A 114347-nucleotide genomic window follows, 5' to 3' on the forward strand; every position below is an offset into this window, starting at 1 on the left:
GGCTCGTCGAGCAGCGACTGCATACCGGGCCACCTTCCGCTGACCGGACGCGTCGTGTGTGTGCGCATTTGTCCAAGCCTCGGGGGGTCGGCCACGTTACCGTCACAGGCATGACGCCACCGAGCACGATCCCGAAAATACGGGCGCAACCGCTCGTCTCCGTAGCCGACGTCGAACGGGCCGCCGACTGGTATTGCCACGTCCTCGGAGCGGTGAGCGGCCACGGGGGATGCGAGTACGAGCAACTTCTCGTCGACGGAGTTCTGATCCTGCAATTGCACAGGATCGACCTCGGCCACCATCATGGCGCGCTGTGTGACCCGGCGCTCCCGAGGGGTAACGGGGTGGCGATCTGGTTCGAGGCCGGTGATTTCGACGATGTGCTGACACGAATACGAGTTTCGGATGTCGACGTCGTCACCGACGTTCACTTCAATCCCAATGCGGGCCACCGGGAGATCTGGTTGCGTGACCTCGACGGCTACCTTGTTGTGATCGCGGAATCCGCCACGCCGTCAGCGTAGGACGGTGATCCGGTCGCCACGTTGCTCGATGACGAGGTCGCCCGCCACAGCGGTGGTGATCGGTCCCGTACCGGGATCGCGTTCGACCGGAATGGTTCTCAGCCGCGCACCCGTCGACAGGTCGAGAACAGCGATCCCGTTGTCGACCGGCACGAGGAGGCTGCCTGCCATGACGGCCCCGGGACCGAGGGCGCCGGGAAAGCTCCACCGCGGCGCAAGATCGGCGGCGCCCAAAGTCACGACATCGGAACCCGTCCACCACGTGACGACGGAACTGCTTGCCGCAGTGACCGAATCGGGCCCCACTGCAGAGGTGAGAGAGTACTCGGAGACTGCGTTGCCGGTGCCGTCGAACAGACCGATCCGCGGACCGGTGGACTTCCCGCCGGGTAGATACACGGCAGTGGTTTCACCGGACACGCCGAGAACCCGAGCACCCTCGACCCCTGCCTCGACGCCGGCGAGGACGCTGGACCCGTACTCTTCGGGCTCTTGATTGTCCTTCGGTGACGGGTTCATGACGGTCAGTCGGTCACCCTCCTCGCCGGGGCAACGCTCGAGCACGGCGAGCCGGCTACTGCTGGAACCGACGTCGAGCAACGTGCATCCGCTGCGAGGCTGTTTGCCGGGGTTGACGGGTGCGCCGACGCGGCCGTATTCGACGGTGCGCACCAAATCGGAGCGCCACAGCTCGAGTCGGCTGTTCCCACGCGCGGTGACATAGGTTCCATCCGCCGACAACATCACCTCGGGGTCGGCGTCACTGGAACGCTGCGCTACCCGGGCACCGGTGCCGCCGTCGAGTTCCGTCACCTGAGAGCACCCTCGCTCGTCGCGGTAGACCGCCACGACTTTGTCCCACGAGGCGGTCACACCGCACAGCTCACGATCCCGGGAGTACCGCCACAGCTCGTCACCGGACGTACGGTCACGTCCGACGACGTCACCACCGTCCGCGGTCACCACGGCGCCGGCGGCGACGAGAGGTGCAGTGGGGACGGCGCTCGACGCTTCCCACAGCGGATCGAGATTCTCGGGCACGGCCAGAGCCGTGACGAGTGCAGAGGGCGGCTCGGCCGCCGTCACCGAAGTGGTGCCCCTTGCGTCGCTACGGAACCACACGACGACCAGGGCGACCGTCACAATCAGTGCGATTCCGGCCGCGACGGCGAGATCGGCGCGCGAGCGCCGCTCAGGTGCGAGCACGGTAGTAATTTACTCCGCGTTCGTCGTGGCGCCGACCTTCGAGGTCCGGCGGCGACGACGACGGCGCGGCGCGGATGCACCGTCACCCTCGGTGTCGCCGGAAGCAGCGGATTCGGGGGCCGTCGTCTCGGCTGTGACCGACTTGGGGCCGACACTGTCGGTAGGATGCCCACCCCGTGTGCGGCGCCGGGCACGGGTGCGAATCGGGCGAGGAGCCCGCTCGGTGCTGTCGCCGTCCTCGACGGGCGCGGGCTTCTCGGCTTTCGCCGCCGGAGCCGCCTTCACCGAGCCGGTCGTCCCCGCCGGGATCGACAGCTCTTCGTACAGGTGGGGTGAGCTGGAGTAAGTCTCGACGGGGTCCGGGATGTCGAGGCCCAGGGCTTTGTCGATGAGCTGCCACCGCGGAATGTCGTCCCAGTCCACCAGCGTGACCGCGATGCCGGTGCGGCCCGCCCGGCCGGTGCGGCCGATCCGGTGGACGTACGTCTTCTCGTCCTCCGGGCACTGGTAGTTGATGACGTGGGTGACGTCGTCGATGTCGATGCCGCGGGCCGCGACGTCCGTTGCGACCAGTACGTCGATCTTGCCTGTGCGGAACGCCTTCAGCGCCTTCTCACGAGCGACCTGATTGAGATCGCCGTGGACGGAGCCCACGGAGAAACCGCGCTCGGCGAGATCGTCGGCGACCTTCTGGGCGGTGCGCTTGGTGCGGGTGAAGATCATCGTCGCGCCGCGGCCCTCGGCCTGCAGCACGCGGGCCACCATCTCCGCCTTATCGAGCGCGTGCGCCCGGTAGATGTGCTGGCTGGTCCGGTCGTGCACCGCAGAGTCGTCGGCCTGCTCGGCGCGGATGTGCGTCGGCTGGGTGAGGAACGTGCGGGCCAGCGTGATGATCGGACCCGGCATGGTCGCCGAGAACAGCATCGTCTGACGCTTGTCCGGCACCATCCCGAGGATGCGCTCGATGTCGGGCAGAAAGCCCAGGTCGAGCATCTCGTCGGCCTCGTCGAGAACGAGGACCTCGACCTTGCCCAGGATCAGATGACCCTGGTTGGCGAGGTCGAGCAGGCGGCCCGGGGTGCCCACGACGACGTCGGCGCCCTTCTGGAGCGTTGCGATCTGCGTTTCGTACGGGCGGCCACCGTAGATGGCGAGAACCTCGAGCTTGTTCTTCTCGCCCTTCAGGTACTTCGCCGCGTTGTCGAGGTCCTTGGTGACCTGAATGCACAGCTCGCGGGTCGGCACGATGACCAGTGCCCGGGGGGTGCCGTCGAGCTTGGCCGTTCCGGTGGTGCCACTGGAGATGCGGTGGAGCAGCGGGACACCGAAACCGAAGGTCTTTCCCATGCCCGTGCGGGCCTGACCGATCAGGTCGTCGCCTGCGAGGGCGAGCGGCAGGGTCAGTTCCTGGATGGCGAACGTGCGCTCGATGCCCTGCTCGTCGAGAGCCCGGACGATTTCGTCACGAACGCCGAGTTCGGCAAAGGTGGGAGCAACGTGAGTGGAGTCGAGCTGCGCAGACAGCGTGGTCTCGGTCGCGTCGTCTTCATGGTCGACAGTGATCTTGCTCAGGGGACTAGCCTTCCTCGTAGCTGCACGCACGCACGAGGTAAGGGCCAGGCCGCCGTTCGGCCCGATTTCCCAGTCGACGCTTGTCGAGATCCTCTTCCGAGTGATCCTGCCTCTGCCTCAGCGCGGAAATTCGAAGAATTTCGGCGAGGCGCGGCTGGGACCGTCGATCAGGTGCGCGCACATTATCGGTGGAGAACCGCTGACCACATCGTGAACGCGATCAGTGCCGGACCGGCGTTCGATGGTGACGAACGTGGCGACGAGCGGCTATCCACCATCATTGTAGCCGGACAACGCCCGCTCGCCGGTTGCTCATGGGGAATGTCACTCCCCGACGCACTAGGCTGGGGCGCCATGGAGCCCAACACGCCTGCCTCGTCGAACTCGACCATTCCCGCTGATCACCCCGGTGTCAGCGAACTCTTCGCGGTCCTTGCATACGGCGAGATCTCCGCCTTCTACCGGTTGTCCGAGGACGCGCAGATGGCGCGAACCCTCGAGGGTAAGGTCGCGCTCGCCAGCATGGCAGCCGCCGAAATGGGCCATTTCGAAATGCTCGAGCGCGCGTTGACCGCGCGCGGATTCGACATCTACGAGGCCATGGACCCGTTCGTGCGCGCGTTGGACAACTACCACGCCTCGACGACGCCCTCCACCTGGCTCGAGGCGCTCGTCAAGGCCTATGTCGGTGACGGAATCGCCGCCGACTTCTACCGCGAGATCGGCCATTCCCTGCCCGCCGAGGCGGCCGGAACGGTCGAAGAAGTGCTGTCACAGACCGGCCACTCAGAGTTCGTCGTACACGAGGTGCAGCGGGCGATCGCCGCCAGCAACCGGGACAAGGACCGCCTCATGCTGTGGGGCCGGCGTCTGCTCGGTGAAGCGATCACGCAGGCGCAATTCGTGTTGGCGCAGCGCGAGGCGCTGACCGATCTCGTGATCTCCGCGTCGGGAGACCTCAATGGTGTCGTCGCCTTGTTCGACCGCATGCAGAAGATGCACGCCGAGCGCATGGCGGTGCTCGGTCTCGTGTGACATCGCCCCATGCGGACGCCCTGTTCGCTCAGGGCACAGCGCACCTGCGCGCCCCGGCGGGGCCGACTGCATTAGCCTGGCCAGGACAGCTGATGTTTCTCGGAGAGTTCGGAGGTTGACCGTGGAGGTCAAGATCGGTGTAATCGACAGCCCACGTGAGCTCATCGTCAGCAGCGAGCAGACCCCGGACGAGGTCGAGACACTGGTCTCGGGCGCCCTCGGCGGCGGCGACGGGATCCTGTCTCTGCAGGACGACAAGGGACGCAAGTTCCTCATCCAGGCGGCGAAGATTGCGTACGTGGAGATCGGTCCGTCGGATATCCGCAAGGTCGGGTTCGCTCCCACTGCGTGACGGTGTACGAGAAAGGGCCCGCAGCCGTAACCGGCTGCGGGCCCTTTCTCGTACACCTAGGTTCTAGCGCTGCTCAGGATGCAGCGGCACGCGGGACAGACCACCCCACGCCAGGGTGACGGTGGTGTCGACCGCTTCTTCCTTGGGAATGGGACGCGCCGCTTCGAGCCAGTAGCGCGCCGTGAACTGACTTGCGCCGACCAATCCCACAGCCAGGATGCGGGCGCGATAGGGATCGAGACCGGAATCGTGACTGACGAGGTCGAAGACGGCGTCGACGCACGCCTCGGTGGCCTGCTCGACACGGCTCTGAACCTGAGGTTCGCCCATCAGGTCCGACTCGAACACCAACCGGAAGCCCTGCGAATCATTGTCGACGAAGTCGAAGAACGCCTGGACCGCCGCACGGACGCGCTGCTTGTTGTCGGTGGTCGATCGCAATGCCTGACGGACACCCGAGATCAGGCTGTCGACATAGCTCTGCAGAACGGCGACATACAACTCGAGCTTGCCGGGAAAGTGCTGGTAGAGGACGGGCTTGCTCACTCCGGCGCACTCGGCGATCTCGTCCATACCGGCAGCATGGTACCCGCGCGTGACGAAGACCTCGCTGGCTGCAGCGAGTAGCTGCAGTCGCCGGGCGTCGCGGGGGAGACGCGTACTGCGCCGCGGCCCGTTACCCTTTCCGGTGGTGGCGTCGCGATCGGAGTTCGTCCGATCTGCGAGTTCAGTCATAGCGCTTTCCAATCTGCACAAGTATTCCGCGTCACATTCTGTGTAACTGTGTGAACGATACCCGCGCGTAGGAATCCGTTCATGGTGGACTCACAGGTCGATGTCCGACTGCAATATTGCCTGACCGGTAACTGCCCGGATCCCCGCTTGCGGCCATACCAGCTGGCACGGGTTGCCCCAGTGTTGCGGGTGGTCCGGGGCGGACACGCCGAAGAGGACATCGGTGGACGGCTGGGACGAGCTGATGCCGGACTGTGAGATTCTGGCGTCGTGACTGACCGAGGAGGACCGCGCGTGCGCGGCAGGGCTCCCGAGAGCTCCGATCACGGGGAGTGGCCATCGCGCAGCCTGAATCAGCGTGTCGCCGCACCCGGTGCCTCTCGGTCCACTTCCCGGGCGCAATCCCATCAACCTCTCCGTGCGCAGTGGGATCCGATCACCGGGGACGTCACCAAACCCCGGACCCCCCGGCCGGAACGGCAGGTTCGGAAACAGAGCAGGGTGGGCCGATTCGTCTCCACCTATGGGTGGCGCGCCTATGCGATACCGATCCTGTTCGTGGTCACGATCTTCGTCGTGGTCGACGCGGTGCGCGGCACTGGCGCCGGAGATCCGGCAGCGAGCACCGACACTCCCGGATTCGGGACGCTGTCCCGGGACACGGACGGCTCGAGCGTCATCGGAGTGCCTCCCGAGGCGGATGGAAACTTCGCGGCCGATCTGCCATCCGGAGCGTTGCCGGAAGGCGGCCCGTTCACCACTGCGGGGGCCCGCACGTGGCGGGTGGTGCCCGGCTCGGGTCCCAAGGTCGGACAGGGTACCGAGCGGGAGTTCACCTACTCCGTCGAAATCGAGGACGGCGTGGACACCTCGGGATTCGGGGGCGACGAATCCTTCGGGCGCATGGTCGACCAGACCCTGTCCAACCCGAAGAGCTGGACCAAGGACCCACGGTTCGCGTTCCGGCGCGTAGACCAGGGCGACCCTGACTTCCGCGTGTCCCTGACCTCCCAGATGACCATCAGGGAGGCCTGCGGATACGACATCCAGCTCGAGGTGTCCTGCTACAACCCCGGGATCGACCGCGTCCTCCTCAACGAACCCCGCTGGGTGCGCGGAGCCATCGCCTTCCAGGGTGACATCGGTTCGTATCGGCAGTACCAGATCAACCACGAGGTCGGTCATGCGATCGGCTACCAGGATCACCAACCCTGCGAAACGGAGGGCGGTCTCGCCCCGGTGATGATGCAGCAGTCGTTCGGCACCTCCAACAACGACATCGCCGAACTCGACCCCGAAGGGATAGTGCCCAAGAATGGCCTGACGTGCCATTTCAATCCTTGGCCGTTCCCGCGTGGCTGAGTTGAGCCCATGTGTCCCGCCGGCGTGGCGGGGGGAAGAATGGGGGTTGCCGGGGTGTTGACAGTGACATCGTCGAGGAGTCGACAGTGACATTGTCGAGGAGTCGACGTTGAGGACATTGTCGAGGTGTCGCCAAGGGGACGTCTCGACGCCGGAAGCCGTCGTGCAATCGTCAGGAGTGGATCGTGTCGCTTGACCGTTCTGGAAGAACCCCGCAGCCACTGCCACCGCTGGTGGAGCCGGACGCCGAACTCTCGCGTGACGAGGTGGCTCGCTACAGCAGGCACCTGATCATCCCCGAGGTCGGCATGGCGGGGCAGAAGCGGCTGAAGAATGCCAAGGTCCTCGTCATCGGCGCGGGCGGCCTGGGCTCGCCGGCGTTGCTCTATCTCGCCGCTGCAGGTGTCGGAACCCTCGGCATCGTGGAGTTCGACGAGGTCGACATGTCCAATCTGCAACGTCAGGTCATCCACGGCCGCTCGGACGTGGGCAGGCCGAAGGCGGAAAGCGCCCGCGACTCCATCAAGGAGATCAACGAACACGTCGACGTCCGGCTGCACGAGTTCCGGCTCGAACCCGACAACGCGGTGGAGCTGTTCGGTCAGTACGACCTGATCCTCGACGGCACCGACAACTTCGCCACCCGCTATCTGGTCAACGATGCCGCTGTCCTGGCACACAAGCCGTACGTGTGGGGTTCCATCTACCGTTTCGAGGGGCAGGCGTCGGTGTTCTGGGAGGACGCACCGGATGGGCGCGGACTCAATTACCGCGACTTGTACCCGGAGGCGCCGCCGCCCGGAATGGTCCCGTCGTGCGCCGAAGGGGGAGTGCTGGGGGTGCTGTGCGCCTCGATCGGGTCGATCATGGCCACCGAGGCGGTGAAGCTGATCACCGGTATCGGTGAATCGCTGCTCGGCCGGCTCATGGTCTACGACGCGCTCGACATGACGTATCGCACCATCACCCTTCGCCGTGACCCGGCACGCACACCGATCACCGAACTGATCGACTACGACGCCTTCTGTGGCGTCGTCTCCGACGAGGGTCAGGCTGCAGCGGCCGGGTCGACCATCACCGCGACGGAGCTGCGGGATCTTCTCGATGCGGGGAAGGACATCCAGATCGTCGATGTGCGCGAACCCGTCGAATGGGACATCGTCCATCTGCCCGGCGCGGTGCTGATCCCGAAGGACCGCATCCTGTCCGGGGAGGCTCTCGCCGAGCTGCCGCAGAACAAGCCAATCGTGCTGCACTGCAAGACCGGCGTGCGGTCGGCCGAAGCGCTGGCCGCCCTCAAGAAGGCCGGCTTCTCCGACGCGACACATCTACAGGGTGGAGTCATCGCGTGGGCCAGGCAGGTAGACACCAGCCTGCCCGTGTACTGACTTCGGCGGCACCTGGTCAGCGCGCCTTCCGGGGTCGCCGGGTCACCCGGCGGTAGCGTTGACATCGTGAGCACAGGACAACCCCCTCAGCACGTGTGCTCCACGTTCGGCCTCCGGGAAGTCGAGCCCATTCCACTCGGTGCGGACTGGGACGGCGGGTGGCTCTGTGGAGACGTAGTCCTCTCAGCCGTCGCCGACCACGCCCGTGCCGCCTGGTCGGCCAAGGTGCGGGAAACCCTCGAAGTGGACGGGGTGCGGCTCGCTCGTCCGGTGCGTTCGACCGACGGCCGGTATGTGGTGTCGGGGTGGCGTGCGGACACGTTCATCGAGGGCACGCCCGAACCCCGGCACGACGAGGTGGTGTCGATGTCGGGTCGGCTGCACGCCGCGACGTCCCAATTGGAGCGTCCCCGATTCCTGGTGCAGCCTCCCGTCGCCCCGTGGGCGGAGGTCGACGTCTTCGTGGCGGCCGATCGGGCCGCGTGGGAGAAGATTCCCCTGCGCGGCGCGAAGGGTGCCGAGCAACTCGAAACGCCGTCGCCGGACGGGCGCAAGAGCCTGGAACTGATCACCGGCCTGGCGACTCTGCGTAAACCTGTGGTCAGTCCTGATCAGCTCGTGCACGGGGACCTGTTCGGCACCGTGCTGTTCGCGGGTGCCCTGGCACCCGGCATCACCGACATCACCCCGTACTGGCGGCCCGCGGCGTGGGCGGCCGCGGTGGCCGTCGTGGACGCCATCTCCTGGGGTGGGGCGGACGAGGCCCTGATCGGACGCTGGGAAGACCTTCCCGAGTGGCCGCAGATGCTGTTGCGTGCCGTTCTGTTCCGTCTTGCCGTCCATGTGCTGCACCCCCGATCCACGGCCGAAGCCTTCCCCGGACTCGCCCGTACCGCCGACGTGGTGCGACTGCTGCTCTGAGTGGACGTGCCGAGGGGGCCCGGCTAGTCGAGAAGTTCGGCGAAGAGGTCCCGCGCGGCGAGCGATGCGCGATGCTCGTCTCCGTCGATGACGGCCCGCACGAGGCGTTCGTGCTCCTCGTGCAATCCCTCACCGGTGGCGTGCACATGCTGATCCACGGTGTGCTCGATCGCGGGGAGCAGCGAGTCGTAGAACTCCAGATACACCGCGTTGTGACTGGCTTCCACAATCGCGCGGTGAAGGGCGACATCGGCTGTGATCGCCGCATCCGCCGATTCCTCCCACAGGCGTCGGCGTTCGCGCTGCAAGCCCTCGAGGCGGGCGACGTCTTCGGGCGTGCGCCGCCGGGCGGCGAGCACGGCGGCGGTCACGTCGAGGGCCTGGCGGAGTTCCAGGACGTCGCGCTCGTGGGCCCCGGCGAAGTACTTTCCGAGGGTTCCGCCGACATCGGAGGTGGCGACGACGTAGGTCCCCGATCCCTGCCTCCGTTCGAGCAGCCCGGTATGGACCAGCGCTTGGACGGCTTCCCGGACGGTGTTGCGTCCCGTTCCGGTCAGTTCCGACAGCGCCGTCTCGGTCGGAATCTTTTCGCCGACCGCCCAGCGTCCGCTGCAGATCTCTTCCCGCAACTGCTCGGTGACCTGCGAGATGAGGCTCGCACGCCGAATCGGTTTTCCAAAGGTCATCCGGTCATCCTATGATTTCTCAGGTGAAACTTCTGCGCGGCCGCCTACTCGTCTTCTGCGCGATCGCCATGTCTGCGCTCGTCCTCAGGTTGGCGGTCACGTCGTTCAGCCCACTCGCGTCTCAGATTCGTGAGGACATCGGCTTCTCACCCACCGTCGTCGGAGTGTTCGGGATGGTGCCGACGGCGATGTTCGCGCTGTTCGGCCTGACCACTCCGCTCGTCGCCAAGCGATGGGGGCTGGAACGGACGGCGCTGGTGGCCATGTTGATGGCCGGGGTGGGAATGTTCACTCGGGCGCTGGTGAACGACACGTGGTCGTTGCTGGCGCTGTCGGCGCTCGCGCTCGCGGGGATGGGTATCGGCAACGTGGTCATTCCCCCGCTCGTCAAGCGCTACTTCTCCGACTCGCTGGCCGCGATGAGTTCGGTGTATATCGTCGGTGTGCAGATCGGGACCATCGTCCCGGCTTTCGTTGCGGTCCCTCTCGCGGAGGCGTTCGGCTGGCGTACTTCGATCGGTGTGTGGGCCGTGGTCGGTTTCGCGGCAGCACTTCCGTGGACCGTGGTGCTGGCGCGGGCGCGTCGCCGGGCAGCCTCCACGCCGGCGGGAGCGGCTGTCGGTGTTCCCCCGGGAACGCCACACGGCAAGGCGTGGCGATCACCCGTCGGCTGGGGGATGGCGGGAATGTTCGGGATGACGTCGATGATCACGTATTCGATGTTCACCTGGATTCCGGACGTCCTCGCCGATGCGGGCGCGAGCGAGGCGTTCGGTGGCGCAATGGTGGGTCTCTTCTCCTTCATGGGGCTCGTGTCCGCGTTCGGTGCTCCTACTCTGTGCGCACGAATGCGTAATCCCTTCCCGGTGGTGATCGGCTGCGCGCTCTGTTACCTCGTGGCCTTCTCCGGCCTGCTGTTCGCGCCGATGGCGGCCCCGGTCCTGTGGGTGGTGCTGCTCGGGCTCGGGCCCAGTACCTTCCCGATGTCGCTGACGCTCATCAATCTGCGCACCCGCACACACCTCGGCTCGGCGACGTTGTCGGGTTTCACGCAGGGTGTGGGGTACGCCGTCGCGTGTCTCGGTCCGCTACTGTTCGGCGTGTTCCACGATTCCACCGACGGCTGGGCGCTGTCGTTCGGATTCTTGACCGTCGCGGTAGTGATCCTCGTCATAGCGGGAGCTCAGGCCTGTAAGCCGCGGATGCTCGAGGACAGCTGGAACGGCGTTTCGGACGCTCGTCGACACGCTGCGGAAACGTCCACGAAACCTCACATCGACTCCGTCGGGAAGTGAGGATCAGTTGACGTTGCGGTCACCGACCGCAGCACCGCCGCAACACCCGTTTTCTACCTTTGGGTCTCCCACACAACGAGGAGGCCCGGGTGAAGCATTACATCGAGCACTGGGACGCAGAAGACGTCGACGCCTGGGAGGCGGGCAACAAGAACATCGCCAAGCGGAACCTGATCTGGTCGGTCGTCGCCGAACACGTCGGCTTCTCCGTCTGGTCGATCTGGTCGGTCATGGTTCTGTTCATGCCCACCGATATCTACGGCATCGACGCGGCGGGCAAGTTCTTCCTCGTCGCCGTTCCCACTTTGGTCGGCTCGGTGCTCCGGATTCCCTACACCGTGGCAACGGCCCGCTTCGGCGGCCGTAACTGGACCATCTTCAGTGCCCTGGTGTTGCTGATCCCGACGCTGTTCACCCTGTACCTGATGATGAACCCCGGGGCCTCGTACACGACCTTCATGCTCGTGGCCGCACTCGCCGGAGTCGGCGGCGGAAACTTCGCTTCGTCGATGACCAACATCAACGCTTTCTACCCGCAGCGGCTCAAGGGCTGGGCCCTCGGCCTCAACGCGGGCGGCGGCAACATCGGTGTCCCGATGATCCAGCTGGTCGGTCTTCTCGTGATCGCCACCGTGGGCAACACGGAACCGTGGATCGTCTGTGCGGTCTACCTGGTGTTCATTGCGGTGGCAGCGGTCGGCGCCGCCCTGTTCATGGACAACCTCGGCAACCAGAAGTCCGATCTCCGCTCGATGGCCAAGGCGCTGAAGTTCTCCGATTCGTGGGTCATCAGCTTCCTCTACATCGGCACCTTCGGATCCTTCATCGGGTTCAGCTTCGCGTTCGGCCAGGTTCTGCAGATCAACTTCCTCGCCGGTGGTGAGACTCCCGCACAGGCTGCACTGCATGCGGCGCAGATCGCCTTCATCGGTCCGCTGCTCGGGTCCATCGCGCGACCGATGGGCGGCAAGCTCGCCGACCGGATCGGTGGCGGGAAGATCACGCTGTACACCTTCGTTGCCATGGCGCTCGCCGCCTCCGTGCTCGTGACCGCCGGCACCATCGACGACGGCACGCCCGGCGCCGCCACGGCAGGCGTGATGGTGGCCTTCGTCTTCGGCTTCATCGCCCTGATCCTGCTGGCGGGTATCGGCAACGGTTCCGTCTACAAGATGATTCCGTCGATCTTCGAGGCCAAGGCGCAGGGCCTCGACGGGCTGAGCCGGGAGGCCAAGGCGGCCTGGTCGCGTGCAATGTCGGGAGCCCTCATCGGTTTCGCGGGCGCTATCGGAGGCCTCGGCGGTGTCGGCATCAACCTGGTGCTGCGCGCCTCCTACGGCGGGTCTGCCAAGTCGGCGACCATGGCGTTCTGGGTGTTCCTCGCCTTCTATATCGCCTGCATCGCCGTCACCTGGGTCGTCTTCCTGCGCCGCCCGTCCATCGCTCGCGGCATCTCCGTCACCGACGGCGACGAGAAGGTCTCCGTCTCGGCGTGACCAACGAGCAGTTACCGCAAGAACTCGAGTATTTCAGCTAGAAGGAGCGACGGCATGAGCCGCAAGTCAGCAGTAGTTATCGGGCACGGAATGGTCGGGCACCGCTTCGTCGAGGCGCTCCGCGCACGCGACGAGTCGGACGACTGGTCGGTGACGGTGCTCTGCGAGGAGCCCCTCCCCGCGTACGACCGCGTGGGCCTCTCCTCCTATGTGGGTGCGTGGGACCCCAAGGAGCTTGCGCTCGCAGGCAACGACTACCAGGGCGATGCCCTGGTGGACCTCCGGATCGGCCGCAGGGCCGCGTCCATCGATCGTGAGTCGCGCAAGGTCACGACCGATTCGGGGGAGGTCGTCGCCTACGACGCTCTGGTCATGGCGACGGGGTCGTACCCGTTCGTTCCGCCGATCCCGGGCCACGATCGCCCGGAGTGTTTCGTCTACCGCACGCTCGACGACCTCGACGGTATCCGCGCCCGGGCGGAGGCGGCCGGTCCCGGCGCTGTCGGCGTCGTGGTCGGCGGCGGTCTGCTCGGTCTCGAGGCAGCGAATGCACTCAAGCTGCTGGGCATGACCCCGCACGTGGTCGAGTTCGCACCCCGGCTGATGCCGCTACAGGTCGACGAGGGCGGTGGAGCGCTGCTGGCCAAGCTCGTCACCGACCTCGGCGTCACCGTCCACGCGGGTGTCGGTACCGCGGGGATCACCGAAGGCCCCGACGGCATCACTGTCGAACTGTCGGACGGTTCGACCATCGAGGCAGGGCTTCTGGTCTTCTCCGCCGGCGTGCGGCCCCAGGATCAGCTGGCCCGCGACGCGGGGCTCGACGTCGGCGAGCGTGGCGGAATTGTCACCGACCTCGGGTGCCGTACGTCCGACGAGAACATTTATGCGGTCGGGGAGTGCGCCGCGGTGGAGGGCCGCTGCTACGGGCTCGTCGCTCCCGGTTACACCACCGCGGAGATCGTCGCGGACCGCCTCCTCGGAGGAGACGCCGAGTTCCCGGGCGCCGATCTGTCGACCAAATTGAAGTTGATGGGTGTGGACGTCGCCAGCTTCGGTGACGCCCTTGCGCAGACCCCAGGCGCGCTCGAGGTCGTCCTCAACGACGCCGCGAAGGGCACGTACGCCAAGCTCGTCGTGTCGGACGACGCCAAAACCCTGCTGGGTGGCATTCTCGTCGGCGATGCGTCCGCGTATGCGTCGCTGCGTCCGCTGGTGGGCCGCGAACTGCCGGGTGATCCGGCGTCCCTCATCTCCCCGGCTGGCGAGAAGCCAGGTGCCGGGTCGCTTCCCGACGACGCCGAGGTGTGCTCCTGCAACGGTGTCACGAAGGGCGCGATCTGTGGGGCCATCGCGGAGGGCGCCTGCGACATCGCGCAGGTGAAGAGCTGCACCAACGCCGGAACCACCTGTGGTGGCTGCCTTCCCACCATCAAGCAGTTGCTGGCTTCGTCGGGCGTGGTGATGTCGAAGGCGCTGTGCGAGCACTTCGAGCAGTCGCGTGCCGAACTCTTCGAGATCGTGCAGGCCACCGACACCCGCACCTTCTCCGCGCTGATTTCCAAGTACGGCAAAGGTTCCGGATGTGACATCTGCAAGCCAGTGGTCGCCTCGATCCTCGCTTCCACCGATTCCGATCACATCCTGCACCGCAACCAGGCCGGCCTGCAGGACACCAACGACCACTTCCTGGCGAACATCCAGAAGAACGGCACCTACTCGGTGGTGCCGCGGATGCCCGGTGGCGAGTGCACGCCGGAGCAGCTCATCGTCATCGGCGAGGTGGCCCGCGACTTCGGTCTGTACACCAAGGTCACCGGTGGTCAGCGCATCGACCTCTTCGGTGCCCGCGTCGAGCAGTTGCCTGCCATCTGGAAACGCCTCGTCGACGCCGGCATGGAGTCGGGTCAGGCGTACGGCAAGTCGCTGCGCACCGTGAAGAGCTGTGTCGGGTCCACCTGGTGCCGCTACGGAGTCCAGGACTCCGTGGGCATGGCGGTCGACCTGGAGAACCGCTACCGCGGATTGCGGTCGCCGCACAAGATCAAGTTCGGTGTCTCGGGTTGTGCCCGCGAATGCGCCGAGGCGCGCGGCAAGGACGTCGGCGTCATCGCCACCGAGAACGGCTGGAACCTGTACGTCGGCGGTAACGGCGGTCAGTCGCCGAAGCACGCGCAGCTGCTCGCAGGTGGACTCGACGACGAGACGCTGGTCCGCTACATCGACCGCTACCTCATGTTCTACATCCGCACTGCGGACCGCCTCCAGCGCACGGCGCCGTGGGTGGATTCCCTGGAGGGCGGGCTCGAGCACCTCAAGGCAGTGGTGTGCGAGGACAGCCTGGGCATCGCGGCCGAGCTCGAAGCAGCGATGGACAAGCACGTCGAGGGATATCGGGACGAATGGGCGGGTGTGCTCGAGGATCCGGAGAAGCTGTCCCGATTCGTGTCGTTCGTCAACGCGCCGGAGGAGGCCGATCCGACCGTCGCCTTCGACGAGACCGGTGTCCGGAAGGTTCCCGTGCTGATGGGAATGCCGAAATTCGCAGCTTCTACCTCGGAGTAATCCCTTCTTAACGCCCACGAAACACCAGACCCGAAGTATGTACCCCACACGGAAATGCACCAGCCCCAAAGGAGGACTGTGATGACCGTCGTCGACGTGAGCGTGCACAGTGCCAGTGGAAACAGGCGCGAGAGCGTCCAATCAGGCCGGCTCGAATGGACGTCCGCATGCCCACTCAGCCGATTGATCCCCGGACTCGGCGTGGCCGTCCTGCTGCGCGGCGGTGAGCAGGTGGCGCTGTTTCTTCTCGAGGACGGATCCCTGCGCGCAGTCGGGAACATCGATCCGTACGGGCGCGCAGCAGTGATGTCCCGCGGCCTCGTCGGTGACCGCGCAGGAGAGCCCACCGTGGCGTCGCCCCTGCTCAAGCAGGTGTTCTCGCTGATCGACGGTCGTTGCCTCGACGACGAATCAGTTCGCCTGCCCGTGTACGACGTGCGCGTCTGGGCCGGTGTCGTCCAGATTCACAGTTCACATGGGAATGTCGCGGAAGCACCGGCTGACGACGTGTCCGTGGCGGGGGCTCCGAGTTCGTGAACGAGGGGACACCCCTGTGTGGGTTCACGGTCGGGATCACTGCGTCACGACGTGCCGAGGAGTTCGCGACACTTCTGACGAGGCGTGGCGCCACCGTGGTTCACGCTCCGGCGATCCGGATCATTCCGCTGGCCGATGACACCGAGCTCGAGCGCGTCACGCGTCAGATCATCGACAGTCCGCCCGACATCGTGGTCGCCACCACGGGAATCGGATTCCGCGGCTGGATGGAGGCCGCGGAAGGCTGGGGCGAAGCGGAAGAGCTCGGCCGGGCACTGGCAGCGAGCCGACTGCTGGCCCGGGGTCCCAAGGCCAAGGGTGCTATCCGCGCCGCCGACCTGAGGGAGGAATGGTCCCCGGCGTCGGAATCGTCGGCGGAAGTACTCGACCACCTCCTCGGTGAGGGTGTCGAAGGCAAACGGATCGCCGTGCAGCTACATGGCGCCACCACCGAATGGGAACCGATCGCCGACTTCTGCGAGGTGCTTCGGTGCGCCGGCGCCGACGTGATCGCCGTGCCGGTCTATCGGTGGACACCGCTCGAAGATCAGGCCCCGATGGACCGGATGATCGATCTCATCGCCAGCGGCGGACTCGACGCGGTGAGCTTCACCAGTGCACCGGCAGTGGCGTCGCTCCTGACGCGAGCCAAGGAAACCGGACTGATCGAGATGGTGCTGCACTCGCTCCGCCATCGCGTGCTCGCCGTGTGTGTGGGACCCGTGACGGCCGGGCCGTTGCGTGAGTTGGAGGTCCCGACGACGATGCCGGAACGTTCGCGACTCGGCGCCCTGGCCCGGCACATCGCCGACGAGCTGCCCCGGCGCGCCAACAAGATCCAGACTGCGGGCCATGAACTCAGCATCCGGGGAGGTTGTGTGGTGGTCGACGGTGAGGTCCGGCAGTTGCCGCCCGCAGCGATGTCGTTGATGCGGACACTGGGCGCACGTCCGGGGCGCGTCGTTCCCCGCGAGGAGTTGCTCGCCGCGTTGCCCGGGGGCGGCGGTGACACCCATGCGGTGGAGACGGCTGTGGCTCGGCTCCGCGCGTCCCTGGGAGCACCGAAAGCGGTGCAGACGGTGGTCAAGCGCGGTTACCGCCTGGCGCTCGACCCGGTCGACTGCGTCGATTCTCGTGAGGAGGGCGTTCGATGAACGAGCCAGCGCTGGTACTGGTGGCACACGGCACGCGGAGTTCGCGCGGCGTGGAGATGATCGCCACGCTCGCGGATGCCGTCGCCGAGCAGGTCGGTCCGACGCGCGTCGCCTTCGTGGACGTTCTCGGACCGTCGCCGTCCGAGGTACTGCGGGACATCACCGGCCCCGCGGTCGTGGTTCCGGCGTTTCTGGCGTCCGGGTATCACGTCCACACCGACGTTCCTCGGGAAGTCGCGGACAGCGGGCACCCGTCGGTCGCCGTCACGCGGGCACTCGGTCCTGACCCCGTACTCGCCGCAGTACTCCTGCGGCGTCTCGTCGATGCCGGGTGGCAGCCGGGGGATGCCGTCGTCCTCGCTGCGGCGGGATCGTCCGACCCCCGCGCACTCAGTGACGTGCGCCGCGCCGCAGCGATGTTGGCGGAACTCGCGGCGACGCGGGTCCGCATAGGATTCGTGGCTACCGCCGAGCCTCGCGTACCGGCTGTCGTCGGGTCGCTGCGCGCGCAGGGTGAAAAGCGAGTGTTCATCGCCTCGTACCTCCTCGCGCACGGACTCTTCCACGCCCGACTCGGTGACGCAGGGGCGGATGGTGTCGCGGAGCCGTTGGGAGTCGATCCGGCCGTCGTCGGGTTGGTGGCCGAGCGCTACCGCAGTGGCATACCTGCCGAACAGCACACCCTGTCGTTCCAGCGCTGACCCGTCAGCGCGGTAGCGGCACCAGCTCTGCCAGATCCCCGTCGGCTGCGCCCGCCGGGACCAGCGCCAACGCTTCGCGGTCGATGATGCCCGCGAGATGCGCGGTCCGGATTCCGGGGTCGACCCGCCACGTGCCGTCGGGCTGCGGGACGGCGGGCAGGATCCGGGTGGCATCGCCACTGACCTCGGATGCATTCGCGATACGAGCCAGCTGACGTGGCGCCTGGGTGCGACCCGTGAGTGCGGCCACGATGGACGGAACCGTGATCAGGAGCGTCGCGACCGCGGCGTACGGGTTTCCGGGCAGCCCGAGCACCACCCGTCCGTCGGGCAAAAGGGCGGTCACCTGCGAACCGCCGGGGCGGCACTGCACCCTTCCCACCACGATCCGGGCCTCCGCGCGGTCGAGCGCCGCACGCAACTGATCCGCCGCGCCGCCACCGGTCGCCCCCACGATCACGATCAGATCGGGCTGGCGGACTTCCCGGAACAATTCGTCGAAGCTGTCGGACTTGTCCCGCAGGTGCGTGTCCGCGACCGTCCGGATGCCACACCACGAGAGGAACTGGGGGAGAACGGGTCCCAGAGCGTCCCGCGTCTGCCCTCGTCGAAGCGGACCTTCCCGCCGGATCTCGTCTCCGGTCACCGCCACGTGCGCGCGGACGGGGCCGCGTACCCCCGCAGTGGTCACCTCCGCGCTCGCGGCTGCGGAGACGAGTGCCGGCGTGACGGCCGTGCCCTCCACCGCGAGCCGGTAGCCCTCGTGCCAGTCCTCGCCGCGCCGCCGCGCGTCGTCGCGCACGGGGGCGTCCTGGCTGCGGGACAGTTGCGGTCCGTCGGAAGTGTTTGTCACTACGGCGAATTCGTCGCGCACGACGGCGGTGGCGCCGCTGGGGAGGTGCGCGCCCGTCGCAATCCGGGCCGCCTCGCCATCCGCCAGTTCGAGTTCCTCGGAGCTGCCCGCGAACCGGATGTCGTCGCGCAGCACCCACGGACCGTCGCCCGCAACGGCGTATCCGTCCATGGCGGAGACGGCGATGCGCGGCAGAGCTTCGGCGGCGAGCAGCGGCTCGGCGAGTGTGGCGCCGAGTGACGTGCCGAGCGTCGCGGACCGCGGCGGGAGTGGGGGGACCACCTCGAGGATCGCGCGCCTGGCCTCGGCGATCGTGACCGGCGACGTAGCGGCCCTGCTGCGGGCCCGATCGATGTCCTCCGGTGTGTCGCAGTCGGTGACGCCGCGGAAGAGTACCGTGCCGAACGTTTCGGGAACGAGGGCCTTCATCGGCTGATTGATCGCCGACCCGAGCGAGCGGACACGGTCGGTCAACGCGCCGACGCGCCACGCGGACAACAGGAACTGCAAGCGGCCCGACTCGTCGACCGCGAACACGGTGTCGGCGTCCTGCACGGCGGCGGCGAGAGCCTCCACCATTGTGGGTTCCGCGAACGGCAGGTCCGACGCGAGCAGAATCACCCGGTCTCCCGGTTCGGCGTCGAGCACCGCCAGTCCGGCGGCCACCCCCGCCACCGGCCCGGCGCCCGGCGGCGTCTCCTGCGTCTGGAGCACCGTCGAGTCGAGGTCGGAGCGCCGAGGTCCCACGACGACGATGCGCGCACAGTTGTCGACGGCGTCGAGAGCGGTGTCGAGCATCCGGCGTCCGCCGACCACCACGGCAGGCTTGTCGACGCCGCCCATCCGAGTGGCTCGTCCACCGGCGAGGACGATCGCGTGAACGGGTGCGGCAGGGTTCATTCCCTCATGCTGCCGCACACCCTCAATCGCTGTGCAGGTGGCTACGCGGAGGTCCGGCGAGCCCGGAGCGTCCGCCGTGCGTCGTGCTGACGCAGAGCCATGCCACCGACGCCAGGCTGAGAACGAAGAGGATTCCAATTACCAGCATGTATCGATTGTCGGTGCAAAGTGGACCGCGATTCCCAGTCCTCTGTGGGAAAGTGGCCTGTATGAGTGGTGAACCAGTCCGAACCGTCTCGGCAGCAGAGTTGGCGGTGCTGCTCGGCGCGGCGCCTACCGGCGGGCAACCGCTGTACCGCGGACTCGCCGACGCCCTCCGCGAGAGGGTCGCCGACGGATCGATGGCCGTGGGTATCCGGCTGCCCGCCGAACGGGCCCTCGCGGAGGAACTCCGGCTCAGCCGGGTGACCGTCAGTGCCGCGTATCGCGAACTGCGCGAGGCCGGTTGGGCGTCGGCGCGACACGGATCAGGGACGTACGTGGCGATGCCCTCCGGTCCGCCGGCGTGGGGAAGCATGGTGGGTGCGCCCGTCGACGGTGTCATCGACCTCGTCAACGCCGCGCCGGCCGCGGCCCCTGAGCTCAGGGAGGCCTATCTGGACGCCGTCGAAGAGCTGCCCCGTTTCATGCCTCAGCACGGTTACCACCCCGGTGGTCTGACGACGCTGCGTGCGGCGATAGCGGGCCATTACACCCGCAGGGGTCGCCCGACCACCCCGGACCAGATCCTCGTCACCGGCGGCGCGGGTGATGCGACCGAAGTGGTGTTCGAGGCGTTGGTCGAGACGGGCGACCGGGTCCTGGTCGAACATCCGACCTATCCCGGCGCGGTCGAGTCCGTGCAGGCGGCGGGGGGCCGCCCTGTCCCTGTGCCGATCGATGCGAGGAACCCCGACGCCTTCGTCGCCGAGGCGGATCGCGCTGCCCGCCAGAGCGCTCCCACCGTGGCGTACCTGATGCCGGACTTCTCCAATCCGTCGGGAGCCAGGGCGACTCCCGACGGCAGGCGGCGGCTGGCCGCGACCATGGCCCACCACGGCGTGGTGACCGTCGTGGACGAGGTGGCGGCGGAACTCGTGCTGGACGGTTCGGGCGACCTCGAGCCGTTCGGTGTCCCTGTCCCGGAATCGGCGACCGTGGCGATCGGCAGCCTCAGCAAGACCGTGTGGGGAGGCATTCGCATCGGCTGGGTGCGCGCCGAGGCCGCCCGCACCACGCAGATGGCGAAAATCATGGCGCGGAGACAGTTGTCGGTCTCCGTTCTCGACCAACTCGCCGCAGTGCGGCTGTTCGCGCAGCACGAAGGACTGGTACTACGCCGTCGTCGTGAGTTGCGGGGGCAGCGTGACGCCCTCGCAGCGGCCGTCACCGAACGGTTGCCGGGCTGGAGCTTCCATCTGCCGTCCGGTGGGCTGTCGTTGTGGTGCCGCCTCCCGGCGGGAACCGGGTCGAGCGAACTCGTAGCAGCCGCACGCGCCAGGAATCTTCTGCTCGCACCCGGACCCCGGTTCGGTACGGGTCATCTGTTCGACGACCACCAGCGACTCCCGTTCACCAGACCGGTCACCGAGTTGACCGCCGCCGTGGACGTGCTGGCCACCCTGGTGATGTCGGGCGAACCACCGCTGTCCACGGCGACAACGGTCGTAATCTGACCGTCCGGTCTTGGCCGGTAAAAGATACCTGTGAACCAGAGTATCGGTCAGAGACCTGTTCGGTACCCGGAAAACCGGCGGGTCCTCCGCAACTGTCTGGCATAGTGATGGCCGCCGACCTGCTCGCCGGATTGTGGGGTTTCTCATGTGCTCGTTGATTCGTCGATCTCTGGGCGCCGCCGTCGCGGGCCTCGTTGCCGGCCTCGCCGTCACCCTCGCAAGTGCTGGCACCGTTGCAGCGCAGCCGCTGTTGCCGCCGCCCCCGAGGGCGGACATAGCATTTCCCATCCCGGACCCGGATCCGTTCTACCAGCCGACGCCGGACATCGCGGCGCGAGCGCCAGGCGATGTCCTGAAAGTGCGCCGGCTACCGCCGTCGTACTACTTCCCCGGCAGCGCGATGTGGGAGGTGCTCTTCCGGTCCACCGACTCGCAAGGGAACCCCATCGCGGCCAACACCACCTATGTACTCCCGGCGAATCACGCCCCCGACGGGCCCCTGGTGTCGTACCAGCACATCATCAATTCGCTCGGGCACAAGTGCAAGATCGTCACCGAGCTGTACACCAGCGACCCGCTCCACCAGATTCGTGAGGCTGCCGGCCTCAACATCGCGTTGGCCCGGGGCTGGGCGGTTTCGCTGCCCGATCACCTGGGACCGCGGATGGCCTACGGCGCGGCGAAGCTGGGTGGCCAGATCACCCTCGACGGGATCCGGGCCGTGAAGCGGGTGCCGGAACTCCAGGTCACGAACAGCCCGGTCGGGCTGGGCGGATATTCCGGTGGGGGAATGGCCACCGCCTGGGCGGCTGCGCTGGCCCCCACGTACGCGCCGGAACTCGACATCGTCGGTGCGGCCATCGGTGGTGCACCGATGAATCTGGGGAAGATGGCACAAGGTCTGGGTACCAACCCCCACCCCGCCTTCGGCCTTGCGATGGCCGCGGCGCTCGGGCTGGAACGTGAGTATCCCGACCGCATCGACGTCAGCGGCCAACTCAACGCTCAGGGCCGCTGGCTCAAGCAGATGATCGGCAACGGGTGCACCAACGAGATCATGCTGTTCGGCGTGGGCCGCAGCGCCACGGAAATGACCGACAACAAGAACTTCATGGACAACCCCGAAGCCTGGAAGGTGATGGACGAAAACAGCGTCGAGCTGTATCCCGGCGTGCCGAAAGCGCCGATCTTCGAATGGCACAGCCCCACCGACGCCCTGATACCGGTGGACTCCATCGACAACACGCTGCGTCGCTACTGCGAGGCCGGAACACCCGTGCAGACGCTGCTTACTCCGACACCCGACCATCTGTCCGCGGCCGCTCTCGGACTATTCCAGGGGCTGGACTGGATGGATGCTCGCTTCCGCGGGGATCCCCCTCCCAGCACCTGCTGAGCAGTCCGTCAGAACCGGTGGCGTGCCGCCGCGAGATCTACGCGGCCGTCCCGCACGGGCACGCCTTCGAGTTCGAGCTTCGCGATCTGGCGGTGCGCGAGATGCGCAGCCGGACGCCCGCCGGCGCCCAGCACCCGGTGCCAGGGCAGATCCGCGGAATCGGTGCGCATGATCCAGCCGACCGTCCGTGGGCTCGACAACCCGGCGGCGGTGGCGATGTCGCCGTATGTTGCCACGCGGCCGCGAGGAATAGAGGCGACCAGTTCGCGTACGCGTTCGACCTGCTCCTCGGTTGTGGCGGGCATCAGAGAAGCGTGCGGATGAGCTGAGCCACCTCGTCGGGCCGGGCCTGCGGGACCATGTGGTCACAGTCGAGATCGACGGCGGTGAGCTGTTCACCCAGATGTTCGGCCAGGGCGCGTCGGAACTCGGGCGTGACATACGGCGGCTGCACCTTGGCCGCCTGGACGAGAACGGTGGGCAGGTTCGCCGGCGGAAGAACGGCAGGACGCGCAAGCTCGCCCCATGCCGCGACGAGCGCCGGTACGGACATTCGCCAGTTGACCCGGCCGTTCGCGAGGGTGATCAGGTGCTCGGCGATCTCCGCTTCCAATACCTCGGCGTCCACCTCACCCCAGGAACCGTGCACCTTCTCGGCACGTGCCTCGTCGACATCGGTGTAGTCGGGCGACGAGATCGTGTCGTCCGCCGCCGATCGCATCTTCTCGGGATCCAGCCCGATCGCCGGATCCAGCAGGAGGAGACCCCGGACCTGTTCGGGGACTGCCCGGGCGAGGTGGAGAGCCAGCGCGCCGCCGAACGAGTGGCCCACGACCAGAACCGGACCCCGTGCGTGAGTACGCAACGTGTCGATCACGCACGAGACGTGCGATTCGAAATTCCATGGCGGTGACCAGCTTGACCGGCCGTGACCGAGCAGGTCGGGCGCGATCCAACGCGCGTCGGGGATGTGGTCGGTGGCCAGGGCCTGCCAGCGCTTGCCGTGCCCGGTCACTCCGTGCAGAGCAAGAATCTCGGGACCGTCTTCGGCGCCGAACAGATAGGTATGCAGTGCTGACACGGATCCATGATGCCGGATCGGGCCGACCGGCGAGATGTCGGACCGTTCTGATGGAATGCCCGCATGACGGATTCGACGGTGCGCACCAGGACGGCTGCTCCTCGTGCCCGGCTCGTGCACCGTCGCCGGCCCGAGCAGGCACCCCGGGCCTGGGACGAATCGACGAAGCGGGTCTTCGCCACCACAACACCGGGTGTGGGCTGGAATCCCTGGCAGGTGCTCGGCGGTCCGGGAACGGGCAAGACGTCACTTCTCGTCGATGTCGCGGTCGACCGTATTACCGGTGGAGAAGATCCCGAGCACGTGCTGGTCCTCACCCAGTCGCGGCGGGCGGCAGGCCGTCTGCGTGAGGAGATCACCGCGGCGCTACTCGGACAGGGCGAACAGCACGGTGCCCGTGCCACGCGTGAACCACTCGTGCGGACCGTGCACTCCTATGCCTTCGCAGTCCTGCGACTCCAGGCGGCAGCACACGGAAACCCGCCGCCCCGACTCATCACGGGCGCCGAACACGACGCGGTGCTGCGCGAGATGCTGCACGGCGACATCGCCGACGGCGCCCACCTCTGGCCGGAGCGGCTGCGTCCCGCCCTGGGGCTGGGGGGATTCGCGGTCGAGGTGCGGGATCTCATGCTGCGTGCGAGCGAACGTGGGCTCGGCCCCGAGGATCTCGTCGCGCTGGGACGTCGGCACTCGCGACCCGAGTGGGTGGCGGCCGGAAAGTTCGCCGCGCGATACGAACACGGCATGCTGCTGCGAGGGGCGGTCGGTGTGGAGGCTCCCGAAGCCACGGCCCCCGCTCTCGACGCCGCCGAGCTCATCGGTGCCGCACTCACGGCCTTCGCCACCGACCCCGACCTCCTGCGGACGGAACGTGCACGCGTGCGCCACCTTCTGGTCGACGATGCTCAGCACCTCGATCCCCAGGCGGCGGAGCTGGTCCGCCTCGTGGGCACCGGCACCCGGACCACTGTCGTCGCGGGCGATCCGGACCAGTCGATCTACGGCTTCCGTGGAGCGGATCCCGCATTCCTGATCGGGCTCGCGGACAAGGGTGACGAGCGCCAGATCGTTCTTCCACTCAATTTCCGCAGCGCCTCCACGGTGGCGGCGACGTCGGCGCGCATCACTTCCCGGCTGCCCGGTCGGCTGCCGCATCGGACGTGGGTACCGTCGAACGACGGCGGCCGAACGTCCGTGCACGTACTGAGCACACCCGCCAAGGAAGCCGCGGTCATCGCCGATACCTTGCGCCGTGCGCATCTCCTCGACGGGGTCCCGTGGTCCGACATGGCCGTCATCGTGCGCTCGGTGCCCCGTGCTCTGGCTCCGCTCCGGCGGGCACTTCTCGGCGCGGGAGTACCGGTCACCACACCCGCGTCCGAGTTGCCGCTGGCCCGCAGGCACGGCGTGTCCGGTCTGATGCTGGTGCTCCGCGCATTGTCGGGTGAGGAATTCACCGGCGAGGACGCGCTCGCTCTACTCGCCGGACCGATCGGTGGGGCCGAACCGGTGGCTCTCCGACGGCTCCGGCGCGGTCTGCGTCGCGCAGAACTCGCATCGGGCGGTGACCGCGACTCGGCAGAGTTGCTGCGCCTCATCCTGACCGGGGAGACCGGCAGTACCCGCAAGGTCGTCGCCAAGCTCACCGATGTGGAGGCGGCCTCCCTCAACAGAGTGTTGTCCGTACTCCGCAAAGCGCGTGCGCAGCTCGACCGCGGTCGGGGTGTCGAGGAGGTCCTGTGGGCTGCCTGGCAGGCGACGGGACTGGAACGACGCTGGGCGTCGGCGTCGGCGCGGGGTGGCCCCATCGGTGCGCAGGCAGACCGCGACCTCGACGCCGTGGTCGCGCTGTTCGACGCCGCCGCGGGGTATGTCGACCGGTTGCCGCGCGCTCAGCTCGCCGGATTCGTCGACTATCTCACCGGCCAGGCCATTCCGAGTTCGTCGCGAACTGCTTCCGTAGTGCCGAGTGACGCGGTGACGGTGCTGAGCGCGCATTCCGCGGCGGGGCGTGAGTGGGACGTGGTGGCGGTGGCAGGCGTGCAGGAGGGGTTGTGGCCGAGTCTGCGGACGCGCGGAAGCCTGCTCGGAACCGAGGCGCTGATCGACCTTGTCAGTGGAGTGTCCGACGGCACTGCGGAGGCGGCCGATCGGCTGTCGCGCACCGCGCCGCTTCTCGCGGAAGAACGCCGTCTCTTCCTGGTCGCATGCAGCCGGGCACGGCGGAGTCTGCTGGTGACCGCCGTCGACTCCGCCGGGAGCGACACCGATCTCGTTCACTCCCGGTTCGTGGACGAACTACTCGTCGGCGCGGACGGCGCGGACGTCGTGGACGCGGTGGTACCGGTCATGGATCCGTCCACCCGGGTCCTTGCCCTGCCCGCGCTCGTCGCCGAGTTGCGCGGAGTGGTGTGTGATCCTCGAGTGGCTCGAGACGACCCGGACCGGCAGCGCCGGGCCGCTCGTCAACTGGCCCGACTCGCCCGGGCCGGTGTCCGTGGCGCGCATCCGGACCAGTGGTACGGCACGGCCGAGCCCAGTACTGCAGTGGCGTTGTGGACGGAGGAGGACGGGCCGGTGTCGCTGTCACCGTCCACCGTGGACCTCCTCAATACCTGCCCGCTGCGCTGGCTACTCGAACGCCACGGCGGATCCGACGGCGACAACACGCATGCCATCGCGGGAACGCTCGTCCACACGCTGGTGCAGGCGCTCGCCGGGCGCATACCGGCGGATCAGGTGGAGCGGGCCCTCGAAGACGCGTGGGACTCCATCGATCTGGGTTCACAGTGGTATTCGCGACGGGAACTCGCACGCACTCGGGACATGCTGGCCACGTTCACCGCATGGCTCGGCACTACGCGGTCCGAGCTCACCGAGGTCGGTGTCGAGGTCGCCGTCGACGGTGTGCTGGAGCCGAGGGAGGAGGGTGCGCCGGCGATTCGACTGCGTGGACGCATCGACCGGCTCGAACGTGACGCCGAGGGCAGGCCCGTGATCGTCGACGTCAAGACCGCTCGTGCGCCCGTGAGCAAGGAGGACGCGCAGCAACACGCGCAGCTCGCGGCGTACCAGGTGGCGGCCGCTGTCGGTGCGATCGAGGGCGAACCGGCGTCGAAACCCGGCGGGGCCCGACTCGTGTTCGTGGCCAAGCCGCACAAGAAGGAGGGCGCTACGCAACGTGTGCAGGCGCCGTTGTCGGACGAGGACGTCGACACCTGGCTGGCCGTCATTTCCGCCGCGGCCGCCGCCACCAGGGGGCCACAGTTCCTTGCCCGTGTCAATGACGGTTGCCGGCACTGCCCGGTGCGGACGAGTTGCCCAGCGCACGACGAGGGCAGGCAGGTGACGTCCGAATGACAGCGCACATCGACCCGGTGGAACTCGCCAACGGACTCGGTCAGCACCCACCCACACCGGAACAGGCGGCGGTCATCGCCGCCCCGCTGGGACCGACGCTGGTCGTCGCCGGCGCCGGAGCCGGAAAGACCGAGACGATGGCGGCGCGGGTGGTGTGGCTCGTCGCCAACGGATTCGTCGACCCGGAAGCGGTACTGGGCCTCACCTTCACCCGCAAGGCCGCTCAACAGCTCACCAGTCGCATCCGGAAAAGGCTTGCCCGGCTGGCGGGTTCGGATCTTCTTCGGCGGGTCGATCCCAGTGGTGAGCTGAGGTCCAAGCTCCTCGCCGGTGAGCCGGAGGTGAGCACCTATCACGCGTACGCCGGGCGGCTGCTGTCCGAGCACGGGCTGCTACTGCCCATCGAACCGTCGGCCACCTTGTTGTCGGAGACGGAACTGTGGCAGCTCGCTCATCGCGTGGTCAGTTCGTGGGACGGCGACCTCGACACCGACCGGAATCCTGCGTCGGTCACCGAGGCCGTGCTGGCGCTTTCCGGACAATTGGCAGAGCACCTCGTCGAACCCGAGGATCTTCGGGAGGCGCACACCGAACTCGACAAGCTCGTTCACACACTGCCGGCAGGACCACGCCAGCGAGGCGGGCCGGGTAAGGAATTGCTCGACATTCTCGACACCCAGCATCGGCGGGTGGAACTTCTTCCGCTGGTGCACCGCCTGGCGGAGACGCTCCGGCGGGAGGGCGCCCTCGACTTCGGCAGTCAGATGTCGCTCGCGGCACGTGTGGCGTCGGACCACCCCGAGGTGGGGCACGCCGAGCGTGCGCGCTTTAGGGTGGTGCTGCTCGACGAGTACCAGGACACCGGGCACTCCCAGCGTGTGTTGCTGTCGTCATTGTTCGGCGGCGGCCTCGACGGGCGGCTCGCCCTCACCGCGGTCGGTGACCCGATGCAGTCGATTTACGGTTGGCGTGGCGCGTCGGCGGCCAACCTTCCGCGGTTCGCCACCGATTTTCCGCTGCCCGACGGCACACCGGCGCCGACACTGGAATTGCTGACCAGTTGGCGGAACCCGCCCGAGGCGCTGGCGCTCGCCAACCTGGTCTCGGCGCCGCTACGGGAGCGGGGAGTGCAGGTCAGTACGCTGCGGGCGCGGCCTCAGGCTGTTCCGGGCGATGTGCGGCTCGCGTTGACCGGCGACGTGGCCGAGGAACGTGCGTGGGTTGCCGACCGTATCGCCGAGCAGTACGCGCAGGCCTCGAGCAGGGGAGAGGATCCACCGACTGCGGCGGTACTGATCCGGCGCAACGCCGACGCCGCCCCGATCGCGGAGGTGCTGCGCTCGCGCGGGCTTCCCGTCGAGGTGGTGGGCCTGGGTGGCCTGCTGCACACTCCCGAGGTGGCCGACGTGATCGCGATGCTGCGCGTGGTCGCCGACCCCATGGCAGGCAGCGCTGCGGTCCGGTTGCTGACGGGGGCGCGGTGGCAGATCGGGGCTGCAGACCTGACGGCGTTGTCCCGGCGAGCGAGGGAGCTGGGCATCGGAACCGGATACGGCACCGCCGGCGCCGTTACCGACTCCTCGGCACTGGCGGAGGCGGTCGAGGGCGCACTGCCCGGCGAACAGGCCGAGCAGGCCGGGCTCGCCGACGCGTTGGCGGATCCCGGACCGGCCGAACGATATTCACCGGTGGGGTACGCGCGCATCACCGCAGTCGCAGCCGAGCTGGCATCCCTGCGTGAGCGGATCGGGCAGCCCCTCACCGAACTCGTGGCCGAGGTGGAACGGGTACTCGGCATCGGCATCGAGGCTCAGGCCCGGACCCGCACTGGCGCGGGAACAGGGGCAGGGCGTGAACACCTGGACGCCTTCGCGGATGTCGTTGCCGGATACGCCAGCCGGTCCTCGGCCACCATCACCGGATTGCTCGCGTTCCTTTCCGCGGCCGAATCCGTCGAAAAGGGATTGGCGCCCGGCGAAGTGGAGGTCGATCCGCACCGCGTCCAGGTGCTCACGGTGCACTCGGCGAAGGGGCTCGAATGGGAAGTGGTGGCGGTGCCCCATCTCACCGCAGGCGTGTTCCCGTCACGGACCGCGACCGGAACCTGGCTCGGCGCGCTCGGTGAATTGCCGCCGTCGTTGCGCGGCGACCGCGCGCGGCCGGGAGAAGCCGCAGACGGCGTACCGGTTCTCGATCTCGAAAACCTCTACAGCCGCAAGGATCTCGAGGATGCGGTCAAGTCGCACAAGGCGGCCCTCGCGGCACGCAAACTCGACGAGGATCGCCGGCTCTTCTACGTTGCGCTCACGCGGACGGAGCGGGTGCTGTTCGCTTCCGGTCATCACTGGGCGGAGTCGGGCAGCGAACCGAAGGGCCCGTCCGAGTTCCTCACCGAACTCCGCGACTTGATCGCAGACGAGACACACGAGGGTCTCGGCGCCGTGGACGTATGGGCGCCCGCACCCGACGCCGAGACGCAGAATCCTCTCACCCGAACCCCCAAAGCGGCAGCATGGCCGCCGGACCCGCTGGGAGTGCGACGTGAGTCGGTCGAACACGGTGCTTCCCTGGTGCTCGCGGCGCTGACCGAAATCGGTGATGCATCCCTGGAAGACGAAGAAGACCCCGAGAACTGGGCGGCCGACGTCGACGCGCTCCTCGCTGAACGCGAAGCCCGCGCGCAGGCTCGCCTCGAAGTGGTTCTGCCTGCGCAGCTGTCGGTGAGTCAGCTGGTCGAACTCGAGGCGGACCCGGATGCGCTGGCTGCGCGGTTACGCAGGCCACTTCCGTATCCGCCGAACCCGCTGGCACGGCGAGGGACCGCGTTCCACGCCTGGGTGGAGCGCCGGTTCGGGGCCACTCGGCTGCTCGACCTCGACGAGCTCCCTGGTGCGGCCGACACCGATGCAGGACCGGACACGGACCTGGTGACGTTGCAGGACGCATTCCTGCGTTCGTCGTGGGCTCATCGCAGTCCCATCGAGGTGGAGGTTCCGTTCGAGACGGCGGTGGCAGGGACGGTTCTGCGGGGGCGGATCGATGCAGTGTTCGCGGACCCGGACGGCGGGTGGACGGTGATCGACTGGAAGACCGGAGCGGAGCCGAGTGCCGACAAGGAGAAGGCGGTGGTGATGCAGCTCGCCGCGTATCGGCTTGCCTGGGCCGAGCTGATGGACGTACCCCTGGAGCGTGTGCGGGCCGCGTTCCACTACGTCCGCACAGGCCGCACGATCGCGCCGGACACCCTGCCGGATGCCGACGCTCTTGCCGGCCTCATCCGCACCGCCGGCGCGGACGAGGAAGCGCGTCAGGCCTGACGGCGCACTTTCAGGGCCTCGGTGACCAACGGGATCTGCAACGGAAGGCGCAGCAGTACACCGGCTTTCTGCAGGCGCGACGTCTCGGTGCTCTTCAGCCAGTCGACGGCCATCGAGATGTTGGCCGGATAGACCGCAAGGAAGAGAAGCGCGGCCAGTCCACCGCCGAGCCGGCGGGTTCTCGGTACCACGAGCGCCGCACCCACCGTCAGTTCGGCCACACCGGACGCGTAGGTGTACGTCCGAGGGTCGCCGGGGAGTCGCTCGGGAACGATCGCGTCGAAGAACTTGGGGGTGACGAAGTGAAGCACGCCCATGCCTACAAGCAGGGCGGCGAGTCGGAGCGCGGGCGTGCGGCCGGTCCGGGAAAGGGTGCTGTCGCGTTGCATGACGACAGCTTGCCCGAATCACTCCCGGCACCACAGCGAGACGCCGCTGTGACGATTGAGCGAGACGCCGCTGTGTCCCTTCGAGGAGAATCGGGGTTAGGCTGCCAGCCGATGTCGGAGTTCTGTGCCCAGTGGAGACGAATATATGGCCGGTAGGCTACGTGCGAGATTGAACAGGTCGGACACCCTGACGGACCGGCCGGACTTCGCACTGGTGGGTGTCCTCAGGATTCCCCAGTTGCAGACCAGTCCTGCGCGGGCGATCTACCGCCGAGTGGCGATCGCTCTCGCCGCTCTGGCCCTGGCCGTCCTGATCGTCTACATCGATCGCGCCGGGTATCGCGACGCCCAGGACAACGAGTTGTCACTGCTCGACTGCGTCTACTACGCCACGGTGTCGTTGTCGACGACGGGGTACGGCGACATCACCCCGTTCACGCCATCGGCGCGACTGATCAACGTTCTGCTCATCACCCCCCTTCGAATCTTCTTCCTCATCGTCCTGGTCGGTACGACTCTCTCCGCTCTCACGGAGAGTTCCCGACAGGCGTTCAAAATCCAGCGCTGGAGGCAGCACGTGCGCAACCACACGGTCGTGATCGGTTACGGAACCAAGGGGCGCACCGCGATCGACGCGATGCTCGGCGACGGGGTCACCCCGTCGGACATCGTCGTCGTCGACACCGATCAGGCGGTCCTCGAATCGGCGGCAAGCAAAGGGCTGGTCACCGTCCACGGTTCCGCCACCAAGTCGGATGTCCTGCGGTTGGCGGGCGCCCAGAATGCGGCGGCCATCATCGTGGCGGCCAACCGCGACGACACCGCCGTTCTCGTCACCCTGACGGCACGCGAGATCGCGCCGCAAGCAAAGATCGTCGCGGCCATTCGAGAGTCGGAGAACACCCACCTGCTGCGGCAGTCGGGCGCCGACTCGGTGGTGGTGTCCTCCGAGACTGCGGGCCGGCTGCTCGGCATCGCCACGACCACTCCCAGTGTCGTCGAGATGATGGAGGATCTGCTGACTCCGGAGGCCGGCTTCGCGATCGCCGAACGGGCAGTGGAACGCGATGAGATCGGCGGTTCACCGCGGCATCTGGCCGACATCGTCCTCGGTGTCGTCCGGGACGGGCGACTGGTGCGGGTCGGCTCCCCGGAGGTCGATTCGGTGGAGGAGAACGACCGGTTGCTGTACATCCGTAGGGTCGCTAACTGACCGGCAGTACTGTCGAAGTGTGACTGCATTCCGGTTGAACGAAACTCCGCTCCTGTCGCGCTCCGCGGTCGGCCGCGCCGAAGAATTGCGTTCGGACACCGACGCCCTGCGAACGGGATGGCAGGACGCGGTACTCCTGCGGGTCAACCATCGCGGCCAGGTCCGTGTCGACGACGACGGCCTCGTGTTCGGGGCGGCAACCGAGCTCGGTCCGGAGCCCGTCCGCGGTGCGGTTTTCCTGGGCATCCGCAAGGACCGGCACGTCTGGGCGGTGCGCGTGCAGGCCATGACCGGTGAGCTGGCCGACCTTCGCATGCTGGGCGGAACGCTCGACGATGCGGATGCCGGCGTGCTGACCGGCGCGATCGCGATGTTGAACTGGCACGACAGTGCCGGTTTCAGCGCCCTCGACGGTGCTGCGTCGGAACCGACGATGTCGGGTTGGTCACGAATTTCGACCAGCACCGGGCACGAGGAGTTTCCGCGCACCGATCCCGCCGTCATCTGCCTCGTCCACGACGATGGAGACCGGGTGCTACTGGCACGGCAACCCACGTGGCCGCCGCGCCGGTTCTCGATTCTCGCCGGCTTCGTCGAGGCGGGGGAGTCGCTCGAGACGTGTGTGATGCGCGAGATCAAGGAAGAAGTGGGTCTCGAGGTCCGCGACGTGCAGTATCTCGGTAGTCAGCCGTGGCCGTTTCCGCGGTCGGTGATGATCGGATTCTCGGCCGTCGGCGATCCCGGCGCCGCGTTGATCTTCGCGGACGGCGAGATCGCCGAGGCTCGCTGGTTCACCCGCGAGGAGGTGCGCAGTGCACTCGAGTTCGGTGACTGGGCATCCGACGCCGACGCACCCCTGCTGCTCCCCGGCTCGATTTCCATTGCCCGCGGAATGATCGAATCCTGGGTGGGAGCAGACGGGGCGGAGGCCTAGACCCCGAGTGCCTTTTTGACCTGGGACAGCGACGGGTTGGTCGCGGTGCTGCCGTCGGCGAACTTGACCGTGGGGACGACGTGGTTGCCACCGTTCACGCTACCGACGAACTCGGCCGAAGCCGGATCCTCCTCGATGTCGATCTCCACGTAGCCGATGCCGGACTCGTCCAGCTGCTTCTTCAAGCGGCGGCAGTAGCCACACCAGGTGGTGGAGTAGATGGTCAGGGCCTTGTTGTCTGTAGCAGTCACGGCGCATATAACACCACGGCCGAGTGAAGTGTTCCCATGCGGCTCTTCCACCGCTGCGCGGGGTGTCGGTTGTCCCTGCCATGATGGACGCCATGTCAGCAGGTGCCCCAGCAGAGGCGACGAGTACCGGCCTCGATCCCGAACAGTCCGCGGCCGTCCTCGCGCCTCGTGGTCCGGTCTGCGTGCTGGCGGGCGCGGGGACGGGAAAGACGCGGACCATCACCCGGAGGATTGCCCACCTCGTCGGCAGCGGACACGTCGCGGCGGGACAGGTACTGGCGGTCACGTTCACGGCCCGGGCTGCGGGGGAGATGCGAGGCAGGCTGAGGAGCCTCGGAATCGGTGATGGCGGCACCCAGGTGCAGGCGCGCACTTTCCACGCGGCCGCACTGCGCCAGCTGAGGTACTTCTGGCCGCAGGTGGTCGGAGACACCGAGTGGCGGCTGCTGGACCGAAAGTTCGCGGTGGTCTCCGCTGCGGCCGGCCGTGTCGGGTTGTCTACCAGCACCGAGAGTGTTCGGGACCTGGCAAGCGAGATCGAATGGGCCAAGGCGTCGCTGATCGCGCCGGAGGACTATCCACGCGCGGTGGCGAAGGTGCACCGCGAGGCGCCTGCCGACGCCGCCAAAGTGGCCGAGGTGTATCACGGGTACGAGCAACTCAAGGCTCGAGGCCAGGATGCGATGCTGCTCGACTTCGACGACCTCCTGCTGCACACCGCGGCCGCCCTGGAGGAGCATTCGGCGGTAGCCGAGGAGTTCCGGGACCGGTACCGGTGCTTCGTGGTCGACGAGTACCAGGACGTGACGCCATTGCAGCAGCGGGTGCTCGATGCATGGCTCGGCGAGCGCGACGATCTCACGGTCGTCGGCGACGCCAACCAGACCATCTACTCGTTCACGGGCGCCACGCCCAACTATCTGCTCGACTTCTCGCGACGGTTCCCCGAAGCCACCGTTGTCCGCCTCGAGCGCGACTACCGGTCGACCCCCGAGGTGGTCTCGATGGCCAACCGGGTGATCGGCGCGGCGCGGGGCAGGATCGCTGGTACGCGGTTGCAGTTGATCGGCCAGCGGACGTCGGGGCCCGAACCGACTTTCGCGGAGTTCGATGACGAGCCTGCCGAGGCCGCCGGAGTGGCCCGTGCGATCAAGCGGCTCATCGCCCGCGGAACGCCTGCAGCGGAGATCGCGGTGCTGTACCGGATCAACGCCCAGTCCGAGGTGCACGAGCAGGCCCTGACCAAGCTCGACATCCCATATCAGGTCCGCGGCGGCGAGGGCTTTTTCACGCGGACCGAGGTTCGTCAGGCCGTATCGGCACTGCGTCAGGCGGCCGGTCGCGACGACCTGCCCGATGCGGTCGGTGCCGACCTCGTCACCCTGGTGCGTGCCGTGCTGGTGCCGCTGGGTTTGACCGACACGGAACCTTCGGGTGCGCAGGCCCGCGAGCGATGGTCCTCGCTGTCCGCGCTCGTCGCTCTCACGGAGGAACAGCTGGCGCAGGATCCCGATCTGACGCTCGACGGACTGCTCCGCGAACTCGGCCTTCGCGCGGAGGCGCGGCACCCACCGGTGGTACAGGGCGTCACGCTGGCGTCGTTGCATGCCGCGAAGGGACTCGAGTGGGACGCGGTGTTCCTGGTAGGTCTGACGGACGGCACCTTGCCCATTCAGCACGTGCTGGGCGATGCCAACTCGGCCCCCGACGAGGCCGCGATCGAGGAGGAGCGCAGGCTTCTCTATGTCGGGGTCACCCGCGCGCGCGAACACCTGCAGATGTCCTGGGCGCTCTCCCGCAACGAGGGCGGCCGCAAGAGCCGTCGGCGGTCCCGGTTCCTGCACGGGCTGATTCCGGAAGACTCGCCGGCGTCGCGCATCGCCGCTCCGCCCCAGAACGCGAAGAAGCGTCCGCGGTGCCGACTGTGCGGGAAGCCACTGATCGGTACCACGGCCACGATGCTCGGACGGTGTGAAGGTTGCCCGTCGAATGTGGATGTGGAACTGCTCGATTCGCTGAGGTCGTGGCGGCTCGAAAAGTCCAGGGAGTTGAAGGTGCCCGCGTATGTGGTGTTCAGCGACAACACGCTGACGGCGCTCGCCGAACAGCGCCCGCAGGACGACCGGGGACTTGTCGCCATCCCCGGGATCGGCGCCAAGAAGCTCGAACAGTTCGGTGAGGATGTGCTCGGCGTGATCAGGTCGAGCGGATCGCCATGACGACTCTCCGTCCGCAGGCGAACAAAAGGCGCATCGCCGCAGGTCAAAAATAGGTTGTGCGGATATGGAATTTTGCCTACTGTGGTTTCAGCGCACGGGGGGACTCGTGCAGTTCACATCGGTTCGACAAGAAGTGGAGGTGGCCCCGACATGAAGTTCTACTCCGTACACAAGACGGCAGTCGCTGCCACCTCTGCGTTGCTCGGCATGAGCGCGACGGAGGCGGCACCGGCAATTGCCTGGTCGGCATCCCGTCGTCGTCCCGCAGCAGCAGCCGAGTCCGTGTCGCGGAGTTGTCGAGGAATTCCTCGCTAGAACACTCCCACCGTCTTTCCAAGGCCACGGACCCGCATCGCGGACCGTGGCCTTCGTAGTTCGAGCACTTTCCTCGCTCGCAGCCTCGGCTCTGGTTCGCACCTTGGTACATCGAACCGACAAACGACCGACGCACTGAGAGCAGAGGAGAACGACGTGTCTACCGTGACATGCCGAGGGGTATCCGAAACCTCAACCGCCACAAGCGGATTTGTTGACATTGTTTCCACCCGACGGGATCTGCCCTGCCGGGCCGACGATCCGGACCTGTGGTTCGCGGATTCCCCCACCCAGCTGGAGCAGGCCAAGGCGCTGTGCGCGTCGTGTCCGATCCGGTTGCGCTGCCTCGATGCAGCGCTCGATCGGGGCGAGCCGTGGGGAGTCTGGGGCGGCGAAATCTTCGATCAGGGAGTTGTGGTCGCTCGTAAGCGTCCTCGCGGCCGCCCGCGCAAGGCGCAGACCCTGGTATGTGCCTGACGACCGGTTGAGTGCATGGACAACGGCGTCCGCCCAGGGAACTCGCACGAGTTGTCTGGGCGGACGTCTGACGTCGTTCAGCGGACGGTGGTGCCGTCGCCCTCCTGCGTCGGATCGTCGAATCCGGGAAGCCACCGCGTGAGGATCGCCATATAGGGCGCGTACGCATCGAGCTGAGCGCAGATACCCACCGAGCCGACGAGGACTCGGAAGATCATGAGGTACTCGGGTGGCAGACTCAGGGCTCGGGCAGTCCGAAACTGTGCGCTGTTGAAGTCCGTTGCGGTGCCGGCAGCCTTCTGTAGCCAGGCACGGGTGAAGTGGAAGGATTCGGTCCGAATCGGATCCGTCAGCGGACGCAGGTAGTCGGCGATCTCCTTGTCGGTTACTGTCCGACCGGGAAGAACGAATCCATTGGCGTGCAGCAACTCCGTCAGCTCGTCGAACTGCTCGTGCAGTGCCAGACGCACCATCGTGCCGAGGACGGGAGGCAGCCCGTCGGGAAAGGGTGCGGCAGCACCGAAGTCGATGACGCCGAGCCGACCGTCGCTGTGCAACATGAAGTTTCCCGGATGGGGATCACAGTGCAGCAGTCCGACCCGCGCAGGGGAGGCGAAGTGGAATTCGGCCAGCAGAGCGCCCGCAGTGTTGCGTTCCTCGGGTGTTCCGTCGGCGATGATGGCCGAGAGCGGCTTCGCGGTCATCCACTCGCTCACCACCACCTTGGGGGAGCTGGCGACGACATGCGGGACCGCGAACTGCGGGTCGCCGTCGTATGCCTTGGCGAATCGGCGCTGATTGTTCGCCTCGATGCGGTAGTCGAGTTCCTCTTCGGTGCGGGCAGTGAACTCGTCGATGACGGGACGCACGTCGACGCCGGGCATCACCGACGCAAAGAGACCCGCGAAACGTCCGAGGGTCTTGAGGTCTGCTCGCAGGGCTTCGTCGGCCCCCGGATACTGCACCTTGACGGCGACGTCCCGGCCGTCGGCCCACACGGCGCGATGTACCTGTCCGATGCTGGCCGAGGCGGTCGGCGTGTCGTCGAAGGACATGAACCGCTCACGCCATTTGGTACCGAGCTGCTGGTCCAGCATTCTGTGCACAGCGCGTGCAGGAAGGGGAGGAGCCTGCGCCTGAAGTTTGTTGAGCGACTCCCGGTATGGCTCGGCGAACTCCTCGGGGATCGCCGCCTCCATCACACTGAGGGCTTGACCGAGCTTCATGGCCCCGCCCTTGAGTTCACCGAGTACGGCGAACAACTGCTCCGCTGCCCGTGCGCTCAGCTGCGCGTCGATCTCCACCCGGTCGCCGCCGGTCAGCTTCCTGCCGAACCCGACGGCGGCACGACCGGCGATCCCCAAGGGAATGCTCGCGAGTTTGGCGGTGCGGGCAGAACTCCTGCGGGGGATGTCGGACACTCCACCATCATGACGGAAGACGGCTCGATTCGCCCACAGCGGGTGCCAGGTACGCACAGCTGCAGGTCACCTGCCTCGGCCACCTTCGGGTGACCAGTCGGTGAGCGCCGAGGTCGATCTCGAGGGTCGCGTCGAGGCTGACAGGTGCGTGCCCTCGAGGAGAGGACAGGACGACCTCGAGTTGCCCCAGCGCCACGGCAGTGGTCGCCATGATGACCGCGGGGCTCGCGTGCCCCACCGTCCCGAGGAGTTGCGCGGCCAGATGCGGCCAGTCCTGGTCGTAGGCCGAGCGAAGCAGATCAGCGCAGCGGAGACAGCTGGTGTGACCGGGGAGAACGAGGGGGCCTACGACTCCTCGCCCGTCACGTACCCGCACGGGGAGGTGGGGGATGCCGCTGCGCACGAGATCGGCGACCAGTCGCGGCTCGGCAACCAGATCGTCGGCGAGCACGGCGCAGGTGGCGTTCCACCGCCGCACGTCGCCTTCTGCGGAATAGCGGGACGACCGCGAGACGCGGATGCCGGCATCGGTCAGTCCCGCCGAGACTGCGTCCGAGAGCGGTCCGCGACCGTGCACCCGAACCGTATGGGTCTCGGCGGCGTCGGGGGAGTCCGCGACGTCGAGCAGTCCTGCCCTGTCGAGGTCCCCGAGAAGCTTCGAGAAGTCGGTGGGCGACATACCGCTTTCGACCGCCGTCCAGAGCACGTGCGGTCGGGAGGTCTTGCCGTCGAGTAATCGGAGAATTGCCAGGAGTTGCTCAGTGAGGATTCCGGGCGGCGGCTCGAGGATCAGGGCACGCTCGGGATCCCAGCCGAACTGGACGCGGCCGTCGGGGCGGGTCAGTACCGCGATGCGAGGGTCGAGAGTGGGGCCGATGGGACGCGGATGCTGGACGGTCACACGCAGAGCGTGTCACGACGCCTCCGCGCCCCTACCGGTCCGACGACGGTTATCCACAGGACGAAATGGCGGCTGACCTGGCAACTCTCGGCCGCACCGAAAATTGGGGCACAGCGACTTTCAGGAGGTCGGTTCGTCGCCCGCGCCGGAATCGCCGCGCTCGGCTTCCTCGGCTCGCTCGCGCGCTTCGGTCGCCTCGAGTTGCGCCATCGGATCGTCGAAGTTTCCCCGCTCCCCACCGCCGAGGACGCGATCGACGAACATGCCGGGATTGTCGAGGTCGGACGAGTCCGGCAGCAAGTCGGGGTGAGCCCAGACACCGTCGCGGGCGTCGATGGTGGACTCCGAGGTGAGACGGCTCCAGAGCTGGGCAGCCTCGCGCACCTTGCGGGGGCGTAGTTCGAGACCGACGAGGGTCGCGAATGTCTGCTCTGCCGGTCCACCGCTGGCACGTCGGCGCCGGAGTGTCTCGCTCAACGCCGCGACTCCGGGCAGGCGGTCGTTCAGTGCGGCGGACACGACCACCTCGACCCACCCCTCGATGAGGGCGAGGAGCGTTTCGAGACGCTCGAGGGCCTGCTTCTGCTCCGGCGTGGTCTGCGGTTCGAATGCGCCTTGCTGGAGGATGTTCTCGAGCTGCGAGGGGTCGGTCAGCGCGGACGGGTCGAGTCCCTTGGCCATGTCTTCGATGGCGGAGAAGTCCATGGTGATTCCGCGCGCGTACTCCTCGACGGTGGCGAGAAGTCGTTGCCGCAGCCACGGGACATGGCTGTAAAGGCGCTGGTAGGCGGCCTCCCGGGCGGCGAGGAAGACGAGAATCTCGCGGTCGGGCTGTTCGAGGCCCTTGCTGAACCTTTCCACGGCGGCGGGAAGAAGTGCTCCGGTACCGGCCGGGCCGAGGGGCAACCCGATGTCGGTGGAGGTCAGCACCTCTTTCGACAGCTGGCCGAGAGCCTGGCCCAACTGTGACCCGAACGCGAGACCCCCCATCTGGCTCATCATGCCGAGCATGGGTCCGGCCATCTGCTTCGCCTCTTCGGGCAACCCTTGCACCCACATTCCCGAGACCTTCTCGGCGACGGGATCACACAGCCGCTTCCACGTGTCGAGGGTGTTGTCGAGCCAGTCGTTAGGCGTCCACGCGACGGTTCTCGTCGCTCCGGCAGGCAGGGTCGTCGCCGCATCCAGCCACAGTTCAGCCAGGCGCGACGCGTCGGCGATCGCCTCCGAATTACCCTTGGTGATCGGTGTGACCGACCCCATCTGCTGGCGCGCGAGCTTCTTCGCGATCTCGTAGTTGACCGGCCCGGTCTGCTCGCCCGAACCCATCGACGACCCCATGCCGCTCAGCATCTGACCGAATTGAGTGAGCATCTGGCCGAGGGCCGCCGGATCGAAATCACCCGAGGGGAAACCACCCGCCCCGAAACCGAAGTCCCCGGGGCCGCCCGCATTCTTGGCGCTGTCGGGCCCGGACTGGTCTCCCTTGTCCTTGTCGCGGTCGGGATCGTCGTCGGAGTTCGAGAAGCCGAACGGCATATTGCTCATGACTCAACGGTACAAGGCCGACAGTCCCGGGGTCCCTCTCCGCGTCACGCTGACGGCGAACACGCCCGCGGTCGCGCGGGGTGACGGCGGCTGCGCGCTCTACCCTGGTCCAGGTGAATCGACGGATAGTGACACTCCTGGCTGCCCTTGCCCCGATCGTGGTGCTCGGAGTGCTGGGAACGGTCATCACGGTGCCCTATGTGGCCCTCGGTCCCGGCCCGACCTTCAACACGCTCGGCGAAGTGGACGGCGAAGAGGTGGTCGCCATCGAGGGGGCCGAGGTGGACGACACCACCGGACACCTCAACATGACCACCGTGGCAGTGCGCGACAACCTCAACGTGTTCGAGGCTTTCGGCCTGTGGGCCAGCGGGCGCCAGGGAATCGTTCCCCGCGAGGAGGTGTACCCGCCCGACAAGTCGAAGGACGAAGTGAAGCAGGAAAACGACGCAGACTTCCAGCAGTCCGAGAACAGCGCCGAACTGGCGGCCCTTCACTTTCTCGACAAGCCGGTGGCGCTCGAGATCGCCAAGGTCGGCGAGGACGGCCCGTCCAGGGACATCCTGAAGCAGGGCGACAGGCTCGTCAGTGTCGCGGGCACACCGGTGTCCACGGTAGGTGACGTCCAGCAAGCCGTGGCCGACACTGCGCCGCACTCGGAGGTGCCGGTCGTGGTGGTCCGCGACGGCGTCGAAACTTCCGTCCCGGTGGTCCTGGGCGCGCGCCCGGACGACGGGTCGAAAGGCTATCTGGGCATCACTCCGGAGGAGTCGCCGGACGTCCCGTTCACCGTCGACTTCAATCTCGCCGACGTCGGCGGCCCGTCGGCGGGACTGATGTTCGCGCTCGCGCTGATCGACAAACTCAGCCCGGGTGAACTGAACGGCGGCAAGTTCGTTGCGGGCACCGGCACGATCGACTCCGACGGAGACGTCGGGCCGATCGGCGGTATCAAGTACAAGCTGATCGCCGCGAGCGAGGCAGGCGCCGAGACGTTCCTCGTTCCCGCGATGAACTGCGACGAGGCGCGACAGGGTGCTCCCGACGGGCTGCGGTTGGTGAAGGTCGAGAACCTCGACGGGGCGGTCGACGCACTCGCGGCCGTCAACTCCGGAGCCGACGCGCCCCACTGCTGAGACCGGCCCGGCTAGTCGTCTGCTGAGACCGGGGCCGGCCTAGTCGTCGTCCTCGGCTGCGTCGAGGGTGGCGTACAGGGCGCTGACGAGATTCGGTGCCAGATTCTCGTATGCCAGCAGCTCGATCGGCGCGTAGGGATCGGCGTCCTCGTCGGGTCGCAACTGCATCAGGCACAGCGACGGTCCGTCTCGCAGTACCGCTGCGATCAATCGGGCGGATCGACGGTCGGGATGGGACTCGGCGGCGGCCCGCGCGGCGTCGTCGGCGGCGTCCCGATCGGACAGCAGGGGTACCAGTGCCTCGTCGAGGTCGGATTCCGCCTCGGGCGGCAGAATGACGATTTCCTGCACGAGCGCGCATCCCGCCACCGATTCCGGCCAACTGGTGGTGGCGAGGAACTCGTCGAGAGCGCGTGACCCGCCGGAAATGTCGTCGGGGAACGGATCCTGTTCTATGGGAGTCAATTCCGCACCGTCGGCCAGCTGGTCGAGCAGGCTGGGTTCGGCGGCGGCGAGAAGCTCGGTCGGGACGAGTGCGAACATCTGCGGGGGCTGATCCCACCCTCCTGCATCGACGAATTCGACGACCTCGCGCACACAACGGGCAAGGGCGTCCGACTCCGGGTTCGCATTCTCTTCACTCACGGACTCATCTTCGCACCCTCGAACGAGGACCGGCGGTCGCGTCCGCCCGTTGTTACGTAGAGTGGGACGAAACGGTCACGCCCACGCAGTTCGGGTGTGGACGGCAGAACGGTGCAGTTGATCGCGGCGCGTCAGCGTCGCCGAGTCGTTGGAGTGTGGCACGTGGGCATGCGGCCCCCCGCAGGATTACCGTCGTTGTCCAAACGCAGTCGAGTGCTGCTGGTGCTGGCGCTTGTCGTCGCTGCCCTGCTGCTGGTGGGCCCTCGGCTGATCACGACCTACACGGACTGGTTGTGGTTCGGTGAAGTCGGCTTCCGCGGCGTCTTCACCAAGGTGCTCGTCACCCGGCTGCTCCTCTTCCTCGTGGTCGGCCTGGTAGTCGGCGGAATCGTCTGGCTGGCATTGCTGCTCGCGTACCGGTCGCGTCCCGTGTTCGTCCCGGTCTCGGGGCCGAGCGATCCGGTGGCGCGGTACCGGACCACCGTGATGACGCGTCTGCGCCTGTTCGGGTTGGCCATTCCGATCGCTGTGGGCCTTCTTGCCGGGCTGATCGCGCAGTCGAGTTGGGTCACCGTGCAGTTGTTCATGAACGGTGGCGCGTTCGGGGTCACCGATCCCGAGTTCGGCCTCGACGTCGGCTTCTACACGTTCGATCTGCCGTTCTATCGTTTCGTTCTCAACTGGCTGTTCGTCGCAGTGCTGCTCGCCTTCTTCGCAAGTCTGGTGACGCACTACATCTTCGGTGGGCTCAAGTTGGCCGGCCGGGGAGGTGCGCTCACCAACGCGGCCCGTGTCCAGCTGGCCGTGCTCGCCGGTACCTTCATCCTGCTCAAGGCGGTCGCCTACTGGTTCGATCGCTATTCACTTCTGTCGAGCAGTCGTAAGGAACCCACCTTCACCGGCGGTAGCTACACGGACATGAATGCAGTGCTGCAGGCGAAGCTGATCTTGCTCGCCATCGCGGTGATCTGTGCCGGCGCCTTCTTCGCGGCAATCGTTCTGCGCGACCTCCGCATCCCGGCCATGGCCACCGCGCTCCTCGTGCTGTCGTCCATTCTGGTCGGGGCCGTGTGGCCGCTGGTCGTGGAGCAGTTCTCGGTGCGTCCCAACGCGGCCGACAAGGAGAGCGCGTACATCGAACGCAACATCGCGGCCACCCGGCAGGCGTACGGCATCACCGACGACAAGGTCGAGTACAAGGACTATCAGGGGTACGGCACACAGCCGCCACGAGACGTACCGGCAGACGTGTCCACCATCGCGAACACGCGCCTGCTCGATCCGAACATCCTGTCCCGGACGTTCACGCAACAGCAGCAGCTCAAGAACTTCTACGGCTTCCCGCCGTCGCTCGACATCGATCGGTACGACATCGACGGCGAAGTGCGTGACTACATCGTCGCGGCGCGTGAACTGTCGTCGAAGAGCCTCACGGGCAACCAGACGGACTGGATCAACAAGCACACCGTCTACACCCACGGCAACGGACTGGTCGCGGCACCGGCCAACCGGGTCAACGCCGCCGCGGGCGAATCCGTCGAGGAGGCGGCCAACAGTAACAGTGGCTACCCGGTGTACATGGTCAGCGACATCGCGTCGCAGCAGGCCGGGAACCAGGTCATCCCGGTCGAACAGCCACGTATTTACTACGGCGAGGTTATCGCGGACACCGATGCCGACTATGCCATCGTCGGTGGTGCAAACGGTTCCGATCCTCGCGAATATGACACCGACCAGGCGCGGTACCGCTACACCGGGGCCGGGGGTGTTCCCATCGGGAACTGGTTCAACAGGCTGGCCTTTGCAGCCAAGTACACGGAACGCAACATCCTGTTCTCGGGTGCCATCGGATCGGATTCGAAGATCATCTACAACCGTGATCCCCGCGAGCGTGTCACGCATGTGGCACCGTGGCTCACGGCTGACGGGGATTCGTACCCGGCGGTCATCGACGGGAAGATCGTGTGGATCGTCGACGCCTACACCACGTTGGAGAACTACCCGTATGCGCAGCGCAGCTCCCTCGACGGACTCGTCGAGGACAGCATCGACCAGAACACAGGTCGATTGCTTCCGCGGAAAGAGGTCTCATACATCCGGAACTCCGTCAAGGCCACCGTCGACGCGTACGACGGAACCGTCAAGCTGTACCAGGTGGACGACAACGATCCCGTCCTCGATGCCTGGATGGGAGTGTTCCCCGGGGCCGTGGAAGCCAAGGACTCGATTCCCGAGGAACTGGGCGCGCACTTCCGTTACCCCGAGGACCTCTTCAAGGTTCAGCGCGAAATGCTGGCCAAGTACCACGTCGACGACCCGAAGGAATTCTTCACGAACAACGCCTTCTGGTCGGTGCCGAGTGATCCCACGATCGACACGAGCGCCAATCAGCCGCCGTACTACGTCCTCGTGGGTGACCCCGAAACCGGGAAACCGTCGTTCAACCTGACCAGTGCGATGGTGGGTTACAGTCGCGAGTTCCTGTCCGCCTATCTGTCGGTCAAATCGGATCCGGAGGACTACGGCAAATTCACCGTGCTCCAGTTGCCGACGGATACGCAGACCCAAGGTCCGCAGCAGACACAGAACTCGATGATTTCCGATCCGCGGGTGGCTTCGGAACGAACTCTGCTCGAGCGTTCGAACAAGATCCAGTACGGCAACTTACTGACGTTGCCCATCGCTGACGGCGGGATCTTGTACGTCGAGCCGATGTATACGGAGCGGAGTTCGACCGGCCAGAACACGTCCACGTTCCCGCAGCTGTCGCGGGTGCTCGTGAGCTACCGGGAGCCACCGCCGAGTAACAGCGTTCGCGTCGGCTACGCCCCCACGTTGGCCCAGGCCCTCGACCAGGTCTTCGGTGCGGGCACCGGTGCGGTGGCCACGGCGCCCAGCGCGGCAGAGGGCACACCCCCCGACCCTGACGGGGGCACGCCGCCGGCCAGCCAGGGCGGGGCACCCGCACCCGCGGCACCTGCGCCGCCGCCGTCGTCGAATGTTGCGGCCGCCGTCGCCGAGTTGGATGCGTCCCTGGATGCGCTGACTGCGGCTCAGCGCAGCGGTGACTTCGCCGCATACGGCGACGCCCTCGCTCGCGTACAGCGGGCGGTTGCCGCCTACGAGGCCATCCCCAAGTAAGCCTCACGAAAAATACGAACGACAAGGCCCTGTCATCCGAGCGGATGACAGGGCCTCGTCGTGTACTGGTCGATCAGCGCAACGCGGCGATCAGCTGCGGGTTCGCATCGATCAGCTGCTGGAACTGCTGTCCGAAGCCGTTCTGCTCGGCGAGCTGACGAGCGGTGTCGATCCCTTGCTGGGCGACCGGCTGAGCCGGTGCCTCGGTGACCGGTGCCGGCGCCGGGGTGGGCTCGGGGGCAGGCGCAGGGGCCGGGGCCTCGGCGACGTCGCCACCACCGGTGGTCAGGTACTGACCGCAGGTCGGCCATGCTCCGGGGCCCTGGGTCTGGAGGACGTTCTCGGCGACGCGGATCTGTTCGGCCTTGCTGGCGTTGGACGCCGTGCCGGTGCCGCCGTTGGCTTCCCAGGTGCTCTGGGAGAACTGGAGTCCGCCGTAGTAGCCGTTCCCGGTGTTGATGCCCCAGTTGCCGCCGCTCTCACACTGCGCGACACCGTCCCAGTTGTGGGAAGCAGCCGAGGCGGTGCCGGTGCTCAGTCCGAGCGGGACAGCGACGACAGCACCGGTGACGGCGATCCAGCCGAGGGCACGCTTGCTGAAGGTGGAATTGGTCATGTGGGGTAAATCCTCTCCGCGCTTGCTGGCGTGGCCGGCCTGCGGGCGACGTTCTCGTCGTTCCCGGCACGTGTACCGGTTGCCACGTCCCTGCCCCTCGAAGGTTTCGGGGATTACCGAACCCGCGGGGCAGAGTTGGCAGCGGCGGGCCGGCTTGTGCCCGGTTGTTTCGGGCCGAGAGCGACCGTACGGGAGGTTTGCCGCCGATTCACCCGGCGATTTGTGGTACGCGGGTACAGCACCAAGCTGGTAAATCCGGCATATGTGCTGGTAGGTGCATGTCGAGACCAATTCGGGGCCGTGTCGTTACCTTCGCGTTATGTGGTGCGGATCACCGGATTATTGTGGAGTAGCTCACGTCAGCGTGTCCGCGAATCCTGTTGTCCGGCAGCCTTCGAGCACGCACGCGACGCGAAAGTGCCCTGCGCGCAGTCCTACTGCACGCAGGGCCTCGTTCGATCGCGGTCAGCGGATCAGAGGTACTGACCGCAGACCGGCCAGGCGCCCGGGCCTTGAGTTGCCAGAACATTCTCGGCCACCCGAATCTGCTCTTCGCGCGAGGCGTTGGATGCGCTGCCGCTGCCGCCGTTGGCCTCCCAGGTGCTCTGCGAGAACTGGAGTCCGCCGTAGTAGCCGTTTCCGGTGTTGATGGCCCAGTTGCCGCCGCTCTCGCATTGTGCGACTGCGTCCCAGTTGCCGGAGGCGGCCGATGCCGTACCCGTGCTCAGTCCGAGCGGCACGCCGACGACTGCTCCGGCGAGTGCGATCGCGCCCATGGTCCGCTTGACGATGCTGGTGTTGGTCATAAGTCTGTTTCCTCTCCGCAATGTGCTGACGAAGTACGTCACGCGTCGGCTGGTGTGCCGACCCTGGTCGTTTTCGCCCCTGCCCCTCGAGGTGTCGGGATTCCGAATCCGCGGGGGCAGGTCGAGCTGCGGCGGGTCGGCGTTGCCCGGTAGTTTCGGGCTGGCAACGAACGTACGCGTCGATCACGGAATGGTCACGGGGTCGTTTTTTGTGACGCCCGTCCAAATAGTGGGACGTATGGTTGGGATTTCCGCAGGTCGGAAGGTGAGAAATGGTCACGGAGACCGTTACAGGAATTCGCTAGAATGTGACGAGCATCATAACGTTCCGGTAACGGCTGTGACTGTTGAGGTGCTGGAAAGTAGCCGATGGGAGAATGTATGGCCGCTGTGGACGTCGTGACTCAGACCACGATCGCGCGACCGCGACACGAGGTCGCGGCGTACGCGTCGAACCCGGGAAATGCGACCGCGTGGTACGCGAATATCACCGAGGTGAAGGGTGATTGTGCGGGCCATGTGGAGATGGGCGCCGAGTTCGCCTTCGTCGCCGAGTTCTTGGGGCGACGTCTCGTGTACACCTACGAGGTCGTCGAGCACGTACCGGACACGCGCCTCGTGATGCGCACTGCTGAGGGTCCCTTCCCGATGGAAACGATCTATGAATGGGAAGAGACAGCCGATAGGAGTACGAGAATGACCCTGCGCAATCGTGGCGAGCCGTCGGGGTTTGCGAGGATCGGTGCGCCGGTGTCGGCCCGCGCCATGCGCCGAGCCAACAACAAGGATCTAGCCCGCCTGAAGGGCATTCTGGAAGCCGAACTCGGCAATTCGTGACCGTCTGCTCGGCCCGCCGGCGACCCCTGGGGAGCGGCCGTCGACGCGATTTGCTTTCCGTTCGTTCGCTCGTGTAACTTTGTTCATGCAGCGCGGGGTGGAGCAGCTCGGTAGCTCGCTGGGCTCATAACCCAGAGGTCGCAGGTTCAAATCCTGTCCCCGCTACCACTGAAGAACGGCGTCCTGGATTCCAGGACGCCGTTCTTCGCTGTGCATGGCTGCGCTCAGGGCTCCATCTCGATGAGCGCCCTACGGAGCAGTTTGCCGGTGGCGTTGCGGGGGAGTTCGTCGATGAACACGATGTCGCGCGGAACCTTGTACCGGGCGAGATTCGACTTGATGTAAGCCTTCATCTCCTCGGCATCCTTCGCGGACCCCGGTGCAGGGACGACGAATGCTCGTAGCCGATGCCCGAAATCGGCATCTTCGACACCGATGACGGCCGCCTCGATCACGTCTTCCCTGTCTGCGAGGAGATTCTCGACTTCGAGGGGGTAGACGTTCTCGCCACCGGACACGATCATGTCGTCGTCGCGGCCGTCGACGAAGAGCAGTCCGTTGCGGTCGAAGTGGCCCACGTCGCCGGTCGAGAGCAGGCCGTTGATCCGTTCCTTGTCGCGGCCGTCGGTGTAGCCGGAGAAACTGAGCCCACTGGCCACGAATATTCGTCCGACCGTTTCCGGTTCGGTGATCCGTTGTCCGGCTTCGTCGTACAGTTCCACGTGGCAGGTGACGGGCGGACGGCCGGCGGTGCCGGGGGCCAACGCGAGGTCGGCGGGCGTCGCCACGGTGGCAACGGCGACCTCGGTGGACCCGTAGAGGTTGTGCAGAACGTGTCCGAACGCTGCGGTGGTCCGTTTGCACAGATCGGGGGACAGCGACGACCCGGCCGCGAAGATGATGGTCAGGCTCGAGGTGTCGTACTTCGACAGGGTGTCCGGGCCGAGGTCGATGATGCGCTGCAACATGGTGGGAACAACGACGAGAACGTCACAGCGGTGCTTCTCCAACAGGCGGATGGTGTTCTCCGGGTCGAACTTTCGGTGCATGACCACCGTTTGGCCGAGGGCGAGCGCGAGCGCGAACTGCGAGACGCCTGTTCCGTGGAACGCGGGCGCGGCCATCATCATCGTCTGCCCGCGCCGCAGGGGAACCCGGTCGAGGAATTGGGCAGACGCCAGCGGCGAGGTGTGGCCCCGCGGCGCACCTTTCGGCGTTCCGGTGGTGCCGCTGGTGAGGAGAACGAAACCACCCTCGGTGGAAGGGGCCGGGACGGGGCCGCGATCGACGCCGTCGATCAGGTCGTCGAGGGTGCGCACCTGCGACGCAGAACCGTCTTCTGCCCACGATCGGTACGAGATGACCTCATCGGGGAGTGCCTCGGCGACCCGGCGGAATTCGTCGTCGTAGACGAACGCTTCGATCTGCTCGCGGGCGGCCACGTCGACGAGCTGCGGCCGTGCGAAACCGGTATTCATCAGTACCAGGCGGGTGCCGTTCTTGGCGGCCGCGAGCATGGTGAGTACCAGGCCGCGGTGATTGCGGCACATACATCCCATGGCGGACCCTGGGGTGATGCCCTCTGCCTGCCACGCGCGCACCAGGGCGTTCGACTGCTCGTCGATGTCGATATAGGTGAGTGGCCCGCGCTCGTCGATCAACGCCACCGCGTCGAGTCGGGCCTCGGCGTGAGCGTGCACCGGACCCGCAAACGGGCCGTATTTCCGGACTGCCAGGAGGGAACGAATGCCCTGGTCGACCCGGGGGAACGGCACGAGGCCGGAGCGGTTCATCACCCGAACGGCTCCCGCGGTGTCCGCGATCTTGGTGAGAAGGTGCTGAGCTGGCATGGATGCCCCTTCCGGCGTGACGGATGTCACGTTCAGACTAGAGGACGGTCGGTGTCGTGTACTGCCGTTACGTCGGTCCTCGTCACCGGATTTCGGACACGAAGAAGCCCCCGCCGCAGGTGACCGCAGCGGGGGCTACTTCCCTCGTTGAAACTATTCCTGAGCTGCTACTTCAATTCGGCAGACGACTTCCCCAGCAGGCGGCGGGCCACGATCAGCTGCTGAATCTGCTGCGTGCCCTCGAAGATGTCGAGGATTTTCGAGTCGCGAGCCCACTTCTCGAGAAGCGGACGCTCGGAGTATCCCCACGTGCCGGCAAGTTCGACGGCCTTCACAGTTATCGCTGTTCCGGTGCGACCGGCCTTGGCCTTCGACATGGACGCTTCGAGTGAGTTCGGCTTCTTGTTGTCGGCCATCCAGGTCGCGCGCAGCGCCAGCAGGTAGGCAGCTTCCCAGTCGGCCTCGAGCTGCAGGAATTCTGCGGCGGCTGCGTGCTGGTTGTATGCCGGGGTGTCGTAGGAGATCTCGACCCCCGCGTCGGTGAGGATGTGGCGCAGTTCCTCGAGTGCAGCGCGGCCGAGTCCCACGGCCATGCCGGCGACGATCGGACGGGTGTTGTCGAACGTCTGCATGACGCCGGCAAAACCCTTCTCGACGTTCACCTCGGGCGTACCGAGGAGGTTGTCTTTCGGAATCCGACAGTCCTGCAACAGTAATACCGCGGTGTCGGACGCCTTGATCCCCAGTTTGTGCTCGAGACGCGCGACGCTCAGTCCCGGTGCATCCCGGGGGACGACGAACGATTTGATCGCTGCCCTGCCCTTGGTCTTGTCGACCGTGGCCCATACGACGACGTGCGTGGAACGTTCACCGGCGGTGACGAAGATCTTCTCACCGTTGAGGACGTACTCGTCACCGTCGAGCACCGCCGTCGTGGTGACCGCGGCGGAGTCCGAACCGAAGCCCGGCTCGGTGATGGCCATCGAGGCCCACACCTTGCCGAACCTCTCGAGCTGCTCGTCGGTGGCGACCGCGGCGATCGCAGAGTTACCGAGACCCTGGTACGGAATGGCGAGTGTGAGTCCCACGTCGCCCCAGCAGGTCTCGATCACGTTCATCAGCGAGGACATGTTGCCCCCGTTGACGTTTCCAATGACCTTGGGCTCGTCACCGCGCCCGAGGGCAGCGCCTGCGGCACCCTTGCCGGAGTCGTTGAGCCCCTCCACCATGGCGGCCATGGTGTCGAGTTCCTTGGGGTAGGCGTGCTCGGCAAGGTCGTACTTGCGCGAGATCGGCCGGAAAATCTCCGCGGCGACCTGATGTGCCTGGTTCGCGGAGGCTTTGAGCTTCTTGGGAAGTTCGAGGTTGATCATGACTGTTTCCTTAGTTCGAATCCGGCCGCTCAGATCAGGACGATGCCTTCGGCAACACCGATGGCGCGAAGGTCGCGGTACCAGCGCTCCACGGGGTGTTCCTTCGTGTAGCCGTGGCCGCCGAGCAACTGCACGCCGTCGAGGCCGATCTGCATTCCCTTCTCGGAAGCGAGCTTCCGGGCGAGTGCCGATTCGCGGGCGAACGAGAGGCCCTGTTCCGCCCGTGATGCACCACGCAGCGTGACCAGACGCATTCCGTCGAGCTCGATACCGATGTTGGCGACCATGAAGGCCACTGCCTGACGGTTGCTGATCGGCTCGCCGAACGCCACCCGCTCGTTCACGTACGGGATGACATAGTCGAGCACGGCCTGGCTGGTGCCCACTGCGAGCGATGCCCAGCCGAGGCGGGCGAGGCGGATGGCGTCCGCGTACTCGGACTTTCGCACATCGGCGTCACCGTCTCCGAGCAGCGCCGACTCCGGCACCGCGACATCGGTCAGCTCGAGGCGGCCGAGTCCGGCGGCGCGCAGACCCATGCTCGGATCGGCTTCGACAACGAGTCCCTTGGAGTCGGCCTCGACGATGAAGAAGGACGGCTTGCCGTCCAGTTCTGCTGCCACGATGAACAATTCGGATGTTGCGGCAGCCGGAACCAGGCTCTTCACTCCGTTGAGCCGGTATCCACTCGGCGAGCGGACCGCCTTGGTCTGCAACGCGAACGGATCGAACAGCGCCCGTGGTTCGTTCACGACGACAGCGGCATTGGGAACCTGCTCGCCGGTGAACGCGGGAAGGTACGTCTTCTGCTGGGCGTCGGTACCCCACTGCGTCAGGGCTACCGCGACGCCACTGGGAGCGAGGATCGGAAGCGCGAGGCCCATGTCTCCGTGCGCCAAGGCCTCGGCGACGAGCGAGTTGGTGACGGCTCCGCGCTCACTGGCCGCGCCGTCGAGTTCCTCCGGGACGTTGATCAGGGTGATACCGAGTTCGGCGGCGCGTTTCACGAGATCGGCCGGGGCGGCCGCGGCGGCGTCGGCGTCATGGCCGGCTGGGCGCAGGATCTCGGCGGCGAACTCGCGCACGGTCTCGACGATCATCTGCTGCTCGTCGGTCGGGGTCAGGTCGAAATAGCCCGCTGCAGCGCTCGGATTGTCGGGGAGCCGTTTCGGCGCGCCCCCGCCGGACACCTTCTTGAAACCGCGGGTAGCGGCACCGAGGGTTCGGAAACCTGTCTTCGTTCCTTCGTAGGTCACCCGATCGATCGTCTGGCGCAAGTTGTACTTCTCTGCCAGATCGGAACCCGTGATCTTGGTCAACACTCGCATCGCGGCACCCATGGCGTCGCGCCTGACGGGGTTGAGTCCGACCGCGGACGTGTCGCGGGGCTTCCGCTTTCCGCTGTCGTGGGGGGCAACTGTGTCTTGCTTGCTCATGATCACCAGCTGTTTCTCGGTGTTCGGGCGTGGACACCAGCTATCTTACTCAGCAGTAAGGTTGGTGTCTACTATTGAGTAAGTTCCGGGCGTCAGGTCCCTGAACGGCGAACGGCCCGGCCTGAAGTTCCAGGCCGGGCCGTTCGCCGTTCGGCGACGTCAGTGCGCGTGCAGGTGGGGTTTTCGTAGGCGGTCGAGGACCTCGTCGTGCAGCAGGCCGTTGGTGGCCACAGCGCTTCCGCCGTGCGGTCCGTCAGCACCGGTGAGGTCGGTGAAGCGCCCGCCCGCCTCCCGGATCAGTACATCCAGCGGAGCGAGGTCCCACAGCGAGACCTCGGGTTCCGCGGCGATGTCGACGGCGCCCTCGGCGAGCAGACAATAGGAGAAGAAGTCGCCGAAGCCACGGACCCGCCAGACGTCGTCGGTGAGGGAGAGGAACTGCTCGCGGATGCCGAGATCCCTCCACCCCGACAGGCTCGAGAACGTGAGACTCGCCGATTCGAGTCGGTCCACGGCGGAGACGGAAATACGGCTCGGCGCGGCCCCTGCGAACGAGGCCCAGGCGCCGGCGCCCGCGGCCGCCCACCATCGACGAGCCAGTGCAGGAGCGCTGACCACGCCCACGACGGGCACTCCGTCGTCGAGGAGGGCGACGAGAGTTGCCCACACGGGAACGCCGCGGACGAAGTTCTTGGTCCCGTCGATCGGGTCCACCACCCACTGACGTCCCGAGAATTGGGCATCGCCGCCGAATTCCTCACCCAGCACGGCATCGCCCGGGCGCTCCGATTCGAGCGTCGACCGGACCGCCCGCTCCACCGCCAGGTCGGCGTCGGACACCGGAGTCAGGTCGGGTTTGTCGTCGACCGCGAGATCGAGAGCGCCGAACCGGGCCGTGGTGATCGCGTCCGCCTCGTCTGCGAGGTGGAGTGCGAGCTGGAGGTCGGCGTCGAGGTCGGTCACGGTCGCACAGATTACTCGGCGGCGCCCGCCCAACTTCAGCCGCTCGTGACTTCCCTGAGCTTTCCCGTGGCCACGTCGAACACGAATCCGCGCAGTGAGGTGGTGGCCGTGATGAAGGGACTCGACTCGATCCGGCGCAGCGACTGCCGGACGTCTTCGTCGAGGTCCGAGAATGTCTCGGCCGCCCAGCTGGATGATCTCCGTGGTGCCGAGTAGTGACCGATGGCGAGTGAGCGGATCTCGTCGTCCGTCACCACCCCGCCGGCGTTTCGGATCACGTGGCTCTCTCCTTCCTGGAGGCCGAGGATCCGGTACAACTCCGTCCGGGGAAACTGCGGAATGGGGACCGCACAGGCATGTGCGCACCCGTGCATCGAACGCCTGGCACGTCGGCGACCGCAAGGGTTCGCATCGGCTGATCGGAAGGGGTGACTGCAGTTGCGCGCGGGGGTGAAATCGCCCGCAGAATTACCCGGTAACCTTGAACACCGTGCATCCCGACGTATCTGCAGAACTAGGCGAGCTCGACACCACCCTCCGTACCGTCGAATCGGTGCTGGATGTGGAGGAGCTGCGTCGCCGCATCGACGAACTCGAACACCAGGCGGCCGACCCTGACCTGTGGAACGACCAGGAGCATGCACAGCAGGTCACCAGCCAGCTCTCGCACTCTCAGGCTGAACTGCGCCGCGTCGAGGAGCTGCGCCAGCGGCTCGACGACCTTCCTCTTCTCTACGAGCTCGCGGAGGAGGATGCGGGTGCCGAGGCGCTCGCCGACGCCGATGCCGAGAGGGAGTCGCTGCGGGCCGATATCGAGGCCATGGAAGTCAAAACCATGCTGTCCGGCGAGTACGACCAGCGTGACGCGCTGGTCAACATTCGATCCGGCGCAGGAGGTATCGATGCCGCAGACTGGGCCGAGATGCTGATGCGTATGTACATTCGGTGGGCGGAGAAGCACGGCTACGGGGTCGAGGTCTACGACACCTCGTATGCCGAGGAGGCCGGAATCAAGAGCGCGACGTTCGCGATCAAGGCGCCGTATACCTACGGCACCCTGTCGGTGGAAATGGGCACCCACCGCCTCGTGCGGATCAGCCCCTTCGACAACCAGGGGCGTCGGCAGACGTCCTTCGCCGAGGTGGAAGTACTGCCGGTCGTCGAGACCACCGACCACATCGACGTGAACGAGAACGACGTCCGCGTCGACGTCTACCGCTCCTCCGGTCCGGGTGGGCAGTCGGTCAACACCACCGACTCGGCGGTGCGCCTGACGCACATTCCGACCGGAATCGTCGTCACCTGTCAGAACGAGAAGTCGCAGCTGCAGAACAAGGTGTCGGCGATGCGGGTCCTGCAGGCGAAGTTGCTCGAGGTCAAGCGGAAGGAGGAGCGCGCGGAGATGGATGCATTGAAGGGCGACGGCGGCAGTTCGTGGGGCAATCAGATGCGTTCCTACGTGCTGCACCCCTACCAGATGGTGAAGGACCTGCGCACCGAGTACGAGGTCAACAACCCGTCGGCCGTCCTCGACGGCGACATCGACGGATTCCTGGAGTCCGGCATCCGGTGGCGGATGCGCGAGAACCAGGCCTAGACGCCTATGGAGATCACCGCAACCATGTTCGCTCCCACTCGGAATCTTCTCGACTGGCTCAGCTCCACAGGGCTGGCCGTGTCGTTGACGGTGCTCGGTGCCCTACTGATGGCCAGACTCGTCAGCTGGGGCGGCGACAAGATCACCGACCGCATCGACAACAGCTACATGCAGGGCGACGCCCTGGTCCGATCCGAGACCACCAAGCACAGACACTCGGTGGCTCAGGTGATCACCTGGGTGGTCATCACCATCATCTATGTCATCGCCACCATGAAGGTGCTCGATCAGCTCAGCTTGCCGATCGGCAGTCTCGTGGCGCCGGCCACCGTACTCGGTGCGGCGCTGGGTTTCGGCGCGCAGCGCGTGGTTCAGGACATCCTCGCCGGATTCTTCATCATCACCGAACGTCAGTACGGCTTCGGTGACACGGTCCGGCTCGCCGTCACCGGGGCCTCGGACGACGCCGAGGGTGTCATCGAGGACGTGACGCTGCGTGTGACGCGGATGCGGAACACCGACGGCGAAGTCATCACCGTCCCCAACGGCCAGATCGTCAAGGCGATCAACCTGTCGAAGGACTGGGCGCGCGCCGTGATCGACGTTCCGGTGCCCGCGGCCGCCGACATCAACCAGGTCAACGAGGTACTGCACCAGGTCGGCGTCGAAGCATTTGCGGATCGCGGACTGAAGAAGCTGCTGCTCGACGAGCCGACGGTGATGGGTGTCGAACGCCTGACCGTCGACGAGGTGAGCGTTCGTATGGTCGCCCGGACCCTTCCGGGTAAGCAATTCCAGGTCGGGCGTGCTCTCCGGGTGCGCGTCGCCAGCGCGATGCGCCGGCAGGGGATCACCGTGTCCCCGGACCTGCAGACCGTCCGGGTGGGGGAGGACGCGGTATGAGTGAAGAACCGAGGCGCGGACTCGATCGGATCCTGCACTCGCATGTCCTTCCGTCGAAGCTGTTCGGCGGACGGGTACGGACGTCGACGCTGGTGCTGTGCTTGCTGTGGGTAGCGCTGTACACCCTGTACACCTCGCTCAATCCCGCCGAGGACGCTGGACAGGCACCCCCGCCGGCCCCGACCATCACCACTCCCGTGCCCAGTGAGGAACAGGTTCCGGTGACATCACTGCCGTCGTCGACGGTCGACACCCCGACCGAGATCACCGAGACGACGGAGTCGACCACTACCGAGCCGACGCCCCAATCCACCCCCGGGTTGACGATGCCGTCGCAGAGCACGCAGCCGACCACGACCACGCAGCCGTTCGGATTGCCGCAACTCTTCCCCGCTCCTGCAGCACCCGGGACGCCGACGACGATGTCCCCGGTCCCGACCGCGCCCAGCTCGCAGACCGGACCATGACGCTCGGCCTGCGCTTCACTTGGTCACTGTTCGATAACGTCTAGACTGGCTCCTCGTGATCAGCGTCGAGAATGTGTCGAAGTCGTACAAGACCTCCACGAGACCCGCCCTGGACAAGGTGAGCGTCGAAGTGGACAAGGGTGAGTTCGTCTTCCTCATCGGCCCGTCGGGCTCGGGCAAGTCGACCTTCATGCGTCTGCTCCTCAAGGAGGAGTCACCGACCTCGGGCGACATTCACATCGCCGATTTCCACGTCAACAAGCTGTCGGCTCGGCGGGTGCCCAAGTTGCGTCAGAGCATGGGCGTGGTGTTTCAGGACTTCCGGCTTCTGCAGAAGAAGACGGTGTCGGAGAACGTCGCCTTCGCTCTGGAGGTGATCGGAAAGCCGCGGGCGATGATCGCGCGCACGGTTCCCGAGGTACTCGAGATGGTGGGTCTGTCCGGCAAGGCGGACCGTTTGCCGACCGAACTCTCCGGTGGTGAGCAGCAGCGCGTCGCGATTGCGCGGGCGTTCGTGAATCGGCCGTTGGTGTTGCTGTGCGACGAGCCCACCGGCAACCTCGACCCGGAGACCAGCCAGGACATCATGTTGTTGCTCGAGAGGATCAACCGCACGGGCACGACCGTGGTGATGGCGACGCACGATCATCACATCGTCGACTCGATGCGTCGTCGAGTGGTCGAACTGGACCTCGGAAGAGTGGTGCGGGACGAAGCCCGAGGTGTGTACGGCGTGGGGCGTTAGCCGCCCGCCCTCCCTCGATGCCAGCCCGTCCGCAAGCCATTCGACGAAGGACTCCGATTACCGATGCGTGCCAGTTTCATTGTCAGTGAGCTCCTCACCGGACTCCGTCGCAACGTCACCATGACGATCGCGATGATCCTCACCACCGCGATATCCCTCGGGCTGTTCGGAAGCGGACTCCTCGTGGTGCAGATGGCGGGCAAGACACAGCAGATCTTCCTCGACCGGGTGGAGGTGCAGATTTTCCTCACGGACGACATCTCCACCTCGGACCCCGGCTGCGAGGCGGAGATCTGCCGTTCGCTACGCACGGAACTCGACGACACCCCGTCAGTGGTATCGGTGGAGTACCTCAACCGGGACGATGCCGTGAAGGACGCGACGGAGCGGGTGTTCAAGGATCAGCCCGAGCTCGCTGCACTGGTCAGCCCGGACAGCTTCCCGGCGTCGTTCAAGGTCAAGCTGAGCGACCCCGAACGGTTCGGGGTGATCAACGACCAGTTCGGTACCCGTCCCGGGGTCGAGAGCGTGCTCAACCAACGTGAACTGGTCGAGCGTCTCTTCAGCGTCCTCAACGGGGTCCGCAATGCGGCGTTCGCGATCGCCGTCGTGCAGGCGGTCGCCGCTGTGCTTCTCATCGCGAACATGGTGCAGATCGCGGCGTTCACCCGGCGGACGGAAGTCGGGATCATGCGGTTGGTGGGCGCTACCCGGTGGTACACGCAGTTGCCGTTCCTCCTCGAGGCGGTGGTCGCGGCGGTGATCGGTGCCATACTCGCCATCGTGGGCTTGTTCACCGCGAAGAACATGTTCATCGACGACGTGCTAGCCGATGTGTACGAGGCGAACATTGTCGCCCGGATCTCCAACAGCGACGTGCTGTTCGTCTCACCCGTGCTCCTGCTGGTCGGTGTGGGCATGGCGGCGGTCACCGCCTACGTGACGTTGCGCTTGTATGTGCGCGAATAATTCGGTTTGCTCCCTCTCCTATGCTGGAGACAACGAACTGCTCATGAACATCGCGGACTGAAAGGCCCGGAACGTGAAGGAAAAGGGCCGCAAGGTCATTGCGACCAACCGCAAGGCGCGTCACAACTACGCCATCATCGACACCTACGAAGCGGGCATCGCACTCGTGGGAACCGAGGTGAAGAGCCTGCGCGAGGGAAAGGCGTCGCTCGTCGACGCATTCGCCACCGTCGACAACGGCGAGGTGTGGCTGCGATCGCTCCACATTCCCGAGTACACCCAGGGCACGTGGACCAACCACGCGCCACGGCGCACCCGGAAGCTGTTGCTGCACAAGCGTGAGATCGATCACCTCGTCGGGAAGACGAGAGAGGGTAACCAGACCCTCGTGCCCCTGTCGATGTACTTCTCGGACGGCAAGGTGAAGGTGGAACTTGCGCTCGCGAAGGGTAAACAGGATTACGACAAGCGTCAGGATTTGGCCAAGCGCACCGCCGAACGTGAGGTGACCCGCGAACTCGGACGACGAGTCAAGGGAATGCGCTGACCGGCGTCCTGCTCGCGCTGGTCGCTGCCATCGGCTACGGCGTGAGCGATTTCGTCGGTGGAGTGGCCTCTCGGCGGGTGGCTGCACTGCGGGTGGTCATCGTCTCGTATCCGCTGTCGCTGTTGATCGTGCTGGTGATCGCGCCGTTCGTGGCGGGCACGTTCACCACCTCGTCCCTGTTGTGGGGCGCGGTCTCCGGCGTGGCCGGCGGTGTCGCCGTGTGGTGGTTCTATCTGGCGCTGGCAGCAGGCCCGATGTCGGTGGTGTCGCCGTTGACTGCCGTCCTGGTGGCAGGCATCCCTGTTCTCGTCGGTCTCGCTTTCGGGGAACGGCCCGGATCGATTGCGTACGCCGGGATTGCTGTCGCACTCGTCGCCGTCGTGCTGGTCAGCCGAGAGTCGCCCGACGAGACGGCCGGCGAGGTGGCGGGTGGTCGAGTGCTCACGTTCACGAAGTCCGTCGCGCTGCTGACCGTCGGTTCCGGTGTCGCCTTCGCCATCGCGTTCGTGGCGCTGCACCAGATCGGTGCCGAGGGCGGGTTGTGGCCCCTGGCCGTCTCGCGCGCCGCCGCCACAGCCGTGGTGTGGGTGGTGGCGCTGGCGTCCGGTCATTTCCTTCTGCCACACGGAGAGCCGATGAAGCTCGCCGTCTACGTCAGTTTCCTCGATGTCGCGGCCAACGCCGCAATGCTCTACGCATTCCAGGGCGGGTTGCTCTCCCTGGTCAGTGTGATCGGATCGCTGTACCCCGCAGCGACCGTGCTGCTGGCCATGGTGATGCTCGGCGAACGGGTGAGCAAGGTGCAACAGGCCGGAATGCTGCTGGCGCTGGCGGCCGTCGGGATGATCGCCGTCGCCAGTTGAGACCGCCCACACGCCGCTGCAGACAAGTGGGATGAAACCGCGCCGGGTTCGCGTTACACTGGGTGGCCCCCCGAGAGTCGTGGGGGACGTACGGGGCTGAACGGTTTCGACTGCGTACGTTGAGGTAGGGGAAGCGTGTCGGTGCAGGCAAGAGACCACCGTAAGCGTCGCTGCAAACATATAAGCGCCGATTCCAATCAGCGCGACTACGCACTCGCTGCCTAAGTAGCGACTGCGTGTCTGTCAGTCCGGGTTCGCCCTCGGCCCGGGTACTGGCATCAGCTAGAGGGCTTTACCGTTCGGCTCGGTCGCGGAGCCGAACGGGACAACTCACAGCGACTGGGATCGTCATCCTGGCTTGTTTGCGAGACTGGGAGATCCAAGTAGAGGCATAGCAAACTGCACACGGAGAAGCCCTAGCTTTGCTGCGTAGGACCCGGGTTCAATTCCCGGCAGCTCCACCCCGAATCCGGGCCGGACACCACACCAGGTGTCCGGCCCGAATCGTGTCAGCGAGGGAAGGAACGCCGGTGCCCGTGTCGAAATCCGTCCTCGTGGTCGCCGCGGGAGGAGCGCTCGGAGCCACCGTACGGTTCATTCTGGCCCAGCAGTGGCCCGGTATCTGGACCATTCTGGCCATCAACGTCGTCGGTTCGTTGCTGCTCGGGTACCTCGCCGAGATGCTCGGGCCGGACCGACCGTTGCGGCTGTTCCTCGGGGTCGGTGTCCTCGGCGGATTCACCACGTTCTCGACCTTTGCCGTCGATGCCGTGGGGGAGGATGCCGGCCGCGCCGCGCTGTATGTGACGGCTACTCTGCTGCCTGCCCTCCTGGCGGCACGACTGGGCATGCTCGTCGGCCACCGCCATCGCCGGGCTCGTGGAGCGCTCGTATGACCCTGCTCCTCGTTGCCCTCGGTGGTGGGCTCGGATCCGCCGTCCGCTACCTCGCTGCGCGCTATGTGGTGCCGTACCGCAGCTTTCCCGTCGCCACCTTCGTGGTGAACATCAGCGGTTGCCTGATCCTCGGAATGGTGTCGGGCGCAGCGATGTCTGCGCAGCTGTTCGCGTTGTTCGGCACCGGTTTCTGCGGGGGCCTCACCACCTATTCCACCTTCGCGGTCGAGTCGGTCGGGCTCGCGCGTATCCGGCGCACCGTGACCTCACTACTTTACGTGGTGGCCAGCGTCGGCGCCGGATTGGGCGCCGCCTGGCTCGGCTTCCGATGGACGTATTGATCGCGGACTGTGCCGCGAGGGTGCAGGATGGGACCGATAGTCGAGTACGACATCGTCGACGTGGAGGAGGTCTCGTGGCGCACGACAGGGCGGGTCAGGTGGCACTGCCGGAGGATCTGGTGGACATTGCGCATCTGGTCACTGCGTACTACAGCCGTGTGCCCGATCCCGAAAACCCCTTGCAGCAGGTGCTGTTCGGGACTTCCGGGCACCGCGGATCGAGCCTCGACTCCGCATTCAACGAGGCCCACATCCTCGCCACGACGCAGGCCATCGTCGAATACCGGGCGTCGCAGGGTATCGACGGTCCGCTGTTCCTGGGTCGCGATACGCACGCGCTGTCCGAACCCGCCTGGATGTCGGCACTCGAGGTGCTGGCCGCCAATGACGTGACGGTGCTCATCGATTCACGGGACCGCTACACGCCGACCCCTGCGGTCAGCCACGCAATCCTGCGGTACAACAGCAGCCGTCCCGAGTCCGAGGCGGACGGGATCGTGGTGACGCCCTCGCACAATCCGCCGCGCGACGGCGGATTCAAGTACAACCCACCACACGGGGGTCCCGCTGGTTCCGAGGCGACAACGATTATCGCCGACCGCGCGAACGAATTACTGCGCCGCGATCTGTCGGGAGTCAAGCGCGCGTCCGCGGAGCGGGCCATGCAGCGCGCGGAGCGATACGACTTCCTCCGCTTCTACGTCGACGACCTACCGAGCGTGCTCGACCTCGATGCCATTCGCCGCGAGGGAGTGCGGATCGGAGCCGATCCGCTGGGCGGTGCGAGTGTCGACTACTGGGGTGCCATCGCCGACACGCATCATCTCGATCTCGAAGTCGTGAACCCGCTCGTGGACCCCACCTGGCGGTTCATGACTCTCGATACCGACGGCAAGATTCGTATGGACTGCTCGTCCCCGGATGCCATGGCGTCCCTGATCGGAGCACGGGACCGCTTCGACATCGCCACGGGCAACGATGCCGACGCGGACCGGCACGGAATCGTCACTCCCGACGGCGGACTGATGAACCCCAACCACTATCTCGCCGTAGCCATCGACTACCTGTTCGCCCACCGGCCGGGGTGGGGTCCGGCGGTGCGGGTGGGCAAGACACTCGTCAGTTCGTCGATGATCGACCGGGTGGTCGACAGCCTCGGCCGCGACCTGCTCGAGGTCCCGGTGGGTTTCAAGTGGTTCGTCCCCGGACTTCTCGAGGGATCACTCGGATTCGGCGGGGAGGAGAGCGCGGGGGCGTCGTTCCTGCGACACGACGGCCGGGTGTGGAGCACCGACAAGGACGGCATCATCCTCGCGCTGCTCGCCTCCGAAATCACGGCGGTCACCGGTAAGACACCATCGGTTCGTTACGGGGAGCTGGCAGAGAAGTTCGGCAGTCCGGCGTATGCCCGTATCGATGCGCCCGCGACGCGGGAGCAGAAAGCAGTCCTGGCCAAGCTGTCGCCGGAACAGGTGACGGCAACCGAACTCGCGGGGGAGCCCATCACCGCGACCCTGACGACTGCTCCGGGAAACGGGGCACCGCTCGGCGGGTTGAAGGTCACCACGGCCAACGCGTGGTTTGCCGCGCGGCCGTCGGGAACCGAGGACGTGTACAAGATCTACGCCGAATCGTTCGAAGGTCCCGAGCATCTCGCACAGGTGCAGGCGGCCGCCAAGGAACTGGTGGCCGACGCGCTGCGGTGACCCCGCGCCGAGGCGACCCGGGGTGAGTGTCTTCGTGTCGGCGGCTGCACATAGCATCGATTCCCGATGAACACTCGTGAAGCTGGGCCGCTCTCCGGGACCAAACCCCGACTTCCCTCGGAAATCTGGGTGCTGGTGTCGGCCAGCTTCGTCATCGCATTGGGTTTCGGCATCGTCGCGCCGGCGCTGCCGCAGTTCGCGCGCAGCTTCGACGTCAGCGTGACGGCCGCGACGGTCGTGATCTCGTCCTTCGCCTTCATGCGGCTGGTGTTCGCCCCGCTCAGTGGGCGGCTGGTGCAGAAGTTGGGCGAGCGCCCGGTCTACATCACCGGTCTGCTGATCGTTGCGGCGTCCACAGCGGCGTGCGCGGTGGCGGGCGACTACTGGCAGCTGTTGATCTTCCGCGCACTGGGCGGGATCGGCTCGACGATGTTCACCGTGTCCGCGATGGGTCTCGTCATCCGGATCGCACCGGTCGACAGTCGCGGCCGGGTATCAGGGTTGTATGCCACAAGTTTCCTGCTGGGCTCGGTCAGCGGACCGCTCGTCGGCGGGCTGCTCGTCGGATTCGGTCTGCGTGTCCCGTTCGTCATCTACGCCATCGCCCTCGTGATCGCCGCCGCAGTCGTTTTCGTCAGCCTGAGGGGATCGCATCTCACCGCACCGGACGCCACCGCTGCGGGGGCCGCCATGACCTTGCGGGAGGCCTCGAGATCGTCCGTGTACCGCGCCGCGCTCGGATCCAACTTCGCCTTCGGTGGGGTCATCTTCGGCGTACGGGTCGCGATGGTCCCGCTGTTCGTCGTCGAGGCGCTCCACCGCGAGGAGGCGCTCGCCGGAATCGCACTCGCCGTGTTCGCCGTCGGCAACGCGCTGGTCCTCATCGTGTCGGGAAGGCTTTCCGACACCTACGGGAGGAAGCTCTTCGTCGTGCTCGGCCTCCTGGTGTGCGGGGCGAGCACCGTCGGCATGGGATTCAGCGAGGATCTCGTCGTTTTCCTCGTGCTCTCCGGTGTCGCGGGTATCGGGTCCGGCATCATGAGTCCCGCCCAGCAGGCGGCCGTGGCGGACGTCGTGGGTGCGAAGTCGCGTGGCGGGCCTGTGCTCGCCACGTTCCAAATGGTGGCCGACGTGGGCGGCGTTCTCGGTCCGGTCGGCGCCGGTCTACTCGCCCAGCACCTGTCCTACGCAGTCTCCTTCGCCGTTACGGGTGGTGTGATGCTCGTCGCCGCAGCAGGCTGGATGCTGGTGCCGAACAAGCCGGCCCCGAAGGTGTCGGTCGAAGCGCTCTGACCGGCGACGTCTGTACTCTCGTTTCGGTGTGGATCAGGATCGTCTCCCTCGTCGCCCGCGTGTCCCTCGCCGTCGTCTGGCTCGTCTCCGGCGCGCTCAAGGTGGCGGATCCCGCACAAACGATCATCGCGGTTCGCGCCTACCAACTGCTCCCGGAAGAGCTCGTCCGTCCCGTTGCCAACGCCCTACCGTTCTTCGAAATCGCCCTCGGACTACTGCTTCTGATCGGGCTCGGGGTCCGGGCCACGGCGGTGGTGTCGGCGACCCTCCTGCTCGTCCTCGTCGGCGTCATCATTTCGGTGTGGGCGCGTGGCCTGTCCATCGACTGCGGTTGTTTCGGCGGTGGGGGAGCGGCCGACGTCGACGGCTGGGACTACACCAAGGAAATCCTGCGGGACATCGGATTCCTCGCGCTGGCGGCCTGGTTGATCGTGTTCCCCCGTACTCCGTTCGCGCTGGGGCCCGCGTCGCGGGCGCCTTTCTCAGTGGCCCCTCAGCCGACGATGGCAGAGTAAGCACCTGGTAAATCGATCCGACATCGAAGGACTGCATCCACGTGAGCTCGAAGAACAAGTACACCCCGCAGCCGGAGTCCAGCCGGTCCACCTACATCCTCGGTGGGCTCGCCGTACTCGTCATCGCAGCCCTCGTGATAGGCGGCGTGATCTGGCAGAACAACCGAAGCAAGCCGCGCAACGACGGTTACGGGGGAGTGCAGAACTCCGAGGTCCGGGTGTCGGTCGAAGACAACGGCGTGGTGCTCCTCGGCCGTCCCGACGCAGCCACCACGATCGATCTGTTCGAGGACCCGATGTGTCCCTATTGCGCCGAGTTGGAGAACAAGAACGGGCAGGAACTGGCCAAGGCGGTCGACGACGGGAAAGTGGCTGTCCGCTACCACATTCTGAACTTCCTCAATCGGTTGTCGGCCAGCGGTGACTACTCCACGCGCGCTGTCGCGGCATCACAGTGCGTTGCGGCGACCGGTGACGCGTCGGTGTACTCGGACTTCCACGCTGCCCTGTTCGCGCCCGAGAACCAGCCGGCGGAGAACGGCGATTCCGACCACTCCAACGAGGAACTGGCGCAGATGGCCCGCGACGCCGGAGCGTCCGACGAGGCCGCGCAGTGCATCACTACCGGGGCGAAGGTCGAGCAGGCTGCGATCGACGCGGAGGCCGGCCGTCAAGCTCTGAGCGCGAGCGGCGCAACCGGCACTCCGGCAGTGGTTCAGGACGGCACCGTCATCGACGCGCTCTCCAACGAGAACTGGGTGTCCCAGCTGTAGGCGGCTCCGCCGCCCGTGCGCCTTTCTGGTTGTCCCGGCAACCACAAAGGCGCACGGGTGCGAAGCGCCTCTGAGCAGGCGATTTGTTGGCCAGGTCGACGATGGTGTAACTTTCTTCGAGCACGCGGAAGTCATTCCTGGTGCGAGAGAAAGAACTGAATACGGGGCTATGGCGCAGCTGGTAGCGCACCACACTGGCAGTGTGGGGGTCAGGGGTTCGAGTCCCCTTAGCTCCACCCACTGAGAAGTCCCCCACCATGCATCGCATGGTGGGGGACTTCTTCATGTGCGTGACCACATGCATTTCCCATGGTCTTCGTCCGCTGTTGCCGGTCGGGGCAGTCGAACCTGGCCGGCGGCTAGCCCGTTGCCTTCCCGGGCAGCAGAAGCTGTTGTTCGACGGCGGCGACGACGGCGCATCCCGGGCAGAGAGTGGTGCCGTCCGTGACCCAGCCGTTCAACCGGGCTGTGCAGCGGGCAGCGGTTCGACTGTCAGCCAGGGCGCGGTACGTGTGATCGCAGTGGTCACAATGGAAGTCCCACGCGCGGGGGCGCGAGGGGACAGTTTCACCGCTCATGTGACGCTCCGATCACCCCACACGACGCGTTCCCACCAACTGCTCAGTGGACTCGGATCCGGCCAGCGCACACACTCTTCGGTATGTGCTGTTCGATGGTCGCGTCGGTCTTTCACCTCGGAAGATCCGTGCTTGCGGTACCGCACAGCTGTGCACCTCCCCATTACCCGGCGTGCCCGCCACGGCGACGGACACGGATGCCTGTGCATCTCGGAAATTAGCACTCACATCGGTCGCGTGCCAGCGCTACCGATCGGTAACGACAAAGTAACCAGCATGGGCAGTCTGTTAGCTGTCGCTGTGCACCTCCTCTGAATTGGCACTCAATATAGGAGAGTGCTAAATTCTTGGTGCGCAGTGATGCCGCATCCGACCAGGTGGCAGGCGCTTGTGGACCGAACCCGGAAGATGGATAGCTGTGCTTCACTTCGGGCCCGGTCCGCAGTCCCGCTCGGTCGCCGACGCTTAGCTGAGGGCAGTCGCGGTCGGATCACGCGCAACGGCGCGTCGGTGAGTCGCTGTCTATCACGCGCCCCGGCACTGTCCCCGTACGTCTGCACGGAGAGGATTTACCGCAACCATGACCATGACTACGTCACCGTCTCCCTCGTCCGATCGCCGGCGCGGCCACCTGCCATGGCTGATGACGTCGACGCGGCCTCTCGGCGCCTACTGCAGCGACGTCTCGGTGATGCTCGGCGCGCTGTCGATTGTGATGTTCTGGATGTTCGGCTTCGGCATTCTCCTCGGGGCCGGAGCCATAGCGACGGGCGTCGTTGCATCTCGAAATCCGTCGGTCGAGGCGGACGAGTCGACATCCCTGGAGGCTCTGATCGGCATACTCACCGGTGCCTTCGGAATCGCGCTCGGAATCGTCTTTCTCGCTGCCGCCCTGCCCCACATGTGAAGTAGCTGCGTCGGCGATCTCGGGTCGGGACGTTGTCGCAGTGGGACACTGGCAGTATGACTTTCACCGTGACACATCGGTCGTTCGACCAACTGGCAGAGTTCGCCGTCACCGACTTCAGCGGCGACGACACCTACAGCATCCATGACAGTGGTGCGCTCGTCATCGTCCGCGAAGACCGGGAACTGGTCTATGCGCCGGGAAGTTGGTTCCTGGTGGAGCGCGCCGACGGCAGTGCGGGGGCCCCGGGCAACTACATGTGATAGAACATACGTTCGATTAACGTGTAGATTCGGTTCTGTGACGCGCCGGACCGAGCTCGCCCCACGGCGATGCCCCAACGGGCACCTGCTCGGTGCCAACACCTGCCTTGTCGGGTGGGAAGTGTGCGACTGCGGCACGTCGAAGAACGGCGGGCACCGCACGCATTTCTGCCGGCGGTGTGGTGCCACGATCCGCACCCCGCCTTGTCGCAGTCGGCCGACCGGTCAGGGTCGGTAGGTGTGTCAGCGTCTCATCGCCCACGTCGAAGGCGGACACCGCGACGTGAACCCAGAGCCAATGGTCATTACGGTGACGGATACGCAGGTGTGCCGTCGCGCTTGCCCTCTCACCACCCAGGGAGCGGGCGAGCATCGCGCTCCACAGGTCGCTGTCGTCGGGATGGAAGAGTTGTTCGTGCCGGAGACTGTCGAACTCGTCGACGCCGGCGCCGATTAGAGCGGCGCAGGCCGAGTTGCGGAAGATGACCTGGCGGTTCTTGTCGTGGACGCTGATCGCATGCGGGATTGATTCGAGCATGGCAGCGAATCCTTCGCTATCGAGTTGTGCCACTCGCCCCCCTTGGGTCTCGGGAACATCATCGGGCTCGGTGTCGGAACCGTTACCGAGTCGCATGTGTGCCGACCGAGCAGATGACCATCCAGCGCGGGGCGCGATCACTGGCTAGGGTTGGCGTGTGCGCTTCGTCACGATCGTCCAATCGTCCGCATTTGTGCCGGTCTGGCTACGGATTCTCTTGTTGCTGGCTGCCGGCGCGAAGGTATGGGGTGCCGGGATCTACTCAGGATGCTATTTCGGCAGCAAAGATGTCAGTCTGGGTCTCGGTACCTTCATCAACCGCGGAGTGCTGTTCGATGGCACCGCAACCATCACGCTCGGCCGACAAGTGGCGGTCGGTCACCGTGTCCAGTTCATTACCAGCACACATCGGCTGGGTCCGATGTCGGGACGGTGCGGGGCGGCGGTAGACCTTCCCATCGTGGTCGGTGACGGCTGCTGGATCGGCGCAGGGGCAATCATCCTGCCCGGAGTGACGGTCGGCGAAGGTTGTGTCGTCGGTGCAGGAGCGGTAGTCACCCGCGACTGCTCGCCGAACGGACTCTACGTCGGCTCACCCGCGCGACGCGTCCGCGATCTCGACACCGAGTCCTCGGTCGGGTGAACGGCCACCTGCCGTTCGACGGCGACAGCGGCGTTCATGCCGTCGAGGAATCGTGAAATAGTCTGTCGCTCTGAAGGTTCGAATCCCTCGAGGATGGTTGTCGTCCGGTTGATGAGCGGGCCGAAGAAGGTTTCACCGAGGTTCATCGCTGTGGCAGTGACCGTGATTCTGGAGCGGCGCCGGTCCTCGGCGTCCGGCGTGCGACGGACGAGTCCGGCCTTCTCCATGCGGTCGAGAAGTGCAGTGACGGATGCCGAATTGATCCCGAGGCGGTCGCCGAGCCAACCCGGGGTTGCAGCGATATCTGCGCGACCGGCGTCCAGGATGCTGATAAGTGCCCGGAGGTCGGTGGTGTGCAGTCCGTGCAGCTGGGCGAACTCGGCGCCGAGCAGATTCAGCTCCACCGCGAGAGCGCGCAGCTTGTGCACAGTCTGAGCGCTTTCGTCGAGATTCACGAGACCTGAATGTACTGCCGGAGCGCGGCCGAGGAGATAATATCTCGATCATCGAGATAAATGGAGGAGGCGCTGTGGCGAAACTCGATGACTTCTATCGCGCCTACGACGTCCTGCTGGGCAGCTGGCCGGTGGTGGCTACACCGGTCGACGTGCCGACGGCCTACGGCATGACTCGGGTGAACGTGTGCGGTCCCGAATCGGGCGCACCACTGCTTCTCCTGCCCGGAGGCGGAGCGACTTCCACGGTCTGGGCGGCCAACGTCGAGGTCCTGGCGCGTCGCCATCGCGTCTATGCCGTCGACATCATGCAGGACGCCGGGCGGAGCGTAAGCGATGGCACCCCGTTGCGCAGCACGAGCGACTTGTTCACCTGGCTCGATGAGGTACTGGATGGATTAGGTCTGGAGTCGACCGCACTCGTCGGACATTCCTACGGGGCGATGATCGCCCTCGGATACACGTCGAGCGGACGCGGAAACGTCGACAGTGTGGTGCTGCTCGACCCGACATCGTGTTTTGCGGGACTGAGCACCCGCTACCTGCTTCGGGCCGCACCGCTGCTGCTTCGTCCCACTGCGGAGCGGCAACGCGCGCTGATCCGCTGGGAGACTGGTGGCGTCGGCCTGGACGAGCGATGGCTCGAGTTGGCCGCCCTCGGGGCGGTTGCCTTCGCCGGCGCGAAGGTCGTGGTTCCGCGCCGTCCGAAGCCTGCCGCATTCGCCCGGATGACCGTCCCGACTACCGTGCTGCTGGCAGGAAGTAGCCGCGCGCACGACGCGGCGGCGGTGGCGGCCACGATCCGGCGCAGGCTTCCCTCGGCGACGGTCACGACAATCGAGGGAGCCACTCACCACACCATGCCGATGGTGCCTGCCGCCGCCATCGGCGCGGCGATAGTCGGCGCGGTGAGCTGAGATCGGTCGGCCGGGCGCTACCATGGGCGCCCGGTGGCTCATCGAGATCCATGGAGGTCGGGGCAGTTGGCGAAGAAGCGGATTCCGGTGGTCATCGTCGCTGGATTCCTCGGTTCCGGTAAGACCACCCTGCTCAATCATGTGCTGCGCAACAATCGCGGTGTCCGCGTGGGTGTCATCGTCAACGACTTCGGAGCCGTGAACATCGATTCGATGATGGTGGCGGGGCAGGTCGATTCGATGGTGTCGCTGAGCAACGGGTGCATGTGCTGCGCCGTCGACGTCAGCGACATGGACGACATGCTCGATCGTCTGGCGAATCCCTCTTCACAGATCGATGTGGTGATCGTCGAGGCCAGCGGGCTTGCCGAGCCGCGCAACATGATTCGGCTCGTGCTCGGCAGCAGAAATCCGCACGTCGTGTACGGGGGGCTGGTGGTGATGGTCGACGGTGAGCAGTTCGAGGAAACGTCCGCCCGGCATCCTGATCTCGGGAAGCACGTGACCCTGGCCGACCTCGTCGTACTCAACAAGACCGACCGGATCGACGAACCACGACTCGGTGCGGTGAAGCAGCTGGTACGCGACTACAACGATCGTGCCCCGATTCTCGCGACCGCGCACGGGCGCATCGAGCCCACCCTGCTCTTCGATCAGGAACCGGGACGTGATCCGGCACCCGGTGAACAGCTCACGCTCGATCGGCTGTTGCTGGATCAGCACGAGCACTGCGATGAGGGTTGTGGCGGTCACGACCACCTGCATTCGTCCTACGAGTCAGTCGATTTCGCGTCGGTCGACCCGATCGATCCACGGCGGCTGGTCGATTTCCTCGAAAGCCGGCCCGTCGGCATCTATCGCATCAAGGGATTCGTGCACTTCGCGGTACCGGGGCAGTCGCGCAAGTTCGAGGTGCAGACGGTGGGGCCACACATCCGATTCACCTCCACGCGCTGGGAATCGGGGGAGGAACGCACAACGCAATTGGTACTCATCGGTGCGGACATCGAACCGGAGAAGGTGCGCGCGGGCCTCGAGGACTGCATCGTGTCCGAGGGCGAAGATGTCGACCCCGGCGCGATGTTGGGGGTGCACCGCTATACCGTGACGGCGTGACCGAGCCCGCGTGTAGCACGCCGTCGTATCCCGAACCCATGCTGTCCGTGTATGAGGCGATCCGCCGCCGACGGGATGTGCGAGCGGAGTTCACGGGGGAGCCGGTACCGGAGAAGGTTCTGAACCGCATCCTGGGGGCAGCGCACAGCGCCCCGAGCGTCGGCAACACGCAGCCGTGGGATTTCGTTGTCGTGCGCAGGCCGGCGACCCTCGACGTGTTCGCCGAGCACGTCGCCGATGCCCGCAGAAGGTTCGCCGAATCGCTACCCGACGATCGCAGGACGACGTTCGATCCGATCAAGATCGAAGGAATACGTGAGAGCGGCATGGGCGTCGTCGTCACCTATGACCGCAGTCGCGGCGGCGAGCACATTCTCGGCAGGCACACGGTCGACGACACCGGCTTGTTCTCAGCCGTGCTGGCGATTCAGAATCTGTGGCTCGCGGCCGCCGCCGAGAACGTCGGAGTGGGCTGGGTGTCCTTTTATGACGAGCCCTACCTCACCGAATTGCTGGGGATTCCCGAGCCGGTGCGTCCCATCGCCTGGTTGTGTGTGGGACACGTCGCCGAGTTCCAGCAGGTACCCGACCTCGAGCGCTTCGGGTGGCGGGGGCGCCGGCCATTGGCCGACGCCGTCCACCTCGACGAGTTCTAGCCTTGACGGCGGCGTGACGCGCCGGCCGACGCGGTACGAGTTCCGCCGCCCGTGGACGACGCCGCCCGCGGCCTGCCCGCAGCGCCAGAACGGGAGCGACGAGCGCCGCCGCCCTGACCGTGGGCGCGTCCGCCCTGGCCGCCTCGTCCACCCTGACCGCCTTGGCCACCGCCGGGCCGCTGAGTGCGTCCGCCGGTGCTGGACACCGGCGTGGCCTTCGGTGCCGGCGTCACATGTGGTGCGAGGTCACCGACGAGTTCGAGAACGTGGGCGGAGTCCGCGGTGCTGCGGACGGGAGTGACTTTGATCGCTGCCTTCCGCATGAGGATGGACAGATCCTTGCGCTGCTCGGGCAGTACGACGGTGACGACGTCGCCGGCGCTGCCTGCGCGTGCGGTTCTGCCCGAACGGTGCAGGTAAGCCTTGTGCTCGGCGGGCGGATCGACGTGCACGACCAGTTCCACATCGTCGACGTGGACGCCTCGCGCCGCCACGTCGGTGGCCACCAGCACGCGTGCCTCACCGGCCGAGAACGAGGCCAGGTTGCGGTCGCGGGCGGCCTGCGACAGATTGCCGTGCAGATCCACCGACGGAATACCCGCTTCGGTGAGCTGACGCGCCAGCTTTCGCGCCTGATGCTTGGTGCGCATGAACAGGATTCGGCGTCCGGTGCCCGATGCCAGCTTCTCGACCAGCTTGCGCTTGGTCTCGGGGCTGTCGACGTCGAACACGTGGTGTGTCATGGCCGCGACGGGTGAGTTCGCCTCGTCGACCGAGTGCAGGACCTCGTTCTTCAGGAACCGCTTGACGAGCTTGTCGACACCGTTGTCCAGCGTGGCCGAGAACAGCAGTCGCTGCCCCTGCTGCGGCGTAGCGGAGAGGATGCGCGTGACGACGGGCAGAAAGCCGAGGTCGGCCATGTGGTCGGCCTCGTCGAGCACGGTGATCTCGACTGCGTCGAGGCTCACGAACCTTTGCTTCATCAGGTCTTCGAGGCGGCCGGGGCATGCGACGACGATGTCGACGCCTGCCTTGAGCGCCGACACCTGGCGGTTCTGGGAGACGCCACCGAAGATGGTGGTGACCTTCAGGTCGTACGCCTGCGCCAGCGGTTCGAGTGTGGCGGTGATCTGGGTGGCCAGCTCGCGGGTGGGGGCCAGGATCAGACCGACGGGGTGGCCGGGCCGACGCTTTCCGCCCGACAGTTCACCGGCGAGGCGGGACACCATCGGGATGGAGAAGGCCAGCGTCTTACCGCTGCCCGTCTTGCCGCGGCCGAGCACGTCGCGGCCCGACAGCGTGTCGGGGAGGGTGTCGACCTGGATGGGGAAGGGCGCGGTGATGCCCTGCGAGGAGAGCACCCGCACCAGCGGTTCGCGGACGCCGAGAGCGGCGAAGGTGGTGTCGGGTGTCGTCGTGTCAGACAAGTGTCAGAGCCTTTCGGGCACAGGGTTGTGCCCGAAAGGGCCGACACGGAAAGGCGATCCCGTCGGAGCTCGAGCACAGGTTGGCGGCGTTGCCGGTCGGCAAGCTTCTTCGCCGTAAGAAGAGCGGATGCACACGCTGTGCACACCCAACAGGATTCGGAGGTTCCCGAACTGAATGCGTTCTACGACGCTGGGTGACCGTCATGGTCACCTAGTGCCGCCGAGTCTACCCGGTGATGCGATGCCGGTCCGACTCAGGACTCACAGTCCCACCCATTCGGACGCGCCGTCGGCGAAATGCTGCCGCTTCCAGATGGGGACCTCGTGCTTGATCCGTTCGACGAGTTCGGCGCAGGCCGCGAACGCCTCGGCCCGGTGCGGTGCGGCTACGGCAGCCACGAGCGCCAGGTCCCCGACGGTCAGCGCACCCACCCGGTGGACCGCGGCAACAGGCAGTCCCGTCGACGACGCAACCTCCTCACAACACGTGCGGAGAAAGCGCTCGGCATCGGGGTGTGCCTGATACTCGAGTGCCGAAACGGATTGTCCGGCATCGTGATTACGTACCACCCCGGTGAAGACGACTACCGCGCCGTGTTCCGGTCCCGCCACGGCCGCATCGACAACGGCCGCGTCCAGGGGCAGGTCCGAAATCTGGGCAAGAATGTCACTCATCGTGCATACCTCCACCGGCGATCTGTGCGAGAAGGTGATCGACGATGGGGTCGAGCACCGCAAGTCCATCCTTCACTCCGCCCGGTGAACCCGGCAGATTCACGATCACTGTGCCGTTCGACACACCGGCGAGTCCCCGGCTCAGAGATGCATGCGGCGTCACTGTCGTTCCCCGATTGCGGATGGCATCCGCGACGCCGGGCAGTTCGCGGTCGAGTACGGCCCGGGTGGCTTCGGGAGTGGCGTCGGTGGGGGAGACACCCGTCCCGCCGGTGGTGATGACCAGTGCGGGGCTGCCGGACAGCGCGTCGGCGAGGCCGGCCGCGATCTCGGCGTCGGCGTAGACCAGGGGGCCGCGCGTCCGGAACCCGCGTTCGTCGAGCCAGGCGGTGATGGCCGGACCGGTCGTGTCTTCCCGCGTGCCCGCGGCGCCGCCTGTGGAGGCGACCAGGACCGCGGCAGTGCGCCCTCTCGGTGATGCCGAGTCGGTCGCCGGCTCCCGGGTCCAGTGCCCGCGTTTGCCGCCGTCTTTCGTGAGCAAGCGGACACCGTCCAGGGTGGCAGCGGGATCCACGGCCTTCACCATGTCGTGCAGAGTCAGCCCGGCCACAGCCACTGCGGTCAGTGCCTCCATTTCGACGCCGGTCGGCCCTTTCGTCTTCGCTGTCGCCTCGATCGTGATGGCATCGTCGGCGAATCCGAACTCCACCTTGACCGACGAGAGCGCAAGCTGATGGCACAACGGAATGAGCTCGGACGTCTTCTTCGCACCCGAGATACCCGCAATCCGGGCGGTCGCGAGTACATCTGCCTTGGGGAGATCGTCGGCCCGGACGAGCGCAATGACCTCGGGGGTCGTGACGAGTCGTCCTTCCGCCACGGCAGTCCGGGTGGTATCGGCTTTCGCGCTCACATCGACCATGCGTGCACGACCCTCGCCGTCGAGGTGCGTCAAATCGCTCATAGGGGAATCACCTTCACGAGTTGGCCGGCGTCGAGTGCGGTGACATCGGCGGGAACATCGACGAGGACATCCGCCCACGCCATCGCTGCGACAAGATGTGAGCCCGGACCGGCGACGAGTTCTACCCCGGTGTCGGTGCGGCGAGCGCGGAGGAACTGCCGCTTACCTCGGACGGAGGTGAGCGGCGCCGCGAGCGGCCCCTCCACGGCTTCCGTGGGAGGAAGGCCCGCTGCGCGGCGAATGTCGGGACGGGCGAAGATCTCGAAGGAGACGAGGGTACTCACCGGATTGCCCGGGAAATTCAATACCGGGACGCCGTTGACCACGGCTGTCCCCTGCGGTCCGCCCGGCTGCATGGCCACGTGAGCGAACTGAGCGCCGAGCGGGGACAGCGTTTCCTTCACCACCTCGAAGTCGCCCATCGATACACCGCCGGAAGTCAGCACGACATCGGCGGTGAGGACCGCCTCGGCGAGCAGGGTGCGGAACTCGGCGGGGTCGTCGGTGCTACGGGCGATGGAGACCACCTCTGCACCGTTGGCTCGTGCACTCGACGCCAGTGCGATGCCGTTCGAATCGTAGATCTGGCCGGGACGCAGTGCGCTTCCCGCGTCGACGAGTTCGGCGCCTGTGGTGATCACCGCGACACGCGGCCGCGGGCGTACCGATACGCGCTGCAGCCCGACAGCGGCGAGCACGGCGATGTGACGGGCAGCGAGAAGGCTGCCCGCGGCGAGGAGAAGGGTTCCCGCCCGGACGTCGCTGCCACGTTCGCGCACGAATTCCCCGGCCGAGCGGGTTTTTTCGATCCGCACCTCGCCATCCGAGGTGACTGTGTCCTCGACGGGGACGATCGCGTCCGCGCCCGGCGGAACCGGTGCTCCGGTCATGATTCGGTAGGCCGTGCCGGGAAGGTGCGTGACGGGTTCGGCCGGCCCGGCCGCGATCACCCCGCGCACGGGCAGCATCACAGGGACCGTCGTGATGGATGCGGCGTCGACGGCGTAGCCGTCCATCTGGGAGTTCCGGAACAGGGGCAGATCGACGGGTGAATGGACGTCGGCGGCGAGGGCGCGTCCCAGCGCCTCACCGAGTGGAATCTCCTCGCCGGGGCGCGTATGGAGCGGTGCGAGAAGTTCGGCGACGTGCTGAGCATGCTGCTCCACCGTCCGCGTGGTCACGACGTTCCTCCGGCCATGGTTACCAATCCTATGCACGGCGGTGCGGCACGGATCACCGCCTCACGGCATACTGGACCAATGCGGGGAAAGGCAACGCGATGACAATGGTGGAGATGGGTATTCCCACCGTGCGGTCGGCCGTCTCGCTCGCGGGCCGCCCCGATGTGGGGGACCTCGTCGACAGATTCGGTCGGGTAGCGCGCGACCTTCGGGTGTCGATCACCGAGAAATGCTCGTTGCGCTGCACCTATTGCATGCCGGAGGAAGGCCTGCCGGCCATCCCGGCGCACAATCTGCTCACGGCTGAGGAAATCGTCCGGTTGGTGGGTATCGCGGTGCATCAGCTCGGGGTCCGGGAGGTCCGGTTCACCGGTGGCGAGCCGCTGATGCGCGCCGACCTCGAAGCCATGATCGCCGGGTGCGCCGAACGGGTTCCGGGTGTGCCGCTGTCGATGACCACCAACGCAGTCGGGCTCGAACACCGGGCTGCTGCACTCGCCCGCGCCGGCCTCACCCGCGTCAACGTCTCCCTCGACTCGATCGACAGGAAGCACTTCGCCAGGCTCACGCGACGCGATCGGTTGCCGTCGGTGATCGCTGGGATCCGGGCCGCCGCCGATGCAGGCCTGGCGCCGCTCAAAGTCAACGCAGTTCTGATGCCCGAGACACTCGCGGGGGCGGCGGATCTCCTCGAATGGTGCCTGACCGAAGGGATTGCGCTCCGCTTCATCGAGGAGATGCCCCTCGACGCGGACCACGAGTGGGCACGTGAGCAGATGGTGTCCGCCGACCGGTTGCTGTCGGTTCTGGGTGAGCGGTTCACCCTCGTGGAACACGGGAGGGAGGACGCGTCCGCACCGGCGGAGGAGTGGTTGGTGAACGGTGGTCCGGCCACCGTGGGGATCATTGCGTCGGTCACCCGCTCGTTCTGCTCCGACTGCGACCGAACCCGTCTGACCGCCGAGGGAACGGTACGGTCGTGCCTGTTCAGTGACCAGGAGGTCGACCTGCGGGGGGCACTGCGTTCCGGTGCCGGCGACGAGGACCTGGCCCAGTTGTGGCGTGGCGCGATGTGGAACAAGTGGGCGGGACACGGAATCAATGCGGACGGATTCGCGCCGCCGCAGCGCAGTATGGGAGCTATCGGTGGTTGACACGGTGACAGGCATTTCGGTGCGGTATTTCGCGGCGGCCGCCGACGCCGCCGGTTGCACGAAGGAAACCCTCGATCTGCCGACGGACGCCCCACTCGGTCAGGTGAAGACCGCCCTCGTCGCCAAGTACGGAGCCGACATGGAGCGGGTGCTGTCGGTGGCGGCCTTCCTCGTCGATTCAGAGCTCACGCGCGACCTCACGCGCACCGCCGGACACCAGGTGGACGTCCTGCCGCCGTTCGCGGGAGGCTAGAGGAGTTACAGCACTCCGGAGCCGCTCAGGCCGTCGTCGTGTCGGCCAGCCACCGGTCGAAGGTGATCGACCCGAACTCTTTTCCCGGAGCCAGGTTGTGCCCTGCCCTCAGGAAGGAACCCAGTGCTCCCGGCAGGGGCACGTCGATGACGAGTCCGCGCGTCCCCGTGGCTTTCTTCCATGCCACGACGAGGTCACGGGCCGTGCGGACTTCCGGGCCGCCGATGGTGACGAGACCCTCGGACGCCGGCTCGGTCGCCAGAGCGGCGTCCGCCAGCGCCCGCGCGACATCGCGGGTGTCGATCGACTGGAATCGCGTTCTCGCGAATGCCGGAATCACCCCGACATGGCTCGGCGGCTTCGCGACCATGGGAATGAAGTCGTGAAACTGGGTGGCGCGCACGACGACTGTGTCGAGCGGCGAGCTCTCGTAGACCCGTTCCTGCCGTCGCTTGGCCTGATAGTAGGCGAACTCGCCGCGGTCGACGTTCACGATGGACAGCAGCACCGCGCGTCGCACACCCGCACCGTCCGCTGTCGCCAGCAGATTGGTGGCGCCCTCGTCCAGCACGGCCCGAGTGCGGCGGGTTTTGCCGTCGGTCGTGTCCACCACCACGTCGACCCCGTCCAGCGCCTCTGCGAGCCCCTCGCCCGTCACCAAGTCGCCGTGGACATGGACGATCTCGGTGCCCGGCGCACCACCGTGCCGAGTGAGGACACGGACCGAGTGCCCGCGGGCAAGCAACTCCTTGACCAGTTGCCTGCCCGCCGTACCGGTACCGCCCGCGACCAGAACCAGGGTCACCGGATCACCGCCACCAGGTGTCGAGAGGTGTGACGGGGACCGTGCGCTTGTGACGCGTGTTCAGGTACATGGTCTCCAGCTTCTCGGCGACCTCCGGGGAAACGTCCTTGCCCTCGAGGTAGTCGTCGATCTGCGTGTAGGTCAGACCGAGCGCCTCCTCGTCGGGGAGCGCCGGGCGGTCGTCCTCGAGATCGGCGGTGGGCACCTTCTTCCAGGTGGTCTCCGGTGCCCCCAGCTCGCGGAGCAGGGCGCCGCCCTGACGCTTGGAGAGGCCGGTCAGGGGAGTGACGTCCACGCCACCGTCGCCGTACTTGGTGAAGAACCCGGTAATGGCCTCAGCTGCATGGTCGGTACCGAGTACGAGGTAGCCGAGTTGCCCCGCGATCGAGTACTGGATGACCATGCGCTCTCGGGCCTTGATGTTTCCGCGGACGAAGTCGCGCAGCTCGCCGCCGTCGCCGAGGATGTCCCGCAGGGCTGAGGCCGATTCCTTGGCAGTGGCGTCGGCGCCGGGTTTGACGTTGACCGACACCGACCGGTCGGGCTGGATGAACTTCAGCGCGATCTGTGCGTCCGACTCGTCCGCCTGGGTGCCGTAGGGAAGACGGACAGCGATGAACTCGGCCTCGTGTCCCTCCTCTCGCAGTTCGCTCGCCGCGAGTTGAGCGAGACGCCCGACAAGAGTGCTGTCCTGGCCGCCGCTGATGCCCAGAACGAAGCCCTTCGCGGGCGTCGACAGGAGGTACTCCTTCAGGAACTGGACGCGGGTGCGAATTTCTTTCGCCGCGTCGATGGTGGGCTGGGCACCGAGTTCCTCGAGTATCTGCGCACGTAGATTCGCCATGTCAGAAACTGTAGCGAGTGGGCACGTGGGACGCAGTATGGGGAAGGCCCGGTACGGTTCCGCGCATGAGCAGATCGGACATCCTCGTCGTCAGCGCTACCAAGGCGGAGGCGGTGCACGTCCCACCGGAGTTCGACGTGCTGCTCACGGGCATCGGCAAGGTGAGCGCTGCGGTGGCCGTCGCGAAGGCGCTCGGCGACTATCCGTCGTCGCAGAAACCGCTGGTGGTCAACATCGGCACCGCGGGAGCCCTGCACGAACACCACAGTGGCCTCTTCACGCCGTCGACCGTGCTCAACCACGACATCAGCGGCGACGCCATCCGGGCCTTGGGGCACGAGGTCGCGGACCGGCTCGAGATGCCGGAGGGGGACGGCTCGGTGCTTGCAACGGGGGACGTCTTCGTATCGGACGCGGGGGTGCGCGACGTGCTCGCGGAGCGGGCCGATCTCGTCGACATGGAAGGTTTCGCCGTCGCCTACGCGTGCGCACAGGTCGGTGCACAATGCCGCCTCGTCAAGCACGTGAGCGATACGGCTGACGACTCGGCGCTCGACTGGCCGGCGCGCATCGACGCGAGCGCCAGGGAGTTGGCGCTGTGGCTGCGCGCCCTGTGACCGTCAGGCGCGGGTGACACGCCTGACGAGATCCTCCCAGGCAGCCTCGAGGCGCTCGGTCGACATCCCGAGGTCGCGGATCTCGTGCAGTACGAGCGTCGCCTCGAGGGGTGCGAGGAGCGAGCACGCCAGCAGTTCGTGATCTCCTTCGACGCCCGCCTCGCGGAGCAGCGACACGACGTGCGTCACCGACACTGCGCGAGCCGGCGCGGCGAAACGGGTGCCCGGAGAATTCTCCGCGGCCCGCCGGACCTCGCCCTCGACCTCGACGGTGGCGATGCGCGCCCGGCCGTAGGCGATGAGCCGTTCGACCGGGTCGGCGCCCGGCCCCAGCGGTGGGGGTCCGAACATGAACGCCTGCTGGAGTTCGCGCTCGGAATGGTCGAGGAGGGCGAGCATGAGTCCCGATCGGCTTCCGAACCGGCGGAACACTGTGCCCTTGCCCACACCGGCCTTGCATGCGACGGCGTCCATCGTCACCGCGTCGACGCCCCGCTCGGACACCAAGAGGGCCGCAGCATCGAGCAGGAGCCGCCGATTACGTGCGGCATCACACCGTTCGGGCGGTTCGACCCCGATCTGGGGAAGGAGGAGGCGGGTCACGGCGCAATCCTACCGCGGCGGGGAATGTAAGTGGACCGTGGTCCGTTTAGGTGATATACCTGTTCCCGAGTCGCCCACCGCACCATCGAAGGAAATTGACATGTCGAAGACCAACATTCTCGTACTCGTCGGCAGCCTGCGAGCCGCGTCGGTCAACCGCCAGCTCGCCGAGACGGCAGTCTCGGTTGCTCCGGCAGGGACCGACGTCACCGTGTTCGAAGGGCTCGGTGAGGTGCCCTTCTACAACGAGGACATCGACGTCGCAGGTTCCCTCCCCGCCGTCGAGGCGTTGCGTGACGCCGCCGGCCGCGCCGATGCGCTTCTCATCCTCACCCCCGAGTACAACGGCACGATTCCCGCCGTGCTCAAGAACGCCATCGACTGGATCTCCCGTCCGTACGGAACCGGCGCCGTCAAGGACAAGCCGGTCGCCGTCATCAGCGCGTCCCCCAGCGGCAACGGCGCACAGTGGGCCCATGAAGACACCCGCAAGGCCGTCCGTATCGCCGGCGGCAAGGTGCTCGAGGACGTCACGCTCGCCATCGGCGGCACGATCGACAAGTTCGGTGACCGCCACCCGCGGGAGAACGCCGAGGTCGCACAGCAGGTCGCCGATGTCGTGACCAGCCTCGTGGACGCCACCAAGCAGCTCGTCGACGCCTGAGTCGCTCGCGGGACCGCCGTCGCTACAGCCCGGATCTCTCGAGGGCTGCGTCGACGGCGTCCCGCACCGCGTCGAAGTCTTCACCGGCCGCCAGGGCAGAGTCCCTGGCGGCTTCTATCTGCTCACGGACCGTCTCGTACCGCGCGACCCAGTCCTCCTTGTTCTCGCGCCAATAACCCATGACGTCATATCGATTCGCCGGCCAGACCAATTCGTGGCGCAGCCGGCGGCGTACGTCTCGGGATGTACGCGCTTCGCCCGCGAACCACACGTATCCCGGCTCGGAGGGTCGCGGCCAGGTGCGTGCAGCCTCCGCCAGCCTGCTGCGTCCGGTGCCGTTGCCGCTGCCGTGCAACCAGGTGACCGTCACGTCGGCCTCGGTGGTGAACTGCTGCCGATCCTCGGCGGACGTGATCTCGGCGATCACGTGCACGTGCGCCGAACCGGGCAATTCCTCCACAATCCGGCCGACGGCAGGTAAACCGGTCATGTCCGCGACGAGAAGTTGCCATGCCGTATCGCTGGGCGGTGAATACCAGCCGGCGGCGGCCGAGAACCCCAGAACATCGCCTGGCGACGCCTGTAGCGCCCACCGAATCGCAGCGCCGCCCGCGTGGACGGCGAAATCGATGTCCATCTCGCAGGACGACGGGTCCCAGCGGCGGACGGTGAAGCTCCTCTGCTCCGCGCCACCGGGCGGAAAGGCGAGCAATACGCGCTCGTCGGGCACGCCACTCGACTCGAACTCCGTCAGATCACCACCAGACAGGGTGATCCTCTGCATGTTCGGCGTCACCCGCTCCGTGCGGACGACGGGCGCCCAGCGGTCGGGTTGCTCGGAGGAGTGCACGGGCATCCGGTCACGGTACCGGGAGGCAGGCAGTTACCGGCCGGCAAGCGGCGGTGGAGGCTGGGGCGCCGGGTGCACGCGGCGGCGGGGGAGTCGGGTCTCGACCGAAGGCCGCCGTCCGCCGACCGGGTCGAGCGGAAGCCGGTTGAAATGAGGGTCGCGACAGTCCACTGCTCGGGGCGCTGGGGAATGCTGGAGCCTGCTCACAGGTGACGTAGGCTCCTCGAGCCTCGGGTGTGCGAATCGCGCAGGCGGGAGCGTTCCGAGGCCCGCCGAAAATGTGATGCGCGACACGCCGACGGGATGGCGAAATTTGTGGTTCAGCAGATGTCGACCAGGGAATTTCATCGATGTGACTCACAACATCTCGGGTTAAGTGTTTCTGTCGGCCACTAGGTGTAGTGTCTTGAGCACTGAGAGACCACTACGGGAATCGGCTCGGTGAACCCCTCCGCTGGGGTGACCGTCCTCTCGATCAGGGGAGATCTCGGGTGCTGAACACACACTTCGTCAGCTCCATTTTCGGCAGTGGAAAGAGGGACTTCATGAGCATCACCGTCTACACCAAGCCCGCTTGCGTTCAGTGCAATGCCACCTACCGGGCCCTCGACAAGGAGGGTATCGACTACGCCGTCGTCGACATCACCGAAGACGCCGAAGCCCGGGACTACGTGATGGCGCTGGGATACCTGCAGGCGCCCGTGGTCGTAGCCGGTGACGAGCACTGGTCGGGCTTCCGGCCCGATCGCATCAAGACCCTCTCGGCAAACGCTGCTTGAAGCGACACGATCGCACCCTCCGCGAGCGAGAGCGAACCGATTCCGGAGCAGCACTGACCGACAGTTTCACTCGAGATGGTGAGTACCGATGACTTCGCTGGTGTACTTCTCCAGCGCCTCGGAGAACACGCACCGATTCGTTCAGCGGCTCGGGGTGCCTGCGACGCGCATACCCATCCACGACCGCGACGGCACCTTCGAGGTGCACGAGCCCTACGTCTTGATCCTCCCCACGTACGGCGGCGGGACCACGGCGATGGGTAGGGACACCAGTTACGTCCCGAAGCCCGTCATCCGATTTCTCAACAATCCACACAACAGGTCGCTGATCCGAGCAGTGATCGCGGCGGGAAACACCAATTTCGGTGAGTCCTATTGCTTTGCAGGAAACATCATTTCTCAGAAGTGTCACGTTCCCTACCTCTACCGCTTCGAACTCATGGGCACAGCCGAGGACGTCGAACGGGTGAAGGTCGGTCTGGGTGAATTCTGGGAACACTTAGACGACAAGGAGCAGGAGCTGTGGCGCCGACCATCACAGACACCATCGATGCGGGGAGCGTAGAGCGTGACGCGCGCGGTGGGGACTCGACGAACGGTCTCGACTACCACGCGCTCAACGCGATGCTCAACTTGTACGGGCCGAACGGCGAGATCCAGTTCGACAAGGATGTCGCCGCGGCCCGCCAGTACTTCCTGCAGCATGTCAACCAGAACACGGTGTTCTTCCACAACCTCGACGAGAAGCTCGATTATCTCGTCGAGGAGAACTACTACGAGCCCGAGGTGCTCGACCAGTACTCGCGTGCCTTCGTGAAGTTTCTGATCGACCACGCGTATTCCAAGAAGTTCCGCTTCCCGACGTTCCTGGGCGCCTTCAAGTACTACACCTCGTACACGCTCAAGACGTTCGACGGAAAGCGCTACCTCGAGCGGTTCGAAGACCGAGTGTGCATGGTGGCGCTCACCCTTGCAGCAGGTGACGAGGACCTGGCCACCAAGCTGGTCGACGAGATCATCGCCGGACGCTTCCAGCCCGCCACCCCCACGTTCCTCAACTCCGGCAAGAAGCAGCGCGGTGAACCCGTCTCCTGCTTCCTCCTCCGTATCGAGGACAACATGGAGTCGATCGGCCGCTCCATCAACTCCGCCCTGCAGTTGTCCAAGCGCGGCGGCGGAGTCGCGTTGCTGCTCACCAATGTTCGTGAACACGGCGCTCCGATCAAGCGAATCGAGAATCAGAGCTCGGGTGTCATCCCCATCATGAAGCTCCTCGAAGACTCCTTCTCCTACGCCAACCAGCTCGGGGCGCGTCAGGGTGCGGGCGCGGTGTACCTGCACGCCCACCATCCGGACATCTACCGGTTCCTCGACACCAAGCGTGAGAACGCCGACGAGAAGATCCGCATCAAGACGCTCTCGCTCGGCGTGGTCATCCCGGACATCACCTTCGAGCTGGCGAAGAAGAACGAGGACATGTATTTGTTCTCGCCGTACGACGTCGAACGCATCTACGGCGTTCCGTTCGCGGACATCAACGTCACCGAGAAGTACTACGAAATGGTCGACGACAAGCGGATCCGGAAGTCGAAGATCAAGGCGCGCGAGTTCTTCCAGACCATCGCCGAGCTGCAGTTCGAGTCGGGCTACCCGTACATCATGTTCGAGGACACGGTGAACCGGGCCAACCCCATCGAGGGCAAGATCACGCACTCCAACCTGTGCTCCGAAATCCTGCAGGTGTCGACGCCGTCGCTGTTCAATGACGACCTCTCGTACAGCAAGGTGGGCAAGGACATCTCCTGCAACCTGGGGTCGCTGAACATTGCCAAGACGATGGACTCGCCGGACTTCGCGCGGACCATCGAGGTGGCGATTCGCGGACTGACCGCGGTGTCCGATCAAACGCACATCTACTCGGTGCCGTCGATCGAGGAGGGCAACAACGACTCTCACGCCATCGGGCTCGGCCAGATGAACCTGCACGGGTACCTGGCGCGCGAGCGGATCTACTACGGCTCCGACGAGGGCATCGACTTCACGAACATCTACTTCTACACCGTGGTGTTCCATGCGCTGCAGGCGTCCAACCGGATTGCCATCGAGCGGGGAACGTACTTCAAGGGCTTCCCGCAGTCGCAGTACGCGTCCGGCGAGTACTTCGACAAGTACACCGATCAGGTGTGGGAGCCGAAGACGGACAAGGTGCGTCAACTCTTCGCCGACTCCGGTGTGCACATCCCCACCCAGGACGACTGGCGTGAGCTGAAGGCGTCGGTGCAGAAGCACGGCATCTACAACCAGAACCTCCAGGCGGTCCCGCCCACCGGGTCGATCTCCTACATCAACTACTCCACCAGCTCCATTCACCCGGTGGCGTCGAAGATCGAGATCCGCAAAGAAGGCAAGATCGGCCGCGTCTACTACCCGGCGCCGTACCTGACCAACGACAACCTGGAGTACTACCAGGACGCGTACGAGATCGGCTACGAGAAGATCATCGACACCTACGCCGCGGCCACCCAGCACGTGGACCAGGGGTTGTCGCTGACGTTGTTCTTCAAGGACACCGCCACCACCCGCGACATCAACAAGGCGCAGATCTACGCGTGGCGCAAGGGGATCAAGACGCTGTACTACATCCGTCTGCGTCAGATGGCCCTCGAAGGCACCGAGGTCGAAGGTTGCGTTTCCTGCATGCTGTAGGCGGCTCCGCCGCCCGTGAGTACTTATCAACCGGCGGCGGTTGACAAGTACTCACAGCCGAACGAAGTGAGGATTCAATGGTCAAGCTGGTGAGTCGCGTATCCGCGATCAACTGGAACCGCGTCCAGGACGAGAAGGACGCCGAGGTGTGGGACCGCCTCGTCGGCAACTTCTGGCTGCCCGAAAAGGTCCCGGTGTCCAACGACATTCCGTCGTGGGGCACGCTCACGGCGCAGGAGAAGCAGCTCACGATGCGGGTGTTCACGGGGCTGACGCTCCTCGACACCATTCAGGGCACCGTGGGTGCGGTCAGCCTCATCCCCGATGCGATCACCCCGCACGAGGAGGCGGTGTACACCAACATTGCGTTCATGGAGTCGGTGCACGCGAAGAGCTACAGCTCGATCTTCTCGACGCTGTGCTCCACCCGCGACATCGACGACGCCTTCCGCTGGTCCGAGGAGAACCCGAACCTGCAACGCAAGGCCGAGATCGTCATGGACTACTACCAGGGCGACGAGCCGCTCAAGCGCAAGGTGGCGTCCACCCTGCTCGAGAGCTTCCTGTTCTACTCCGGCTTCTACCTGCCGATGTACTGGTCGTCGCGCGCCAAGCTCACCAACACCGCCGACCTCATCCGTCTCATCATCCGCGACGAGGCCGTACACGGGTACTACATCGGCTACAAGTACCAGAAGGGTCTCGAGCAGCTCACCGAGGCCGAGCGCGACGACCTGAAGAACTACACGTTCGAGCTGCTCTTCGAGCTCTACGACAACGAGGTCGACTACACCCAGGACCTCTACGACGAGGTCGGTCTCACCGAGGACGTCAAGAAATTCCTGCGGTACAACGCCAACAAAGCGTTGATGAACCTCGGCTACGAGGGTCTGTTCCCGAAGGACGAGACGGACGTCAACCCGGCCATCCTGTCCGCGCTCTCACCCAACGCCGACGAGAACCACGACTTCTTCTCCGGCTCCGGCAGCTCCTACGTCATCGGTAAGGCCGTCAACACCGAAGACGAAGACTGGGACTTCTAGAGCGACCCGCTCGGGACTTCTAGAGCGACCCGCTCGGGACTTCTAGAGCGACCCGCTCGGGACTTCTAGAGCGACCCGCTCGGGATTTCTAAACGCCTCCGACAGCTTCGCCCAATGCCGCACCGGCGCAGTTCGACTGCACCGGTGCGACATTGGGCGAACTGCGTTCAGCGCTGGAACCACGCCTCCGGCACGTCCTGCAGCGCTTTCTCGAGTCGAAGTCGCGAAGACGGGGTGAGGTCGGACGGCACTGACTCCGGGGAAAACCATGCCACCTCGAGGTTCTCGTCGTCGGACACCGCTGCGGCTCCGCCGATGTAACGCGCGAGGAAGCACACGTCGAGGTACTGCGCGACATCGCCGTTGGGATAGGTGATGGGTCCGGTCACATCGACGCTGGTGATGCGCACCAGTTCCGCGTCGACGCCGGTCTCTTCGCGTACTTCCCGGAGCGCCGCGGGCCCGGGCTCCTCACCGGGTTCGAGAACGCCTGACACCACCGCCCACCGGCCGTTGTCGGCGCGGCGGGTCAGCAGTAGCCGCCCGTCGTCGTCGCGGACGACGACGCTCACTCCCGACAACCACAGCGGCGCGTGTCCGACATGCCTGCGTAGTGCAGCTACGAACTCCGGGACGGGCACAGTTCTCCTAGCCGGCGTATCCGTTCAGGGTGTTCCGGAGATCGGTCAGCACAGCCCGCGCGGCCACCAGGCCGTTGCCGTTCCAGACCTCGCCCTCGACGGCGAACACGCGACTGTCGGCGGCGGCCCCGAGGTCTTCCCACGCTTGCCCGGACATGACCTCCTCGGCGTGCTCGGTGCCGTCCTTGCCGACGAGGACGGCATAGATGAGATCGCCTTCGGCGCGGTCGAGTTCGGCATCGTCGATCGTTTCGGTCACCGCGCCGTCGAGGTTCTGGTAGGCGGGCCTGCGGACTCCCGCGTCGGTGAGTACCTGACCGGCGAACGCCGCCGGTCCCTCCACCTCCAGACTGTCGGCGTCGAAACGCACGATGGAGGCCTGGGTTTGGGCGGCGTCGATATCGATGCCGAGTTGCTTCGCGTCCGCCTGGTATCGCTCGAGCGCGGCTGCGGCGGCATCGGCCCGGCCGAGGGCGTTGCCCGCGAGGAGGAACTGCGTCTTCCAGTACACGGGGTCGGAACCGACGAACACGGTGGGTGCGATGGGGGAGAGCTCGCCGTACAGTGCGCCGGTGGCCGGACTCGAACCGAGGATCACATCCGGCGCCGCCTGCGCGATCCGGGCGACGTCCGGTGCGCCGGCCGGCCCGACACTCGGAAGTTCGGAGATGCCCGTGCCGAGGTACCCCGGCTGTGGGGAATCGCCGTCGCCGCTCGTGGCGGCGCCGACGACGCGTTCCCACAGACCGAGTGCGCACACCGCGTCCAGCGCGGCACTGTCGAGTACCACGATTCGCTGCGGATCGGCGGGCACCTCACTCGTACCCGTCGTATGGACCACCCGATGCGTCGTCGACCCCGCCAGCTCCGGGTCGACCGGTGCCGGCTCCGGGCACGCCGTCGTGGTGTCCCTCTCGATGCCGACCACCGCCGCGCCCGCAATCTTCGTCGTGGTCCGGACGATCGAGGACGCGGGGTCGTCGTCGGCCGGTTGGGAGCAGCCGGCGAGAGCGAAGGCGGCGACACCGGCAACGAGACCGATGGACGCGCGGCGGACGGTCGAAAACCTGCGAAGGGACAATGCGGCGACTTCCTGTGTGAGCGGGCGCGTTCAGGTTAGCCGCTGTGCTTGTCGACCTCGAACGTGTCCGACAGGTCGTCGAGAATCAGGTGCGCGCCCTGGATGCTGACGGGCGACATCCAGTGGGCGTCGTCGACGTCGACCTTGCGGCCCTGCAGCGTCTGCCACAGCGGGCTTTCGAGGAAGGGGCGGGCGGCTTCGGCGCTCTCTCCCGCCGGATCCTGCCAGGTGCTGACGAAGATCACGTCGCCGTCGGCCTCGCTGAGCAGCTCCGGGCTGATCGACTGCATGATGCTGGTCGGGTCGGCCGGGTCCGGTCCCTGGCTGGCGGGCCGGGCAATGCCCGCATCCTCGAGCACGATGCCGCTGAAGGAGGTGGTGCGATAGAGGCGGGCGGTGGGTTCACCGGCGAATCGGATCACCGATACCACCGGATTCGACGCCTTGGTGTTGATGTCGGCACCGACGGCCGCGGCGCGCGACTCGTAGGCGGCGATCTTCTCGTTGGCGAGTTCTTCCTTGCCGAGCGCCTGACCGACGAGACGGATGTTCTCCTTCCACGTGGGACCGGTCGTCTCGGTGAAGACGGTCGGCGCAATGGCCGACAGCTGTTCGTAGTTCTTTCCGTCGCGAACCTCGGCCGAGATGATGAGGTCCGGCTGCAGTGCGGCGATCTTCTCGAGGCTCGCGCTGCTCACCTCGCCCACCGACTCGGCTTCGGCTGCGTACTCGTCGCGGGTGCTGCCGAGGTAGTCGGGCAGCCCGGGGTCCCGGTAGTCGACATACCCGACGAGCGGCGTCTCGAGCAGGAGTACGGCATCGGTGAAGCTGTTGTCGAGGGCCACGACCCGCTGCGGTGCGGCGGGAATCTCGGTGCTGCCGCGGAAGTGTTCGACCGTGCGGGGGAACTGCGCCGATGCGGCGGCGTCGGACGTGGAGGACGCGTCGTCGCTGCTGGAACAGGACGTGACGGCGACCGCGGCCGCGAGAGCGACGACGGCGGCCAGGGCGCGGCGTCGGGAAAGAATGTTCACTTGAAGCTCCTGGTAGAAGTTAGGTGAGCGATACCTTAGCACCGGAAAAGTCCGAATCCTGGTGGTCTCCCTGCCTCTCCCACCGACATCCGCGACACGCCGTCTCGGGTGAGAAAGAGCACGCTCCTGCAGACAATCCGCTGGTCGGCGATACCCCCGTGGGCGCTGAGCCGGGGTAAGTACGACAGGAGGTAGGACCGAGTCCGAGGCCGCTCGGGGCACCGTCTACGATTCGATGAGCGCAAGCCAGAGACCGTTCGCCTCGCAGCCCGGGGACGGACGCGCATTCAGGAGGATCAGTGACTGCCGTAGCGCCCCAGCCAGTCCCCGCGATAGCTGCAGCCAGGCCTTACCCGCCGCGGCAGGGACCCAAGGGCTCGTTCATCTTCAAAATGATCACGACCACCGACCCCAAGGTGCTCGGGATCATGTATTTGACGACCTCGATCATCTTCTTCCTCATCGGCGGTCTGATGGCCCTGATGATGCGTGCCGAGCTCGCTGTGCCCGGTATGCAGTTCTTGTCGAACGAGCAGTTCAACCAGCTGTTCACCATGCACGGCACGATCATGCTGCTGCTGTACGCGACCCCGATCGTCTTCGGCTTCGCCAACTACATCCTGCCGCTCCAGATCGGTGCACCCGACGTTGCCTTCCCGCGACTGAACGCCTTCAGCTACTGGCTGTACCTGTTCGGCGCGATCATCGCGACCGCAGGCTTCATCACTCCGGGCGGCGCAGCCGACTTCGGCTGGACGGCGTACACGCCGCTCACCAGTGCCCTGCACTCCCCGGGTGTCGGTGCCGACCTGTGGATCATGGGCCTCGCCCTGTCCGGGCTCGGCACCATCCTCGGTGGCGTCAACATGATCACCACGGTGATCTGCCTGCGCGCCCCGGGTATGACCATGTTCCGCATGCCGATCTTCACCTGGAACATCTTCATCACCAGCATCCTGATCCTGCTGGCGTTCCCGCTGCTGACGGCCGCGCTGCTGGGTCTGTTCGTCGACCGTCACCTCGGTGGCCACATCTTCGATCCGGCTACCGGCGGTGTGCTGCTGTGGCAGCACCTGTTCTGGTTCTTCGGTCACCCCGAGGTGTACATCATCGCGCTGCCGTTCTTCGGCATCGTCTCGGAAATCTTCCCGGTCTTCAGCCGTAAGCCGATCTTCGGCTACAGCGGTCTGGTGTACGCGACGATCGCGATTGCTGCCCTGTCGATCGCGGTGTGGGCGCACCACATGTACGCCACGGGCGCGGTGCTGCTGCCGTACTTCTCGTTCATGACCTTCCTGATCGCGGTGCCGACGGGTGTAAAGATCTTCAACTGGATCGGCACCATGTGGAAGGGTCAATTGACCTTCGAGTCGCCGATGCTGTTCTCGGTCGGCTTCCTGATCACCTTCCTCTTCGGTGGCCTCTCCGGCGTCATCCTGGCCAGCCCGCCGCTCGACTTCCACGTCACCGACAGCTACTTCGTGGTCGCCCACTTCCACTACGTGGTCTTCGGCACGGTCGTGTTCGCCACCTACGCCGGCATCTACTTCTGGTTCCCGAAGATGACCGGGCGGATGATGGACGAACGCCTCGGCAAGTGGCACTTCTGGACCACGTTCATCGGCTTCCACGGCACGTTCCTGGTGCAGCACTGGCTCGGGGCCGAAGGCATGCCGCGCCGGTACGCCGACTACCTGCCGTCGGACGGGTTCACCATGCTGAACTCGTTCTCGACCATCTTCGCCTTCGTCCTCGGTGCCTCGACGCTCCCGTTCATCTGGAACGTCTTCAAGAGCTACCGGTACGGCGAGGTCGTCACCGTCGACGACCCGTGGGGTTACGGCAACTCGCTCGAGTGGGCCACCACCTGCCCGCCGCCGCGTCACAACTTCACGGAACTGCCGCGCATCCGCTCCGAGCGTCCCGCGTTCGAGCTGCACTACCCGCACATGGTGGAGCGGATGAAGGCAGAAGCGCACGTCGGACCCGGGCACGGCGGCAAGCACGCCAGCACGGTCCTGGAGGAGGAACGCCACGCACCGCTCACCGTGAGCGGTGAAGGCGAGCCCGGCACCGACTCCGGCCGCTGATACAGATCGTTGCCGAAAGGCCCCGCCCCACCATCGGGCGGGGCCTTTCCCTTGGCACAATGGGTGCCGGACAAGCTGCGCGAGCACGACGACCTTCCGTGCTTCTGCGCACGTGAGACGAACGGAGTTCTTTCCAGCGTGAGTAACACGAACGGAGTTCGTAGTGGGCGCAGCTGACACGACTGTCCTGGTGACCGTCACGGGGCCCGACCGCCCCGGTGTCACATCGGTGCTCTTCGCGGCGCTCTCCCGCCACGACGTGAGCCTGCTCGATGTGGAACAGGTGGTGATCCGTGGCCGCCTGACCCTCGGCGTGCTCGTGGCGTGCCCGGAGGACGGGGAAGCCCTCCAGGAGGAACTGGAGGAGGCGATGGCCACCGTCGGGATGTCGGTGGATGTCGAGATCGGGGCGGACCCCGGCCGGCAGTCGCTGTCCACACACGCGGTGGTCATTCTCGGTTCTCCGGTGTCCGCGCGCGCCCTGCGATCGGTCGCTCGTGAGATGGCGAAGCTGAGTGTCAACATCGACTCCATCCGGGGCGTCGCCGATTATCCGGTGACCGGTCTCGAACTCCTCGTCAGTGCTCCCGCGACGCCGGCGGTGGACAAGCGGCTGCGCACGGTCCTGGCCGAGGTTGCTGTGGCGGAAAGCGTCGACATCGCGGTCGAGCGGGGTGGGCTTGCGCGCCGGGCCAAGCGGCTCATCGTCTTCGACGTCGACTCGACCCTGGTCCAAGGCGAGGTCATCGAGATGCTCGCAGCGCGAGCCGGGGTCGAAGACGAAGTCCGTGCGGTCACCGAATCGGCGATGCGCGGCGAGATCGACTTCACCGAGTCGCTGCACCAGCGGGTCGCGACGCTCGCCGGTCTCGACGCCTCCGTGATCGACGACGTCGCCGAGGGCCTCGAACTGACGCCGGGTGCCCGGACCACCATTCGCACGTTGCGACGCCTCGGATTCCACTGCGGGGTGGTGTCGGGTGGCTTCCGTCAGGTGATCGAGGGGCTCGCCCACGAACTGGAACTCGACTTCGTTCAAGCCAATACTCTCGAAATTGTGGACGGCAAGCTCACCGGACGAGTCGTGGGGGACATCGTCGACCGGGCCGCCAAGGCCACGGCGCTGCGTAAGTTCGCTGCCCAGGTGGGCGTGCCGATGGAGCAGACGGTCGCGGTCGGTGACGGCGCCAACGACATCGACATGCTCAATGCCGCAGGCCTCGGTATCGCCTTCAACGCCAAGCCGGCGTTGCGTGAGGTCGCCGACACGGCGCTCTCGCATCCCTTCCTCGACGCCGTACTGTTCATCCTCGGCGTCACTCGGGACGAGGTCGAAGCCGCCGACGCCGTGGACGGCGTGGTGAGACGAGTTCCCCTGTCGTGACGGAACCGTGTGCAGCCGCGATCACCGGCGACGCCGCGCTGTGGGAGGCACGCCACGCGATCCTCGCGGCCGGTTACGGTGGACGGCCCGATCCCGAGGATCCTGCCCTGGTGCTCGCGATGCCGATCGTTCTGCACATCCCGAAGTCGAACCCGCCTGCGCGTAGTGCGGTGCTGGCGGCGGCCGCGACGGCGTCGGTGGCGCTGTGCCTCGACCCACGGGTCGGCGTCGATGCAGACGGGCAACCGGGCCCCTGGCGCTCCGACTACCTCGCATGGGTGGGGTCCCGCATCCGCAAGGTGTCGCGCCGGGCTCGCGGTGCTCAGTGGCGCGCCGCGCAGGAGGTGGACGGCATCACCGTGGAGGTCGACGGCGCCGAGGCGCGGGCACTCGTTCCCGTCGCGGTCGGTGCGCTCGACCCGCGCATCAAGAAGCTGCAGATCGGCGGAACCGACCTCGAGCACGACGACCCCGGCCCGCCGCCCGGCGGGACACCCGTGCTGTGGATCGACTCGACCCTGGACATGACCGTCGGGAAGGCCGCTGCACAAGTGGGCCACGCGTCGATGCTGCTCGCGGGAGCGATGAGCGTCGAAGCTGCGAAGCACTGGGCGGATACGGGTTACCGCTGCGCCGTCCGTGACGCCGATGCGGCGAGGTGGACGGCGTTGCGCGAGCTCGAGTCCGCGGGGCATGCGGTCGCGGTGCGTGATGCCGGTTTCACCGAGGTGGCTCCCGGATCCGTGACGGTGATCGCCGCCCTGTGAGCCGCGGCGGGTCCAGTACCCGCGGCTTGGCTATGGGGCGTCGGGAACAATCGGGGAACACTGGCCCTCATGCTCGCTCGACGCGTGATAACGCTCTTCGCCGGACTCTGGTTGTACGGCTTCTCGATGGCCATGATGATTACCGCCGGCCTCGGCCTCGATCCGTGGGATGTATTCCATCAGGGCGTCGCGGGCCGCACGTCGCTCAGTTTCGGCGCCGTGACCGCCCTCACCGGTGCGGCTGTTCTGCTGCTCTGGGTTCCGCTGCGTCAGAAGCCGGGATTCGGCACGATCGCCAACGTTGTGGTCATTGCGGTGTCCGTGGACACTTCACTGGTGCTTCTCCCGCCCGTCGGGTCGCCGGCCGTGCAGGTGGCGATGATGGTCGGTGGTGTCGTGCTCAACGCTCTGGCGACCGTGCTGTACATCGGTGCCGGTATGGGTACGGGACCGCGGGACGGACTGATGACCGGTCTGGTACGACGAACCGGATTGTCCGTGCGCCTTGTTCGGACGTCGATCGAAGTTGCGGTGCTGGCGACCGGGTGGCTGCTCGGCGGCACCGTGGGAGTGGGGACCGTGGTCTACGCGCTGGGGATCGGTCCGCTGATCCAGTTGATGATGCGTGCCGGCGGTCTCTATCCGACCGCTCGGAAGACGAGCAGCCCGGGTCCGGACAGTCTGATCGTCGAGTCTCCCGAAATGGGGCCACCCGGTTCCGGCGCGCCGTCAGGGGAGTTGGAATCGAATTCGGCGAGCAGGATTCCGTAGAACCAGTCGGGGCTGCCCAATGCCACCTCGACCGGTCCGCCGGAGTGGAAGACGAGGAGCCAGTTGTCGTCGGTGAGCTGAAATCCGTCCTCGGTGTGGGACCGGATGTCGGACCCGTCGATCCATGCCTGCAGGGTGCGGCGTGAGTCGTCGTGCCACGCATCGTCGTCCATCTCCGCACCGTCGGCGCCGAACCACACGAGGTCCGGGTGACCGGTGGGAGTATGCCGTCCTTCGAAGAATTCCGGTTGCCGCAGTGCGGGGGACGCACGGCGCAGATCGAGAGCGCGCGTGACGAACGCGGTGAGCGTCCGGTCACCGGTGCTCCAGTCGAGCGCCCAGGAGTCCTCGCGCGCAGTGTCGGCGGGGACACAGTACGCGTTGTTGTTCCCGCCCAGCGAATGGCCGAATTCGTCGCCTGCCGTGAACATCGGGGTGCCCGTGGAGAGGGCGAGGGTGGCCAGCAGAGCGCGGACATGACGCTCGCGGGCGTCGGTGATCGACGGGTCGTCGGTGGGGCCTTCCACCCCGTGGTTGACGGAGTCGTTGTGGTCGGCGCCGTCCCGATTGTCCTCCCCGTTGGCTTCGTTGTGCTTGCGCCGGTACGCGACCAGGTCCGCCGCGGTGAAGCCGTCGTGTGCGGTCACGAAGTTGATGGAGGCCCAGGGCCGGCGACTGTGGAACAGGTCCTCCGAGCCGGCCACTCTGGAGGCCAGTTCGCGAACGCCGGTGTTGCCGTTCCAGAAGCGGCGGACAGTATCGCGGTATCGGTCGTTCCACTCCGACCACTGGGCGCCGAAGTGCCCGACCCGGTATCCGTCGGAGGTGGCGTCCCAGGGTTCGGCGATGAGTTTGCAGCGGGACAGAACAGGATCCGCGGTGATGGCGGAGAACACCGAAGCGCGAGAGTCGAATCGGCCTCCTCCGGGTCGGCCGAGGGCGGAGGCCAGGTCGAAACGGAAGCCGTCGACCCCCATGTCGTGTGCCCAGTACCGGAGGCTGTCGCAGATCATCCGGACGACGATGGGGGAGTGCGCGTCCACCGTGTTGCCGCATCCCGTGAGGTCGACGTCGCGGCCGTCGGCATCGAGAAGGTAGTAGCCCGGGGCGTCGAGACCACGCCAGCTGAGGCTGATCCCGTCGACGCCCTCTTCGCACGTGTGGTTGTAGACGACGTCGAGGATCACCTCGATTCCGGCAGCGTGCAGGGCGTCGACCATGGTGTGGAATTCGGCGATCTCCTCGCCGGCCACTGCCGCGTAGCCGGGATGGGGCGCGAAGAACGACGCTGTCGAATAGCCCCAGTGGTTACGCATTCCCCGTTCACGCACCGTCTGTTCGGTCAGGTGTGCATGTACCGGAAGTAGCTCGACCGCGGTCACCCCGAGTCGAACGAGGTGACCGATGACGGCGGGCTCCGCCAGTCCCAGATACGTGCCGCGGTACTGGGGAGGGACGCCCCGATGTCGGGCGGTGTACGCGCCGACGTGCAGTTCGTAGAGGACGGTTTCCTCCCAGGGCCTTTCGATCCTGGGACCGGTGGTCCGGGCGACGGCGGGCGTGACCACGGACAGCGGCGCGTGGCCGAGGCTGTCGAGCCGCGAACGTTCGCCGAACGGGTCTCCGGCATGCGAGATCAGGGCACGGTGGTCGCCGATCCCGCCGGTAATGCGTTTCGCCCACGGATCGACGAGGAGTTTGGCGGGGTTCATCCGGACTCCCGCGCGGGGGTTCCACTCTCCGTGGACCCGGTAGCCGTAGCGCTGGCCGGGACCGACGCCGTCCACCACCCCGTGCCAGATTCCGTAGGTGCGCTGCACGAGGTCGATTCGTGTCTCCGCACCGTCTGGAGAAATCAGGCACACCTGTACCAGCTCCGCGTCCGGAGCGTGGACCGAGAACTGGGTGCCGGTGCCTCGCACGTGTGCTCCCAGGGGAAACGGCGATCCGGGCAGGCGCAGGCTCGGCGGGAACGACGCTCTCTCGCCGGCACGTGAATCGATGTGAGACGACACGTAACTGATCCTGCCGCGAATGCGCCGAAGATGTGCGGGAAGATGGATCCGTGCATCAACCTGATCCTGATCTCCTCATCGATTTCGACGACGTCCTCCTCCGGCGCGGGGGTAACACTCTCGTAGGGCCGGTGTCCTGGAAAGTGGAGCTCGACGAGCGATGGGTGGTCCTCGGCCCGAACGGAGCCGGCAAGACCTCGTTGCTCCGCATCGCGGCTGCCGAATTGCATCCGACGAGCGGTAGCGCCCACCTTCTGGGGGAACGGCTCGGGCGAGTCGACATCAACGAGCTACGACCGCGAATCGGGCTGTCGTCGTCGGCGCTGGCGAACCGGGTGCCTGCCGAGGAGGTGGTGAGCGATCTCGTCGTGTCCGCCGGCTACGCCGTACTCGGTCGCTGGCGGGAGCGGTACGAAGACATGGATACCGAGCGGGCGGTCGAGATGCTCGAAAGTCTCGGGGCCGAGCACCTCGCCCATCGCAGCTACGGCACCCTGTCCGAGGGGGAACGCAAGCGCGTGCTCATCGCCCGTGCACTGATGACCGACCCCGAACTTCTCCTCCTCGACGAACCCGCCGCCGGACTCGACCTCGGCGGGCGAGAGGAACTCGTCGCGCGACTGACCGACCTGGCTGCAGATCCCGACGCTCCCGCAACCGTTCTCATCACCCACCACGTCGAGGAGATCCCACCCGGCTTCACCCACGCGCTGCTCCTGAACGAGGGCCGGGTGGTGTCGCAGGGTCTGCTCGACGACGTGATCACGTCGGAGAACCTCAGTGAGGCCTTCAGCCAGTCCATCAGCCTCGACAAGGTCGATGGACGGTACTTCGCGCGGCGCAGCCGGATCCCGGGCGCCCACCGGGCGTGAGGGTCGGAACGGGCACCTGTTCCAGTGGGGTGCCGGTGCGACGCACATCACCGGAGGCGTAGGTTCCAAGATCATGGTCTCGAAGCAAGAACAGGCGGCAGTCGACGCCGTCGACGTGTCACCGAAGGACGCGTCGACGGTCATCCTGATCCGGGATGCGACACCGGAACTCCCAGGGCGCGGCATCGAGGTATTTCTCCTGCGCCGCGTCAAGGGCATGGCGTTCGCCGGAGGTATGACGGTGTTTCCGGGAGGCGGTGTCGACCCGTCGGATGCCGTGGCGGACGTGCAGTGGGCCGGACCTCCCGTCGAGTGGTGGGCCGAACGCTTCTCCACCGACCCCGCCCGGGCGAAGGCTCTGGTGTGCGCGGCGGTACGTGAAACATTCGAGGAATGTGGCGTGCTGCTCGCGGGCGGAAGCACGGACACGGTAGTGGCCGACACGTCGCACTACGCGCAGGCGCGCACTGCGCTCGAACGACGTGAACTTTCCTTCAGTGAGTTCCTGGCACGCGAGGAACTCGTGCTCAGAGCCGACCTCCTGCGCCCCTGGGCGAACTGGATCACGCCGATCGGCGAAGGGCGGCGTTACGACACCCGGTTCTTCGTCGCTGCGGCTCCCGACGGGCAGATCGCGGACGGGGCCACGTCCGAAGCCGAGGAAGTGACGTGGCTGAGCCCCGCGGCGGCCCTGGACGCATGGAAGCGGGGCGGCAGCGTCCTGCTCCCACCCACATGGAGTCAGCTGACGGCGTTGCAGAACTTCGATTCGGTGGCAGCGGTCCTCGCCGCGGAGCCGGAGATCCCGGTGATCCTGCCGACCCTCATCACGGACGAGGAAACGATTCGGGTCGAGTTTCCCGGGCAGGACGGTTATTACGAGGCAGGCCCGCACCCGTGGTCGGTGCGGGGACGGAAGCTGACACCGCCGGGTCGCGCCGAGTCGGCCGAGCGGAGCAAGTAGCCTCTTGCCTCATGGCTGAATTCGTCACTCTCGAGGTTTCCGAAGGCATCGGCACCATTCGACTCGCGCGTCCCCCGATGAATGCACTGAATCGGCAGGTGCAACAGGAGTTGCGGGCCGCCGCACGGGAAGCGACGGTGCATCCCGACGTCAAGGCAGTGATCGTGTACGGCGGAGAGAAGGTGTTCGCCGCAGGCGCCGACGTCAAGGAAATGGCCGAGATGAGCTTCGGCCAGATGACGGATGTCATCACCGATCTGCAATCGGACCTGGCCGCGGTCTCGGAGATTCCCAAGCCGACCGTCGCCGCGATCACGGGGTACGCGCTCGGCGGCGGCCTCGAGGTCGCACTCTCGGCCGACCGGCGGATCGCCGGCGACAACGCCAAGCTCGGTGTCCCCGAGATCCTTCTCGGCATCATTCCCGGTGGCGGCGGCACTCAGCGTCTCGCTCGGCTGATCGGTCCCTCGAAAGCGAAAGACCTGGTGTTCACCGGGCGCTTCGTCAACGCCGACGAGGCGCTGGCGATCGGTCTGGTCGACGAGGTGGTGGCGCCCGACGACGTGTACGAGGCAGCTCGACGATGGGCGTCCCAGTTCACGAAGGGCGCCGGCCGCGCGCTGGCCGCGGCGAAAGCCGCCATCGACCAGGGATTGGACGTCGACCTGCACAGCGGACTGGCGGTCGAGCGCCAGCTGTTCGCGTCCCTGTTCGCCACCCAGGACCGCACGATCGGGATGGAATCGTTCATCGAGAACGGCCCCGGTAAGGCTCAGTTCACCGGCGAGTAGCCTGAGCCCGGAAAACTAGAACCTGTTCACTCTTACCAGCGAGTAGGATTTGCCGCATGACTGCTAGCGCCCACGACGACCCCGCTCCTCATCCGCACGCCACCGCCGAAGAGGTCGAGGCGGCGCTGAAGGACACCAAACTCGCCCAGGTGCTCTACCACGACTGGGAAGCCGAGACGTATGACGAGAAGTGGTCCATCTCGTACGACGAGCGGTGCATCGACTACGCGCGGGGTCGCTTCGACGCCGTCGCGGGAGATCAGCCCCTTCCGTACGAGCGGGCGCTCGAACTGGGCTGCGGTACCGGCTTCTTCCTTCTCAATCTGATGCAGGGCGGGGTCGCGAAGACCGGTTCGGTGACCGACCTCTCGCCAGGCATGGTCAAGGTGGCATTGCGCAACGCCGAGGGTCTCGGGTTGCCCGTCGACGGCCGTGTCGCCGACGCCGAAACGATTCCGTACGACGACAACACGTTCGACCTCGTGGTCGGGCACGCTGTGCTACATCACATCCCGGATGTGGAGCAGTCGCTCCGCGAGGTACTGCGGGTGCTGAAGCCCGGTGGGCGCTTCGTGTTCGCCGGCGAGCCCACCACCATCGGCAACTTCTACGCCCGCTGGCTCGGCCGCGTCACGTGGGAGACCACGACGCGTGTCACCAAGCTGCCCTTCCTTGCCGATTGGCGTCGCCCGCAGGCGGAACTGGACGAATCCTCCCGCGCTGCGGCACTGGAAGCCGTCGTCGATCTCCACACGTTCGATCCGAGTGATCTCGAGAAGATCGCCGAGTCCGCGGGCGCCGCGCAGGTGCACGCCGCCACCGAGGAGTTCGCCGCCGCCCTGCTCGGGTGGCCCGTCCGCACCTTCGAGGCCGCTGTTCCGCCGGAGAAGTTGGGCTGGGGCTGGGGCCGTTTCGCGTTCACCGGATGGAAGACGCTCAGCTGGGTCGACGAGAAGATCCTCCGCCATGTGGTGCCGCGCGGCTTCTTCTACAACGTCATGATCACCGGCGTAAAGCCCGGCAACTGAATTGGGCTATGCGTTCACTCCCGAAGACGTGGAGTTCCTGCAGAGTGCTGCAGGCGCAGCAGCTCTCGCCGAGGTAGACGAACTTGCGCTGACCACGTCGACGCGCCTGGCCGATATCGGCCAGGCGCGTTCGCGTTTCGGCTCACGGGTGGCCATGCTGGTGGAGACGGTGCTGTTGCGGCGCAAGGCCTCGATCAAGTTGCCCGGCAGCGAGCACTGGCTCTTCACCGATGATGCACTGCAACAGGCGACTCCGCGTGCCGTGGCAGCCCACCGCGCGACGCGCCTGGCAGAGCGGAACGTTCACGACGTCACCTGCTCGATCGGTGCGGAACTCGCTGCTGTCATCGGGACGGCCAATACGGTGGTCGGCAGCGACATCGATCCCGTCCGGCTGCTCATGGCCCGGCACAATGTTCCCGCTGCGGCGATCGTGCGCGCAGACGCATTGGTGCCGTGTACCCGCGACACCGTCGTGCTCGCAGATCCGGCGCGGCGGTCGGGTGGCAGGCGCACACATGATCCCGCTGCTCTCGAGCCGCCACTACCCGACCTCATCGACGCGTACCGAGGCCGTGATCTCGCGGTGAAGTGCGCTCCCGGCCTCGATTTCGATCGGCTCGACTGGGAAGGCGAGGTCGAGGTCGTGTCCCTCGACGGTGGCGTCCGTGAGGCGTGTCTGTGGTCGGCCGGACTGTCGGGTGCCGGAGTCACTCGCCGGGCAAGCGTCCTCGACTCCGGAGGCGCGGTGTGGACGGTGACGGACGCCGAGGACGACGACATCCCCGAACACGCGCCGGGGGAGTGGATCGTCGATCCTGACGGCGCTGTGGTCCGGGCGGGTTTGGTGCGGCACTACGCCGCCCGGCACGGACTGTGGCAGCTCGATCCTCGGATCGCTTATCTCACGGGCGATTCGGTTCCCGCGGGCGTGCGGGGCTTTCGAATTCTCGAGCAGGTGAAATATTCGGAGAAGTCGCTGCGGCAGGAGCTCGCCCGCCACGACTGCGGTGCGGCGGAGATCCTCGTGCGCGGCGTCGACGTCGATCCGGCCGTGCTGCGTCCCAAGTTGAAGCTTCGCGGAAACCGCTCGCTCAGTGTGGTGATCACGCGGATCGGCCGATCGGGCGTCGCCTTCATCTGCGCTCCGCCCCCGTGAGTACTTGTCAACTACGGGATGTTAACAAGTACTCACGGGGTCAGCGGAGGACGAACAGCTCCCCGAGCAGCGTCGGAGTGAGGACCTCACCCTCAGGGCCGATGGACGTGCCGACCGTGAATCCCTTCGCCCCCGGCAGGGTGTCCTGATCGAGCGTTTCGCCGGTGGAGGTGTCGAACGTGAGCGCCGCCAGTCCGTCCACACCCTCGCGGATCACCGAGTAGCCGGTGGATCCGGCCGTCTGGGCGGGGACTCCCAAATGCAGTAGATCCCTACGTTCCCAAGCAAGTTCGGCGTGGTCGCCCTTGTCCTGCAGCGCAAGGAGGTGGCCGTCGAGTCCGCCCGCGGGAATGATCAGACCGTCCGCGGACGTCGACGGGCTGCCCGCAGCGGCGTACCCGATGTCGTAACTCCACTTCGGATCACCCGTCGCAGCGTCGATCGCCCACACCGTGCCCCAGTTGTCGTTGACGTACACGACGGAACCGTCAGCCGACAGATCGGGGCTCGATGCGCTGCCCCCCGGCAGGGTGTCGCTGGACCATTCCTGGCTGATCGTGGGATTGTCGCCGCCGGAGTATTTCATCGCGACGAGGTCGGCCTCGGTCGCGCCGGGCGCAAAGAACGTGAAGTAGAACGTGCCGGACGCCAGGTCGATGGCCGGCATGTTGGCCACCGGGCAGTCGGGGGAGCCGAAGAAGCAGCCGCTGAGGCCCTTGTCGTCGGGAAGGATGTCCACGTTCGCGCCGTCGGCGACGGACGGTGGCGGGATGAGGTCGTACGACGCCACCACTTTTTGCCCGGTCTGCGGATCGAGCACGCTGATCTGCCCGAGCTGGGTGATGAACAGCAGGTTGCCGTCGCCCGTGAATTGTGCCGACAGCGGTGTTCCGACCACCGGTGTGCGCCAACGTAACTGGCCGTGTTCGTTGAACGAGTTCATGGCTCCGTTCTCGCCCACGTAGACATTGGCGGCGCCGTCGACCACCGGGGTGGACGCCACGACTCCGGGGGCAAGCTGGCGGCACCAGCGTTTGCGGCCGCTCTCCATCTGGAAGGAGAAGAGATTGCACCCCTTCTCGGTGCGAGCGGTGAGGAAGATCTGGCCGCTTGCCGCCACGGATGCGTAGTTCGCCACCGGCCCACCGAGGGGCCGCGACCACGCGAGCGAGACGTCGCGCGACCCTGTCACCGGACTGGTGTCACTGTTGCGGGCGTCCGCATGCATCCCCGGCCACCCGCCCGCGGAGAAGATGTCGTCGACGTGCGCCCCGCCCCCGCAGCCGCTGAGGACGACAGCCGAGATCGTCGCCAGCGCCAGTACTGACGAACGTAGGACCCGCCGCATTACATCTCCTCAGTTTTCGACAAACGCTCGGCCCAGAGACTATCCCGCCGAGGCAGGCACGATCGGCACACCCCGAACGGTGTCGGTGTCCGGACACACCCGCGCACGGCTCCGGCGGGTGAACGTAGGCTGACGGGCTATGACGAGCATGTGGGGCGCACCGTTGCGTACGAGGTGGAAGGGATCCCGGCGGAAGGACAGCGAGCAGGCCCGCTTCCTGACCCTCGACTCGCTGCGCTGGGTGCTGGTGAACAAGGCGTACACGCCGTGGTACCTGGTGCGGTACTACCGGCTGGCCAAGTTCAAGCTCGCCAACCCGCACGTGATCCTGCGGGGCATGGTGTTCCTCGGCAAGCGCGTGGAGATCCACTCGACTCCGGATCTGTCCCGCCTCGAAATCGGTCGCTGGGTCCACATCGGTGACGGCAACGCGATCCGGTGCCACGAGGGGTCGCTGCGTATCGGCGACAAGGTGGTGTTCGGCAAGGACAACGTGGTCAACACGTACCTCGACATCGAGATCGGAGCGTCCACGCTCGTCGCCGACTGGTGCTACATCACCGACTTCGATCACCGCATGGACGACATCAACGTGCCCATCAAGGATCAGGGCATCGTGAAGGGCCCGGTACGCATCGGTCCCGATACCTGGGTGGCCGCCAAGGTCACGGTCCTCCGCAACACCCGGGTGGGACGCGGTTGCGTGCTCGGCGCCCACGCCGTCGTCAAGGGCGACATTGCTGATTTCAGCATCGCAGTGGGATCGCCCGCCAAGGCCGTGAAGAATCGCAGGGCCGAGTGGGAGGCCGGCGCCGAGGAGCGGGCCAAGTACATCGCCGCACTCGAGGACATTGCCCGCAAGAAAGCGGCCCGAGAGGGCTGAGCCGGGTGGCATAGTCGACCCATGGGCGTCTCGGACCGCGAACTCGAGGATCGTATCCGCGAGCTGCTGTATGCGCGGGCGGCGGATTCGAGTATCTGCCCGTCGGATGTGGCCCGCGCGATCGCCCCCGACGAGTGGCGACCTCTCATGGAGCCGGTGCGCCAGGCCGCCCGACGCCTTGTCGCGGCAGGGGAAGTCGAGATCACCCAGCGGGGTGCGGTGGTGGATCCGGACTCGGTGCGTGGTCCGATCCGGATTCGCCGTGTCCACGGGTGAGGCGAATGTACCGTTCGGCGCGCTGGAGGCGTCCGGCGGTACATTCGCCCTCGCGACTCAGCGTCCGGGCAGGGGGCGCTCGGGAATAACCGGGCGCGCCAAGGGGTGTCGCACGCGGCGTTTGGCGCCGGCGTAAACGTGCGCCGTGTCTTCGGCCACTGTGTGCCAGTCGAAATCCGCGGTGAGGCGGTCGCGGGCGGCAACTGCTCGTTGCTGCGCCGCCGCCGGATCGTCGAGAACCTCCCGAACCGCCGAGGTGAGTCCCGTCACATCGCCGGGAAGGAAGGACATGCCGGTCACTCCGTCGACGACCGCCTCGCCGAGACCGCCGGCGGTAGACGTCACCAGCGGAGTTCCGGAGGCGGCAGCCTCGAGCGCGATGATGCCGAACGGCTCGTAACGGCTGGGCAGCACGATGGCATCGGCGCCGTGCAGCCAGCTCAGCAGTTCGGAGTGGTCGAGATTGCCGAGGAAGTTGACGGCGCGGGCAACGCGGTGAGTGCGGGCCTGCTGATAGAGCCAGGTGAACTGGGTGCCCTCACCCGCGATCGACAGTGTGGTCCCCGGGTGACTCCGGCGGATACGGGGAAGCGCGGCGATCGCATCCTGCACCCCCTTCTCGTACTCGAGGCGGCCGACGAACAACAGCTTGGGTGGACCCGATCGCGGCGCGCGTCGACGAAAATTCCACGTGGTCACGTCGATCCCGTTGCGTATCACAGTGATCGGCGGAAGATGGGGCCCGTAGAGGGTGGTCACCTCGTCCTGCATCGATGCCGAGCAGGTGATGAGCGCATCGGAGTCGTTGGCCAGCCACCATTCGACCGAATGCACCTGACGGTTGATGCGGCCCGACACCCAGCCGCTGTGGCGGCCGGCTTCGGTGGCGTGCAACGTGGATACCAAAGGCACGTCGTAGAATTCGGCGAGTGCGATGGCCGGATGTGCTACCAGCCAGTCGTGGGCATGCACCACGTCGGGCTGCCATCCTTCTCCGACACCCGGCTTGTGCAGGGCGACGCCGGCCCGCACCATGGCGTGCCCCATGGCAAGTGTCCACGCCAGCATGTCCTCGCCGAACACGAAATGCGGCGGATCTTCGGCGACGGCGACGACGAGTACGCCTTCTTCGATGTGGGTGACGGTGGGGTGCGTGGACGCATCGGTTCCCGACGGCCGCCGCGACAGCACCACCACCTCGTGGCCGGCGGCGGCAAGAGCGGTCGCGAGGTGGTGCACGTGGCGGCCGAGGCCGCCCACGACCACGGGCGGGTACTCCCACGACACGATGAGGATTTTCACGAGGCCACTCCCGAGACGCCGACCGCCGATGCTGCGGAACGGACAGGCAGGCGCCGGGCGTCCAGGCCGGGGAACAGGCCGTCGGCAGCGTTCCAACCGGCCGCGAGGCGCGCCGCCGACGCGTCGTTGCCCGCAGCCACCGCGGCCGCGATCTCGCGCATCGCGTGCGCGTGCTTGTGTGCCCGGTCGCGCGCATACTCCGCCGCAGAGTCCTTGCTGACCATGAATGCCCAGTCGCTCGACACCGTCATGAGTGCCTCTCGCAGAATCTGATCGTTGATGCGGTTGCGGAGTTCGGGTCTTCCGGGTGCAGAACCGAGGCTACGGGCTTTGTCGACCGTGTCCAGTGCGGCCCCGACCACCTCGGAGTTGAGTGCCACCAGATCGGACACCTTCTCGCCCGCCCACACCCGCCAGTCCTTGCCGGACCCCCACGACGAGTTCTCCAGGGGGACCGGCGCACCGACGTATCCCTGGGTGCGGGCGTCCTCGAGGGTGCCGACCCGGATTCCCGCCTCGGGGAGAGCGCGCAGCACCTTCTCGAGCCACTCGGGGCCTTCGTGCCACCAGTGCCCGAACAGCTCGGTATCGAAGGCTGCAACGACGACCGCTGGGCGCCCGATTCGCTCGGCCTCTCCGCGCAGTCGCCTGCGGACCGTGGAAACGAAGTCGGCGACGTGCCGGTCGACGGCGGCGGACGCCAGTTCCGGGTCGTACGGCGCCTTGTCCGCCGAGTCCACCGTGCGGCCGGTGACCCGGGCGGGCTTCAGTCCGGTGGCATGGTCGTAGGTGTGGAAGTCCCGGTAAGCGCCATGGCCGGGGTAACCCGACTTCGGCGACCACACCCGGTAACTGACCTGCAGGTCGCGGCCGAACGCGACGACGTCGGAGTCTCGGACCGGCCGACCGAGGGAGGTGTCCCCGCGCAGGGCGGGACCGTCGACCATGAAGTGGGTGACCCCCGCCTCGGCGTAGCCGATCTCCATGCCCGGGGTGTAGGCGCATTCGGGCCCCCAGATGCCCGTGGGTGTGGTGTTCCACCTGTTCTTCGCGTCGGCGAGTCCCTCCCTCAAGGAGAACTCGCGCAGTCGTGGCTCGAGCAGCGGCTGGAACGGGTGCGCGAGGGGGCCGCCGAGAAGCTCGAAGGCTTCCCGATCGAGAAGATCGCGTAGGACGGGCGAGCCACCGTGCCGCCACCGCAGTTCGAAATCGGTGAGTGCGTCGGCGGAGGCGCGGTGCTCCCGGGCGCCGAGATCGCGGTGTGCGTCATCGGGCATTCCGGCAGCTTCGTGAGCTCGAATCTGCCAATTCCCCAGCCAGTGATGCATGCCCGTCAGGCAGTGCGGATCATCGAGTTGAGCGGCGAGGACCGGGGTGATCCCCAGAGTCAGGAGATGGGAGCGGCCTTCGTCGGACAGTCGCCGCAACATGGCCGTGAGGGGAAGGTACGACGCGGCCCACGACTGGTACAGCCACTCCTCTCCGACCGGCCAGCGGCCGTGATGGGCGAGCCAGGGCAGGTGCGAGTGCAGAACCAGGCAGAACATGCCCGGCTCCGTGTGGTCGGGCGGGCGCGTCCCGCTTCCCACGCTCCCCATTCGTGTGGAATCGGTCACTGCACGGGATCCTTCACCGCGACGGCCACGAGGTCGAGGCTGTCGTCGATGTTGCCCTCGCGCAAGACGAAGTCGTCGACCGTGATGCCCTCGACGTCACGGGTGAGTTCCGCCGGCCAGGGCTCGCCCGCGAGGGCCCGGTCGATCTGGGCGCCGATGAACGAACCGCCGTGCTTGGCGTCGAGTGCCTTCAGTCGTTCACCGTGGTGGACGCCGGTCATCAGCGACACCGTGAACCCCGCTTCCTCGAGCAGCTCGGTCAACTCGGCGGCGTCGAGTTCACGGGTGTGGAACGGGTTGAGCGGTGTGTCCCGACCGGGCGAGAACGTAATTCGGTTGGGGGTGCTGACGAGAAGTTCTCCGCCCGGCGTCAACACGCGGAAGCATTCCCGCAGAAACTGTGCCTGATCCCAGAGATGTTCGATCACCTGAAAATTGACGACGGCGTCCACCGAGGCATCGCCGAGGGGAAGCTCGGCCAGGTTGCCGTGCAGCATCTCGACCCGGGGGTACCGGGCCCGAACGTGTTCGACTGCGGAAATGTCGTAGTCGAGGCCGGTGACGCGCACCGCCACGTCGGCAATCATGTTGGCGCCGTAGCCTTCTCCCGATCCTGCTTCGAGGACGGTCCGGCCGGCGCAGCGGGGCAGGAGGTCGCGGTAGACCACCTCGTGACGCCGGAACCAGTAGTTCTCCTCGGGGATGCCGGGCACGGTCCGCTCGCCCGTGAGGGGCAGTTGCTTGTCTCCGGTTGCGGGCAGCGGTGCGTTCTCGCGGTCGCCGACAAATGATTCGCTCACCGGTGGGAGATTAGTGCCACTGACGAGGTCGCTCGTCCCGGTGGTCCACATCACAGCACCGAAAGTGATGTTCCGGCTTATGGTGAACGAGGCTTTCGCGCAAGTTACCAGCGGGTAACTTAACGTGAGGTAATCTGTCGCAGAGCAATTGTGCGAGGACATACGAAGACGAGAGCTCCGCTCATGCGGAGCAACTCGCGATAACCAGGCAAGTACACACAGGAGGTCGACGAAGACCCATGACGAACATCGTTGTTTTGATCAAGCAGGTCCCCGACACATGGTCCGAGCGCAAGCTGACCGACGGTGACTACACGCTTGACCGCGAGGCCGCCGACGCCGTGCTCGACGAGATCAATGAGCGGGCCGTCGAGGAAGCGCTTCTCATCAAGGAGGCGCAGGGCGGCGAGGTGACCGTGTTGTCCGCAGGTCCGGACCGCGCCACCGACGCCATCCGCAAGGCCCTGTCCATGGGTGCCGACAAGGCTGTGCACATCAATGACCCCGCACTCCACGGTTCCGACGCGGTCCAGACGGCGTGGACGCTTGCGGCCGCTCTCGGACAGATCACGTTCGAGAACGACGAGCCCGCCGACCTGATCATCGCCGGCAACGAGGCCACCGACGGCCGGATGGGCGCGGTTCCCGCGATCATCGCCGAGTACCTGGGCATCCCACAGCTCACGCAGCTGCGCAAGCTCACGGTTGCCGACGGCGTCGCGACCGGTGAGCGGGAGACCGACGAGGGTGTGTTCGGCCTCGAGGCGAACCTGCCTGCCATCGTGAGCGTCACCGAGAAGATCAACGAGCCCCGTTTCCCCTCCTTCAAGGGCATCATGGCCGCGAAGAAGAAGGAAGTCATCACCTACACTCTGGCCGACCTCGGTGTGGACCCGGAGACCGTCGGTGTCGCGAACGCGGGCACCACCGTCACCGCCTCGACGCCCAAGCCCCCGCGTACCGCTGGTGAGCGCATCGTCGACGAGGGCGACGGCGGCAGCAAGATCGCCGCATACCTCGTCGGCCAGAAGATCATCTGATCCGCGCCCTCCATAGACCAGCAGACATATACAGGGAGAGTTAGACATGGCAGAAGTACTGGTGCTCGTCGAGCACGCAGAGGGTGCACTGAAGAAGGTCAGCACCGAATTGATCACCGCCGCTCGCGCGCTCGGTGAGCCGGCCGCAGTGGTCACCGGTCCCGCCGGTACCGCGGACAAGCTCGCCGACGCACTCGCGGCCGCCGGCGCAGCCAAGATCTATGTCGCCGAGTCGGATGACATCGAGGGCTACCTGGTGACCCCGAAGGTCGACGTCCTCGCGTCGCTCGTCGAGTCCGCTGCCCCGGCCGCGGTCATCACCGCCGCGAGCATCGAAGGCAAAGAGGTCTCCGGACGTCTCGCCGCCCGCATCGGATCCGGCCTGCTCTGCGACGTCGTCGACGTGAAGTCCGACGGCAGCGCTGTGCACTCCATCTTCGGTGGCGCGTTCACCGTCGAGGCCAAGGCCAACGGTGACGTCCCGGTCATCTCGGTGCGTCCGGGTGCCATCGAGGCGAAGCCGGAGGCGGGCGCGGGCGAAAAGGTCGAGGTCGAGGTTCCCGCGCAGGACGAGGGCGTCGTCAAGATCACCTCGCGTGATCCGATCGTCGGCGGCGACCGGCCCGAGCTCACCGAGGCGACCGTCGTCGTCTCCGGTGGCCGTGGCGTCGGCAGCGCAGACAAGTTCTCCGTCGTCGAGGAACTCGCCGATTCGCTCGGCGCCGCGGTGGGCGCCTCGCGTGCCGCTGTGGACTCCGGCTACTACCCGGGCCAGTTTCAGGTCGGTCAGACCGGTAAGACGGTCTCCCCGCAGCTGTATATCGCGCTCGGCATCTCCGGTGCCATCCAGCACCGCGCAGGTATGCAGACGTCGAAGACCATCGTCGCCGTGAACAAGGACGAGGAAGCGCCGATCTTCGAGATCGCCGACTTCGGCATCGTCGGCGACCTGTTCAACGTGGCTCCGCAGCTCACTGAGGCTGTCAAGACCCACAAGGGCTAGATATCGCCCGTCGGCGGCCCCGTTCCCCTCGAGGGAGCGGGGCCGCCGTCGTATCTATACCGTTCACCCCGGCTGCATCGACACGACACCTCGTCGATGCCCCGCCGCCGCCCCTGCTCGGTAAACCTGCGCCATGACAACTTCGTCTGTTCTTCGCGCAGCGAGTGACACCGCCGATACCGTTGTAGTTCCACCCCGGTACTCTCTCGTCGTCTCCTCCGACCGCGAGCATCGGGTGGCGGCCCAGCGGCTGCGTTACCGCGTGTTCGCCGCGGAGCCGGGTTTTTCGGTTCCCGCCACCACCACCGGGCTCGAGGCCGACCGATTCGACGAATTCTGTGACCATCTACTCGTCCGCCACGAGGCCACCGGCGAATTCGTCGGCTGCTACCGCATGCTTCCGCCGGATGCCGCCGCGCAGGCCGGTGGCTATTACACGGCCACCGAGTTCGACATCTCGGCCCTGGACCCGCGAGGCAATCGGATCGTGGAGATGGGCAGGGCGTGCGTCGACCCCGACCACCGTTCCGGCTCGGTACTGAGCCTGATGTGGTCCGGAATTCTCCACTACCTGCAGCTGACCGGCTACGACTGGGTGATGGGCTGCGTGTCCGTGCCCATGCAGGAGCATCCCGATGTTCCGGCCGGCTCCAACGTGCGCGGTGTGCGAGATCTGCTCCTGAGCAAGCACGGCAACGACCCTGCGGCCCGGGTCGTTCCCCGCAACCCCGTCCGCGTGGCCGGTAGATCCCTCGACGAGATCGAGCCACCCGCCCGGCCTTCGCTGCCCCCGTTGCTGCGGGGGTACCTCCGTCTGGGCGCGAAGGTGTGCGGGGAGCCGGCGCACGACCCGGAATTCGGTGTCGCCGACTTCGTCGCGCTGCAGGGACTGCATCACGCGAACGAGCGTTACCTCGAACGGCTGCGTTCGGCATCGGCGTACCTCGAAACCGGGACCCAGGCGTGAGCACCACCTCGAGCGAGACGCCGGTTCCCGTCCACGCCTGGATGCCGTCGAGTCCGTGCGGCAGCAGATGCCTGCCCCCGGAGGCGCCGGGCGTCTCGGCCGTTGTCGTCGCGATCCGGTGGTTCCTCGTAGCCTCCGCCCTGGTGACCGCGCCGCTGCTGACGGCCGGGTGCGTGATGCCACAGACGTGGCGGACCGGTCTTCAACGCCGGTACGCGGCAATGCTGCTGCGGTGTGTGGGCCTGCGGCTCGAGGTGGTCGATCACCGCGGCAAGCGGCGGCACGAGGGTGGCATCCTGGTGGTGGCGGGCCACGTCTCCTGGACCGACGTCCTGGTTCTCAATGCCCTTCACCCGGCAAGCTTCGTTGCGCGGGGAGACCTTCTCGACTGGCCGATCCTGGGGTCGCTCGCGCGGCGGATGCGGATCGTCCCGATCGACCGGCACGACCTGCGGGCGCTGCCCGGCACCGTGGCCGCAACAGCGACACGACTGCGGGACGGCGAAAGGGTGGCCGCCTTCCCGGAGGGGACGACATGGTGTGGGCGCGCGTACGGAGGTTTCCGCCCGGCGCTGTTCCAGGCGGCGATCGACGCGGAGTGCCCGGTGCAGCCGGTGTCCCTGCGGTACACGATGCGCGGGGGAGAATTGACCACCGGGCCGTGCTTCGTGGGTGAGGAGACGATCGGCGGGTCGATTCGGCGAATCATTCGGCACAAAGGCGTCGTCGCCGAAGTCCGGCTGGCGCCGATCGAGTACCCGGGGGAGTCGCGCCGGGATCTTGCCGCCCGCTGTGAGCGCGCCGTGCGGGGGTCCGAGCCCATCGATCTCGCAGCGCACGACATCCTCGATCCGACGCGGGAGCCCGCCCAGGGGGCCGGTACCCGGATCGAGACGGAAGAGCGCCTGATCGCCTGAGCTATCCTGGTCGGGTCATGACCTCTGCCCGCAGTGCCGACAGCCCTGTCTACCTGGACCACGCAGCTACCACTCCCATGGTGCCGGCGGCCGTCCAGGCGATGACCGACGTCTTCTCGACCGTGGGCAATGCGTCCTCGCTGCACGGCTCGGGGCGTGCCGCCCGCCGACGTATCGAGGAGGCGCGCGAATCGATCGCGGCCGACCTCGGGGCCCGTCCGTCCGAGGTGATCTTCACCTCCGGCGGAACCGAAAGTGACAACCTGGCGGTCAAAGGCATCTTCTGGGCCCGCCGCGACGCTGATCCCGCCCGGGTGCGGATCATCACGAGTTCCGTCGAGCATCATGCCGTCCTCGACGCGGTGGAGTGGCTCGAGCAGCACGAAGGCGCTCAGGTTTCGTGGCTTCCGGTCGACGAGCGCGGTCGGGTGTCCCCGCACGTGCTGCGCGACGAGTTGGCCCGCCATGCCGACGAAACCGCACTGGTCACGATCATGTGGGCCAACAACGAGGTCGGCACGATCATGCCGATCGCCGAACTGGCGGCGGTCGCGGCGGAGTTCGAAATTCCCATGCACAGCGACGCGGTCCAGGCCGTCACCCATCTGCCGGTCGATTTCACCGCGAGCGGTCTCTCCGCGCTCAGTATCGCCGCGCACAAGGTGGGCGGCCCGCAGGGAGTCGGTGCACTGCTGCTCGGACGGCAGGTGGCATGCGTTCCGTTACTGCACGGCGGCGGTCACGAGCGCGACCTGCGTTCGGGTACCCCGGACACGGCCGGTGTCGTCGGGATGGCGGCGGCATTGCGGCACGCCACCGCGAACCTCGACGCGCGCGCCGAGGAGTTGACCGTCCTGCGGGACCAGCTGATCACCCGAGTGCAGGAAATTCTTCCCGACGCCGTGTCGAACGGGCCGGTCGGTGCTGCACGCCTGCCCGGCAACGCCCATTTCACTTTCCCGGGCTGTGAGGGTGATTCCCTGCTGATGTTGCTCGACGCAGCGGGAATCGAGTGCTCCACCGGTTCGGCGTGTACGGCGGGCGTGGCTCGCCCGAGTCACGTCCTGACGGCGATGGGTGTGGACCCGGCCACCGCGCGGGGTTCGCTGCGGTTCTCGTTGGGACACACGTCGACGGCGGGAGACGTGGAAGCGTTGATCGCGGCGCTGCCGCAAGTAGTGGAGCGAGCCCGCGCCGCGGGGCTCGCCGGTGTCGGAGCGCGTGGAGGGAATCGTTGATGCGAGTACTGGCGGCCATGAGTGGCGGAGTCGACTCCGCCGTCGCTGCGGCCCGGGCTGTGGCCGCAGGGCATGACGTGGTCGGTGTGCACCTGGCGTTGTCCGCCGAACCGGGAACCTTGCGGACCGGATCGCGGGGGTGCTGCTCCAAAGAGGACGCCGGTGATGCCAGGCGTGCGGCGGACGTTCTCGGGATCGCCTTCTACGTCTGGGATTTCGCCGATCGCTTCAAGGAAGACGTGATCGACGACTTCGTGGCGTCCTACGCCGCCGGTGAGACACCCAACCCCTGCCTGCGCTGCAACGAAAAGATCAAGTTCGCGGCGCTGGCGGACCGCGCCATCGCACTCGGGTTCGACGCAGTGGCCACGGGTCACTATGCGCAGCTTCACGACGGGGTGCTGCGGCGCGCTGTCGATGCCGACAAGGACCAGTCCTACGTTCTCGGTGTGCTCACCGCCGAGCAGTTGTCCCGGGCGATGTTCCCGGTAGGTGACACTCCGAAAGAGCAGATCCGGGCGGAGGCGGCCGAGCGGGGTCTGGCCGTGGCGAACAAGCCCGACAGCCACGACATCTGCTTCATCCCCTCCGGCGACACCCGGGCGTTCCTCGGCGCGCGGATCGGTGTGCGCCCGGGAAGTGTGGTCGACGCCGACTCGGGTGAAGTTCTCGCGGAACATGAAGGCGTACACGGCTTTACCATCGGCCAGCGCAAGGGTCTCGGCGTCCAGGGTCCCGCAGCGGACGGACAGCCGCGGTATGTCACGGCGATCGAGCCGGAGACGGGCACCGTCCGGGTGGGTTCTGCTCGCAACCTCGAGGTGCACACGATCAGGGCCGAGCGAGCCGTCTGGACGTCGGGCCGGGTGCCGGACGCGCCGATCGAGTGCACGGTTCAGGTACGTGCGCACGGCGGCCTGGCCGAGGCCGTGGCCGAGGCAGTCGACGGCGGCATCGCCATTTCGCTGCGCGAACCCCTCACCGGTGTGGCCAAGGGTCAGGCAGTGGTCCTCTACCGAACCGATCCGGCGGGCGACATCGTCCTCGGCAGTGGAACGATCTCGGGTACCGACTCCCGTCCGACCGCGCAGTGACACACACTGTTTCGCTGGCCGGTGCCGTCACCGGCGTCGGCTCGTGGCCCGGAACCGATGCACGCGAAGCCGCCACGATCGTTCTCGGTGAACTGGGCAGGCTTCCCCACCTGGTGGAGTTGCCCGCGCGGGGGCTGGGAGCAGACTTGATCGGCCGTGCGAGCGCACTTCTCGTCGATCTGCAGCTGGACGTATCCACTACGGCGTACCGGGTGGTCTCGCGGAGAGGTTCGGTGGCCAAGCGTGCTACCGACCTGCTGAACCAGGACCTCGACGCGCTCGAAGAAGCCTGGGAGACTGCCGGTCTGGTCGGCGCCGACCATGTGGTGAAAGTGCAGGCGGTCGGACCGCTCACCTTGGCCGCGGAAGTGGAGTTCGGCACGGGCCGCCGCGTCCTCACCGATCCGGGCGCGGTGCGGGACTTCGCCGAGTCGCTGGGTGAGGGTGTGGCCCGGCATGCCGCCGAGGTGACCCGACGTCTCGGTGCGCAGGTCCTGATCCAGTTCGACGAACCGCGGTTGCCTGCGGTGCTGGCGGGTACGTTGTCCGGCCGGACCCGTCTCGAGACGGTCCGCGCGCTGCCCGAACCGGAAGCCCTCGCGGTGCTCGAGGCGACTCTCACCGGCTCCGGTGGTGTCACGATGGTGCACTGCTGCGCCGCGGGGATACCCACCGACCTGCTGCGGCGCAGTACGGCACGAGCGGTCGGCCTGGACGTGGCGCAGCTGACAGCAGCCGATCTGGACGGCATCGGGGAACTGCTCGACGCCGGGAAGGAGCTGGCTCTCGGATTGATCCCCAGCGTGGCGCCGTCGATCCCCACCACGTGGCGTGACCTCGCCGCACCGGCCGTGACGCTGATCGACCGACTCGGTTTCCCCCGCACGACACTGCGCACCCAGGTGGCGGTCACGCCGGCATGTGGGCTCGCCGGAGCAGACGAGCAGTGGAGTCGTGAGGCCCTGCGTCTGAGCACTGAAGTGAGTAGTGCGTTCACCGACGACCCCGAATCACTGTGACTCGCCGGTTGGCTGTCGGCCCGACCGGTTAATCTTCGGACGTGACTGAATCGACCGAAGCCCCGACACCCGCCCCCGGCGACGTACGGGAGCGGTGGAACGAACTGGCCGAGGAAGTGCGGCAGCATCAGTTCCGCTACTACGTCCGCGACGCGCCCGTCATTTCCGACGGTGAGTTCGATGCGCTGCTCGGACAGTTGAACGACCTCGAGAACCAGTACCCGGACCTGCGCACCCCCGACTCGCCGACCCAGCTCGTCGGCGGCGGCTTCGCGACGGATTTCACCTCCGTGGACCACCTCGAGCGCATGCTCAGTCTCGACAACGTGTTCGCCACCGACGAGTTGCGCACCTGGATCAGCCGGGTGGAACAGGAGGCGGGTGCCGATCTGCCCTACCTCTGCGAGGTGAAGATCGACGGCGTGGCACTCAACCTCGTGTACGAGAACGGCCGACTCGTGCGCGCAGCCACTCGCGGTGACGGGCGCACGGGCGAGGACGTCACACTCAACGCACGCACGATCGACGATATTCCGGAAAGGCTCACCGGCACAGACGAATACCCGGTTCCCGCCTTGCTCGAGGTGCGCGGCGAGGTGTTCTTCCGGCTCGAGGATTTCGCGGCTCTCAACGCCGCGCTCGTCGACGAAGGCAAGGCACCCTTCGCGAATCCCCGCAACTCCGCAGCCGGCTCGCTTCGGCAGAAAAATCCCGCGGTCACGGCCCGTCGCCGTCTCGGAATGATCTGTCACGGTTTCGGCCGTATCGAAGGGTTCGAGCCCGTCTCGCAGTACGACGCCTACACGGCGCTGGCCGCATGGGGTCTGCCCGTCTCCTCACATACTTCCCGCGTCGTGGGCGCCGACGCGGTGGTGGCGAAGGTCCAGTACTGGGGTGAACACCGGCACGACGTCGAGCACGAAATCGACGGACTGGTGGTGAAGGTCGACGAGATGTCGCTGCAACGCCGGCTCGGTTCCACCTCGCGAGCCCCGCGGTGGGCAATCGCGTACAAATACCCGCCCGAGGAAGCCACCACCAAGCTCCTCGACATCCGGGTCAATGTGGGGCGGACGGGACGGGTCACACCATTCGCCTACATGGAACCGGTCACCGTCGCCGGTTCCACCGTGTCACTCGCCACCCTGCACAACGGCTCCGAGGTCAAGCGCAAGGGTGTCCTGATCGGTGACACCGTGGTGATCCGCAAGGCTGGTGACGTCATCCCAGAGGTTCTGGGCCCCGTCGTCGACGTGCGCACGGGAGAGGAGCACGAGTTCCTCATGCCGACGCACTGCCCCGAGTGCGGCACCCTCCTGGCCCCGGCCAAGGAGGGGGATGCCGACATCCGCTGCCCCAATCAGCGCTACTGTCCCGCGCAGCTCCGGGAGCGGGTCTTCCACGTCGCGGGCCGGGGCGCGTTCGACAT

The 114347-nt window shown here is 66.5% G+C and carries 110 protein-coding genes, 2 tRNA genes, 1 other RNA gene and 2 pseudogenes (2 of these 115 only partly in view); 74 read left to right on the forward strand and 41 right to left on the reverse strand.

Annotated elements, in window-relative coordinates:
• Positions 1-43, forward strand: partial view of a hypothetical protein gene (locus R4P95_RS33540; protein ID WP_397517647.1) — the final stretch only. It extends 380 nt beyond the left edge of the window; 43 of the gene's 423 nt are visible here — the last part of the coding sequence; its start codon lies beyond the left edge, outside the window; the stop codon is at positions 41-43.
• Between the two features lie 67 nt (positions 44-110).
• Positions 111-524, forward strand: a complete 414-nt coding sequence (locus R4P95_RS06595; protein WP_317746440.1) for a VOC family protein — start codon at positions 111-113, stop codon at positions 522-524.
• Here the strand turns inward: R4P95_RS06595 and R4P95_RS06600 are convergent.
• The gene (locus tag R4P95_RS06600; protein WP_317746441.1) at positions 516-1730 is read right to left on the reverse strand and encodes a hypothetical protein; all 1215 of its coding nucleotides are present in this window, start codon (positions 1728-1730) and stop codon (positions 516-518) included. The two genes, R4P95_RS06595 and R4P95_RS06600, sit on opposite strands and share 9 nt — an antisense overlap.
• Before the next feature lie 9 nt (positions 1731-1739).
• Positions 1740-3332, reverse strand: coding sequence for a DEAD/DEAH box helicase (locus tag R4P95_RS06605; protein WP_317746442.1), 1593 nt, complete (start codon positions 3330-3332; stop codon positions 1740-1742).
• A gap of 324 nt (positions 3333-3656) precedes the next feature.
• Between R4P95_RS06605 and R4P95_RS06610 the strand changes: the two genes are divergently transcribed.
• Positions 3657-4337, forward strand: coding sequence for a ferritin-like fold-containing protein (locus tag R4P95_RS06610; RefSeq protein ID WP_208961267.1), 681 nt, complete (start codon positions 3657-3659; stop codon positions 4335-4337).
• Positions 4338-4458: 121 nt separating this feature from the next.
• Entirely contained in the window at positions 4459-4689 is a 231-nt protein-coding gene (locus R4P95_RS06615; RefSeq protein WP_109331225.1) for a DUF3107 domain-containing protein, read from the forward strand.
• Between the two features lie 63 nt (positions 4690-4752).
• Here R4P95_RS06615 and R4P95_RS06620 read toward each other — a convergent pair whose 3' ends face one another.
• On the reverse strand, positions 4753-5424 hold the full coding sequence (locus tag R4P95_RS06620) for a TetR/AcrR family transcriptional regulator (RefSeq protein ID WP_109331224.1): 672 nt from the start codon (positions 5422-5424) through the stop codon (positions 4753-4755).
• Between the two features lie 81 nt (positions 5425-5505).
• Between R4P95_RS06620 and R4P95_RS06625 the strand changes: the two genes are divergently transcribed.
• The 4 genes from R4P95_RS06625 to R4P95_RS06640 all read left to right on the forward strand — a co-directional run bounded on the left by R4P95_RS06625 (position 5506) and on the right by R4P95_RS06640 (position 9095).
• Positions 5506-5682, forward strand: coding sequence for a hypothetical protein (locus tag R4P95_RS06625; protein WP_213577329.1), 177 nt, complete (start codon positions 5506-5508; stop codon positions 5680-5682).
• Between the two features lie 90 nt (positions 5683-5772).
• Positions 5773-6786 (forward strand): DUF3152 domain-containing protein, encoded by a 1014-nt coding sequence (locus tag R4P95_RS06630; RefSeq protein WP_317746610.1) that lies wholly within the window; start codon positions 5773-5775, stop codon positions 6784-6786.
• 185 nt (positions 6787-6971) lie between these two features.
• Complete coding sequence (gene moeZ / locus R4P95_RS06635; RefSeq protein ID WP_317746444.1) at positions 6972-8174, forward strand: adenylyltransferase/sulfurtransferase MoeZ; 1203 nt, start codon at positions 6972-6974, stop codon at positions 8172-8174.
• A gap of 66 nt (positions 8175-8240) precedes the next feature.
• Positions 8241-9095: a TIGR02569 family protein gene (locus tag R4P95_RS06640; protein ID WP_317746445.1), complete on the forward strand. Its 855-nt coding sequence runs from the start codon at positions 8241-8243 to the stop codon at positions 9093-9095.
• 23 nt (positions 9096-9118) lie between these two features.
• On the opposite strand, the gene R4P95_RS06645 is transcribed toward R4P95_RS06640, so the two are convergent.
• Positions 9119-9781, reverse strand: coding sequence for a FadR/GntR family transcriptional regulator (locus R4P95_RS06645; protein WP_213577336.1), 663 nt, complete (start codon positions 9779-9781; stop codon positions 9119-9121).
• 11 nt (positions 9782-9792) lie between these two features.
• Between R4P95_RS06645 and R4P95_RS06650 the strand changes: the two genes are divergently transcribed.
• The 6 genes from R4P95_RS06650 (at position 9793) to R4P95_RS06675 (ending at position 17529) form a co-directional block, all read left to right on the forward strand.
• The gene (locus R4P95_RS06650; protein WP_213577338.1) at positions 9793-11076 is read left to right on the forward strand and encodes a CynX/NimT family MFS transporter; all 1284 of its coding nucleotides are present in this window, start codon (positions 9793-9795) and stop codon (positions 11074-11076) included.
• Positions 11077-11165: 89 nt separating this feature from the next.
• Positions 11166-12572, forward strand: coding sequence for a nitrate/nitrite transporter (locus tag R4P95_RS06655; protein ID WP_236603298.1), 1407 nt, complete (start codon positions 11166-11168; stop codon positions 12570-12572).
• 54 nt (positions 12573-12626) lie between these two features.
• A complete protein-coding gene (gene nirB / locus R4P95_RS06660; protein ID WP_213577340.1) occupies positions 12627-15137 on the forward strand; it encodes a nitrite reductase large subunit NirB in 2511 nt (836 codons plus the stop codon).
• An 81-nt stretch (positions 15138-15218) separates the two neighbouring features.
• Positions 15219-15674: a nitrite reductase small subunit NirD gene (gene nirD / locus R4P95_RS06665; protein ID WP_213577342.1), complete on the forward strand. Its 456-nt coding sequence runs from the start codon at positions 15219-15221 to the stop codon at positions 15672-15674.
• Entirely contained in the window at positions 15671-16828 is a 1158-nt protein-coding gene (locus tag R4P95_RS06670; RefSeq protein WP_213577344.1) for a uroporphyrinogen-III synthase, read from the forward strand. The genes nirD and R4P95_RS06670 overlap by 4 nt, the downstream gene beginning before the upstream one ends.
• On the forward strand, positions 16825-17529 hold the full coding sequence (locus R4P95_RS06675; protein WP_213577346.1) for a sirohydrochlorin chelatase: 705 nt from the start codon (positions 16825-16827) through the stop codon (positions 17527-17529). The genes R4P95_RS06670 and R4P95_RS06675 overlap by 4 nt, the downstream gene beginning before the upstream one ends.
• Positions 17530-17533: 4 nt before the next feature.
• Here the strand turns inward: R4P95_RS06675 and R4P95_RS06680 are convergent, their stop codons facing one another.
• Positions 17534-19282 carry an NTP transferase domain-containing protein gene (locus R4P95_RS06680; RefSeq protein ID WP_213577348.1) on the reverse strand — a complete coding sequence of 583 codons (1749 nt, stop codon included), beginning with the start codon at positions 19280-19282 and terminating at the stop codon, positions 17534-17536.
• A gap of 22 nt (positions 19283-19304) precedes the next feature.
• Positions 19305-19430, reverse strand: a complete 126-nt coding sequence (locus R4P95_RS06685; RefSeq protein ID WP_283254080.1) for a hypothetical protein — start codon at positions 19428-19430, stop codon at positions 19305-19307.
• Positions 19431-19491: 61 nt separating this feature from the next.
• On the opposite strand from R4P95_RS06685, the gene R4P95_RS06690 reads away from it, so the two are divergent.
• Both R4P95_RS06690 and R4P95_RS06695 read left to right on the forward strand, forming a co-directional pair.
• Positions 19492-20937, forward strand: coding sequence for a PLP-dependent aminotransferase family protein (locus R4P95_RS06690; protein WP_317746446.1), 1446 nt, complete (start codon positions 19492-19494; stop codon positions 20935-20937).
• Between the two features lie 145 nt (positions 20938-21082).
• Positions 21083-22333 carry a lipase family protein gene (locus R4P95_RS06695; RefSeq protein WP_317746447.1) on the forward strand — a complete coding sequence of 417 codons (1251 nt, stop codon included), beginning with the start codon at positions 21083-21085 and terminating at the stop codon, positions 22331-22333.
• A gap of 8 nt (positions 22334-22341) precedes the next feature.
• Here the strand turns inward: R4P95_RS06695 and R4P95_RS06700 are convergent, their stop codons facing one another.
• Positions 22342-22638, reverse strand: a complete 297-nt coding sequence (locus tag R4P95_RS06700) for an MGMT family protein (RefSeq protein WP_213577354.1) — start codon at positions 22636-22638, stop codon at positions 22342-22344.
• The gene (locus tag R4P95_RS06705) at positions 22638-23414 is read right to left on the reverse strand and encodes an alpha/beta fold hydrolase (protein WP_213577356.1); all 777 of its coding nucleotides are present in this window, start codon (positions 23412-23414) and stop codon (positions 22638-22640) included. The genes R4P95_RS06700 and R4P95_RS06705 overlap by 1 nt, the downstream gene beginning before the upstream one ends.
• Positions 23415-23477: 63 nt before the next feature.
• On the opposite strand from R4P95_RS06705, the gene R4P95_RS06710 reads away from it, so the two are divergent.
• Positions 23478-26777 carry an ATP-dependent DNA helicase gene (locus R4P95_RS06710; RefSeq protein WP_317746449.1) on the forward strand — a complete coding sequence of 1100 codons (3300 nt, stop codon included), beginning with the start codon at positions 23478-23480 and terminating at the stop codon, positions 26775-26777.
• A complete protein-coding gene (locus R4P95_RS06715) occupies positions 26774-30094 on the forward strand; it encodes an ATP-dependent helicase (RefSeq protein ID WP_317746451.1) in 3321 nt (1106 codons plus the stop codon). The genes R4P95_RS06710 and R4P95_RS06715 overlap by 4 nt, the downstream gene beginning before the upstream one ends.
• On the opposite strand, the gene R4P95_RS06720 is transcribed toward R4P95_RS06715, so the two are convergent.
• Positions 30085-30483, reverse strand: a complete 399-nt coding sequence (locus R4P95_RS06720) for a hypothetical protein (RefSeq protein ID WP_317746452.1) — start codon at positions 30481-30483, stop codon at positions 30085-30087. The genes R4P95_RS06715 and R4P95_RS06720 overlap by 10 nt on opposite strands.
• Before the next feature lie 145 nt (positions 30484-30628).
• Between R4P95_RS06720 and R4P95_RS06725 the strand changes: the two genes are divergently transcribed.
• Positions 30629-31696, forward strand: coding sequence for a potassium channel family protein (locus R4P95_RS06725; RefSeq protein WP_109331193.1), 1068 nt, complete (start codon positions 30629-30631; stop codon positions 31694-31696).
• Between the two features lie 19 nt (positions 31697-31715).
• Complete coding sequence (gene nudC / locus R4P95_RS06730) at positions 31716-32630, forward strand: NAD(+) diphosphatase (RefSeq protein ID WP_317746453.1); 915 nt, start codon at positions 31716-31718, stop codon at positions 32628-32630.
• On the opposite strand, the gene R4P95_RS06735 is transcribed toward nudC, so the two are convergent.
• Positions 32627-32881, reverse strand: a complete 255-nt coding sequence (locus tag R4P95_RS06735; RefSeq protein WP_109331191.1) for a mycoredoxin — start codon at positions 32879-32881, stop codon at positions 32627-32629. The genes nudC and R4P95_RS06735 overlap by 4 nt on opposite strands.
• Positions 32882-32961: 80 nt before the next feature.
• Between R4P95_RS06735 and R4P95_RS06740 the strand changes: the two genes are divergently transcribed.
• The 3 genes from R4P95_RS06740 (at position 32962) to R4P95_RS06750 (ending at position 35892) form a co-directional block, all read left to right on the forward strand.
• Complete coding sequence (locus R4P95_RS06740; RefSeq protein ID WP_317746612.1) at positions 32962-35100, forward strand: ATP-dependent DNA helicase UvrD2; 2139 nt, start codon at positions 32962-32964, stop codon at positions 35098-35100.
• Positions 35101-35250: 150 nt separating this feature from the next.
• A complete protein-coding gene (locus R4P95_RS06745) occupies positions 35251-35415 on the forward strand; it encodes a hypothetical protein (protein WP_317746454.1) in 165 nt (54 codons plus the stop codon).
• 135 nt (positions 35416-35550) lie between these two features.
• Complete coding sequence (locus R4P95_RS06750) at positions 35551-35892, forward strand: WhiB family transcriptional regulator (RefSeq protein WP_284707313.1); 342 nt, start codon at positions 35551-35553, stop codon at positions 35890-35892.
• Positions 35893-35969: 77 nt separating this feature from the next.
• Here the strand turns inward: R4P95_RS06750 and R4P95_RS06755 are convergent, their stop codons facing one another.
• The 3 genes from R4P95_RS06755 to R4P95_RS06765 all read right to left on the reverse strand — a co-directional run bounded on the left by R4P95_RS06755 (position 35970) and on the right by R4P95_RS06765 (position 39762).
• Complete coding sequence (locus R4P95_RS06755) at positions 35970-37313, reverse strand: ABC1 kinase family protein (protein WP_317746456.1); 1344 nt, start codon at positions 37311-37313, stop codon at positions 35970-35972.
• A 7-nt stretch (positions 37314-37320) separates the two neighbouring features.
• Positions 37321-38214, reverse strand: coding sequence for a hypothetical protein (locus tag R4P95_RS06760; RefSeq protein WP_213577368.1), 894 nt, complete (start codon positions 38212-38214; stop codon positions 37321-37323).
• A 120-nt stretch (positions 38215-38334) separates the two neighbouring features.
• Entirely contained in the window at positions 38335-39762 is a 1428-nt protein-coding gene (locus tag R4P95_RS06765) for a zinc-dependent metalloprotease (protein ID WP_213577370.1), read from the reverse strand.
• A gap of 113 nt (positions 39763-39875) precedes the next feature.
• Between R4P95_RS06765 and R4P95_RS06770 the strand changes: the two genes are divergently transcribed.
• Positions 39876-40898 (forward strand): PDZ domain-containing protein, encoded by a 1023-nt coding sequence (locus tag R4P95_RS06770; RefSeq protein ID WP_317746457.1) that lies wholly within the window; start codon positions 39876-39878, stop codon positions 40896-40898.
• Positions 40899-40937: 39 nt separating this feature from the next.
• Here R4P95_RS06770 and R4P95_RS06775 read toward each other — a convergent pair whose 3' ends face one another.
• The gene (locus R4P95_RS06775; protein WP_317746458.1) at positions 40938-41543 is read right to left on the reverse strand and encodes a PPA1309 family protein; all 606 of its coding nucleotides are present in this window, start codon (positions 41541-41543) and stop codon (positions 40938-40940) included.
• Positions 41544-41705: 162 nt separating this feature from the next.
• On the opposite strand from R4P95_RS06775, the gene R4P95_RS06780 reads away from it, so the two are divergent.
• A complete protein-coding gene (locus R4P95_RS06780; RefSeq protein WP_213577376.1) occupies positions 41706-44684 on the forward strand; it encodes a UPF0182 family protein in 2979 nt (992 codons plus the stop codon).
• A gap of 73 nt (positions 44685-44757) precedes the next feature.
• Here the strand turns inward: R4P95_RS06780 and R4P95_RS06785 are convergent, their stop codons facing one another.
• Both R4P95_RS06785 and R4P95_RS06790 read right to left on the reverse strand, forming a co-directional pair.
• Positions 44758-45300: a transglycosylase family protein gene (locus R4P95_RS06785; protein ID WP_317746459.1), complete on the reverse strand. Its 543-nt coding sequence runs from the start codon at positions 45298-45300 to the stop codon at positions 44758-44760.
• Between the two features lie 473 nt (positions 45301-45773).
• Positions 45774-46106, reverse strand: coding sequence for a transglycosylase family protein (locus R4P95_RS06790; RefSeq protein WP_213571578.1), 333 nt, complete (start codon positions 46104-46106; stop codon positions 45774-45776).
• Positions 46107-46487: 381 nt separating this feature from the next.
• Between R4P95_RS06790 and R4P95_RS06795 the strand changes: the two genes are divergently transcribed.
• Both R4P95_RS06795 and R4P95_RS06800 read left to right on the forward strand, forming a co-directional pair.
• Complete coding sequence (locus R4P95_RS06795) at positions 46488-46943, forward strand: SRPBCC family protein (protein ID WP_213571579.1); 456 nt, start codon at positions 46488-46490, stop codon at positions 46941-46943.
• A gap of 91 nt (positions 46944-47034) precedes the next feature.
• Positions 47035-47111: transfer RNA gene (locus tag R4P95_RS06800), tRNA-Met, on the forward strand.
• A 56-nt stretch (positions 47112-47167) separates the two neighbouring features.
• Here the strand turns inward: R4P95_RS06800 and R4P95_RS06805 are convergent.
• The 6 genes and pseudogenes from R4P95_RS06805 to R4P95_RS33550 all read right to left on the reverse strand — a co-directional run.
• The gene (locus R4P95_RS06805; protein WP_317746461.1) at positions 47168-48793 is read right to left on the reverse strand and encodes an acyl-CoA synthetase; all 1626 of its coding nucleotides are present in this window, start codon (positions 48791-48793) and stop codon (positions 47168-47170) included.
• A gap of 167 nt (positions 48794-48960) precedes the next feature.
• Complete coding sequence (locus R4P95_RS06810) at positions 48961-50166, reverse strand: acyl-CoA dehydrogenase family protein (RefSeq protein ID WP_213571581.1); 1206 nt, start codon at positions 50164-50166, stop codon at positions 48961-48963.
• A 29-nt stretch (positions 50167-50195) separates the two neighbouring features.
• A complete protein-coding gene (locus tag R4P95_RS06815) occupies positions 50196-51608 on the reverse strand; it encodes an acyl-CoA dehydrogenase family protein (protein WP_317746464.1) in 1413 nt (470 codons plus the stop codon).
• Positions 51609-51761: 153 nt separating this feature from the next.
• Entirely contained in the window at positions 51762-52565 is an 804-nt protein-coding gene (gene hisN, locus R4P95_RS06820) for a histidinol-phosphatase (protein ID WP_317746465.1), read from the reverse strand.
• Between the two features lie 35 nt (positions 52566-52600).
• A pseudogene (locus R4P95_RS33545) lies at positions 52601-52756 on the reverse strand (carbonic anhydrase); the annotation flags it as partial.
• A 33-nt stretch (positions 52757-52789) separates the two neighbouring features.
• Positions 52790-52891 (reverse strand): annotated as a pseudogene (locus R4P95_RS33550) (carbonic anhydrase); the annotation flags it as partial.
• A gap of 164 nt (positions 52892-53055) precedes the next feature.
• Here R4P95_RS33550 and prfB point away from each other — a divergent pair.
• The 15 genes from prfB to R4P95_RS06900 all read left to right on the forward strand — a co-directional run bounded on the left by prfB (position 53056) and on the right by R4P95_RS06900 (position 64416).
• The gene (gene prfB, locus R4P95_RS06830; protein ID WP_109331164.1) at positions 53056-54162 is read left to right on the forward strand and encodes a peptide chain release factor 2; all 1107 of its coding nucleotides are present in this window, start codon (positions 53056-53058) and stop codon (positions 54160-54162) included.
• Positions 54163-54168: 6 nt separating this feature from the next.
• Positions 54169-55065, forward strand: coding sequence for a mechanosensitive ion channel family protein (locus R4P95_RS06835; RefSeq protein WP_213571583.1), 897 nt, complete (start codon positions 54169-54171; stop codon positions 55063-55065).
• Entirely contained in the window at positions 55062-55532 is a 471-nt protein-coding gene (locus R4P95_RS06840; protein ID WP_213571584.1) for a hypothetical protein, read from the forward strand. Before R4P95_RS06835 ends, R4P95_RS06840 begins: the two co-directional genes overlap by 4 nt.
• A 55-nt stretch (positions 55533-55587) precedes the next feature.
• Complete coding sequence (gene ftsE / locus R4P95_RS06845) at positions 55588-56277, forward strand: cell division ATP-binding protein FtsE (protein WP_109331159.1); 690 nt, start codon at positions 55588-55590, stop codon at positions 56275-56277.
• A 63-nt stretch (positions 56278-56340) separates the two neighbouring features.
• Positions 56341-57246 carry a permease-like cell division protein FtsX gene (ftsX, locus tag R4P95_RS06850; protein WP_213571585.1) on the forward strand — a complete coding sequence of 302 codons (906 nt, stop codon included), beginning with the start codon at positions 56341-56343 and terminating at the stop codon, positions 57244-57246.
• 73 nt (positions 57247-57319) lie between these two features.
• The gene (smpB, locus tag R4P95_RS06855) at positions 57320-57793 is read left to right on the forward strand and encodes an SsrA-binding protein SmpB (RefSeq protein ID WP_109331155.1); all 474 of its coding nucleotides are present in this window, start codon (positions 57320-57322) and stop codon (positions 57791-57793) included.
• Positions 57794-57801: 8 nt separating this feature from the next.
• Entirely contained in the window at positions 57802-58656 is an 855-nt protein-coding gene (locus tag R4P95_RS06860; protein ID WP_109331151.1) for a DMT family transporter, read from the forward strand.
• Positions 58657-58748: 92 nt separating this feature from the next.
• Positions 58749-59120, forward strand: a transfer-messenger RNA (tmRNA) gene (gene ssrA / locus R4P95_RS06865).
• 66 nt (positions 59121-59186) lie between these two features.
• Positions 59187-59552 (forward strand): fluoride efflux transporter FluC, encoded by a 366-nt coding sequence (locus R4P95_RS06870; protein WP_213571586.1) that lies wholly within the window; start codon positions 59187-59189, stop codon positions 59550-59552.
• Positions 59549-59893, forward strand: a complete 345-nt coding sequence (gene crcB / locus R4P95_RS06875) for a fluoride efflux transporter CrcB (RefSeq protein WP_109331149.1) — start codon at positions 59549-59551, stop codon at positions 59891-59893. The genes R4P95_RS06870 and crcB overlap by 4 nt, the downstream gene beginning before the upstream one ends.
• A gap of 74 nt (positions 59894-59967) precedes the next feature.
• The gene (gene pgm, locus R4P95_RS06880; RefSeq protein ID WP_213571587.1) at positions 59968-61599 is read left to right on the forward strand and encodes a phosphoglucomutase (alpha-D-glucose-1,6-bisphosphate-dependent); all 1632 of its coding nucleotides are present in this window, start codon (positions 59968-59970) and stop codon (positions 61597-61599) included.
• Between the two features lie 66 nt (positions 61600-61665).
• Positions 61666-62892, forward strand: a complete 1227-nt coding sequence (locus R4P95_RS06885) for an MFS transporter (protein WP_317746466.1) — start codon at positions 61666-61668, stop codon at positions 62890-62892.
• 26 nt (positions 62893-62918) lie between these two features.
• Positions 62919-63407 (forward strand): MauE/DoxX family redox-associated membrane protein, encoded by a 489-nt coding sequence (locus R4P95_RS06890; RefSeq protein WP_213571589.1) that lies wholly within the window; start codon positions 62919-62921, stop codon positions 63405-63407.
• Positions 63408-63448: 41 nt separating this feature from the next.
• Positions 63449-64180: a DsbA family protein gene (locus R4P95_RS06895; protein WP_213571590.1), complete on the forward strand. Its 732-nt coding sequence runs from the start codon at positions 63449-63451 to the stop codon at positions 64178-64180.
• Positions 64181-64343: 163 nt separating this feature from the next.
• Positions 64344-64416, forward strand: a tRNA-Ala gene (locus R4P95_RS06900).
• Between the two features lie 123 nt (positions 64417-64539).
• Here R4P95_RS06900 and R4P95_RS06905 read toward each other — a convergent pair.
• Positions 64540-64758, reverse strand: coding sequence for a hypothetical protein (locus tag R4P95_RS06905; protein ID WP_213571591.1), 219 nt, complete (start codon positions 64756-64758; stop codon positions 64540-64542).
• A 643-nt stretch (positions 64759-65401) separates the two neighbouring features.
• Here R4P95_RS06905 and R4P95_RS06910 point away from each other — a divergent pair.
• Both R4P95_RS06910 and R4P95_RS06915 read left to right on the forward strand, forming a co-directional pair.
• Positions 65402-65665 carry a hypothetical protein gene (locus R4P95_RS06910; protein WP_397517654.1) on the forward strand — a complete coding sequence of 88 codons (264 nt, stop codon included), beginning with the start codon at positions 65402-65404 and terminating at the stop codon, positions 65663-65665.
• Between the two features lie 56 nt (positions 65666-65721).
• Positions 65722-65928 carry a hypothetical protein gene (locus R4P95_RS06915; protein ID WP_159926001.1) on the forward strand — a complete coding sequence of 69 codons (207 nt, stop codon included), beginning with the start codon at positions 65722-65724 and terminating at the stop codon, positions 65926-65928.
• A 16-nt stretch (positions 65929-65944) separates the two neighbouring features.
• Here R4P95_RS06915 and R4P95_RS06920 read toward each other — a convergent pair whose 3' ends face one another.
• Positions 65945-66466: a PAS domain-containing protein gene (locus R4P95_RS06920; protein ID WP_317746468.1), complete on the reverse strand. Its 522-nt coding sequence runs from the start codon at positions 66464-66466 to the stop codon at positions 65945-65947.
• A gap of 157 nt (positions 66467-66623) precedes the next feature.
• On the opposite strand from R4P95_RS06920, the gene R4P95_RS06925 reads away from it, so the two are divergent.
• Positions 66624-67109 (forward strand): acyltransferase, encoded by a 486-nt coding sequence (locus tag R4P95_RS06925; RefSeq protein WP_317746469.1) that lies wholly within the window; start codon positions 66624-66626, stop codon positions 67107-67109.
• Here R4P95_RS06925 and R4P95_RS06930 read toward each other — a convergent pair.
• The gene (locus R4P95_RS06930; RefSeq protein WP_213571593.1) at positions 67049-67564 is read right to left on the reverse strand and encodes a MarR family winged helix-turn-helix transcriptional regulator; all 516 of its coding nucleotides are present in this window, start codon (positions 67562-67564) and stop codon (positions 67049-67051) included. The genes R4P95_RS06925 and R4P95_RS06930 overlap by 61 nt on opposite strands.
• 74 nt (positions 67565-67638) lie before the next feature.
• Between R4P95_RS06930 and R4P95_RS06935 the strand changes: the two genes are divergently transcribed.
• The 3 genes from R4P95_RS06935 (at position 67639) to bluB (ending at position 70253) form a co-directional block, all read left to right on the forward strand.
• Positions 67639-68481 carry an alpha/beta fold hydrolase gene (locus R4P95_RS06935; RefSeq protein WP_213571594.1) on the forward strand — a complete coding sequence of 281 codons (843 nt, stop codon included), beginning with the start codon at positions 67639-67641 and terminating at the stop codon, positions 68479-68481.
• A gap of 66 nt (positions 68482-68547) precedes the next feature.
• Complete coding sequence (locus R4P95_RS06940) at positions 68548-69597, forward strand: CobW family GTP-binding protein (protein ID WP_213571595.1); 1050 nt, start codon at positions 68548-68550, stop codon at positions 69595-69597.
• Positions 69598-69635: 38 nt separating this feature from the next.
• Positions 69636-70253: a 5,6-dimethylbenzimidazole synthase gene (bluB, locus tag R4P95_RS06945; RefSeq protein ID WP_213577862.1), complete on the forward strand. Its 618-nt coding sequence runs from the start codon at positions 69636-69638 to the stop codon at positions 70251-70253.
• Here the strand turns inward: bluB and R4P95_RS06950 are convergent.
• The 4 genes from R4P95_RS06950 to glp all read right to left on the reverse strand — a co-directional run bounded on the left by R4P95_RS06950 (position 70250) and on the right by glp (position 74500).
• A complete protein-coding gene (locus R4P95_RS06950) occupies positions 70250-71680 on the reverse strand; it encodes a DEAD/DEAH box helicase (RefSeq protein ID WP_204164770.1) in 1431 nt (476 codons plus the stop codon). The genes bluB and R4P95_RS06950 overlap by 4 nt on opposite strands.
• A gap of 261 nt (positions 71681-71941) precedes the next feature.
• The gene (locus tag R4P95_RS06955) at positions 71942-72355 is read right to left on the reverse strand and encodes a molybdenum cofactor biosynthesis protein MoaE (RefSeq protein ID WP_159926009.1); all 414 of its coding nucleotides are present in this window, start codon (positions 72353-72355) and stop codon (positions 71942-71944) included.
• Positions 72348-73319: a bifunctional molybdenum cofactor biosynthesis protein MoaC/MoaB gene (moaCB, locus tag R4P95_RS06960; RefSeq protein WP_213571597.1), complete on the reverse strand. Its 972-nt coding sequence runs from the start codon at positions 73317-73319 to the stop codon at positions 72348-72350. The genes R4P95_RS06955 and moaCB overlap by 8 nt, the downstream gene beginning before the upstream one ends.
• A complete protein-coding gene (gene glp / locus R4P95_RS06965) occupies positions 73316-74500 on the reverse strand; it encodes a gephyrin-like molybdotransferase Glp (protein ID WP_109331132.1) in 1185 nt (394 codons plus the stop codon). The genes moaCB and glp overlap by 4 nt, the downstream gene beginning before the upstream one ends.
• Positions 74501-74598: 98 nt before the next feature.
• On the opposite strand from glp, the gene moaA reads away from it, so the two are divergent.
• Together moaA and R4P95_RS06975 are read left to right on the forward strand one after the other, a co-directional pair.
• Complete coding sequence (gene moaA / locus R4P95_RS06970; RefSeq protein WP_250764675.1) at positions 74599-75654, forward strand: GTP 3',8-cyclase MoaA; 1056 nt, start codon at positions 74599-74601, stop codon at positions 75652-75654.
• Positions 75647-75907, forward strand: coding sequence for a MoaD/ThiS family protein (locus R4P95_RS06975; protein ID WP_213571599.1), 261 nt, complete (start codon positions 75647-75649; stop codon positions 75905-75907). Before moaA ends, R4P95_RS06975 begins: the two co-directional genes overlap by 8 nt.
• Before the next feature lie 25 nt (positions 75908-75932).
• Here R4P95_RS06975 and R4P95_RS06980 read toward each other — a convergent pair whose 3' ends face one another.
• Together R4P95_RS06980 and nadE are read right to left on the reverse strand one after the other, a co-directional pair.
• A complete protein-coding gene (locus tag R4P95_RS06980; protein WP_213571600.1) occupies positions 75933-76712 on the reverse strand; it encodes an SDR family oxidoreductase in 780 nt (259 codons plus the stop codon).
• Between the two features lie 4 nt (positions 76713-76716).
• On the reverse strand, positions 76717-77556 hold the full coding sequence (gene nadE, locus R4P95_RS06985; protein ID WP_213571601.1) for an ammonia-dependent NAD(+) synthetase: 840 nt from the start codon (positions 77554-77556) through the stop codon (positions 76717-76719).
• A gap of 65 nt (positions 77557-77621) precedes the next feature.
• Between nadE and R4P95_RS06990 the strand changes: the two genes are divergently transcribed.
• Entirely contained in the window at positions 77622-78173 is a 552-nt protein-coding gene (locus R4P95_RS06990; RefSeq protein ID WP_317746471.1) for a nucleosidase, read from the forward strand.
• Positions 78174-78176: 3 nt separating this feature from the next.
• Here R4P95_RS06990 and R4P95_RS06995 read toward each other — a convergent pair whose 3' ends face one another.
• A complete protein-coding gene (locus R4P95_RS06995; RefSeq protein WP_317746472.1) occupies positions 78177-78776 on the reverse strand; it encodes a TetR/AcrR family transcriptional regulator in 600 nt (199 codons plus the stop codon).
• A gap of 100 nt (positions 78777-78876) precedes the next feature.
• Here R4P95_RS06995 and R4P95_RS07000 point away from each other — a divergent pair, with 100 nt between their 5' ends.
• Positions 78877-79440: an NAD(P)H-dependent oxidoreductase gene (locus tag R4P95_RS07000; RefSeq protein WP_159926025.1), complete on the forward strand. Its 564-nt coding sequence runs from the start codon at positions 78877-78879 to the stop codon at positions 79438-79440.
• Positions 79441-79462: 22 nt separating this feature from the next.
• Here R4P95_RS07000 and R4P95_RS07005 read toward each other — a convergent pair whose 3' ends face one another.
• The gene (locus tag R4P95_RS07005) at positions 79463-80296 is read right to left on the reverse strand and encodes a siderophore-interacting protein (RefSeq protein ID WP_317746473.1); all 834 of its coding nucleotides are present in this window, start codon (positions 80294-80296) and stop codon (positions 79463-79465) included.
• A gap of 539 nt (positions 80297-80835) precedes the next feature.
• Between R4P95_RS07005 and R4P95_RS07010 the strand changes: the two genes are divergently transcribed.
• The 4 genes from R4P95_RS07010 (at position 80836) to nrdF (ending at position 84818) form a co-directional block, all read left to right on the forward strand.
• Positions 80836-81069: a redoxin NrdH gene (locus tag R4P95_RS07010; RefSeq protein WP_109335193.1), complete on the forward strand. Its 234-nt coding sequence runs from the start codon at positions 80836-80838 to the stop codon at positions 81067-81069.
• 88 nt (positions 81070-81157) lie between these two features.
• Positions 81158-81634: a class Ib ribonucleoside-diphosphate reductase assembly flavoprotein NrdI gene (gene nrdI, locus R4P95_RS07015; protein WP_159926029.1), complete on the forward strand. Its 477-nt coding sequence runs from the start codon at positions 81158-81160 to the stop codon at positions 81632-81634.
• Entirely contained in the window at positions 81592-83775 is a 2184-nt protein-coding gene (gene nrdE / locus R4P95_RS07020) for a class 1b ribonucleoside-diphosphate reductase subunit alpha (RefSeq protein WP_397504355.1), read from the forward strand. The genes nrdI and nrdE overlap by 43 nt, the downstream gene beginning before the upstream one ends.
• A gap of 77 nt (positions 83776-83852) precedes the next feature.
• The gene (gene nrdF, locus R4P95_RS07025) at positions 83853-84818 is read left to right on the forward strand and encodes a class 1b ribonucleoside-diphosphate reductase subunit beta (RefSeq protein ID WP_015890191.1); all 966 of its coding nucleotides are present in this window, start codon (positions 83853-83855) and stop codon (positions 84816-84818) included.
• A gap of 167 nt (positions 84819-84985) precedes the next feature.
• Here nrdF and R4P95_RS07030 read toward each other — a convergent pair whose 3' ends face one another.
• From R4P95_RS07030 to R4P95_RS07040, 3 genes are read right to left on the reverse strand one after another with little or no spacing between them, the layout of a single operon-like run.
• A complete protein-coding gene (locus tag R4P95_RS07030; protein WP_317746474.1) occupies positions 84986-85459 on the reverse strand; it encodes an NUDIX domain-containing protein in 474 nt (157 codons plus the stop codon).
• A 7-nt stretch (positions 85460-85466) separates the two neighbouring features.
• Entirely contained in the window at positions 85467-86540 is a 1074-nt protein-coding gene (locus R4P95_RS07035) for an ABC transporter substrate-binding protein (RefSeq protein WP_317746477.1), read from the reverse strand.
• A gap of 35 nt (positions 86541-86575) precedes the next feature.
• Entirely contained in the window at positions 86576-87574 is a 999-nt protein-coding gene (locus R4P95_RS07040) for an ABC transporter substrate-binding protein (RefSeq protein ID WP_213571608.1), read from the reverse strand.
• Between the two features lie 299 nt (positions 87575-87873).
• On the opposite strand from R4P95_RS07040, the gene ctaD reads away from it, so the two are divergent.
• The 3 genes from ctaD to R4P95_RS07055 all read left to right on the forward strand — a co-directional run bounded on the left by ctaD (position 87874) and on the right by R4P95_RS07055 (position 91815).
• Entirely contained in the window at positions 87874-89664 is a 1791-nt protein-coding gene (gene ctaD / locus R4P95_RS07045) for a cytochrome c oxidase subunit I (RefSeq protein ID WP_317840471.1), read from the forward strand.
• A gap of 163 nt (positions 89665-89827) precedes the next feature.
• Complete coding sequence (gene serB, locus R4P95_RS07050; RefSeq protein WP_317746480.1) at positions 89828-91048, forward strand: phosphoserine phosphatase SerB; 1221 nt, start codon at positions 89828-89830, stop codon at positions 91046-91048.
• Positions 91045-91815: an aminoacyl-tRNA hydrolase gene (locus R4P95_RS07055; RefSeq protein WP_317746482.1), complete on the forward strand. Its 771-nt coding sequence runs from the start codon at positions 91045-91047 to the stop codon at positions 91813-91815. Before serB ends, R4P95_RS07055 begins: the two co-directional genes overlap by 4 nt.
• A 638-nt stretch (positions 91816-92453) precedes the next feature.
• On the opposite strand, the gene glgX is transcribed toward R4P95_RS07055, so the two are convergent.
• Positions 92454-94601: a glycogen debranching protein GlgX gene (gene glgX / locus R4P95_RS07060; protein ID WP_317746483.1), complete on the reverse strand. Its 2148-nt coding sequence runs from the start codon at positions 94599-94601 to the stop codon at positions 92454-92456.
• Between the two features lie 50 nt (positions 94602-94651).
• Between glgX and R4P95_RS07065 the strand changes: the two genes are divergently transcribed.
• From R4P95_RS07065 to R4P95_RS07085, 5 genes are all read left to right on the forward strand, one after another.
• Positions 94652-95473, forward strand: a complete 822-nt coding sequence (locus tag R4P95_RS07065; protein WP_159926041.1) for an ABC transporter ATP-binding protein — start codon at positions 94652-94654, stop codon at positions 95471-95473.
• A gap of 73 nt (positions 95474-95546) precedes the next feature.
• On the forward strand, positions 95547-96437 hold the full coding sequence (locus tag R4P95_RS07070; RefSeq protein WP_317746613.1) for an NUDIX domain-containing protein: 891 nt from the start codon (positions 95547-95549) through the stop codon (positions 96435-96437).
• An 11-nt stretch (positions 96438-96448) separates the two neighbouring features.
• Positions 96449-97228 carry an enoyl-CoA hydratase/isomerase family protein gene (locus R4P95_RS07075; RefSeq protein WP_317746484.1) on the forward strand — a complete coding sequence of 260 codons (780 nt, stop codon included), beginning with the start codon at positions 96449-96451 and terminating at the stop codon, positions 97226-97228.
• Between the two features lie 56 nt (positions 97229-97284).
• Positions 97285-98256 (forward strand): class I SAM-dependent methyltransferase, encoded by a 972-nt coding sequence (locus tag R4P95_RS07080; protein WP_159926045.1) that lies wholly within the window; start codon positions 97285-97287, stop codon positions 98254-98256.
• Position 98257: 1 nt separating this feature from the next.
• Entirely contained in the window at positions 98258-99415 is a 1158-nt protein-coding gene (locus tag R4P95_RS07085) for a THUMP-like domain-containing protein (protein ID WP_317746485.1), read from the forward strand.
• Positions 99416-99455: 40 nt separating this feature from the next.
• On the opposite strand, the gene R4P95_RS07090 is transcribed toward R4P95_RS07085, so the two are convergent.
• Complete coding sequence (locus R4P95_RS07090) at positions 99456-100763, reverse strand: PQQ-binding-like beta-propeller repeat protein (protein ID WP_317746486.1); 1308 nt, start codon at positions 100761-100763, stop codon at positions 99456-99458.
• Between the two features lie 139 nt (positions 100764-100902).
• On the opposite strand from R4P95_RS07090, the gene R4P95_RS07095 reads away from it, so the two are divergent.
• Both R4P95_RS07095 and R4P95_RS07100 read left to right on the forward strand, forming a co-directional pair.
• Positions 100903-101646 (forward strand): acyltransferase, encoded by a 744-nt coding sequence (locus R4P95_RS07095; RefSeq protein WP_317746487.1) that lies wholly within the window; start codon positions 100903-100905, stop codon positions 101644-101646.
• Positions 101647-101667: 21 nt separating this feature from the next.
• Positions 101668-101922, forward strand: coding sequence for a DUF3253 domain-containing protein (locus R4P95_RS07100; protein WP_317746488.1), 255 nt, complete (start codon positions 101668-101670; stop codon positions 101920-101922).
• A gap of 57 nt (positions 101923-101979) precedes the next feature.
• On the opposite strand, the gene R4P95_RS07105 is transcribed toward R4P95_RS07100, so the two are convergent.
• The 3 genes from R4P95_RS07105 to R4P95_RS07115 are packed head-to-tail and all read right to left on the reverse strand — an operon-like array spanning position 101980 to position 105640.
• Positions 101980-103224, reverse strand: a complete 1245-nt coding sequence (locus R4P95_RS07105; RefSeq protein WP_317746490.1) for a glycosyltransferase family 4 protein — start codon at positions 103222-103224, stop codon at positions 101980-101982.
• On the reverse strand, positions 103221-104822 hold the full coding sequence (locus R4P95_RS07110) for a glycoside hydrolase family 57 protein (protein ID WP_317746614.1): 1602 nt from the start codon (positions 104820-104822) through the stop codon (positions 103221-103223). Before R4P95_RS07110 ends, R4P95_RS07105 begins: the two co-directional genes overlap by 4 nt.
• A 14-nt stretch (positions 104823-104836) precedes the next feature.
• Positions 104837-105640 carry a class I SAM-dependent methyltransferase gene (locus tag R4P95_RS07115; RefSeq protein ID WP_317746491.1) on the reverse strand — a complete coding sequence of 268 codons (804 nt, stop codon included), beginning with the start codon at positions 105638-105640 and terminating at the stop codon, positions 104837-104839.
• A gap of 239 nt (positions 105641-105879) precedes the next feature.
• Here R4P95_RS07115 and R4P95_RS07120 point away from each other — a divergent pair, with 239 nt between their 5' ends.
• From R4P95_RS07120 to ligA, 8 genes are all read left to right on the forward strand, one after another.
• The gene (locus R4P95_RS07120) at positions 105880-106680 is read left to right on the forward strand and encodes an electron transfer flavoprotein subunit beta/FixA family protein (protein WP_213571619.1); all 801 of its coding nucleotides are present in this window, start codon (positions 105880-105882) and stop codon (positions 106678-106680) included.
• Between the two features lie 46 nt (positions 106681-106726).
• Entirely contained in the window at positions 106727-107683 is a 957-nt protein-coding gene (locus R4P95_RS07125; RefSeq protein WP_109331078.1) for an electron transfer flavoprotein subunit alpha/FixB family protein, read from the forward strand.
• Between the two features lie 133 nt (positions 107684-107816).
• Positions 107817-108650 carry a GNAT family N-acetyltransferase gene (locus R4P95_RS07130; protein WP_159926063.1) on the forward strand — a complete coding sequence of 278 codons (834 nt, stop codon included), beginning with the start codon at positions 107817-107819 and terminating at the stop codon, positions 108648-108650.
• Positions 108647-109567, forward strand: a complete 921-nt coding sequence (locus R4P95_RS07135; RefSeq protein ID WP_213571620.1) for a lysophospholipid acyltransferase family protein — start codon at positions 108647-108649, stop codon at positions 109565-109567. The genes R4P95_RS07130 and R4P95_RS07135 overlap by 4 nt, the downstream gene beginning before the upstream one ends.
• 17 nt (positions 109568-109584) lie before the next feature.
• The gene (locus R4P95_RS07140; RefSeq protein ID WP_159926067.1) at positions 109585-110805 is read left to right on the forward strand and encodes a cysteine desulfurase family protein; all 1221 of its coding nucleotides are present in this window, start codon (positions 109585-109587) and stop codon (positions 110803-110805) included.
• Positions 110805-111899 (forward strand): tRNA 2-thiouridine(34) synthase MnmA, encoded by a 1095-nt coding sequence (gene mnmA, locus R4P95_RS07145; protein WP_317746492.1) that lies wholly within the window; start codon positions 110805-110807, stop codon positions 111897-111899. Before R4P95_RS07140 ends, mnmA begins: the two co-directional genes overlap by 1 nt.
• Positions 111896-112918, forward strand: coding sequence for a methionine synthase (locus R4P95_RS07150; protein ID WP_317746493.1), 1023 nt, complete (start codon positions 111896-111898; stop codon positions 112916-112918). The genes mnmA and R4P95_RS07150 overlap by 4 nt, the downstream gene beginning before the upstream one ends.
• Before the next feature lie 41 nt (positions 112919-112959).
• Positions 112960-114347: the 5' portion of an NAD-dependent DNA ligase LigA gene (gene ligA, locus R4P95_RS07155; RefSeq protein WP_317746494.1), read on the forward strand. It continues 703 nt past the right edge of the window; only the first 1388 of its 2091 coding nucleotides appear in the window; it begins with the start codon at positions 112960-112962; the stop codon falls past the right edge of the window.

The organism is Rhodococcus sp. IEGM 27 (assembly GCF_033142305.1).
Lineage (GTDB): Bacteria > Actinomycetota > Actinomycetes > Mycobacteriales > Mycobacteriaceae > Rhodococcus_F > Rhodococcus_F oxybenzonivorans.

Coding starts and splice junctions, on each gene's coding strand:
- nirD (WP_213577342.1), top strand. CDS start 15,219: ATGACCGTCGTCGACGTGAGCGTGCACAGTGCCAGTGGAAACAGGCGC.
- R4P95_RS06690 (WP_317746446.1), top strand. CDS start 19,492: ATGAGTGGTGAACCAGTCCGAACCGTCTCGGCAGCAGAGTTGGCGGTG.
- R4P95_RS07005 (WP_317746473.1), bottom strand. CDS start 80,296: ATGCCCGTGCACTCCTCCGAGCAACCCGACCGCTGGGCGCCCGTCGTC.
- R4P95_RS07100 (WP_317746488.1), top strand. CDS start 101,668: ATGGGCGTCTCGGACCGCGAACTCGAGGATCGTATCCGCGAGCTGCTG.
- R4P95_RS06680 (WP_213577348.1), bottom strand. CDS start 19,282: ATGAACCCTGCCGCACCCGTTCACGCGATCGTCCTCGCCGGTGGACGA.
- R4P95_RS06645 (WP_213577336.1), bottom strand. CDS start 9,781: ATGACCTTTGGAAAACCGATTCGGCGTGCGAGCCTCATCTCGCAGGTC.
- R4P95_RS07075 (WP_317746484.1), top strand. CDS start 96,449: ATGGCTGAATTCGTCACTCTCGAGGTTTCCGAAGGCATCGGCACCATT.
- R4P95_RS06990 (WP_317746471.1), top strand. CDS start 77,622: ATGAGCAGATCGGACATCCTCGTCGTCAGCGCTACCAAGGCGGAGGCG.
- R4P95_RS06885 (WP_317746466.1), top strand. CDS start 61,666: ATGAACACTCGTGAAGCTGGGCCGCTCTCCGGGACCAAACCCCGACTT.
- R4P95_RS06695 (WP_317746447.1), top strand. CDS start 21,083: ATGTGCTCGTTGATTCGTCGATCTCTGGGCGCCGCCGTCGCGGGCCTC.
- R4P95_RS07010 (WP_109335193.1), top strand. CDS start 80,836: ATGAGCATCACCGTCTACACCAAGCCCGCTTGCGTTCAGTGCAATGCC.
- R4P95_RS06920 (WP_317746468.1), bottom strand. CDS start 66,466: ATGCTCGAATCAATCCCGCATGCGATCAGCGTCCACGACAAGAACCGC.
- moaCB (WP_213571597.1), bottom strand. CDS start 73,319: ATGAGCGATTTGACGCACCTCGACGGCGAGGGTCGTGCACGCATGGTC.
- nadE (WP_213571601.1), bottom strand. CDS start 77,556: ATGGCGAATCTACGTGCGCAGATACTCGAGGAACTCGGTGCCCAGCCC.
- R4P95_RS06785 (WP_317746459.1), bottom strand. CDS start 45,300: ATGACCAATTCCACCTTCAGCAAGCGTGCCCTCGGCTGGATCGCCGTC.
- R4P95_RS07110 (WP_317746614.1), bottom strand. CDS start 104,822: ATGGGGAGCGTGGGAAGCGGGACGCGCCCGCCCGACCACACGGAGCCG.
- R4P95_RS07090 (WP_317746486.1), bottom strand. CDS start 100,763: ATGCGGCGGGTCCTACGTTCGTCAGTACTGGCGCTGGCGACGATCTCG.
- R4P95_RS06610 (WP_208961267.1), top strand. CDS start 3,657: ATGGAGCCCAACACGCCTGCCTCGTCGAACTCGACCATTCCCGCTGAT.
- R4P95_RS06700 (WP_213577354.1), bottom strand. CDS start 22,638: ATGCCCGCCACAACCGAGGAGCAGGTCGAACGCGTACGCGAACTGGTC.
- mnmA (WP_317746492.1), top strand. CDS start 110,805: ATGCGAGTACTGGCGGCCATGAGTGGCGGAGTCGACTCCGCCGTCGCT.
- R4P95_RS06595 (WP_317746440.1), top strand. CDS start 111: ATGACGCCACCGAGCACGATCCCGAAAATACGGGCGCAACCGCTCGTC.
- R4P95_RS07070 (WP_317746613.1), top strand. CDS start 95,547: ATGGTCTCGAAGCAAGAACAGGCGGCAGTCGACGCCGTCGACGTGTCA.
- nrdF (WP_015890191.1), top strand. CDS start 83,853: ATGGTCAAGCTGGTGAGTCGCGTATCCGCGATCAACTGGAACCGCGTC.
- R4P95_RS07095 (WP_317746487.1), top strand. CDS start 100,903: ATGACGAGCATGTGGGGCGCACCGTTGCGTACGAGGTGGAAGGGATCC.
- crcB (WP_109331149.1), top strand. CDS start 59,549: ATGACCCTGCTCCTCGTTGCCCTCGGTGGTGGGCTCGGATCCGCCGTC.
- R4P95_RS07125 (WP_109331078.1), top strand. CDS start 106,727: ATGGCAGAAGTACTGGTGCTCGTCGAGCACGCAGAGGGTGCACTGAAG.
- R4P95_RS06955 (WP_159926009.1), bottom strand. CDS start 72,355: ATGAGTGACATTCTTGCCCAGATTTCGGACCTGCCCCTGGACGCGGCC.
- bluB (WP_213577862.1), top strand. CDS start 69,636: ATGCTGTCCGTGTATGAGGCGATCCGCCGCCGACGGGATGTGCGAGCG.
- R4P95_RS06685 (WP_283254080.1), bottom strand. CDS start 19,430: ATGCTGGTAATTGGAATCCTCTTCGTTCTCAGCCTGGCGTCGGTGGCA.
- R4P95_RS06765 (WP_213577370.1), bottom strand. CDS start 39,762: ATGAGCAATATGCCGTTCGGCTTCTCGAACTCCGACGACGATCCCGAC.
- R4P95_RS06720 (WP_317746452.1), bottom strand. CDS start 30,483: ATGCAACGCGACAGCACCCTTTCCCGGACCGGCCGCACGCCCGCGCTC.
- R4P95_RS06715 (WP_317746451.1), top strand. CDS start 26,774: ATGACAGCGCACATCGACCCGGTGGAACTCGCCAACGGACTCGGTCAG.
- R4P95_RS06745 (WP_317746454.1), top strand. CDS start 35,251: ATGAAGTTCTACTCCGTACACAAGACGGCAGTCGCTGCCACCTCTGCG.
- R4P95_RS07130 (WP_159926063.1), top strand. CDS start 107,817: ATGACAACTTCGTCTGTTCTTCGCGCAGCGAGTGACACCGCCGATACC.
- ftsX (WP_213571585.1), top strand. CDS start 56,341: ATGCGTGCCAGTTTCATTGTCAGTGAGCTCCTCACCGGACTCCGTCGC.
- R4P95_RS06795 (WP_213571579.1), top strand. CDS start 46,488: ATGGCCGCTGTGGACGTCGTGACTCAGACCACGATCGCGCGACCGCGA.
- R4P95_RS06625 (WP_213577329.1), top strand. CDS start 5,506: ATGGTGGACTCACAGGTCGATGTCCGACTGCAATATTGCCTGACCGGT.
- R4P95_RS06835 (WP_213571583.1), top strand. CDS start 54,169: ATGGAGATCACCGCAACCATGTTCGCTCCCACTCGGAATCTTCTCGAC.
- R4P95_RS06915 (WP_159926001.1), top strand. CDS start 65,722: ATGACTTTCACCGTGACACATCGGTCGTTCGACCAACTGGCAGAGTTC.
- R4P95_RS06620 (WP_109331224.1), bottom strand. CDS start 5,424: ATGACTGAACTCGCAGATCGGACGAACTCCGATCGCGACGCCACCACC.
- moaA (WP_250764675.1), top strand. CDS start 74,599: ATGACAATGGTGGAGATGGGTATTCCCACCGTGCGGTCGGCCGTCTCG.
- R4P95_RS07120 (WP_213571619.1), top strand. CDS start 105,880: ATGACGAACATCGTTGTTTTGATCAAGCAGGTCCCCGACACATGGTCC.
- R4P95_RS06650 (WP_213577338.1), top strand. CDS start 9,793: ATGATTTCTCAGGTGAAACTTCTGCGCGGCCGCCTACTCGTCTTCTGC.
- R4P95_RS06905 (WP_213571591.1), bottom strand. CDS start 64,758: ATGAGCGGTGAAACTGTCCCCTCGCGCCCCCGCGCGTGGGACTTCCAT.
- R4P95_RS07080 (WP_159926045.1), top strand. CDS start 97,285: ATGACTGCTAGCGCCCACGACGACCCCGCTCCTCATCCGCACGCCACC.
- R4P95_RS06710 (WP_317746449.1), top strand. CDS start 23,478: ATGACGGATTCGACGGTGCGCACCAGGACGGCTGCTCCTCGTGCCCGG.
- R4P95_RS06810 (WP_213571581.1), bottom strand. CDS start 50,166: ATGATCAACCTCGAACTTCCCAAGAAGCTCAAAGCCTCCGCGAACCAG.
- R4P95_RS06725 (WP_109331193.1), top strand. CDS start 30,629: ATGGCCGGTAGGCTACGTGCGAGATTGAACAGGTCGGACACCCTGACG.
- R4P95_RS06675 (WP_213577346.1), top strand. CDS start 16,825: ATGAACGAGCCAGCGCTGGTACTGGTGGCACACGGCACGCGGAGTTCG.
- R4P95_RS06805 (WP_317746461.1), bottom strand. CDS start 48,793: ATGCCAGCTCAGCACCTTCTCACCAAGATCGCGGACACCGCGGGAGCC.
- R4P95_RS06790 (WP_213571578.1), bottom strand. CDS start 46,106: ATGACCAACACCAGCATCGTCAAGCGGACCATGGGCGCGATCGCACTC.
- nirB (WP_213577340.1), top strand. CDS start 12,627: ATGAGCCGCAAGTCAGCAGTAGTTATCGGGCACGGAATGGTCGGGCAC.
- R4P95_RS06910 (WP_397517654.1), top strand. CDS start 65,402: ATGACGTCGACGCGGCCTCTCGGCGCCTACTGCAGCGACGTCTCGGTG.
- R4P95_RS06840 (WP_213571584.1), top strand. CDS start 55,062: ATGAGTGAAGAACCGAGGCGCGGACTCGATCGGATCCTGCACTCGCAT.
- R4P95_RS06740 (WP_317746612.1), top strand. CDS start 32,962: ATGATGGACGCCATGTCAGCAGGTGCCCCAGCAGAGGCGACGAGTACC.
- nrdI (WP_159926029.1), top strand. CDS start 81,158: ATGACTTCGCTGGTGTACTTCTCCAGCGCCTCGGAGAACACGCACCGA.
- R4P95_RS07000 (WP_159926025.1), top strand. CDS start 78,877: ATGTCGAAGACCAACATTCTCGTACTCGTCGGCAGCCTGCGAGCCGCG.
- R4P95_RS07140 (WP_159926067.1), top strand. CDS start 109,585: ATGACCTCTGCCCGCAGTGCCGACAGCCCTGTCTACCTGGACCACGCA.